We start from the raw sequence: 115,343 nt of genomic DNA on the forward strand, positions 1-115,343 counted from the left end.
TCGCACGGCCTGGCGACCGCGCGCGAGCTGGCCGAGCGTGACGTGACCGTACTGCTCGCGTTGGAGAGCCCGGGTTCGGTGCATCAACTCGCGAGCTCGGTACCGGGGCTGCGGATCGTGCTGATCAACACCGGCTACCGCGCGTTGCGTGAGCTCGCCGACCTGATGGACGTACATCCTCAGCTCCGCGTCGACACCGCGACGTTGTGCGGGCATCTGTCGGTCGAGTGGGTGGTACGGCGGTACGGCGCGCATCGCGTCCTGTTCGGCACCGGCGCACCGATCACCGACGACGCCGGTCCGCGGTACCAGCTCGATCATCTTGAGCTACCGGCCGACCAGGTCGAGCTGATTGCCGGTGGCAACATTTTGGAGCTGATCGGATGATCATCGACGCGCACGGGCATCTCGGCTCCTGGTACGCGTTCGCGATCCCGGACAGTTCGACCGCGAGCCTGGTCCGGGTGATGGACCAGTGCGGCGTCAGCACGATGTGCGTCTCGCACCTGCTCGCGATCGGCCCGGACGCCGCCGCCGGAAACGCCTTGCTGCTCGACGAAATCGACCGCTATCCCGGGCGCTTCCTCGGGTACGCCGTGTTCGACCCGCACGCCCCCGACGCGCGCGCCCGAACCGCCGACCTGCTCACCCGCCCCGGCATCGTCGGCCTGAAGCTCCATCCGGACACCCACGAGTACGCCCTGGACGGCCCCGCGTACGCCCCCGCCTTCGAACTGGCCGCCGAACACGACCGCCTCGTCCTGTCCCACGGCATGTTCGGCTCCCCATGGTGCGCCCCCGAGCACTTCGCCACGGTCGCCGCCCGGTACCCATCAGTCGAACTCCTGATGGGCCACGCCGCCCTCTTCCCACCCGGCTTCCCAGCCGCGGCGGCCGTCGCCAACCAGCACCCCAACATCACCCTCGAACTCTGCGGCTCCCGCACCACCGCCCGCCACATCGCCTGGCTGATAACCGAGGTAGGCGCCCACCGAATGGCCTTCGGCTCCGACGCCCTGTTCCTCGACCTCCGAGTCGGCCTGGGCCGCATCCAACTGGCCCCCATCACCCAGCCCGACCGCAATCAACTGCTGACCGGCACAATGACCCGCCTACTCAACCGCTGACCGGCCCGTACGACGGCCGCGAGTTTCCAGGCCAGGCAGAATGCGCCGCCTTGTCGTTTTGCCGGCCGGACCCGAATAATCACCGATATGCTGATTCTGGGGGTTTCCGGCGGTCCGGTCGAAGTGGATGGGTGCATCTATCCGGTCGGTTATCACGACAGTGCGGCGTGCCTTCTTGATGACGGAAAACTGGTTTCCGCGGTGGAAGAGGAACGGCTGAACCGGATCAAGAAAGGTTTCGCCTTTCCGATGGGATCGATACAAGCGTGCCTTGATCAAGCAGGGGCCGAGCTGTCCGACCTTGATGCGATCGCCGTGAATTTCGCCGAGGACTTTGTCGATCGCGGCCTCGTTCAGGACCGTTTCGTTCAGGGCGGCGATGGTGAACTGGGTGCCCGGGCAATTGTTCGGCGACTCCTACGGGAATCATTCGGCTCCGAACTCCCGGACGAGAAGCTGATCTTCGTCCGGCATCATGTCGCGCACGGTCTGTCCGCGTTCGCCAATTCGGGCATGACGGAAGCGCTGGTCGCCGTGATGGACGGCAGCGGCGAAGCCGAGTCCGGCACCCTCTTTCGAGGCGCCGCCGGACATCTCGAGCCGCTCAAGACCTTCCCACTGATCGATTCGCTCGGCTTCCTCTATCTCGCGGTGACGAAGTTCCTGGGCTACGGCTTCGGCGACGAGTACAAGGTCATGGGACTCGCGCCGTACGGAGACCCGAAGAAGTGCCGGGACATCGTGCAAAGCCTGTACACGTTGACCGGCGAGGGCGACTACGAGCTCTACGGCCGTTCGGACGATCGGTACTTCGCACTCGGCCTGGAGGATCTTCCGTACACGTACGTCGCGCGTGCCTGCGCATCAGCGGGACTGCTGCCGCGGAGAAAGGGAGAGCAGTTCACCGAGCAGCATGCCGATCTGGCAGCCGCGCTGCAGGAAGCGGTCGAGACGATCGCGGCGCACGTGTTCGAGCACTGGACGCGGGTGACCGGTCTCCGGCGACTCTGCTTCTCGGGCGGCGTCGCGCACAACAGCACACTCAACGGCGTGCTCGTTCGGTCCGGGATGTTCGACGAGGTTTTCGTGCATCCCGCGTCGCACGATGCGGGCGCGGCCGAAGGCGCCGCGCTGGCGGCGTACTCGTCGAGGTCCGGAGACCTGCGCACGCGGCAGAAGCTGCGGTCGGCCAGCTTTGGGCCCGCACTGGGATCAGCGGAGCAGATCGCCCGCGAATTGAAGTCCTGGAGCGAGCTGATCAGCTACGAACAGGTCGACGACCCCGTTGTGGCGGCGGCAGAGCTCCTCAGCGCGGGAGCTGTCCTCGGCTGGGCGCAGGGCAGATCGGAATTCGGCCCGCGCGCGCTCGGCAACCGGAGCATCCTTGCCGACCCCAGGCCGGCGGCCAACCGGAGCCGGGTGAACCAGCTGATCAAGAGCCGGGAAGACTTCCGGCCGTTCGCGCCCGTGGTGATTCCGGAAGCGGCCGGCGACTACTTCGAGTTGCCCGCGGCGGAGGCCAACTACGACTTCATGTCCTACGTGCTTCCGGTGCGTCCGGAACGCCGCGACGAACTGGGAGCGGTGACCCACGTCGACGGATCGGCCCGGGTCCAGATCATCGCCGCCGAATCCGACGAGCGGTTCTACCGGCTGGTCAAGCGATTCGGCGAGCTGACCGGTACGCCGGTGTTGCTGAACACGTCGTTCAACAACAATGCGGAGCCGATTGTCCAGAGTGTCGAGGACGTCCTGACCTGCTATCTGACAACTGGCCTCGACTATGTCGTGCTGGAGAATTTCCTGATCCGGCGTCAGGACAAGTTCCCGAAGTTCGACAATTATCGCGTTCGGCTCCGGCCACGGGCCAGCATTGTCGAGAGGGTGGACAATTTCGGCGCGGCGCCGGAGATCAGTCATCGGCTTCAGCTCGCCGGGATTCGCTGGGAGGTCGGCGCGCGCGGCCGCGACATATCGCCGCGGCTGTTCGGCGGCCTGACGAGATCCGGCGGTGAGTTCTCGATGGCTGAATTGGCGGCCGACGGCGAACTTACGGCCGCCGACCGGGAGGAGATCTACGCACTCTGGCGTGAACGTTTCCTGACCCTGACACCCGGAACGGATTGAGGGTGCGGCGCGCGGACATCGGCTGCGTCCTGGTCATCGGGTCCGGACCGATTGTCATCGGTCAGGCCTGCGAATTCGACTACTCCGGAACCCAGGCCTGCCGGGTGTTGCGGTCCGAGGGGCTGCGGGTCGTGCTGGTGAACAGCAACCCGGCCACGATCATGACGGATCCGGAGGTCGCGGACGCGACCTACATCGAGCCGATCACGCCGGAGTTCGTGGAACGGATCATCGAGCGCGAACGACCCGACGCGCTGCTGGCGACAGTCGGCGGTCAGGTCGCGCTGAACACGGCTGTGGCGCTGCACTCGCGCGGCGTCCTGGAACGGTACGGGGTGCAGCTGATCGGCGCGTCCGTCGATGCGATCGCTTGCGCCGAGGATCGCGAGAGTTTCAAGAAGATCGTCGCGCTGGCCGGTGGTGAGGTGGCGAACTCGGCGGCCTGCACGTCGATCGCGGAGTGCCTCGTCGCCGCGACCCGACTCGGGTATCCGGTCGTGGTTCGGCCGTCGTTCACGATGGGCGGCGTGGGCTCCGGCATCGCGTACGCGGAGGACGATCTGCGCCGGATCGCCGGCGCGGGCTTGTCGGCATCGCCCACTTCGGAGGTGCTGATCGAGGAGTCGTTGCTCGGATGGAAGGAGTACGAACTGGAGGTGATGCGGGATCGCGCGGACAATGCCGTCGTCGTGTGCGTGATCGAGAACCTGGACCCGATGGGCGTGCACACGGGCGATTCGGTCACCGTGGCGCCCGCGATGACGCTGACGGATCGCGAGTACCAGGAGATGCGCGACCTGGCGTTCGCGGTGGTCCGTGCGGTCGGCGTCGACACCGGTGGGTGCAACATCCAGTTCGCCGTGAAGCCGGATGACGGCCGGCTGATCATCATCGAGATGAACCCGAGAGTTTCCCGATCATCGGCGCTGGCGTCGAAAGCGACCGGCTTTCCGATCGCGAAGATCGCTGCCCGGCTCGCGCTCGGGTACACGTTGGACGAGATCGCGAACGACATCACCCGGCAGACGCCGGCGTCGTTCGAGCCCGCTTTGGACTATGTGGTGGTCAAGGCGCCCCGCTTCGCGTTCGACAAGTTTCCGGCCGCGGATGCGGGACTGACCACGCATATGAAGAGTGTGGGCGAAGCGATGGCGATCGGGCGATGCTTCACCGAGGCACTGCAGAAGGCCCTCCGGTCGCTGGAGCGGCCAGGCTGCGAGCTGGAGTTCGCCACCGAGCCGGGCGATCGGACGGAGTTGCTGGAGAAGATCCGGCAGCCCGGTGACGGGCGGCTGCAGGATGTCGTCGCGGCGCTGCGAGCAGGTGCCTCGATCGAGCAACTGCATGCCGCGACCAGGATCGATCCGTGGTTCCTCGATCAGCTGCTGCTCCTGTGCGAGATCGCGGTCGAGGTCAGGTCGACCGAGGAGCTCACCCGGCACGGGCTGTACCGCGCGAAGCGGCACGGTTTCTCGGACCGGCAACTCGCCGCGCTGCGCGGGACGTCGCCGGCGGCGATGCGGCGGCTACGGCATCAACTTGGTGTACGTCCGGTGTACAAGACAGTGGACACCTGCGCCGGCGAGTTCGACGCCCATACGCCGTACCACTACTCCGCGTACGACGAGGAGACGGAGATCAAGCACCGCGAGCGTCCCGCGGTGCTGGTCCTGGGCAGCGGGCCGAATCGGATCGGGCAGGGAGTCGAGTTCGACTATGCGTGCGTGCACGCGGTGATGGAACTCGCGCGGGTCGGCTACGAGACGATCATGGTCAACTGCAACCCGGAGACGGTATCCACCGACTACGACACGTCGGATCGGCTCTACTTCGAGCCCCTGACGTTCGAGGACGTCATGGAGGTCATCGACGCGGAGCGGCAGGCAGGTCCACTTGCCGGCGTGATCGTTCAGCTCGGGGGTCAGACTCCGCTGAACTTGGCCGCGGCGCTGGCCACGGCCGGCGTGCCGATCGTCGGCACGCCGCCGGAGGCCATCGACCGGGCCGAGGACCGCGGCGCGTTCGGGGAACTCCTGAGGCGAGCGGGACTCCCGGCCCCGGATCATCGGACCGCCGCGTCCGGCCGGCAGGCGCGCCAGGCGGCGGCCGGGATCGGGTATCCCGTGTTGATACGCCCTTCCTACGTACTCGGTGGTCAGGGCATGGAAGTCGTCAACGACGAGAAGGGCCTGACTGACTACCTGGACCGGGCCGCCGCGGTGGGTCCGGAGCATCCGGTACTCATCGACCGGTTTCTGGATGATGCGGTGGAGATCGATGTCGACGCGGTGTACGACGGGCACGAGCTGTACCTGGCCGGTGTCATGGAACACATCGAACCGGCAGGCATTCACTCCGGAGATTCCAACTGTGTCCTGCCGCCGGTGACGCTGGACCACCAGACACTGCTGCAGATTCGCAGCTCGACCGCGGCCATCGCGCGAAGGCTGGGCGTACTTGGCCTGTTGAACGTGCAGTACGCCCTGGCCGAAGGTGTCTTGTACGTGCTGGAAGCAAATCCCCGCGCTTCACGAACAGTGCCCTTCGTCGCCAAGGCGACCGGTGTGCCGCTGGCGAAGGCGGCGGCGCGGATCATGCTCGGTACAAGGATCGCTGAGCTGCGCGAGGAGGGGATGTTCCCCGTGCATGGTGACTGCGTCGACGGGCAGGTCGGCGCGGTGATCGCGGTGAAAGCGCCAGTCCTGCCGTTCAACCGCTTCCGTACGCCCGACGGCCGGGCGATCGAATCTCTCCTCGGCCCGGAGATGCACGCCACCGGCGAAGTCATGGGCATCGACACCACGTTCGGAGCTGCGTTCGCCAAGTCTCGAACGGCGGCCGGCGAGACATTGCCGTCGGCCGGTGCGGTGCTGGTTTCAGTAGCTGATCGGGACAAGCAGGACGTGCTTCAACCTGTGCGGCGACTCGCTGCTCTTGGGTTCACCATCTTCGCGACGCCCGGAACCGCCGATCTCCTGCGCGATCACGGCGTACCGGCAGCCATCCTCGCCGCGTGCGAGGACCGCATTCTCGCCGGGGAGGTCGACCTCGTGGTCAATACGCCGACCGCCGGCCTGATGCGTCGGGCCGAGGTGACCACCGGCTACCTGATTCGGAGTGCCGCGCTGCGGGCGAATGTTCCGTGCATCGGTACCACGCGAGGTCTCGCCGCGACGGTGCGGGGAATCGAGCTGAGCCGTGCAGGTCGGCCGGCGGTGCGATCCCTGCAGTCGTGGACGAGTGCTCGCCACGGGTAGTATTCTGAACCGTCCGTTTTATCTAATGAAACGATGGTTCGGCAATGTGTTGCGAACACGACGATGACGCCGCGCTGCCGGCGGTGGTGCGGTTGATGCTTGATCGCTATCGGGCCCGAGCGTTGGAGCTCGGGCTGGACTGGGGCGATGAGACTCCTGATTGCGACCGGCGCTTGTTGCCGTTCGTGCGGCACGCCGATCCCGGACGGGTCGCAGAGCTGACGGCGCGTCCGAACCTCGCCCGCATCGGCCGGCCCGTCGAGACCGGCGGCGCCGACGAAATCGCGCTTCTGGTCGCGCTGCTGTCGTTGCCGGATCCGCTCGACGGTCTGATCCGTGCGTTGCCGGCGTCATTGGCTCCAGGCCTTGTGATCACGCGGACCGGCGGCGTCGAAGTCGGTCATCCGCTGCCGTTCGCGGTCGGTGGTACGAAAGTGCCGTGCACGATTCTCGTACCGGCCGAAGGTTCGGTGCCGGCCCAGCTGTCGACGGCCTTCGTGACCGCGGGATCACCGGACCTGTCAGTTGGCGGTCACTCTGTCCGCGTGGTCGAGCCGGTAGCCGCGGGCAAACTCCAGCTGATCTCCGATGCGCCCTCACGCTGGAGTGTGGTCGACGAGCGTGGCGGCGGGTGGTATCCGGAGCATGCGCTGCCGAAGCGCGACATCCGTGGTCGGCCGTTCTTCCATGGCAATGAGCTGGTCCTTGATGTCCCGGCCGGGCGGGTCACCGTCCGGCTCGCCCGCGGCTGCGAGTTCCTGGAAGCCGACGTTGTCGTGGACGTTGCACCGGACCAGACGGTCCAGGTCGAACTGGCACCGGAGCGGCTGTACGACGGTGCCGCCCAGGGTTGGTACGGCGCCGATCTGCACGTCCATATGAACTACGGCGGTTTGGTTTGCAGTCCGGCGCAAGCATGCTCGATGCAGCAAGGCGAAGGTCTGCACCTGATGAGCCTGGTTGCCGGGAATCAGGCGACCGCACTGATCTATGACCGCGAGGCCTTCGAGTCGTCGGCCGGACAGGACCTGCCGCGGGCCTTGACCGGCGACTCGGTGGCTCGGTTCGGCGTGGAGTATCGAAATGATCTTCTCGGCCATTTCGGGGCCTTCGGCGCCACCTCACCTCCGGTGCGCTACCAGACCGGACATCCGCGGTCCGAGAACGTTGACGACTGGCCGCCGAACTCGGTCGCGGCCGAGGAGTTCCGGGATGCCGGTGCGACTGTCCATTACACCCATCCGATGTTCGCGCCGATGTCGCCCGACGGTTCACCGGACCGCGTGTTCGCGGACGTTCGTCCGGACTGGCTACCTGATCTCACCGGAACGGAGTTCGCTCCGGAAGCGCGGGAGCTTGTCGCCGATGCCGCTCTGGGTCTGGTCGACTCCGTCGACATTGTCGGCGTCGGCAACCGTGAGGGCACTGAGGCCTTGTACCACCGGTTGCTGAGTTGTGGGCTGCGATTGGCCGCGACCGCGGGGACCGATTCGTTTCTGTCCCAGCCGTCCGGTCCACCACCGGGCTGGGCGCGAGCGTACGCGGACCTCCGTGGTGCTGAGCTGTCGGTGGCCGGCTGGCAGGAAGCTCAGCGGGCCGGCCGCACTTTCGGTACGACCGGGCCTTGGCTCGAGTTCGGTGTGGCCGGACGCGGTCTCGGCGAGACCGTTGAGACAGCTACCGCAACCTGCCTTCCCATCCGCGCGAAGGTAGTGGGACACGCCGTGCGCCAACTTGAGGTTGTCGGACCGGATGGCGTGGTTGCGAGCGTCGCGGTCGGCCCCGATCAGCGTGAAGCCATGCTGGAAGCCGTCGTGGATGCTCGGGAGTCGTTGTGGCTCGCGGCAGTGGCACGCGGGGACGACCGCGCCGACGGGCTGGGGCAGACGTATGCCCACACCAGCCCGATCTGGGTAGCGGTTGGCGGCCTCCCGGTGACACGTCCCACTGACGCGACCTGGTGTTTGGACTGGCTCGACCGTTTCGAGGCGATGATTCGGCGACGAGGTAGGTTCTCCGATCCCAAGCAACTCGCCGACCTCGTCGACGTGATCGACCGAGCGCGTGCCTTCTACGCCGCGATCGTCGAGCGCGGGCGAGCCTGACCTACTGCTAGAGGTTCGGCCCGTACGGGAACAGCCGGTTGGGGTCGTAGGTGGTTCGGAGGTCGGTTAGGCGGGTGAAGGTGTTGGTTGGCCAGGAGGCTTGGTAGGAGCCGGGGATGGTGAAGGCGCCGGCGAAGTTGACTGTGGTTTCGGGATTGATCCAGGGCTTCAGGGCGGTGAGGACGGTGTCGGCGGCGGCTGGGAGGGCCGTGTCGAAGAGGGTTGGGTCGGGGACGCCGATCATGGTCAGGGTCGCGGCGCCGGTGCGGCCGCCGACGGCGGTGGTTTCCGGGAGGTCGCGGGTGGTGGCGCCGCCGAGGTGGCGGAGTTCGACGGCGATCAGCGGGAGTTGCTGGTCGGGGCCGGCCACCTGGAGGAACGTGGTGACGAAGTCGGCGTCGAGTTCGGAGAGCAGCAGGCCGCGGTCCCAGGACGGGGTCGGGTCCTTCGGGTCGTTGTGGATCAGCGGGATGTCGCTGCCGGGCATCTCGGCGACGGCGTCGATCAGTGGCGTACCGGCGTCGCGGATCGGCTGGAACAGGCGCTGACCTTCGGCGGCGTCACCGGTGTACGCGAACCGGACGCTCGCGACGGTCTTGCCGCGCAAGGGCGCGGGGATGAAGTCGAGCGGTGGGAGGCGGAGGATCACCACCGAGGAGTTCGCGGCCTCGGGGAGTGATTTGGTCCAGTCGGCCCAGGTGCCGAGTACGGCCGGGATGTGCTCGGCGTCGAAGAACGCCGATCCGCCGTACAGGGTGGGCAGCTCGACGAGTTCGAAGTCCATCGCGGTGACGATGCCGAAGCCGCCCTTGCCGCCGCGGAGGGCCCAGAACAGGTCCGGGTGCTCGGTCGCGTTCGCGGTCAGTACCTCGCCGGTCGCGGTGACGATCCGGAAGCCGCGGGCCCAGTCGGACGAGAAGCCGTAGGTGCGGGCGAGCGGGCCAAGGCCGCCGCCGAGCGTGTACCCGATGCAGCCGACCTGGTCGGACGCGCCGGCCACCGGTACCAGACCGTGTGGCGTACCGGCGGCGATCACTTCGTCCCATCGGCTGCCGGCCGGGATGTGCGCGATCTTCGTGGCGGCGTCGACCGTCACGCCGGTCATCCGGGTCGTGGTCACCACGATGCCGTCCTGGATCGGCACCGGGATGCCGTGGCCGGTGGCCAGTACGCGCACCGGGGTGCCGCTCGCGGCGGCGGCGCGGACGACCGCGGCCGCGTCGGCTTCGGACGTCAGCCCGACCACCACGTCCGGCGTGTGTGTCACCGCGAGGTTGAAGCCGGACAGTTCCGCGGCGTACCCGTCGTCGCCGCGGCCCAGCACCGGGCCGGCGACCGCGCCGCGCAGCTGGTTGATCAAGTCGTTCATGTCTCGATTCCCTCCCTGAGTCCCACCCTTGACCGCAGTCTTTCGTCCGGGTGGGTCAGAACGCATGGCATTTTCCGGCTAGCAGAGCAGGAAACACGCCTGAGAGGGGGGCCGACTCGACGGTAATGCCGACATGCTGAAACCCTGTGCCAGCGGCAGCGGTCTCCTGCGATCCAGGAGAGCGCCCGGGCCGCGAAGCTCAGGGTGAGACACGGAGGCGGTCGATGTTCAAGCGTATCGCAATAGTGAACCGGGGAGAAGCCGCGATGCGGCTGATCAACGCGGTCCGGGAAGTCAACGCCGAAGGCGGTGACCCGATCGAAACCGTGGCCTTGTTCACCGAGAGCGAGCGCACCGCGACCTTCGCCCGGGAGGCCGACCTGGCCTACCCGCTGGGTCCGGCGGCGGCGCGGCCGTACCTCGACCTGGCCGTGCTGGAGCGGGCGCTGCGGGAAACCGGGGCGGACGCCGCGTGGGTCGGCTGGGGGTTCGTCGCCGAGGACCCGGCGTTCGCGGAGCTGTGCGACCGGATCGGCGTCACCTTCATCGGCCCCTCGGCCGAGGCGATGCGCAAGCTCGGCGACAAGATCGGCTCGAAGCTGATCGCCGAGGAGGTCGGCGTACCGGTGGCGCCGTGGAGCCGTGGCGCGGTCGAGTCGCTGGACGCGGCGCTCGCGGCGGCCGACCGGATCGGCTACCCGTTGATGCTGAAGGCAACGGCCGGCGGTGGTGGCCGCGGCATCCGGGTGGTCCGCTCCGCCGACGAGCTTTCCGACGCGTACGCGCGAACCAGCGACGAGGCGGCCCGCGCTTTCGGTAGCGGTGTGGTGTTCCTGGAGCGCCTGGTCACCGGCGCCCGGCATGTCGAGGTGCAGGTGATCGCGGACGGTCAGGGCACCGCGTGGGCGCTCGGCGTCCGGGACTGCTCGGTCCAGCGCCGGAACCAGAAGGTGATCGAGGAATCCGCGTCGCCGCTGCTGGCCGCGTCCCAGGTCGAGGAGCTGAAGGCGTCAGCCGAGCGGCTCGCGCTCGCGGTCGGGTACAAGGGCGCCGCGACGGTCGAGTTCCTGTACCACCCGGGGGAGAAGAGCTTCGCGTTCCTGGAGGTGAACACCCGCCTCCAGGTCGAGCACCCGATCACCGAGCTGACCACCGGGTTCGACCTGGTCAAGGCGCAGCTGCACGTCGCGTCCGGCGGCCGGCTGGAGGGCAGCAAGCCGCTGGAGAGCGGCCATGCGGTCGAGGCCCGGCTGAACGCCGAGGACCCGGACCGTGACTTCGCGCCGTCGCCGGGCCGGATCGCCGTCCTGGACCTGCCGGCCGGGCCGGGCATCCGGGTCGACACCGGGGTCAGCGCGGGCGACAGCATCCCGGCCGACTTCGACTCGATGATCGCGAAGATCATCGGGTACGGGCGGACCCGCGATGAGGCGCTGGCGCGGTTGCGCCGGGCGATGTCCGCGACCACGGTGCTGATCGAGGGCGGTGCGACCAACAAGAGTTTCGTACTCGACCTGCTGGACCAGCCCGAGGTGATCGACGGCAGCGCCGACACCGGCTGGATCGACCGGGTCCGCGCGGAGGGCCGCCTGGTATCGCACCGGCACTCCGGTATCGCACTGGTCGCGGCGGCGATCGAGGGGTACGAGGACGCCGAGCAGGTCGAACGTACGCGGCTGCTGGAGACCGCGCACGGCGGCCGGCCGCAGGTGCAGCACGAGGTCGGTCGCGCGATCGACCTGAAGCTGCGCGGCGCGAGCTACCGGGTGACGGTGGCGCGGATCGGCCCGGAGCGGTTCCGGGTCGGCGTGGGGAACGGCAACGATCACCTGAAGGTGGTGGACGCCGAGCTGGAGCGGCTGGACGAGTACACGAGCCGGCTTGTCGTCGGCGGGCAGCGGTTCCGGCTGGTGACCGCGACGCATGGTCCGGTGCATCTGGTCGAGGTGGACGGCGTGACGCACCGTGTCAGCCGCGACGAGGGCGGCGTACTGCGTTCGCCCGCGCCTGCTCTTGTAGTGGCGACGCCCGTGCAGACCGGTGCGGAGGTTGAGTCCGGTGCGCCGGTGCTCGTACTGGAGAGCATGAAGATGGAGACGGTGCTGTACGCGCCGTTCAAGGCGATCGTGAAGGAGCTGCTCGTCTCGACGGGCAGCCAGGTGGAGACCGGTGCGCCGCTGCTCCGGCTGGAGCCGGTGGCGGACGAGACGGCTGAAGAAGCTGCTCCGGTGCACAACGGCGTCCAGCTGGACCTGCCGAACGGGACCGGCGAGAAGTCCGCGGCCGAGCGGGTCGAGCGAGGGCTGGACGACCTGCGGAGCATGCTGCTCGGGTTCGACATCGACCCGCGCGACGAGGGCGGCATGCTGGCCGACTACCTCGCCGCCCGCGCCGAGCTGGCCGCGCACGACGGCCCGCCGATCGGCGCGGAGATCGAGCTGATGACGGTGTTCGCCGACTTCGTCGAGCTGAGCCGGAACCGCCCGGCCGGTACGGACACCACCATCGAGAACCGGGTGCACAGTCCGCGCGAGTACTTCTACACGTACCTGCGGAGCCTCGACCCGGATCGTGGCGGGTTGCCGGCCGAGTTCCAGGCCCGGCTGACTCGGGTGCTGAGCAACTACGGCGTGACCGGTCTGGAGCGGAGCCCGGAGCTGGAGGAGGCCGTCTTCCGGATCTTCCTGGCCCAGCTGCGGTCCACTCCGGACGTACTGCTGGTGACGTCGGTGCTGCAGCGATGGATCGCCGAGCCGCTGCCGGCCGCGCCGCTCGACGAGTCCGTCCACGAACTGCTGGACCGGCTGGTACTGGCGACGCAGCTGCGCTTCCCGGTGGTTGGTGACCTCGCGCGGAGCGTCCGGTTCCGCTGGTTCGACCAGCCGCAGGTGGACGCCGAGCGTGCCTCCATCATCGCCGGCGTCAGCGACGAGGTCGCCGAGCTGGCCGCGCGGCCGGACGTGCCGAACCGGCAGGAGCGGATCGACGCGCTGGCCGCGATCCCGGAGCCGATCGTGCGCTTCCTCGCGCAGCGGCTCGAGGGTGGCTGGGGCGAGCGGGAGCCGATGCTCGAGGTGCTCGTCCGGCGGCACTACCGCGAGTACGAGCTGCACGACCTGCGCGACTTCGTGGTCGACGGCCGGCCGTTCGCGACCGCCGACTACACGATCGACGACCGTCCGAGCCACCTGGTCACGACGGTCGGTACGGTCGCGGAGCTGGCCGACGCCGGCAGTGCGCTGTCACAGGCGCTGACCGCGCGGATCGACGCCCGCCCGGCCGGTCACGAGGCAGTTGTCGAGCTCTATCTGTACGGTCCGGACCTGCCCGAGTCGCAGCAGGACGCCGCGGATCAGTACCAGCGGATGGTCGCCGACCTGCCGATCGCCCAACGCGTACGCCGGATCTCGGTCGCGGTCGCGCCCGGCGCGGGTGGGCCGGTCTCGTACTTCACCTATCGCCCGGCCGGCGGGTCGATGGTCGAGGACGACAACGTTCGCGGGGTACACCCGATGGTCGGCCGCCGCCTGAACCTGTGGCGGCTGCGGGACTTCCGGATCACCCGGCTGGACGCGCCGGAGGACGTGCTGCTGTATTACTGCGTCGCCCGCGAGAACGAGGCCGACCGGCGGCTGGTCGCGCTGGCCCAGGTACGCCAGTTCGCGGTCGCCCGCGACGAGGACGGGCAGGTCACGTCGCTGCCGCACGCGGAGCGCGCGATCGCGAACTGCCTGGAGGCGATCCGCCGGGCCCGGACCGCGCGCGGCGCGGCCGGCGCGAAGCTCGACATGAACCACGTCTGGGTGCAGATCTGGCCGGTGGTCGACGTCCAGGTCGACGAGGTGACCGCGCTGCAGCGCAACATCGCCCCGATGACCGCGGGCGCCGGGATCGAAGAGGTACTGGTCCAGGGCGACGTCGCGGCGCCGGACGGTTCGATCAACCCGGTCGCCGCGCGGTTCTACTACCAGCACGGCGCCGGTGTCGTGACCTCGATCGAGCAGCCGCCGACCGGCCGGCTGCTGCCGCTCGACGACTACGCGCAGAAGGTGCAGCGTTCGAAGCGCCGGAACACGATCTACCCGTACGAGGTCAGCGGCATGGTCGCGGGCCAGGGCGGTACGTTCGTGGAGCACGACCTGGACGACGCCGGCAACCTGGTACCGGTGGACCGGGCCAAGGGCCTGAACAAGGCCGGCGTCATTCTCGGCCTGGTCACCACGCCGACCGAGCGGTACCCCGAAGGCGTCACCCGGGTGGCGCTCAGCGGCGACCCGACCAAGGCGCTCGGCGCGGTCGCCGAAGCGGAGTGCTCACGGATCATCGCGGCGCTCGACCTCGCGGAGCGGATGCGGGTGCCGGTCGAGTGGTACTCGCTGTCCGCCGGTGCCCGGATCTCGATGGACTCCGGTACCGAGAACATGGACTGGGTCGCGAAGGCGCTGAAGCGGATCGTCGAGTTCACCCAGGACGGCGGCGAGATCAACGTCGTGGTCGCGGGCATCAACGTGGGCGCGCAGCCGTACTGGAACGCCGAGGCGACCATGCTGATGCACACCAAGGGCATCCTGGTGATGACGCCGGACAGCGCGATGGTGCTGACCGGCAAGCAGACGCTGGACTTCTCCGGCAGCGTGTCGGCCGAGGACAACTTCGGCATCGGCGGGTACGACCGGGTGATGGGGCCGAACGGCCAGGCACAGTACTGGGCGCCGGACCTCAAGGGCGCCCGCGACGTACTGATGACGCACTACGACCACACCTACGTCGTACCGGGGGAGCACGGTCCGCGCCGGGCGGCCACCACCGACCCGATCGATCGCGACGTCACCCCGTACCCGCACGAGGCGGTCGGGAGCGACTTCAAGACCGTCGGCGAGATCTTCGCCGCGGCCACCAACCCGGACCGGAAGAAGGCGTTCGACATCCGCACGCTGATGCGGGCGGTCACCGACCAGGACCACCCGGTGCTGGAGCGCTGGGCCGGGATGGCCGACGCGGACACCGCGGTCGTGCAGGACGCGCGGCTCGGCGGGTACCCGGTCTGCCTGGTCGGGATCGAGTCCAAGTCGGTGCCGCGCCGGGGCTTCCCGCCCACCGACGGCCCGGACACGTACACCGCGGGCACGCTGTTCCCGCGGTCGTCGAAGAAGGTCGCGCGGGCGATCAACTCGGCCAGCGGCAACCGGCCGCTGGTGGTGCTGGCGAACCTGTCCGGCTTCGACGGCTCGCCGGACTCGATGCGGAACCTGCAGCTCGAGTACGGCGCCGAGATCGGGCGGGCGATGGTGAACTTCCGCGGCCCGATCGTGTTCTGTGTCGTCTCCCGGTACCACGGCGGCGCGTTCGTGGTGTTCTCGAAGTCGCTGAACCCGTCGATGACCGTGCTCGCGGTCGAGGGTTCGTTCGCCTCGGTGCTCGGCGGCGCGCCGGCCGCGGCGGTCGTCTTCGCGGCCGAGGTGGACGCCCGGACCGCCGCCGACCCGCGGGTCGCGGCGCTGGCCGAGCGGGTCGGCGACGCCACCGGCGCGGAACGGGCGGCGCTCGCGACCGAGCTCGCGGACGTCCGGATCGTCGTCAGGGCAGAGAAACTGGGCGAGGTGGCGACCGAGTTCGACCGCGTGCACAGCATCGAACGGGCCCGCGAGGTCGGCTCGGTGGACGCGGTGATCAGCGCCCGGGAGCTGCGGCCGAAGTTGATCGAGGCAATCAAATCCGGGGTACCCGGAGAGTGATCGGTGGTCTAGCCTGGAGTAATGCGTGCCGACAGGGGCGGTCGCAGCTGGGCTCGGTCGATGATCATGTTCATCGGCGTGAGTGTGTTGTCCGGAGCGCTGGCGGCCGGGCTGGCGGTGCCGTTCGCGGGCTTCGCCGGCCGTGGCACGGCGAGTGTCGCGGACACCGTCCAAAGCCTGCCCAAGGAGTTCCAGAGCAATCCGTTGGCCGTCCGCAGCCGGATTCTGGCCGCGGACGGCAGCCTGATCGCGACCCTGTACGAGCAGAACCGGCTGCCGGTCAAGCTCGCCCAGGTCGCGCCGGTGATGCGCCGGGCGATGGTCGCGATCGAGGACTCCCGGTTCTACGACCACGGCGCGCTTGACCTGAAGGGCACGCTCCGGGCGATGCTGCGCAACCAGTCCGGTGGGACGGTGCAGCAGGGCGGATCGAGCATCACCCAGCAGTACGTGAAGCTGAGCCTGGTCGAGAAGGCGCGGACCGCCGAACAGCGGGCGAAGGCGACCGAGGTCTCGTACGAGCGGAAGCTGACCGAACTGCGGTACGCGATCGCGGTCGAGCGGGAGCTGTCCAAGAACGAGATCCTCGAGCGGTACCTGAACCTGGCGAACTTCGGCGCCGGCACGTACGGGATCCAGGCGGCCGCGCAGCACTACTTCCGGACCACGGCCGCCGAACTCACCCTCCCGCAGGCGGCGCTGCTGGCCGGCATCGTGAAGAACCCGACCGGGTACAACCCGGTGAACAACCTGGCCCGCGGCACCGCCCGCCGCGACGTCGTGATCAAACGGATGCTCGAACTCGGCGTGATCACGGTCGCGCAGGCGAACCAGGCACTCCGTACGCCGATCGACCTGGCCAAGGTCGAGCCGGTGCCGAACGGGTGCGCCAACTCGCGGTATCCGTTCTACTGCGAGTACGCGGTCTCCAAGCTGCTCGCCAACCCGGCGCTCGGCGCGACCGTCAAGGACCGCGACCACTACCTGAAGACCGGCGGACTGCTGATCCGTACCTCGCTCGACCCGAAGATGCAGGCCGCGGCACAGGCGTCGATCGAGAAGCACACCAAGCCGCGCGACACCGCGGTCGCCGCGATCACGGTGGTCGAACCGGGCACCGGCCTGGTCAAGGCGATGGTGCAGAGCAAGCCGTACGGGAACGGGCGGTACCACACCAACTACAACTACAACGTCGAGAAGTCGTACGCCGGTGGGTACGGTGGGTTCCAGAACGGCTCGACGATGAAGGCGTTCACGATCGCGGCGGCACTGTCCAAGGGCATCCCGATGGACTACCGGATCAACTCACCGGAGCAGATCGACCTGCGGAACCAGCGGTTCCGGACCTGCTCCGGCTGGACCCGCGACCCGACGTACCAGCCGAAGAACTCGACCCACAGCGGTGACCTGACGATGGTCGAAGCAGCGCGGTACTCGACCAACACGTACTTCCTGCAACTGTCCCAGCGGACCGGGCTGTGCTCGATCGCGAGAATCGCCTCGCACCTCGGGATGTACGACGCGCAGTCGATCAAGCCGCTGGACCAGGTGGTGTCGATGACGCTGGGCGTCGGGTACGTGACGCCGCTGATGCTGTCGAACGCGTACGCGACCTTCGCGGCGCGTGGGAAGTACTGCAAGCCGCTGGTCGTCACGTCGGTGCGGGACAAGGCCGGGCGGCCGGTTCCGGGGCCTGGGTTCGACTGCAAGCAGGTGCTGCCGCGGCAGGTCGCCGACGGGGTGAACCGGGTGCTGAGCGCGGTGATGATGCCGGGCGGTACCGGCGGCAAGCTGCGGTTCGGGAGCCGGGACATGGGCGGCAAGACCGGAACGATCCAGCAGAACCTGGCCGTCTGGTTCGCCGGTTACACGCCCAACCTGGCCGCGGCCGCGGTGGTCGCCGACGCCAGCCTGCCGTACACGAACCTGATGTACAGGCACACGCTGAACGGCCGTGACATCGCCGACCCGACCGGTTCCGGTACCGCCGGGCCGCTCTGGGAGACCGCTATGCAGGGAGCTGTCCGCGGCCTGCCGAACGCACGCTTCGTCACACCGCCCCGCAAGATGATCGGCGACCCGAACCCGAAGCCGCCGGCATCCGACAAACCAGGGACCAAGCCGAACCGCTGACATCGGGGAGGGCGTATGACGCTGCACACGGACATTCCGGCACGGACAGAGCTCGAACGGCTGATCGGGGCACGTGATCCGCTCAGTGTCTCGATCTATCTGCCGACCAGCCCGGTCACGCAGGACGCGCAGGCGGACCGGATCGAGCTGAAGAACCTGGCCACGGAGGCGTCCCGGCAGTTCGAGGCGGCGGGTGCGGACCGGCGTACGGCCGAAGAGATCCGGGAGTCGCTGGACGAGTTGGTCGAGGACAACCGGTTCTGGGCCGAGCAGGCGCGCAGTCTGGCCGTGTTCGCGTGGTCGGGCGGCATCACCACGTACCGGCTGCCGAACCAGTTGACCAGTCTGGTCGAGGTGGGGGACCGGTTCTACCTGAAGCCGCTGCTGCGGGCGGTGACGTTTCCGCAGGCGGCGTTCGTACTCGCGCTGGCCGGCGGAGCCGTGCGGCTCGTCGAGGTGACGCGTGACGGTCCGCCGTTCACGGTCGACGTACCCGGGTTGCCGAAGGACGCGGCGTCGGCGGCCGGCAAGTCTTCGATCGCCGACCGGGCGCCGGTCGGCCGGATTCAGGGCTCCGAGGGCCAGAAAGTGCGGCTGCGCCAGTACGCGCGGAAGATCGACCAGGCGCTGCGCGGCGTACTGACCGGGATGGAACTGCCCTTGATCATCGCCGCCACCGAACCGCTGGACGCGATCTACCGGTCGGTCAACACCTATCCACACCTGGCCGCGCCCGGTATCACCGGCAGCCCGGAGGAGGCCACCGACGCGGAGCTCGCGGCGGCGGCGCGGCCCGTACTGGACCAGATCTACGCGCGGCAGCTGGCCGACGTCGGTGAACTGTACGACCAGCGCTTCGCCCAGGGCCGCGCCTCCACCGACCTCGCCACCATCGCCCGCGCCGCCACCTTCGGCGCCGTCGGCACCCTGATCGTCGACATCGACGAAAAACTCCCCGGCCAGGTCGACGAGGAAACCGGCGCGATCACGCCGGCCCCCGACGACGCCACCAGCTACGGCGTCATCGACGAACTCGCCCGCCGAACCCTCCAGTCCGGCGGCCAGGTCCTCGCCGTCCGCACCACCGAAGTCCCCCAAAACACCCCAGCCGCCGCAATCTTCCGCTACCCGTTCTAGAGCTGTCTGAGTTCGGCGCCTGGAACCCAGGTGACGTTGCCGTTCTCGTCGCGGAAGCGGCCTATCCATTGGCCGTGTTCGCGGACCCAGACGTCCAGTACGCCGGCCGACCAGCTGGCCCGCTGTACTGGTAGGGCGGGGTCGACGTGCCGGACCGCGTCGGCTGCCCGCGGTCCGTGCGCGTCGTACTGGACATCAAGATCGGAAGCCAGCTCCCGCGCCTTCCCTTCGTCGTCGATCCCTGTCGCACGCCACCCGTTGACCGCACCGTCCCAGACGCCGAACCTGCTGGTTCCGTCGTCGGACGGGCGAACCGTGAACCGACCAAACATGTTTTCAGATTAACCCCTGATCGAACACATGTTCTAGTCTTGATCGGGACGGGAGGTGTGTGGGATGGGCGACAAGGGTTCGTCTCAGTTTCGGTAGCGGAAGATGATCCGGCCCCGGTCGAGGTCGTAGGGGCTGAGTTCCACCAGGACCCGGTCCTCGGGAAGGATCTTGATGTAGTTCTTCCGGATCTTGCCGCTGATATGGGCAAGTACCTTGTGCCCGTTGCTGAGCTCGACCCGGAAGTTCGCGTTCCGGAGGCACTCGACGACGATGCCTTCCATTTCGATCCCACCTGCGTTTCTGGGCATGATCAGACCTCGTCCCGGTTGACCAGCTCGAGCGCGCGTCCGCTCCGTTGGGCGCCGATCGCTTCGAAGAGCCGCATCGCCGCTTCGTTGGTTTCGTCGACCTCCGCGGTCACCGTGTCCGTGCCGGACCGGTGCAGCCCGCCCAGTACGTGACCGAGCAGAGCTCTCGCGATGCCGTGCCGTTGCTCGGCGGCCAGGACCGCGATCAGGCCGATCCGCGGTCGCCGGGTTCGCGCCGCGATCCGGATCAGCCCGGCGTACCGGCCGTCGCGCAGCGCGACCGTGTAGCTCGCCGGGTCGAGCGGCCGCGTACCGCCTTGCCAGGGCAGCACTTCCGCGGGCATCGTCTGCCAGCCGACGGCCGACTCGACCTCGGCGCGAATCGCCTCATCCAGCTCGCGCAACGGCGTTTCGGCGGGGGTCTCGATGCGCACCCCCGGCGGCGTCTCCGTCGCGCTCAGCCCGGTGATCCGCGGATCGGTCGGTACGACGTACCCGGACTCGCGACGGCAGGTGACAAACCCCGCCCGCCCCCAGCCGGCCATCAGCTCGGCGTCGGTTTCGTCCACCACCGTGTACCTGGGTGCCGGCTGATCGTCCAGCATCGCGACCGCGAGCCGATCGAAGACAGCGTCCCGCCAGGTGTCGATGCTGAGAAAGGTCCGCCCGTCGAGCCGCCGGGCCGCGTAGCCCCGGCCGACGACCAGATCGTTCCGTACCGCGTGCCACTGGTTGTCCGCGACCCGGCAGATCGTCACGGCGCGGGCACCGAGGCCCGTACTGAAAGAGTTCATAGGTGTTTCCCTTCGGAAGTACCGATTTCTGCTGGTACTCCCGACGACACCTACGTCAATCGCCCGCCCGTGACCACGAGTGGGGGAGCACCGACCGCTCTGCAACGTTCATCGGGCCTCACCTCCAACTGTGATGTCACGGACCCCAGCAAGATAACAGCGCATCTACCGGTGTGGGCAACTGGTTTAAAGCTCCGAGCCACGGATGTTTCTGGTCGCGGCGGTTGCGGCCGCGAGCAGGCAGACCAACGCGCATCCGGCGAAGAAGATGCCGGTTCCCCAGGCAGCCGCGACCACGCCGGCGATCGGGTAGAGCAGTGGGCTCAGACCCAACGTACACAGCGAAGTCACCGAACCGACCCGGCCGAGATAGCGGGGCTCGGTCTTGCGTTGGAGCAGGGCGTTGCCGAGCGCCGATGCGACACCGCTGAGTGTTCCGAGTGCGGCAGAGCCGGTGATGAGCAGGCCGACAGTGGTGACCTGCCCCAAGGCGCCGACCAGAACGGCGGTCGCCAGCAGCGAGCCCGCGAGTGCGACGCCCGCTCGCGGGATACGCGTCAGAGCCGTGAGCAGAATCCCGGCGACGGCGCCGCCGATGCTGAACGCGCTGAGCGTCCACCCGAGGACGGCTGCGCTCCAGTGCCGTTCGGCGGTCAGCAGGACCAGGCCGACGCCGACCGGACCGCTGAAGCACAGCTCACCGAGCCCAACCACCAGGACCAGCCGGGCCAGTTGCCGGTTTCGTCGTAGGTGTCGCAATCCGTCCTGGAGGTCGCCCAACGGTGAGCCTGCCGACGGGCCGCTGGGTTGTACTCGGTTGAGGCGCACCACCAGCAGCAGGCCAACGGACAAGCTGAACAGCAGACCGGCCAGACCGAACCCTGCGGCGACTCCGGCAGCGGTCAACACGACTGCTGCGATCATCGGACCGACCGCGTTGCTGAGCCGGACTGCCAGCATCCGCAGCCCTTGAACGCGGCCGAGCTGGCCCGGGTCGGTGAGCCGGCCCGCCAGCGCCCCGACCGCTGGCATGAACAGTGCGTCGATCACGCCAAAGACCAGCGCGATGGCGAACAGCATCGGTAACCCGGCCCCTGCGAACTGCATCAGCGCGGCAGCGCCGAACACGACCAGACACCGGGCGAGGTCGCTGCCCAACACCACTCGGCGCGGTCCGTACCGGTCGGCGATCACTCCGCCGGCCAGCATCAGCACCGCCCGGGGGATGGCGCCGACGGCAAGCACCGCGCCAACCTGGGCAGGCCCGGCCACCCGCGTCACCGCCCAGGACAGAGTCAGAAAGAAGACGACGTCGCCGCCGACGGATGCGGTGTAGGCGGCCGCCCAGCGCAGCACATTGCCGTCCCGGTAGGCGACGACGGGAGTTGAGCTGCTAAGCGTCATCATTCGGCTCTAGCAGTGGAAACGCGTGCAATTGCAGGGCAACGGGTACGCCCGCGGGGTTGTCCCGGTCGCGGTACTTCTTGATCACCGCAGCCAACTCGGCCTTCGCTTCGTTGAGCTCTGCCGGTGTCAGTCGCATCGTGTAGTTGCTGAAGACGGCCGCCGCGTACCACTCGTCCGGCAGCAGCGGTGCCGTGTACGCCAGCCGCCGCAGCTGTTCGCTGTACGCGAGCAGGACCGCGTTCAGGTACGCCCGGCTGTCCTGTCGTTCGCCGGGATCGCTGTCGGCAGGCTGGTGGACGGACGAGCGATGCCGGGCCCGCCACCAGCGGTCGCGCCGGGTGCCGCGCTCGCGGTCCTCCTCGATCAGACCTCCGTCGGCCAACCGCCGCAGGTGGTAGCTCGCCGCGCCTGAGTCGATCTCGTAGTACGCCGCGAGCTGTCGCGCGGTCGACGGACCGCGCTGGCGGAGATGCTCCAGCAGGGTCAGCCGCATCGGGTGCGCCAGCACTCGCAGGGTGGCCGCATCCAGGACGAGGTCGTCCGGTTGATCGCTCATGACTTCAGTCTAAACCCAGAAGAGTTCTTTGCGAAGACTTCTTCTGTCTTTCGATTGGCGTTTGCTCGAACAGATGTTCTATTCTTGGGCCCGACGGGAGGTGTTGAGGATGGGGTACGACAATCCGCCGATCAAGTGGTCGGAGCTGGAGCGGAAGTTGTCGGACCGGTCGCGGCCGGGGAGTCACGGTGGGCGGCCGGTGACGGCCGACGGCGGGGACAGTCCGGCCTGGTCCCAGCATCGAGGTCCGTACGTACCGGACGTGGTGCGCCGGCCGGAGCACTCGGTGCCGTACGCGGAGCTGCACGTGCACTCGAACTTCTCCTTCCTGGACGGTGCTTCCCAGCCGGAGGAGCTAGTCGAGACCGCGGTCCGGCTGGGTTTGCGCGCGCTGGCGCTGACCGATCACGACGGGTTCTACGGCGCGGCCCGGTTCGCCGAGGCCGCGGCGGCGTACGGGTTGCCGACCGTGTTCGGGGCGGAGCTGTCGTTGGACCTGACCGGTCCGCAGAACGGGGTGCCCGACCCGGAGGGCAGTCACCTGCTGGTGCTCGCCGAAGGACAGGAGGGGTATCACCGGCTCGCCGGTGAGATCACCGAGGCGCAGCTCGCCGGCGGGGAGAAGGGGAAGCCGGTCTACTCGCTGGAGCGGCTCGCGGCGAAGGGCGCCGGCCACTGGGTGATCCTGACCGGTTGCCGCAAGGGTCTGGTCCGGCAGGCGCTCGAGCTCGGCGGCCACGCCAACGGGCCGGCCGCGGCCGCGTGGGAGCTGGACCGGCTGACTGCCCTGTTCGGCAAGGATCGGGTGGTGGTCGAGCTGATCGACCACCACCTGCCCACGGACACCACCCGGAACCGGGTGCTTGCCGCCCTGGCCGCCGACCGCGGCCTCCCGGTCGTTGCCACGAACAACGTTCATTACGCCGATCCCAGCCGGCATCAGCTGGCCGCCGCGCTCGCGGCGGTCCGGGCCCGCCGCGACCTGGACGAAATGGACGGCTGGCTGCCGCCGAGCGGGGCGGCGTTCCTCCGGTCCGGCGCGGAGATGACCGCGCGCTTCCATCGGTACGAGGGTGCGGTGGCGCGGTCGGTGACGCTGGCCGATCAGCTCGCGTTCGACCTCGCCCGGGCGAAACCGAAGCTGCCGCTGCGCGACGTGCCCGACGGCCACGACCCGATGTCGTGGTTGCGGGAGCTGACCTTCCGGGGCGCCGCGCGGAGGTACGGGACGCGCGCGGAGCGACCGGATGCGTACGAGCGGCTGGAGCGTGAGCTCGACGTCATCGAGGAGAAGGGATTCCCGGGGTACTTCCTGATCGTCGAGGACATCGTCCGGTTCGCGCACGACCACGGAATCCTCTGCCAGGGCAGGGGATCGGCGGCGAACTCGGCGGTCTGCTACGCGCTCGGGATCACCGCGGTGGACAGCATTCTGTACAACCTTCCGTTCGAGCGGTTCCTGGCCACCACCCGGGCCGAGGAGCCGGACATCGACGTCGACTTCGACTCGGGGCGCCGGGAGGAGGTGATCCAGCACGTCTACGACAAGTACGGGCGGCGCAACGCGGCGCAGGTCGCGAATGTGATCTCCTACCGCCCGAAGTCGGCGGTCCGCGACATGGCCAAAGCACTGGGGTACTCGGTCGGTCAGCAGGACGCGTGGTCGAAACAGGTGGACGGCTGGAGCCCGGAGATCACCTCGACCGAGCACGACATCCCGCCGCGGGTGGTGACGATGGCGACCGAGCTGCTGAAGTTCCCCCGGCATCTGGGTATCCACTCCGGCGGGATGGTGCTGACCGAGCGGCCGGTCGGCGAGGTGGTGCCGATCGAGCACGCCCGGATGGAGAAACGCACCGTTCTGCAGTGGGACAAGGACGACTGCGCCTGGATGGGGCTGGTGAAGTTCGACCTGCTCGGGCTCGGCATGCTCGCCGCGTTGCGGTACTGCCTGGATCTGGTCAAGGAGCAGGTCGGTGAGGGGTGGGAGCTGCACACGATCCCACGAGAGGAAGCCGGGGTGTACGACCAGCTCTGCCGGGCGGACTCGGTCGGGGTGTTCCAGGTCGAGTCCCGGGCCCAGATGGCGACGCTGCCACGGTTGAAGCCGCGCCGGTTCTACGACCTGGTCACCGAGATCGCGCTGATCCGGCCGGGTCCGATCCAGGGTGGCGCGGTGCATCCGTACATCCGGCGCCGGACCGGGGAGGAGCCGATCACCTATCTGCACCCGAAGCTGCAGCCGGTGCTGGAGCGGACGATGGGGGTGCCGCTGTTCCAGGAGCAGCTGATGCAGATGGCGATGGCGGTCGGCGAGATCGACGGCGACGAGGCCGATCTGCTCCGCCGGGCGATGGGTTCGAAACGCGGTATCGAGAAGATCTCGTCGCTGAAGAACAAGCTGTACGCGGGGATGGCGGGCAACGGGATCACCGGGGAGCTGGCCGACGAGATCTACGCCAAGATCGAAGCGTTCGCGAACTTCGGTTTCGCCGAGTCGCACTCGATCAGCTTCGCCCTGCTCGTCTACTCCAGTACGTGGCTGCGGCTGCACTACCCGGCCGCGTTCCTGGCCGCGCTGCTGCGGGCTCAGCCGATGGGGTTCTACTCGCCGCAGTCCCTGGTCGCGGATGCCCGCCGGCACGGGGTCGAGATCCGCCGCCCGGAGTTGCACCGGTCCGGGGTCGACGCCGGGCTGGAGCTGCTGGTCGACGGGCAGCAGCTGACCGGGCCGACCGGGATGGACTCGTGCCTGGCCGACCCGCAGCCGCCGGTCGGTGCGTTCGATCCGGACACTCCCTTCGACACCACGACGCACCGGCGGGACGGCGCGTTCGCGGTCCGGCTCGGGCTGGCTGAGGTGCGGACGGTCGGGGAGAAGGGCGCGAAACTGATCGTCGAGGAGCGGGACCGCGGCGGGCCGTTCACCGAGATGGCCGACCTGGTTCGCCGGACCGGGATCACCGCCGCGCAGGTCGAGGCGCTGGCGACCGCGGGGGCATTCGATTGTTTCGGCCTCGACCGGCGGCAGGCGCTGTGGGAAGCCGGCCGGGCAGCCGAGGAACGTCCCGGTCAGCTGGCCGGCGTCACCGCGGCCGGCCCACCGCCGACCCTGCCCGGGATGAGCGACGTCGAGGCCGACATGGCCGACCTGTGGTCCACGTCGATCACCGCCGGCAGCCATCCGATGCAACGCGTCCGCGACCAGCTCCGCGCCGAAGGCATCCTGTCCGCGGCCCAGCTCAAGGAAGTGCCGAACGGTACCCGCGTTCGCGTCGCCGGCGTCGTCACCCACCGCCAGCGCCCCGCCACCGCCTCCGGCGTCACCTTCATGAACCTCGAGGACGAGACCGGCATGGCAAACATCATCATCACCGTCGGCTGCTGGCACCACCACGCCGCCGTCGCCCGCAACGCCGCCGCCCTGATCATCCGCGGCCGGGTAGAACGCGCCGGCGAAGTCACCAACCTCTCCGCCGAACACCTCCAACGCCTGCCCCTCGCCGCCCGCACCAAGTCCCGCGACTTCCGCTGACCGCGCCACCCGAGTTCGGCCGGGTGGGTGTTGGGGTCGTGCGCTGGGCCCGATTCTCACAGCGGGGTGTGACAGTTCGCCGAGCGTCATCACGGTGGATGCCGGCTCCGGCCGGGGCGATCCTTGGTCGTTCAGGCAGGGGGACGGTGTTCAGCCTGTGTGTCCGTCAACATCGGTGATTCGCAACTGCGATCACGCGCATCCTCCTTCGGCCACTTCGACAGGTCCAGTAGCCCGGTCACCTCGGCGACCCAGGCGCCGTCGCGGACCCTGTCGTCGGTGGCCGTCGGGGCTGCCCGATGTCAAAAGCTGCAGTTTTCCCGATCGTCATTGCGCCGACTGTCGATGTACGGGCAGCATCCTCGTCTGTGACACCGCTGACCGCCCTGAGTGGGAACTCGGGATGGTGCCTTCGGTCGACGAAAGGGAAGCCGCCTCATGACCGCATTGCAGCCCGGAACCGTCGTCCGCCAATGTCTTCGGCGAAGCCCTTTGGTGGCTCGGCGAGGCATCTTCGCGCGATGAGAATTTCTGCTCGGGAATTGAGGTCCAGCCCTCGGCAGGCCTTCGAATCATTACGCACGAGCGAGTCGCCGAGAGTTCTCGTCGTGGGTCACCGCCGTCACGTCTCGATCATCACCGATGCCCGACTTGCCCGCGACATCCTCGCTGACGGTGGCTCCTTTCAGAAGACCGGAAACATCGAGCGGCTCAGGTACGCGATCGGCGACGGGACTGCTTCGTGCCGGTTCCCCAAGGTGGCCGCGCACGGCAATCTGGACGCCTGGCGTAATCAGAAGCGGGCGGCACTGCACCCGGCGTTCGTCCAGGCTCCGCAGAGAGTTGGCCGGATGATCCAGGAGGATGCCGACACGGTCGTCACGGGCTGGCTCGAGACTGGTGCGGCCGACCTCGAAGACCTCATCGGACCCGTCGTACGAAGCTTCGCCTGCATGTACGAACCTCGATCCGCGGATTCGCTGCTCCGGCTCGCTCGAACCGTGGTCAGGACAAGAGCGCAACTCGAGCAGGCAGTCTCATCGCGAGTGCGACTCGGATTCGACCGCGACTTCAGTTGGTCGACCCGGGTCGTGCAGTTGCTGCTGTCGGTCGACTCGTGCGGTCGCGCCGTCCGGGCACGGCGTCAGGCGATGGCTGTCGGAATGGCCGAGTCGATCGGGTCGAGCAGCCCGGCCGGCGAATCGTCCCTGCTGAGTGAGCTCGTCACCTTGGCCGGCCATGTCACCGGAACCAAACCGAGACCCGCGTTGCTCGGGTCGGCTGCCAATCTCTTCTTGGCCGGCTGGGAGAACACCTTGACGGCTGCCATCTGGACGCTCTACCTGCTGGCCGGGCACGGCGAGGTCCAGGAGTGGCTCGCAAGCGCCCCCGACGAGACGAGTCGTCAACGGCGACTGAACGCCACGATCAAAGAAGGCCTGCGCCTCTACCCGCCGGTGTGGTCGATCCCGCGTGAAGTTGCCCATGAACGGCGCATCGGCGACGAAGTGTTCAAGCCGGGCGAATTGTTACTCCTGTCGCCGTGGATCTATCACCATCGGCCGGCAGATTGGCGCGCGCCCGAGAAATTCGAGCCGGCCAGGTTCATGACACATGAAAGCCGAGCGTTCTACATTCCCTTCGGCGTCGGCCCGCGCCGCTGCCAGGGACAGGCAACTGCCGTTCGCCAATTGACGACTCTGGTCGACCGGATATGTGCTCGCGCTCATCTCGAGCTGGTGAACGGTTCGCTGCAGCCCCACTTCGGAATGGTGCAGTACCCGATCGGCCAGGTGCACATATCGGTGTTGGATCGGACCAAGCCTCGGGTGACGGGAGACAGCTGGTGAAAGACGCCGACACCAGTGCACAGTTCATTGCAGAGTTCAAGAATGCTCTGTACGACACCGTGGTGAGATGCCTCTTTGACCCGCGCTATCGATGGCACCGCGCGCATCGCGACAGCATTGACCTGGCTCCGATCTTTGCCCTCGAACAGTCGCTGATGGCCCAACAGCCCGGCCTTGCCGAAACCGCCGTGGTCGCGGCGGCGGTCGAGCTCCTCGAGGAGTTCTCAAGGCCGTACGCTGCCGAGCAGCTTCGGACCCGCTGCCTGTCAGCGGCTGGCGAAGGGGGCGGGAGTATTGAGTGCAAGCCAGTCGGCTTACAAGGCCCACCGACGCCACCGGGTGTCGCCAAGACACTCGTACTCGGCACCTACTTTCCTGGACCGGTGTCGTTCGTCAGAGATCAGCTCCGCAGGCCATGGAATCCCAGACGGAAGCTGAAGAGCGGCGAGAATCTCAGCTACATCGAGCGCACCTGGTTGGCTATGGAGCTTCTGAACGGGGATGGTTCCTATGCCTTCACCGCGCTGGGCCAGGCACGGCGCGAGCTCCGGAACCCGGCTGAGCGGTTGATGCGACTCCTCGACGATGTGGATCGCGTGCTTCTGATCCTCGACAGCGGGACCGGTGTGGCCTTCGAGCTGGGCATCATCTGCGCCCATCCCGAGTGGATGGCGAAAACTGTCGTCCTGCATGACGGCCAGGAGAAGGTCAGCCAAATGATCGAGCTGGGCGCGCTGACGTTGGACGCGCTGCCGGTGGTGCGGTTTCGTACCCAGCAGGAGTTCGAGGGAGTACTTCGCCGGCTCAGTCAGTCGTGGAAGGGGCGCATGGGTCGGGGGGACCTTGCGGATCTGTCCAATCACATGCACGACGCACGCCTGGAGCCGTTGCGATGAATCAGACGGCAGAGCCCGTGCGGATCCGCGAACAGGCCACGGCGATTCGGCAAGCCCGGTGAAGCGCGGAATGGTGTCCGGCCTGCGTTGCGTTCGTCGGGATTGCCAGGGTCCGCTCAAGCTCCTGGCCTCGGAGGAGAATTCTGCTGCCGACGTTCTGACCGGTGAAGCTCGCTGCACCGCTTGCTCGACCAGCTACCCGATTCGTGACGGGGTGCTGGTCCTGAAGATGGATGAGGCGGCGCGGACGGTCGACGGGTGGGAGGAATCCCTCGGGCTCACATCGCCTAGCGCTGCCTACCGACAGCGCTACCTAGATGCTCACTATCGAGACCAGCTGGATGATGTGTCGCCTACGTTGAAAGAGTGGTCGACCTGGGAGCAGGCACACGGCCTGCGCGCGGTGGTCAAGCGATTGCTCGCGCAACTCAAGCCCCACCGAGCCCTGGAGATCGGCTGCGGTGTCGGTGGAACGACGGCGGTGCTCGGCGACTTGGCCGACATCGCCATCGGTGTGGATCTCTCCTTCGAGTTGGCCTTGACCGCCCGCCGGATCTTGCTCGGCGTTCCCACCCCGATGACCGGGTACGACGTGGTGGATGTCGGTGCCCGCACCATCTGGCGGCCCCTTCCGGCCCCGCGGGCTGATCGACCGATCGAAGTCCTGGTCGCCGACGCCACCTCGTTGCCCTTCGGACCTGATTTCGACTTGGTGATCTGTCTGAATGTCCTTGATGCCTCGAGTCATCCACGGCGGCTGCTGGCCGAGATCAGCCGAGTGCTCCAGCCGGGTGGAGTGCTCGTGCTGGCATCGCCATTTCACTGGCGTGAAGAGCACACCGCACCGACCGAAATGATCGGCGCCGAAGCTGGCTCGAGTCCCGGGGAGGCCGTGGTCGAGGAGCTGCACAAGACGAGGCTCGTGGTCGAACAAGTTGTGGAGTCGGTGCCCTGGATGCTGCGGGATCACACCAATTGTGTGCGCGTTTTCGCGACCACGGTCATCGTGGCAAGGAGTCGCGATGAACTTCGGTGACGAGGCACGTGATCGATCGACAGCCAAGGACGACCTCAGTAGTGCTTGGTATGCCAGAGAGCCTGCCTTCGGGAGCAACTTCGCGATCAGACTCTCACTCAGCGAATCGGTCGCGGGGGCGTCCCAGGACGTCGAGGAGGCATTGACCGAGCAGATCGGCCGCGTCAACCTCTATCCCGATCTGGCCGGCGAACCCCTGAACGGCCTCATCGCCGATCACTTCGGGCTTCCCGGTTCGGCCGTACTCGTGACCAACGGCAGTGATGAAGCTCTACTGCTGTCGGCGCTGGCGGCCGTCGGCACCGGGGACCGGGTCCTGTTGCCCGAGCGTACCTACACCGGCTTCAGATACGTTGCCGAGGCCGTCCGGGCGGTGGTTGCCGAAGGCCCCTGTGGGATCGATGGATTGGACGTCGAGCAGTTTCTGGCCATGATGCCGGGCGCGAAACTTGCCTTCATCGCAAATCCACACAACCCGACTGGCCTCCGACTGCCGAATGGTGCGATACAAGAGCTCTGCCGGACCGCGGCAAGGGTCGGTTGCCACCTGGTGGTCGACGAAGCGTACGCCGAGTTCGCTGGGCCGGAGTTCGAATCCGCGCTGGCCCACCTGGACAACGGCGAGACAGCGGTCGTCCGCACTTTCTCGAAGGCCCACGGACTCGCCGGTATCCGATGTGGCTACCTGCTCGCGACCGGTGCCCGGATGGAGGCAGTCCGGAACGTCCGGCGGGCTGTCCCGTTCAGCGTGAGCCGGTTCGCGCTAGCGGCGGCGTCCGCGGCGATCGGCGACTCGGTACGGCTGACGGAAGCTGTCGCAGATACCGCGGCCCACCGTGAGCAGGTCGTCAGGGATCTCCGCGGCGAAGGCATCGAGGTGGTGGACTCCGTGACCAACTTTGTGCTGGCCCACCTTGGACCGGCCACGCAAGCATTGACGGAACGCCTGCACTTTGACCACGGCGTGACCATTCGGGACGCGCGAGCACTGGGATACCCGGGCTGGGCCCGGATCACCGTTTGTCCACCGGCCGACTGGGCAGCGGTCTTCGAGCTGATTCGGGAGAACTTCTCGACCGGAACACGGATGTGGGGATGAGATGGCGAACGATCGCGTGGTCGACAACGGGCTTGAAGGAGTCATGGTCTGCTCGACCGGGCTGAGTCACTACGACGGCATCGGGGGCACTTTCGTCCTCCGGGGCGGCCTGGACATCGCCAAGGCTGCGACGATGCCCTTCGAAACGATCCTCGGGCTGCTGTGGCATGGCACGCCGGTCGATAGGCCTGACCCGTCAGTGGCGGTCCGATTGGCTGATGATCGACAACTTTCACTCGCAACCGTTGGCCTGTTGGAAGCGTTCGCGAGCACCGGCGGCGGCATCGATCTGCTGAAGGCCGCGCTGGCCGTAGAAGCTCTCGACAAGTCCAGTTCCCGCACGCTCGACGTCAACGGCGCTTATCAACTCACGGCGGCTATTCCAGTCATCGTGGCCCAGATCGGGCGACTGGGCGAGGGCAGGCCGGCGGTTCCGCCTCGAGGCGATCTAGGGCAGGCCGCCAACTTTCTCTACATGCTTGCCGGGCAGGCTCCGACAGCCGCGCAACTGCGGTGCCTGGAGACGTATCTGGTGGTGATGGCCGACCATGGCCTGAATCCATCGACCTTCGCGGCCTGCGTCACAGCCTCGGCCGGCAGCGACCTGTGCTCGGCGGTCGTCTCGGCTATCGGGACGCTCAAGGGACAGGCTCACGGAGGCGCGGTCCTCGATGCATGGGAACTGGTTGGACAGGCGGAGCGTCAGGGCGCGGAGGCTGCAGTTGCCAAGCGGCTGGCCGCGGGCGAACACCTGCCTGGGTTCGGCCACCGTGAGTACCGGACCTACGACCCGCGGGCGGTGATCTTCCGCGAGCTGTGCCGGCTGCACAACGAGCGCTTCTTCATTGCGGCTCAGGCGGTCGAGCAGACAGCGCTGGAGCACCTGGCGACGGTCGCCCCGCACCGAACTCTGTCAGTCAATGTGGACTTCTACGCCGGAGGAGTGCTCGAGTCCGCTGGGGTGCCGCCAGGACTCTTCTCGAGTTGCTTCGCGATGGCCAGAGTGGCCGGATGGTGTGCGCACGCTCTCGAGTACGTCGAATCGGGCGGTCGGCTGATCAGTCCGACCTCACAATGGCTGGGAGACCTCGGATGACCGCGCCGGACTGGAACGACTGGCCCGAACTCAGGCGCCCAGGATTCGACACGTCGTACAACATCATGCTCTTCCACCTGGTCCCCGCTATCGCCCGGGCGGGGATCGAGACCGGGATCCTGGAGGCGTTGAACCTGGCCCCACGGACCGCGTCCGAGTTGTCGTCGTCACTGGCCCTTGATTCTCAGGCTGTCGAGATGTTCCTCTCCGCGGCAGAAAGCATCGACCTCTGCCGGCCGACTGGGGACTGTTGGAGCCTCGGCAGCCTCGGGCGACTCTTCAGTCAGGATCACCCGAGTGAGTCGGCCACAGCCCTCACCGCCTACGCGGAACCGTGGCATTGGGCCAACTCACAGCTCTGGCAGGAAGCGGCTCAGTCGATGCGGACCGGCCAGGACGCGTTCCGGCTCATCCATGGGCGGGGGTTGTTCGAAACCCTGGCCGCCGAGCCGACCTTGCGTCGTTCGTTCGACGCCTATACCGACAACCGCACGGAGCACTCCCTCGCGGACGTGGTGGCCGGACTGGATCTTAAGGCAGGAGAGACGCTCGTCGACGTTGGAGGCGGCTACAGCCGTCTCGCTGCGCACGCCGTCGAAAAGTACGGCGTCGGGGCGTTCGTCTTCGACACTCCTGAGGTGGTTCGGGAGGCAGTCTCACGGACTGGCGACAAGAGCCAGGCCCAGTTCGTCGGAGGCGACTTCTTCGTCGACGATCTTCCTGCCGGGGACGTGTACACCCTGAAAGAGGTTGTCCACAACTGGAACGATGAGCAGGCCGTGGCCTTGTTGCGCAACGTCGGCAGGGCGATGCCGGTAGGCTCCAGGATCGCGATCGTCGAGCAATTTCGATCGGCCGCCAGCGGCCATCGCAACGCTCTGCTCAGCTTCGGCATGTTCCTTGCCTTCGGGGGACGCCAGCGCACCAGCGAGCAGTTGGACACGCTCCTCGCGGCTGCCGGATTCGAGCCGTCCCGCGCCGTCGGAATTCGGCACAGCACGTTCGATGTACTGATCGCCCGGAAATTGTGAGCTGTCGGTGGATGCCTTCCGACGGTCGAACGAAAGGAGCGCGATGTCGCTGAGTCTGTCATTGCCGTGTGACACCTGGTGCCAGCGGGTGACGCCCCAGCAGGAACGCCGCCTGATTCACCAGCAGGCCGACCTGGACAAGCTGGGCAGACATCGACCGTTCTACTCAGCCACGATCTTCCGCTATCAGTCGCCCCTCGATCGTGACCGGCTGCAGTCCGCGCTGGCGGAGCTGGTTCGTCACCATGAGGCCTTGCGCTACGTCTTCCATTCACATGACGGAGAGTGGTTCGTGACCTCGGTTCCCGAGGTCGAGGTGGACGTCTTCGAGCTCGTGCCGGATGCCCCGCTGGACGATCCCGACGACAGTTGGCTGCAGAACTACGCCGACTTCGGACCGGGTCGACCGGATCACATCGCTGCCGGCGTCGTGGACATCGGTGCCGGCAGTGCGATCGTTCTGCTCGCGGATCACCTGGTTATCGACGCTCAGTCGTGGTCTTTACTGCTGGCGGATCTCGGATCGCTCTACCGCGGTGACGGCGGCGACCTCGGTCCGGTGGACACGTCAGCACGGGATGCCTTGGACAAGGTCAGGACGGCCTATCAGAAGGCGACCATTCCAGCCTCGTGGCAGCCGGTGGTCGAGGAGATGTCGCGGACTACTCCGTTCGGGTGGGTCGATCTGCCGACCCTAGTCGGATTTGACACTCCCAAATCCGACGCAACCAAAGTCGCCCGGGCGATCGATCTCACCGACGCGGGCCTGGAGCAGGTATGCCATGCCATGCGGCGAACCCGCTTCAGTTTGCTCCTCGCGGCGGTGTACGGAGCGATCTCTCGTACCGTGCCAGGGGAGCCGTCGTTCCTCTATGTGTATCCCTCGTTCAGGGAAGGCCTCCGGCTCGGGAACGCGATGGGCTGGTTCACCGGGCAAGCTCTGCTACGCGTATCCGAGGAAGACTCCCCGGAACGGCGCTGGGCAGCCGCGCAAGCCGACTCCATCGGCGCGTCGATCAATCGCTGGGCAGTCACGGAGCGCATCAACGAGGTCGTCGACGTCAGCCGCCGGTTCGCCGCAAGGCCGAGCCTGTCGGTCGGAATGGACACCGGCGGCCGGGACCTTGACCTCGGTTTGCCTCAGTCGGAAGTCGCGTCCGCGGAGCGAGTCGGCGTGCAGACCCGGGGGCGGATCGCGGTTGAGTTCACTCAAGAGCGCGACCAGCTGGAGTGCGCGGTGAGCTACGAGCCGGTGCGGTTCGCTGCCGAGACGGTGGAGCTCCTGGTACAGGAAATCGTCGACGAACTACTGATCCTGGTCCGGCTCCCCGAACGAGAGCAGGTCGCGCCGTGAACAGAGCGAGAGGTGAGATCTTCAAGCCGCTGTACGACGCCAATTCGATGGCTACGACCGATGTCAGCCGCGGTTGGTCACATCAGCTGGTCGCTTTTACCAAGGCCCATGGCCTGGACGCCATTTGCCACCGAGTACTGGACGATCCCGAACTGCTTGCCGAAGTCGCGGCACGGTCATACCGGCACCAGAACGGGTTCGACAAGATCATCCTCTTCGAGGACGCGGCAGGTGCCCTGATCAAGCTCGACGTTTGGTGGGGAGACAACACCGGCTGGGGTGAGATACACAACCACCGTTTCGACTTTTCGTCGATCGTGCTGCACGGGACGCTGCGCACTCGCCACTATCTGCGGACCGAGCCAGGCGACGGGGAGGGCGTCCGGATCGCGAGGATGGTCGTGCCGCGGCAAGGCGACCAGATCGACAGTGTTGATGGCGGGATGGTGCTGGGATGGGAGGGGGAACAGACGGCCGGGTCGTACTACGACATGGACTGCAGGCTGTTCCATCAGGTGAGCGGCGCGCCTGACGAGCTGACCGTGACATTCGTGGCCCAAGGCCAGGCACGAAGGAACTATTCCGAGGTCGTCACCGAGCTGACGGCGTACCAGGACGTGCCTTATTTCACCCCGGCTGAGCTGGCGGCGAAGCTGCGGCGGCTCGCCGACTTGCGCAAGCCGGCGGTCGAGGGGCCGGCCGGCGAGAACCCACTGTGAGATATACAGGACTGGCTGTAGTTGCGACTCGGTGGAGAAGTGATGACCGAAGAGACTGATTCGTCCAGGGGTAGGCTCACTCGCCTGTTACCCAGTGGCGGACTGCCGCGGCGGCTCTACTTCCAGACATTGATCTTCTCGCTGGGAGCCGGTCTGACCGCCGGTGGCAACGTCGTCTTCTTCGTAAAGTACTTGCGGCTGACAGCCGAGCAGATCGGCGTCGGCCTTTCGGTCGCAATGGCGGTCTCGGCCGCGTGCACCCTGCCACTGGGCAAGCTGGTCGATCGGTGGGGGCCGCGCCGGGTCTGGTTCGGTTGCGCCATCGCGGAGGTCGTCCTGCACCTGCTGTACCCGTTCTCCCAAGCGCTGTGGATGTTCGTCGCGATTCAGGCGATCCTGACGGTAGTAACCTCAACGGGCAACTCCGCTCGTTCGGTCTACTCGTACGCGGTGATCTCCGGTCCCACCAGGGTCAAGACTCTGGCTCATTTCCGCACCGGGTTCAACGTCGGTTTCACCGTCGGCGGGCTCGTTGCTGCCGGCATCCTCCTGTTGCCCTCGGACCGCCTCCTGGTACTGGTGCCGCTGTGCGCTGCTGCTCTCTTCGTCGTCAACACGGTCTACATCGCGAGGCTGCCGAAGGTCGCGAACGAGACCCGCCGGACGAAGCCGAAATCCGAGGCGCCAGGTCGGGCGGCGCTGAGAAATGGAAAGTTCGTGCTCTTCTGCCTCCTCAACGGGCTGATCGGTACCCATCAGACAGTCCTGATGGTGATTCTGCCGCTCTGGATACTCCGCGGAACCTCTGCGCCGCCGTGGGTCGTTCCGGGAATCCTGATCGTGAACACGGCATTGGTCATCACCAGCCAGGTATGGCTGTCTCGCCTCGCCGACACGTTGCGGGGGGCAATTCGTGCCTCGGCCCTGGGGTCTCTGGCTGCAGGCATCGCCTGCGCCCTCCTCGCTCTCACCGGGCACGGGGACGTAGCTGCCGTGATGCTTCTCCTGATTGTGGGTGTCGTAGGCCTGACCCTGTGCGAGATGTGGCAGTCCGCCGGCGAGTGGGGCTGGTTCCCGCACTTCGCCCCGGCCGCCCAACGAGGTGAGTACCAAGCTGTCCTGCGCCTTGCGGCGCAAATCCCGATGTTCCTGGCGCCGGTCGCCTTCACCCAGGTCGTGATCGGCGGTGGACGGGTGGGCTGGATCGCGGTCGCGCTGCTGTACGGCGCCGTGGCGGTCGTGGTTCCGATGCTCGGCCACCGGGTGCGAGCCTGGGATGACGAGGCGTCCGCCACGGTCGAGGAAGGAAGCCGGACGTAACAGATCGGTCCCGGCCGGACGAAGCCCGAGTTTGTGGCTGTTTCCTACTGCTGAGATGAGACAGATGACTGAGAGCGAAGTACAGGTGGCGGTCGCCGAGGTCTGGGCCGAGGTGCTCGGAGTAGAGGGAGCATCCGACGCGCGCGACTTCTTCGAGCTGGGCGGCGATTCGCTGAAGGCCATCGAGTTGCTTTTCGCCCTCGAGCAGCGAGTGGGGGTCGAGGTCGACGCCGGGCAACTGCTGGAGCATCCGTCGCTCGGCGAACTCCAGGACTACGTGGCTTCGCAGTCGCGATGACGACCCCAGGCGACCTGTTCGAGTCGGTCGCGTCGTCGGCCGCGGCCGCCGGTTCGATCCGTGCTGTCGGCGGTGCAGCTGATCTCAGCTACTCCGAGCTGGTTTCGGTAATCGCCTCCGGGGCGAAGGCCCTCTCCGGTTCGGCGTCGGGGCGGGCAGCCGTAGCCGTGGAGGTTCGCAGCCGGAAGAATCAGTGGGAGGCGTTACTGATCGCGGCGGCCGCGGATCGGACCAGCGTGCCGATCGACAATGCCTGGCCAGCGGCGCAGCTGAGGAGTGCAGTGGCAGCGGCCGGCTGCGGCATCGTCATCACCGACGCGCCGGCTGACTCGCGGCTCGCGCAGGTCTCAGGGCCGTCGCTGCACTGGCAGTCTCTGGGAGACCGGCTGTGGGCGGCAGGACTCGCTGGAAATGACGACGTGGATGTGTCCGATGACTTGTATGTGCTCCACACGTCGGGCAGCACGGGGCGTCCGAAGGGTGTCCTGATGCCGGCGGCCGCCGCGCTCGCACACGCCGAATCGGTCGTCGACTGGTTGGAGATCACTGCTGACGACCATGTTCTGCAGTTCGCGAGCATGGTGTTCGACACTTCCCAGGAGGAGATCTGGCCGACGCTCCTGGCCGGCGCGCAACTGGTGACGATGGATGCGGAGCTGCCCGGGTTCTCTCGGTTGGTGCGGACGATCGCTGCGGCGCGAGTCTCAGTTCTCGAACTGCCGACCGGGTACTGGCGAGCCTGGGCAGCAGGAATCCGGAATCTCGCGATCTCGCTCCCTTCGCTCCGGTTGGTGGTCATCGGAGGCGAAGCCGCGTTCGCACGGGATGCGACCACCTGGCGGTCCGGCCCGTTGGGACATGTCAGGTTGATCAACTCTTACGGTCCCACCGAGGCGGGCATCACGACGACCGGCTATGAGGTTCCACCCGAGTTCGCAGATCAATCGCTCGCACCGCTGCCGATCGGATTCGGACTTCCGAGCCGGGTGCTCCGCGTCCAGGCTGACGACGAGGGCCGAGACGAGTTGCTCATCGGTGGGCCGACTCTCGCACGCGGATACCTCGAGCGCCCTGAGGAGACCGCACGCGCCTTCGTCGAGTTCGAGGATCAGCGGTTCTACCGCAGCGGCGACGTAGTCCAGCGCGGATCTGGCGGACTACTGACGTTCCATGGCCGTCGGGATCGCCAGGTGAAGATCCGAGGTTCGAGGGTCGAACTGGACGCCGTGGAGGCACAACTGCGTTGTCTTCAAGGTGTAGCCGATGCTCAGGTACTCGCCGGTCGGAGCGTGCGAGGAGACACAGAGCTGGTGGCACTGCTGGCTACGGCGGACGGTGCGCCACTTGCCGTTGACGGGGTACGCGCAGAGCTTGGTGGCACTGTGGCCGACCCGATGATTCCTCGGCGGTTCTATACGGTGCCGAAGCTGCCGAGGACGGCAGCTGGCAAGCCGGACATAAGTTGGGGCCGCGAACTCGCGGCAGAGGTGTTCGTCGGTTTGGACTTCGCGCAGTGAGCGACAGACCGCCGCCACGATGGTGGCGTGGGATCGACCTGTCGACGGCACCCACTGACACCCCGGTCGCAATCGGCGGCGCAGTCGATCCGGAAACCTTCCTGGATGCCCTCGATCACGGCGTCTCCGTGCTACCCACCGAACTCCCTGCGGTGACGAGCTACAACCGATGGAAGTTTCATGCTGCCGTCGACAGCGGATCGATCTCGGTACTGTCGGGCGGTAGCGACCCGTACAGCTGCCTGTGGTGGTGTCCGGATCCCCGGATGGCTACTGCGCCGCAGACGGTCCATCTGTGGAGCAAGGCCCGACGGGCGATCCGGCGAAACCAATTGGTGACCACTGTCGATGCGGCCTTTCCCGAAGTACTGGAGCGATGCCGCGAAGCTCACTGGCCGACCTGGCTCACGCCGGACATGATGGCGACCTATCACGAGTTGTTCGCCCGAGGAGTCAGCTTCTCGAGCGAGGTGTGGCGAGGAGACCGGTTGCTCGCCGGCGCGATCGGAACCTGCCGGGGTTCGGTCGTCTCGATCGACACCCTGTTCCACCAGGAGCCGGAGATGTCGCGGGTCGCGGCCGCAGACATCGCGCGGCGTTGCCAGGACTCCGGATACCACTACCTCGATTTCCAGGTGGACAGTCCGTTCGCGTCGTCGCTCCGGGTTGGCTCGATGCGCCGCGCTGAATTCCTCACACTGGTCGGCGGAACACGACCGCCGAGCCTTCCGAAGCAACCTCTCGCCGCCGAGCGTCTGCTGCCACCGGATTGAAGGTGGCGGTGGTCGCGGCGTATGCGGGGGATCCGTCCAACGCGCCGGAGTGGTACGCGAACATCGAATCAGTGGTGTGGCAGTCGGAGCCGCCGGTCGTGGTTGGGTCGCGGATGGATTTCGTGGCGCACTTCCTGGGACGGCGGCGCACGTACACGTACGAGGTGGTCGAGCTGGTGCCCGGGCAGCGGCTGGGCTTCGGCTAGCTGGGCGGTTCGGGTCGGCTTCATGCGGCCCACCCTGGGCGCGTTGTATCAGATGGTGGCAAGCGCTTACCGGTATCGGCCGCGCGCTGACACACTAGGCGACCATGGATGTCGCTCGGGTGATCAATGACAACGGTGCTTGGTGCTGGTTTCAGGATGAGCGGGCCCTGGTCGATCCGGAGCGCGGCCTGCTGGTCGTCGGGTCGATCGCGGCGCCGGAAGGTCCCGGTGGTGACGAACGGGCCGGCAACGTCGAGCTGACGGTGGTGGATCTGTGGAGCGGTACGAGTGAGGTCGTCGTACTGCATGAGCGGTTCGAGGCGGACGATCATGACGTACCAGCGTTGTGGCGTCGTCGTGACGGGCGTTGGCTCGCGGTGTACACGAAACACAAGACCGACGACCTGACTCGCTGGCGAGTGAGCGAGCCGGGCGATCCGCGGCGGTGGGGTCCGGAGCAGGCGTTCGACTGGAGCGAGTTCACCGGCGGGCGCGGCGTCACGTACTCCAATCTGCACGAGCTGGACGGTCGGCTGTACTGCTTCGCGCGCGCGGTGAACGACGATCCGTGCGCACTGGTCTCTGATGACGAAGGCGACACCTGGGCGTACGCGGGCAAGCTGTTCACCCGCCCGAAAGTCGGGTACGTCAACGGGTACACCCGGTACGTGTCGCAGTCGGCGCGGGTTGATCTGATCACGACCGATCACCATCCGCGCGACTACAACAACTCGATCTACCACGGTTACCTGGAAGGCGGTGCGCTGCATCGTACGGACGGGACGATTGTCGACAAGGTTGCGCTCGACGCGGATGCTCCGTCGCAGGTGGAGCTGACCACGGTGCTGGCTGCTGATTCGGTGTGGGACGGCGAGCCGATGACGCATTGCTGGACGATCGACCTCCGCCGGGGCGAGGACGGTTCGCTCGCCGCGGTGCTGCTGGCGCGGCGGGATACGCCGGAGCGGCCGGAGGACGCGTTCGCGCGGGAGCATCCGGTGCCGGATCATCGGTTCTTCTACGCGCGCCTGGCGCCGGGTGGTACGTGGCAGGTGCGGCAGTTGGCGAAAGCCGGGCACGGTTTGCTGACGCATGAGAACGACTACACGGGCCTGGTCGCGATCGATCCGTACGACCTGGACTCGCTGTACGTCTCCACGCCGATCGATCCGCGGGACGGGACCGCGCTGCAGCATCACGAGATCTTTCATGGGCGGACGGCTGACGCGGGGATCGGCTGGACGTGGACGCCGGTCACCGAGCGGTCGATTGTTGACAATCTACGACCGATCGTCGCGCCCGGGGATCCGGGGCGGGTTCCGCTGCTGTGGTTCCGGGGCACGATGACCGCCTCTCAGCATTACGCCTGCGAGGTGGTGTTGCTGGACTCGCCGCGAGGTAGATAGTAACAAGCGGTACCATCTTGCCCATGGGTGTTCCGGTACGGCGGTTGTGGGTGGCGGTACTTGCCGGCTATCTCGCGTTCGGGGCGGCGTTGCAGGTGCTGCCGACGGACGTGCCGGCGCGGTTCGGCGGCGGGGCGCTGGCGAGCGGTACGGCGGTCGGGATCGCGTTCCTGGCCACGGCGTGCGGCCGGCCGTTCGCGGGCCGGCTGGCGGATGCCGGGCGGTCGCGGCCGGTGGTGCTGGCCGGGGGAGTGCTGGCGGCGATTGGTGGCCTTGGGCAACTGTTGGCGCCGGATCTGGTGGTGCTGCTGCTGGCCCGGTTGGTGATGGGCGCGGGCGAGGCGGCGCTGTTCTCGGCCGCGCTGCCGTGGGTGCTCACGGGCGTACGAGTTGCTCAACGCGGGCGCCTGGCCGGGTGGTTCGGCCTGTCCATGTGGGGCGGTCTCGCCGCCGGACCGGTCATCGCAACGATCGTCGCCCGACTGGTCGATGGGGGAGAAGACTCCAGGCTGGGTGGGGAGCAGGTGGTTTGGTGGGTGGTGGTGGGGTTGTCGGTGGTTTCGGTCTTGATGGTGCTGACTACTCGGGCGGACCCGGCTCGGCGTGAGCCGCTGGCGCCGGTTCGGGGGATTCGGGACCTCGTACCCCGTGGTGTCCCTTTGCCTGGAGCAACTATTGGTCTGGCCGCCTACTGCTACGGAACGGTCGCCGCCCTGCTGGTGTTGCGATTGCGGGCCGATCACCTTGCCGTGGACAACATCGCCCTGGCCGTGTTCGCGGCAGCTTTCCTGGTGGTCCGGTTCGCGGGCAGCCCGCTGGTCGACCGGTACGGCGGCCGCCGGGTCGCCGCGGCGAGCGTCAGCGTCGAGGTCCTCGCGCTGACCGGAATCGCGCTGGCTGACACGACCACGGCCGCGACCGCGTACACCGCCCTGGCCGGCGCGGGTCTTGCGCTCATCTACCCGGCCTGCGTCTCGATGACCCTGGACCGCGTCCGCGGCCTCCGCCCCGGTGTCTCGATGGGCGTGATGACCTCGTTCTGGGATCTTGGCGTGATGGTCGCGGGTCCGCTCGGCGGGCTGATCGCCGAAGGCGCCGGCTACCCGACGGCTTTCCTGGTCGCGGCCGGCTCCGGCCTCGCCTGCGTACTCGTCTGCGTGATCTTCCTCAGAACGCCGCGTCGAGCAACGTCTCCACGATGACCCGCGCTTCTGCCCCCACCCCGGGATCGCGGTCCATCGCGCTCACCAGCGTCGCACCTTCCAGTACGACGACCAGTTGCCGAGCCGTCCGCTCCGGATCACGCGCCCCGGACAGCAACCGCCGGAACAAGTCCCGGTAGAACGTCAGATGCTCCCGAGCGAGTCGCCGCGGCGCACCGTCGTACCCGCGGTCCTCGGTCGCGGCGTTCATCAGCGCGCACCCGCGGAACCCCGCCTCGGCGTACCAGGTCGCGACCAGATCGAAGACCGCCAGCACCTGCGCGCGGCCGCCACCGTCGGCGCCGGCCACGGCCTCGTGGTGCCAGGCGCGGACGCGTTGGGCGCGGTCGGTCAGCACGGCCTCGACCAGGCCGTCCTTCGACCCGAAGTTCCGGTAGATAGTGAGTTTGGAGGCCCCGGCCGCCTCGGCGATTTCGTTGATCCCGGTCGCGTGGATGCCGCGCCGGGCGAACACGTCCGCCGCCGCGGTCAGAATCCGGGCCCGGGTCGCCTCCGGGTCCAGCCGCTCGCCCGCCTTGACCGGCACGCTGACACCACCTCCACACCCACCCTACCGAGCGGGGCGGCTCGGTAGGGTGGCCGCGCTCAGCCGAGGTACTCGCGCCACGGCCCGGTGATTGCCAGCGTGATCCCCGGCGTCTGGATGTTGACGAACAGCACCTTGCCGTCGGCCGAGAAGGACGGGCCGGTGAACTCCGAGTCGTTCAGCATGTTCCGCGCGATCGCGTACGTCGGGCCGCCCGGGGTGGCGCTCAGTACGTGGCTGCTGGCGTTGCCGTCCTCGGCCAGTACCAGCGAACCCCACGGCGTGACGGTCACGTTGTCGGGGCTGTCGAAGTTGTAGTCGTCGTACTTCGCGTCCGCCCCGAGGTCCGCGGCCGCGTTGTCCGGGAAGTACGTGACCAGCTGGATGGTCTTCGCGTCGTAGCTGTAGAACCACACCATGCCGTCATGCGGCACGGCGTCCGCCGGCAGGTCGGACGTACCGGATTCGGCGTACGAGTTGACCACGTACACGCCCTCCTTCGTCCCGAAGACGCCCTCGAACTTCTTGCCGCGGGTGATCTGGCCGTCGGTGAACTGCTTGCGTACGGACGTGGTGGCGCCGTCGCGATCCGGCACCGGCACCCACGCGACCCGGAACGGGCGGAGCAGCTGCGCGGACGTCAGGTACGCGACGTCCGGGATCGGCTTACCGTCGTCGCCGAGGATGGCGAGTGCTTCCAGGGTGCCGAAGTCCTTGTTCTGCAGGTCCTGCCAGCTGCGCGGGCCGAGCTTGTACCCGCGCGGCGCGGACCAGCGGTAGAAGGTTCCGTTCGGGCCGGACGCGTCCTCGGACAGGTAGATGTGGGTCCGGTCCTGGTCGATGGCGAGCGCCTCGTGCGCGTACCGGCCGAGCGCCTTGAGCGGCACCGGGTGCGCGGTCTTGCCGTCGCCCCACACCTCGAAGACGTAGCCGTGGTCCTTCAGCCGGGTGGTGCCGTTGGCCTTGTTCTCGGTTTCCTCGCAGGTCATCCACGTACCCCACGGGGTCGGGCCGCCGGCGCAGTTCGTCAGCGTGCCGGAGATGCCGACCCACTCGCCGCGGTTGGTGCCGTCCTTGTCGACGTCGATGACCGTGCAGCCGCCGGCCGCGCCGACACCGGTGTCGTACACGGTGCCGGGGATCTGCGGTACGCCGAGCGCGTTGTTGCTGCCGACCTCGTGGTTCTGGATCAGCTGGTACCGGCCGTGGCTCGCGGCGAACACCGCCGTACCGTCGTGCAGGGCCGGCGTCGGGTGACCGCTCTTCAGCTTGGTCTCGCCGGCCTGGGTGACGATCTTGTACTTGAACCCGGCCGGCAGCGCCAGGATGCCCTTCGGGTCGTCGAGCAGCGGCGGGAACGGCTTGTGCTGCGGGAACGGCGTCCGGCCGCCGTGCGACGCGGGCGCGGCCTCGGCCAGGGTCGGTACGGCACCGACGGTGGTGAACCCGACGCCGGCGGCACCGACGGCGGCCCCACGGAGCACGGAACGACGATCGACTGACATGGTGCGACTCCTTGAAAAGGCGGTTCCCGAGTGCCGCGATCCTGCCCGCCGCCGGCTGCCGGACGGCAAACAGAAGTTGAACAGCTCTCAGCGAACGCTCAGGTGCCGCGCTGCAACGAACCGTGGCCGGGTGACGTCTACTGTGGGAGGTGATGGCGATGCGCAGGGTGATGCTCGTGGCGGCGGCAGCCGTACTTTTGGTTGCGTGTGGCAACGAACCGGCAACAGGAGGACAACCGTCGATGACACCAAGCAGTAGTAGTAGTAGCAGCAGTACCCCGCCGAGCGGTGGCCTGGTCGAGCAGGCGAGGGCCGATCTGACCAAGCGGCTCGGCGTGGACGCCGGCAAGGTCACGGTGGTCAGCTCCGAGGAGGTCACCTGGCCGGACGGCAGCCTCGGCTGCCCGGAGCCGGGGATGCGCTACACCCAGGCGCTGGTGCCGGGGAACCGGACCGTGCTCGAGGTCGACGGCAAGCAGTACAGCTATCACTCCGGCGGGCACCGGGCGCCCTTCCTCTGTGAGCACCCGGCGCGCTGAAAAACTTCTCGCGATCAGTGTGTATCAACCCGGGCCCAGAGCGACTCCGCAGCAGTGGGGGAACCTTCGGGCCGTCGCAGGGGGGAGGGCGGCGCGGAGGTGCAGAGGGGGGCTGACGCGGTGCGGGCCGGTGGGTCAGGCCGGAGGTCCGCACCGCGTCAGTGCTGTCGCCTAGGGCGTCACTGATCCCAGGGCGTCGCCGGCCCGCAGCACCGGGCCGACACCCGGCTCCGGCTGCGTGAGCGCGAAGGCCAGCAGCGCGTCCGAGGCCTGCTTGGCGTTCTCGCCGGTGATCGACATCCGGCCCGCGATCAGGCCGGCGACCAGCGGCGTCGCGAACGACGTACCGCTCCAGCGCGCCATCCCGGCGAACGACCGGAGCTGGCCGGCGTTCGGTGGTTCGGTGCACTCGTAGTCGCCGGTCAGGAACGCGTTCACCAGGTTCTCGCCGGGCGCGTAGACGTCCACCCAGCCGCCGAAGTTGCTGAACGCCGCCCGGTCCCGGCCGTTGTCGGCGAGCGCGCCGACGGCGACCGTCTCCGGGAACGCGGCCGGCCAGAAGTAGTCGCGGGTCGACTCGTTGCCGGCCGCCGCGACCAGCGTCAGGCCGTTGACCCGGTTCAGCCGGGTCTGGATGAACACGTCCAGGCCGAGCGCGGGCAGGTCGAAGCGAGTCCGGGTACCGGCCGAAAGGCTGATGATGTCCGGGGCCAGGTCGAGTACCTCGTCCAAGGCCTGCGCCAGGTCGAACTCCCACATCGCGCCGGCGCTGGTGAAGTAGCTCTTCACCACGATCTCCACGTTCCGGGCGATCGCCCGCATCACGCCGGCGATGAACGTACCGTGCCCGGCGTACGGGCGAATCCGTCCGGAGCCGTCGAACGCGTTCTCCGGATCACCCGTCACCCCGGTCAGCCAGTACGCGCCCGGTGCGTCGGACCAGCCGACGTCGAGCACCACGACCTTCACGCCGCGACCGTCCGCCGCGCCCGCGGGCAGGAACGGAGTCGGCAGCACCGGGTCCGGCGGGATGCCTGGGGCGACCTCCTCCGGCTCGGTCGCGGGGCACGGGCTGACACTCGGGCAGACATAGAACAGGTGTTCCGGTGTGACCACGCCGCGGCCCAGGCGCAGGTCCGCGTACTTGAGGAACTGCTGCGTGATCGACCCGTCCTCGGGAGCGCCAGGCGGCACTTTCTCCGGCAGCAGCAGCCGGGTCACCCCGCCGATTCCACCCTCGGCCGGGCGCCCGCCCTCGAACAGTTCGACCACGCGCCCGAGGTCCTCGTCGCGGACCAGGACCACCCCGGTCCGGTACAGATAGTCCGCCCCCTCCGGCCGCTTCTCCCAGTCCGCCGGGAAGATCTCGACCGCACGCCCGTACGCCTCCAGAATCAGTTTGATCTGCGCGACGTACTTTCGATCATTCGTTTGATCCGCCATTTCTTTCCTTCCCCCTGGATCAATGAAATGGCGCTTATCATTTCAGAGTGCCGATGGCCGGGGGGAGTGTCGAGGCGGTAAAGAATTTGCTGCCGCTGGCATTGTCACGCCCGCACGACGCGATCGCCTCCGCGCGGACCCTGCTCGCGAACGCCCCGGCGGCGGTCGAAGCCTCGATCGCGCATCAGGCCTGCGGCATCGGTTTGCGGCAGCTCGGCGAGGTGACCGCGGCGGTGCGCGAGTTGCGTACGGCGCTGCGGCTGGCCGAGCGGTCCGGGCGATCGGAACGCGAGGCGGATGTGCTGGCCACGCTGGGCGCGACGCTCGGCCGCGCGGGGCGGAGCCGGGAAGGGCTGGCGCGGCTGGATCGTGCCGTCGAGCTGAGCCGCGGCGCGCTGACCGGGCGGGTGCTGCTGCGGCGCGCCGACGTACTGCTGGTGCTCGGGCGGCATCGCGAGGCGCTGGACGACCTTCGGTCCGCGATCACCCGGTTGCGGCGGTCGGGTGATCAGGTCTGGGAGGCCCGATCGCGGAACTATCGCGGTTTCATCCAGCTCGCCTTGGGTGGTGCGCGGCGGGCGGACGCGGATTTCGCGGTCGCGGAGAAGCTGTACGCGGCGACCGGGCAAGAGTTCGAGTACGCGGAAGCCCGGCAGAACCGGGGCCTGGTCGCGTACTCGCGTGGCGATCTGCCGGCGGCACTGCGGTATCTCGACGAGGCCGGACGGCGGTTCACCGCGGTCGGGGTCGTATGGCCGGATCTGGCGATCGATCGGTGTGGCGTACTGCTCGCGGCCGGGTTGGCCGCCGAGGCGCTGACCGAGATGGATCAGGCGATCGCGGCGATGGAAGCCGGGAGCGGTACGGCGACCAAACGCGGCGAACTGTGGTTCGCGGCGGCGACGGCCGCGCTGGCCGCGGGTGATCCGGCGGCGGCGGAGGAACGCGCGGAGCGGGCACGACGGTTGTTCTCGGCGCAGCGGCGGGAATGGTGGTCGGTGCGGTCGTCGATGGTGCTGCTGGATGCCCGGTATCAGGCAGGCGAGCGCGGGGAAGGGTTGCTGCGGCGGGTCAGTGCGGTCGCGCGGCGGCTGGATGCGTTGGGGGCGAGCGAGGCATCGGCGGCGCATTTGCTGGCTGGGCGGCTCGCGTTGGCGGCTGGGCGGTCGCGGGCCGCGGATCGGCAGCTGGAGCTGGCGGGGAGGCACAGTAAGGACGCGCCGCCGATTGCCCGGAGTTCGGCGTGGTTGGGGAAGGCGTTGCGGGCGGAAGCACGTGGTGACGTCCGCGGAATGCTGGCGGCGTGCGGGCGTGGGTTGGACGCGCTGGACGAGCAGCGGTTGGCGATGGGGGCTACCGAGTTGCGGGCGTTGGCTACCGGGCAGGGGTCTGAGCTCGCCGGGCTGGCGTTGCGGCACGCGTTGCGGCGGGGTGATGCGGGGCGGTTGCTGACTTGGTCGGAGCGGTGGCGGGCGACGGCGCTGGGGGTTCCGCCGGTGCGGTCTTCCGATCAGCATTTGATTGCTGAGCTTGCGGCGCTGCGGGATGTGGCTCGGCGGGTGGATGCTGATCCGTCTTTGGAGAAAGAGCGTCGGCGGTTGGAGCGGGCGGTTCGTGATCGGACCTTGCGGGCGCACGCCGGGCCGCGGCGGCGCGGGGTGGTGCGGTTCGATGTCGCGGAGGTGGTGGCGGCGCTCGGGGAGACCGTGCTGGTGGAGTTGGTCGAGGTTGATGGCGTACTGCATGCGGTGGTGGTGCGGGACGGGCGCATCACCCACCACGAGGTCGGGCCACTTGCTGCTGCGGCATTAGAAGTAGAGCGTTCTCGCTTCCACCTCCGCCGGCTGGCGCACGCTCGCCCGCTCGGCGGGCGAGTGGACGGGGTGGCGGAGAACGCGGCCCGCCCTATGGGTGGTCGGGGCGGGGGCGGTGGTCCGTCGCTGGACGTGTTGGGGACTCGATTGGGAAATGCGGTGCTGGGGGCGGCGCTCGATGGGGTTGGGGAGCGGGCGGTGGTGCTGGTGCCGCCGGGGCGGTTGCAGGCGTTGCCTTGGGGGTTGGTGCCGAGGCTGGCGGAGCGGGTGGTGAATGTGGTGCCGTCGGTGGCGGCGTGGTTGCGGGCGCGTCGGGTGCGGCCGCCGGCCGACCGGCGGGTGGTGCTCGTACTCGGACCGGGACTGTCGGCGGGCCGGACCGAGGTGATGCGGCTGGCCGAGCAGTACCCGGACGCCACTGTCCTCGCGGACGGTGACGCGACCGCCGAGAAGGTACTCCGCGAACTCGACGGCGCCTGGATCGCGCACATCGCGGCACACGGCACCTTCCGCGCGGACAGCCCGCTCTTCTCGTCACTGCGACTCGACGACGGCCCGTTGACGGTCTACGACTTCGAACGCCTGCGCCGAGCGCCGTACCGGATGGTGTTGTCGAGCTGCGACTCCGGCCTCGCGAAACCGGTCGGCGCGGACGAACTGCTCGGTTTGAGCAGCAGTCTGATCCCGCTCGGCGCCGCGGGCATCCTCGCCAGCGTCGTACCGGTGAACGATCCGGCGACCGCGCCGCTGATGCTCGCGGTCCACGACAACCTGCGCGCCGGGCACTCGCTGGCGTCGGCGTTCGCGGCCGCCCGGCGGGAGGCGCGCGGCGACCCGGTCGCGGAAGCAGCGGCGCGATCGTTCGTCGCGCTCGGCGCCTGAGACATGTATCAGCGGTACACCCGGGGCACTCTGTACAGATGAGCGGTCCGGAGGACAAGAGGGGGACGGCATGCGGGACGACCCGACCGTCGTCGACCTGGTCACCCGGGCCAGGGGCGGCGACAAGAGCGCGTGGGACGAGTTGGTGGTGCGGTACGCGCCGCTCGTCTACTCGGTCTGCCGGCGGTGCCGGCTGACTCAGCCTGACATCGACGACGTCGGGCAGAGCGTTTGGCTGCGGCTGGTCGAGCACCTGCCCGGCCTGCGTGAGCCGGCCGCGCTGCCGGGCTGGATCGCGACCACGACCCAGCGCGAGTGCTTCCGGCTGATCCGGGCCAGCAGCCGGGTCGAGCCGGTCGATCCGGCGGAGTCGGCCGACGTACCCGAGCAGGCGATCGCGGAGGAGGAAGTGCTGCGGCACGAACGCCGCGCGATCCTGCGGGCCGCGTTCGCGCAGCTGTCACGGCAGTGCCAGGCGTTGCTGTCGTTGCTGACCCAAGATCCGCCAGCGCCGTACGGGGAAATCAGCCGGCGCCTGCAGGTACCGATCGGCAGCATCGGACCGAACCGGGCCCGCTGCCTGAACCGGCTACGACAGACGCCCGCGCTGGCCTTGCTGGCCGACGGACCGGACGGAATGAACGAGGAGACGAGGAGGTGAGTGGCGTGATCGACCCCGAATGGAGCGACGACGAGCGGCTGATCGAGGCGTTGCGGGACGCGCTGAGGTCGGCGGACGAAGTACCCGCGGCGTTCGTGGAGGCGGGCAAGGCCGCGTTCTCGTGGCGCACGATCGACGCCGAACTGGCCGCGCTCACCTACGATTCCGCGCTCGAACCGCTGGACGCGCCGGCGGTCCGGTCCGAGAGCGCGATCCTGCGCTCACTCACCTTCGCCTCGGACGGCTGGACGGTCGAGCTGGAGCTGACCCCGGGCGCCGTGCTCGGCCAGCTCGATCCACCCGCGGCCGGCACGGTCACCGCGCGCGGCGAGGTCGGGGAGCTCGCGACCGCGGCGATCGACGAGCTGGGGTTCTTCGCCTTGGGTCCGCCGCCCACGACGCCGTACCGGTTGCTGTGCAGCACTCAGTCCGGCGCGACGATCCTGACCGGCTGGATCACGCCTTGAGTGGTGTTCAGCGCACGCGCGTGATCAGGCCGTACTCCATTGCTTCGGTGGCGTTGAGTACTCGGCCGGGGTCGAGGTCGGCGGCTATCTCGGTGGCTGGGCGACCGGTGGCGGTGGCGACGAGGTCGAGCAGGCGGGCGAACTGACGGTCGTGCTGATCGGCGAGCGTCGCGAGCTGATCGGCCGTGCCGTCCGCGGTGAAGCGTGGCGTCGACAGAACGAACATGGTGTGCCGCTGCGCCTCGCGTTCCGTGGCGGCGGCGAGTACGGCGATCGCGGCGCCTCGTACCGTGCCGCGCGCGACCGCGTGTACGGGCGACTCGATCAGGTCGATCGCGCCCGCGACCGAGAGCGCGGCGTCCAGGTCGGATTCGGTGGACGACAGATGCAAGGTGACGGGATCGTTGCCGGCGGCATCCAGTAGCAGGAGTTGCGCGGTGACGTGGCCGGCAAGCGCGTCGTCGAGCCGTCCGCCGACCAGAATCGTTCGCTGAGCCAGCAACCGGTCCGCCAGCTCTTGCTCGACCGACACCGACGCCGGCTCCCACCACGATGGGAGGATCGGCTGCGGATTCACGCCGGGCCGATCGGGCTGCACGGGCTGGGCAGGCTGATAGGGCTGGTGGGGCTTGTCAGGCTTTTCGGTGTACATGCGTGTCCTTCCGGGTGGATCTTCGGTTCCAGCCTGCGGCAGGACCGTGAGCGCGGGAAGGCACTTCCGCTGTCAGCAGACGGACTGTGTCCGCTGGACTGTCTGACTGGGCAGCCAATCGTTCACCTGGGTGTTGCTTTGTGACTACCGGGGGAGGGTGGCTCGTTACCTGAGCGTTGACAGAGTCCGGCGCGGTTACGTGTGGCGCGTGTCTTGGGGGACCGCGAGCGTTCGGAGCGTTGTCGGTTGGGTGGGTTCACGCGGCGTGCCTTGGTACTGGCGGCCATTCTGTTGCCGGGAGCGCTGTCGGTGCTCGGCGTCCTGCCGGCGGCGGCGCACCCGTTCGGCGATCCGCAAACGGTGGCGATCAGCACCAGTGATTCGGTGGTGAAGGTTCGCTGGAAGGTCGGTGGGCTGGACGATCTGACGTTGCTCGGGGTCGCGCTCGGTGTACTGCCGCAGGACCGCGTGATGCTGGACGGCGCGGTGAGTTACCAGCCGGCCGACGGTACGGCGATGGGGTCGTCGCCCAAGCTCACCGAGTACCTACTACGGCAGATCACGGTCACCAGCCACGGGAAGGACTGTCCTGGCGCGGTACAGCCGATCGTGGACCTCGCGAAGTCCGGTGCGTCAATCGAGTACACCTGCCCGTCCGCTGTCGGAGCGGTCGCGGTGACTGTGAAGACGCTGACCGATCTCAACCCTGCGTACAAGACGCTGGCGACTGGACCGGGTGGTGCGCGCGCGGTGTACGGCGCGGAGGACGACGAGCACGAGTGGAACGCTGGCGCCGGCTCGAACGAGCAACTTGGGCGCAGTGCGGTACCCCAGTTCGGCGCTGTCGCGGATCGGCTTGAGAGGTTGGTGCATTCGCCGGGGGTGCCGCCGGTTGCGTTTCTGCTCGCGTTCGCGGCCGGTGCCGGGCATGCGGTGATGCCGGGGCATGGGAAGAGCCTTGCGGCGGCGTACCTGCTTGGGGAACGCGGTCGGGTACGAGACGCGGCGTGGCTGGGTGGTTCGGTCGCGATCATGCACACGTTGTCGGTGCTGGTGATCGGGGTGGCGTGGACGTTCTTGTCGCTGTCGAACCTGATCCGGCTGGAGAGCCTGACGACCGGGCTGCAATTGCTCGCCGGGCTCCTGGTCGTGACCACCGGCCTCTGGCTGCTGAAACACCACAAGCGCACTCACACCCACGGGCATGGTCACGGGCATGGGCACGGCCATGGTCACGGGCATGGTGCCGCGTACGCGGGTGGTGGTGGTCGCGCGGACGGTGGTGGTCGCGGGGATGGTGGTGGGCGGGGTCGGGGATCGCGGCCGGGGTTGGTGTTGCTGGGGATTTCTGGCGGGCTGACGCCTTCGCCTTCGGCGTTCCTGGTGCTGGTGGCCGGGTTGTTTCTCGGGCGGGCCGGGTTCGCGTTGCTGCTTGTCGTCACCTTCGGGGTGGGGATGGCGGTGGTGCTGTTCGGCGTCGGACTGCTCGCGGTTGCCGGTAGTTCGGTCGTCGTCCATGGTGGACGGTCGCATCGCCTGTTCCACCTCGCCGGCCGAGTCGCACCCCTGGTCGCCGCCGGCGGGATCACTCTGGCCGGCATCACCATGACCGCCTACGCCACCGTCCAGCTGCTCCACAACCCAACCTGATTCAGCTCTGGTGCAAGTCCGCCTAAAGAAAGAGATCTTGTGATGAGTGCACGTCGGTTCAGACGGTGGAAGGCCGCCTCCGTGATGCTGGCGGCCGCGTTGGTCGCGGGAGGTAGTGCCGCGATCGGAGACAGCGGGGCCGAGGCAGTAGCGGCGGCCGCGGCCAGTGGTACGCCGGTGCTCAACCTGCAGGCCGGGCAGACGCTGGAAAGTACGGCGGTCGTCACCGCCGAAGCGTCGGTGGAGAACGACTCGGTTGTCGCGCTGAAGGTCGATGGCAACCAGCTCGACGCGGAGAAGACAGCGGGTACGGCGCATTTTGCGTTCGACATGGGCGGGAACGGGACCGAGGCGCGGTACCGGAACTACCTGACTGTCAACGGGCGTGCGGACAAGGTGTACTTTCCGGACCTCGCCGGTGGCGTGGGTGGGCGGCTCGATCTGCCGGGGGAGTGGCTGCACGCCGGTGTGAACACGGTGACCGTGCACGCCGGCGCTGCCTGGGTAGACACGACCAACACCGCGGCGGTCGGGTACGAGGTGCTGCCGTACGGTGAGGGCGGCCGCTGCCCCAACTACGACGACTTCGCGCTCAGCAGCATCGGGGTGAGTCTGCTCGGGACCGCGATCGACGGTGAGCAGAACGACTTCAGCTACACCTTCGGCGATGGTACGTGCGGCAGCTCGAAGCGCTTGCTGACAAAGGATCTGACCTTCGTCGTCTCGGGTCAGCCGGGTAGCACGGCTGGGCTTCGCGCGGAGCTGGACACGACCCGATTGAGCAACGGCGAGCACACTATCGTCGCGACCACCGCCTCCGGCGCGACCGCGACCGCGAACGTGCGGGTCAACAACGCGCCGGCCGGTGCCCCGAAGATCACCCCGGCCGATGGTGTCGTGGTGAAGGGCGAGCAGCCGGTCATTGCGGCCGTACCAGCGGGCGGTCAGAACGGTGTCGACGCCCTCGCGATCGACGGAGCGCCGGCGCGGACCGACGAGACGCTTGCCGCCGGTACCGCGACGTTCGGTGTCACCGTCGAGGCGGGGAACTCGGTCGAGGCGAAGTACCACAACTACCTGTTGGTGAACGGGAACCGTGTCGATCTCGGTGGCGACTACGGTGTAAGTGGCGCGGAGACGGTGGCGATCAAGCTGCCGCAGCGGTACCTGAAGCCCGGCGACAACACCATCCAGGTGAAGACCGGTGACTACAACGGCACGCTCAACGGCGCGACCTGCGCGAACCACGACGACTTCAAGCTCAGTACGCCGAACCTCGCGCTGAGCAGTGCCGGGACGATCACCCGCGGCACCACGTACCTGTTGACCACGACCGGATCAACCACCACCAAGGCCGTGACGAGCGACGCGGTACTCGCGCTCGGCGACGGTACCTGTGGGCCGAACAAGGAGGCGGAGTTCCATTTCAGCATCGCGGATGCGCCGACCGCGCAGACGGTGCAGACGCTGGGTACGGGCGACGCCGCGCGCCTGAAGGTATTTGTCGGGGGCAACGGTTCCGACAGCGGGTACGACAACAAGGTGCTGATCAACGGCATCCCGCTCGACCTCGGGATCTGGGAGAAGGAAACCGCCGAGCTGACGTTCCCGAACGAGTGGCTCGTCCCGGGCGTGAACGTACTGGAGTTCGTCGCCGGCACCGATCACGGCAGCGCGAAGCCGGGTGGCTGCGACAACTACGACGACTTCACGTTGCGGGATTTCCAGCTCACGCCGACCGGTGGCAAGGCGACTCTGCTCGGCAAGGAGGTTGCCGGGAGCAACGTAACGATCGGTGGCGCGACCTACCCGGTGGGCACGCCGGTGACCGTCTACGTCGGCGATGGCACCTGCGGAAGCAGTCACAACGGTGTGTTGCGCAAGACGATCCAGTTCGACGTCACGGCCGAGGACGGTTCGCCGCTCGCGGCGCTCGGGCGGCGCGCGGATGTCGACAGTACGACGATCGCGGACGGTGCGCACGGCATCGAGGCAGTGGCCGGCGACAAGACCGCGACTCGGCAGTTTATTGTCGACAATTCCGCGCCGACGGTCGCGAGCAGTGTTCCGGCCGAGGGGCAGCGGCTGACGTCGACCGTCGCGCTGATGGTGAACGTTCAGGACGCGACCGGACTGGCGGGCCCGCCGATGATCACGCTGGACGGCACGCCGGTGAAGCAGGGTGACCAGATCGGTCATGGTCTGCCGGCCGGTGCGCACACGATCGCGGTGACCGCGTCCGACACGCTCGGCAACACCGCGACCCGGCAGATCCGGTTCACCAGCGCGAGCATTCCGGACGTACCGACCGAGCTCGGTGCGACGGTCAGCGGTGTCAACGAGCAGACGGCGAAGCTGTCCGCGAAGATCCCGGGTGAGGCGGGCGTACCGCTCACCGCGACCTTCACCAAGGCGGACGTGGTGATCCCGTCCACTGGGTATCAGGGCGAGGCGGCCGACGTACCGACCACGCTCGACGTTGCACACGATCAGACGGTCGACGTGAACTCGTTGCGTCCCTTGGACAATAGGATTGTCGACACCGTCTCGAGCCGCGACGTGGTGTTCCAGCGGTACGACCTGAACCTCGGATCGTCGCCGGCTACGCCGACCGTGCGGTGGGAGGGGACGATCGACCCGAAGCGGGTGGTCGCGCTCCGGGTCTGGGACGTCGCCGCGAAGAAGTGGGTGGTGCTGACCAGCGGGCGCGGCCGGGCGGGGGAGAGCACGGTACTCGCGGCGGAGGCCGGCGCGCAGTACCGCGACGGCGGCGCCGTGCACGTACTGGTCACGGGTGAGGACCCGTTCGCGGACGATCTGTCGCCGCGGGACTCGTCGGCGCAGAACGACAAGGACCACTTCGAGGACCCGTCGACGTACGACTTCGCGATCGCGCACTTCACCGACACGCAGTACCTGACCGAAGGCGCGGCCGGCGGGACGTACGACGACTGGGACGGCGTCAAGGAACCCAGTGACGTGATGACCGCCGAGGAGCAGGCGATCTGGGCGGCCGCGTACCGCAACGAGGTGCAGTGGATTGCAGACAATACGACAAGTCGCAAGATCGCGTACGCCGCGCACACCGGCGACATCATCGAGAACGACTACTACGATCCGCTGGCGACGAAGCCGGACGGTTCGCTGCTGCGACCGGGCCTGAACGAGCAGGTCGAGAAGGAGCTCGCGCTCGCGTCCAGCTATCAGGCGATCCTCGACAAGAAGGGGGTTGTCAACCAGGTCATTGCCGGCAACCACGACAACCAGCTGGGCGCGGAGACCGGTCCGGCGTCACGGTTCAGCAAGACGTTCAGCGCCGAGCGGTACCAGCAGGCCGCGAAGGGCTGGCCGGCCGGCGCCGAGTACCACGCGTGGGACGAGAAGGTGAACCCGGACGGCTCCATCACCCCGGGCAAGGACAATCAGAACAACTACGTCCTGTTCTCGGCCGGTGGTCTGGACTTCGTCGCGGTCGGTCTGTCGTACGGCGTGACACCGCAGGAAGCCAACTGGGCGGACTCGATCTTCAAGCGGTACAAGGATCGCAACGGCATCCTGTTGTCGCACGACTACCTGCGGCCGTCGAGCAACCCCGACGGCCGGGACGCGGCGTTCTCCGCGCCGGACGGTTCCCCGCTGTACAAGCAGGTCGTCGAGGCGAACCCGAACGTCTTCCTGGTGCTGGCCGGACACGAGCACGGCGTCGGCACCAACGTGAAGTCCAAGGTCGGCGTGACGGTCACCCACGACGTGGTCGAGCTGCTCGCGGACTACCAGTTCTACACGGTCCCCGCGGGTGAGTTGTGGCCGGCGCTGGTCGATGCCGCCGGCAACATCGACGTGAACGGCGACGGTACGCCGGATCACAAGGCGACCGATCGGCTGCAGTTCGGCGCGAGTTTCCTGCGGCTGCTGCAGTTCGACGTCAAGCGCGCCGAGTTGCACATCGACACGTACTCGCCGTTCCTGAACAACTTCGGGGCGACCGAGTACGACCTCCGGCAGGACGGCAGCCAGACCAAGCCGCGGTACAACGGTGCCGAGGACAACCTCACACTGCCGGTCGACCTGACCACGCGGAAGACGTCGTTCAGCACCGACTCGCTCGCGGCGTACGTGCCGAACGGCGTGATCGGGACTGACAACGTGGTCGCGAACGGTACCGCCGGTGCGACGTGGACCGGTCTGACCCCGGCGACGTCGTACGGCTGGATCGTGACGGCGAAGAGCGCCGACGACGGGGTCGCGGTCGCGCGGCCGGCGGTGTTCCGGAGCCGTAAGGGTCAGCCGGCACTCACGGCCGCGGCCGTGTCGGTGCCGTGGGGTACCGCGGCGAAGGTGACGGTAAACGTTGCTGCAGGCAACACCCCGGTCACGGGCACGATCGAGCTCCGTGAAGGCGACAAGGTCCGCGGCACGGCGCCGATCAGCAACGGCAAGGCGACTTTCACACTGCCGATCGGTCTGGCCGCGGGCGCGCACACGCTGACCGCCTCGTACGCGGGCAACGACACGTTCGAACCGGCTCAAGGTACCGTCGCCGTCGCGGTGAACCTGCCGCCGGGGTGGAACGCGAAGACGCTCTACAAGTCCGGTGACCGCGTGTCGTACCAGGGCAAGCCGTACCTCGCGCCCTGGGCGAGCGTCCGGCAGCCGCCGGGTGAGCCGTACGGCGCGTGGCAGGAACTGGCGATGAGTGAGGACGGTACGGCGATCTGGACCGCGTCCCGGATCTTCGAGAAGGGCGATGTGGCGCTGTTCAAGAACAAGCGGTACCAGGCCAAGTGGTGGACCCGGAACCAGCCACCGGGCGATCCGCACGGCCCGTGGGCGCCGATCGGATAGATCGGATCAGCAGCAGCTGACCCAGACCTCCGGCGCCGGTCTCACCGTTCGAAAGGCGGCGCCGGGGGTCTGTTGCTGGGTCCTGACAACGTTGTACCGTGAGCTGCCGACGGTCGATCCGAAACGTTTCCGCTGCTCCCCGAACCGAGGAGGACCAGAGTGTCCAACCCGCTGAAGATCGCCACCCTGAGCTTCTGGCACGTCCACGCCGGCGACTATTCGAGGCAGGCCGGCGAGCACCCGGGAACCGAGCTGGTCGCCGTCTGGGACGACGACGCCGAGCGCGGCCGGGAGGGCGCCGCGAAGTTCGGCGCCGAGTACACCGCCGATCTGGACGCGTTGCTCGCCCGTGACGACCTGGATGGGGTAGTGATCACCACGCCGACCGACGCGCACCGCGACGTGATGGTGCGCGCGGCGCGGGCCGGCAAGCACATCTTCACCGAGAAGGTGCTGGCGCCGACGGTCGCCGAAGCGGAGGAGATCGTCGCCGCGACCGACGCGGCCGGCGTGAAGCTGACGGTCTCGCTGCCGCGGCTCTACCACGGGTACACGACGGCGATCCGCGAGGTGCTCGACAAGGGCACGCTCGGTCGGCTCACGTACGGGCGGGTGCGGCTTTCGCATGACGGTGCGATCGCGCGGGACGGCAAGGACGGCTGGCTGCCGCAGCGGTTCTTCGAGCCGAAGGCGGCGATCGGCGGCGCGCTCACCGATCTCGGCTGCCACCCGGTGTACCTGACTCAGCTCTTCCTCGGCGCGAATCCGGAGACGGTGAGCGCGACGTACCGGTCGGTGGCCGGGCTCGGGCTGGAGGACAACGCCGTCGTGGTCGCCGGGTACGGCGATCAGAAGATCGGTGTGATCGAAGCTGGGTTCGCCAGTAGCAACCCGTTCACGATCGAATTGTTCGGGACCGAGGGCACGCTGACGTACACCGACGCGGGCAACGTACTGACCGTGAACGGCGAGCAGGTGCCGGTGCCGGAGCATTCGACCGACGCGTTCGCGCAGTGGGTGGATCACATCAACAACGGCACCCGGGCGGACGAGAACATCGAGCGCGCGGTCGAGCTGACCCGCTTGGTGGTGGCCGCGAACGCCGCGGCCGAGTCCGGTCAGGCGATTGTCTACAGCTGACAATTCTCATCCCCTGAAGAGTGCGATTGTCTACAATCGAGGAGACTGGTTGATGCTCAAGGTCGGACTCATCGGTGCCGGCGGGATCGCGTCGGCGCACATCAAGGGCTACCGGGCGCACGCGGACCGGATCGGCGTCACCGCGGTCGCGGACGCGGTGCCGGAGACCGCGAAGAGACGTGCCGAGGAGCTCGGCGCCACCGCGTACACGGACTATCGCGACCTGCTCGTGAACGAGGACCTGGACGCGGTCGACATCTGCCTCCCGCATCATCTGCACCGGGACGCGATCGTCGCGGCGGCGGAGGCGGGCAGGCACGTGCTCTGCGAGAAGCCGCTCTGCCTGTCCGCGGCCGAGGCCGCGGACGTACGCAAGGCAGTGACCGAGAACGGCGTGACGCTGATGTGCGCGCACAACCAGCTGTTCATGCCGGCGGTCGCGAAGGCCAAGGAACTGCTCGAGGCCGGCACGATCGGCACCGTGTACGAGGTGCGGACCACCGACAGCTTCTACAACGACTTCGACCCGAGCTCGATGGGCTGGCGGGCGAGCGCCAGGACAAGTGGTGGTGGCGAGCTCATCGACACCGGGTACCACCCCACCTATCTGATGCTCCATCTCGCCGGCGGGCTGCCGGTCGAGGCCACCGCGATGCTCTCCACGCACCGGTTGAAGTTCATGGAGGGCGAGGATTCGGCGCAGGTGCTGATCCGGTTCGACAACGGGGTCGTCGGGCAGCTGGTGACCAGCTGGGCGTACCAGCCGGCCGCCTCCACCGAACGGTTCTCCGCCGTCGGTGAGCTCGGTTCGCTGACCAGCGACGGTACGTCGCTCTCGTACCGGTTGCGCTCCGGCGAGACCGAGACCTTCGAGTTCGAACCGGTCGACACCTTCGTCGCCGAGATCGGCCACTTCGCCGACTCGCTGGCGAACCAGCAGCGGCCGCTGCACACCGAGGCCGAAGGCATCGCCGTCCTCGGCATCCTGCTCGCCGCGTACGAGGGCGCCCGCACGAAGGCGATCGCGCCGGTCCTGAAGGTCTGACCTGGGCTAGAAGTAGAACCCTTCCGCCAGGTCTGTGAGCAGGTCGGGATGGGTGGGCTGCCAATCGAGGAGCTGCCGCGTGTACGCGGATGAGGCGGGCGAGTCCATCGCGGCGAACTGGGCAAGAAAACCGAGGTACTTGGACGCCTCGTCCGCGGTAATCGAGCGGGCGGGGAGTCCCAGTCCATGGCCGATCGTCTCGGCGATGGTGCGGAACTCGATGCCCTCGTCCTGTACGGCATGCAGCCGGCTTCCGGCGGGTGCGGATTCCAGCGCCAGCCGGTACAGCCGGGCCGCGTCGAGCGTGTGCACGGCCGGCCAGCGGTTCGCTCCTTCACCGGGGTACGCGGCGAAGCCGTTCTGCCGCGCGAACGCGATCAGCGTCGGCGCGAAGCCATGCAGGTCGAGCCGGCTGTGCGTGATCGCCGGCAGCCGGACCACCGACGTACGCACGTCCTTGCCGGCCAAGTCGACGACGAAGTTCTCGGCGTCGATGCGGTAGCCGCCGTTCGGATCGAAGTCGGCCTCGGTGCCGGTCCGATTGTTGACAATACGCGCGAGCATGCCGGTCCCGGACGTACTGATCAGCGGCTTACCGGTGCCGGCCAGCGCAGTGCCGATTGTCTGCAATGCGGCGAGATCGGATTCGGCCGCCCCGGCCAGATCGCCTACCTGCATGGCGTCGTGCCGGAACGCCAGATGGATGACGCCGTCGGCGGCGGACGCGGCGGCGCGCAGCCGGTCGAGGTCGTGCAGGTCGCCGCGGACGGCCTCGGCGCCCCAGCCGGTCAGGCGCCGAGCCGACTCGTCCGAGCGGGCCAGACCGAGTACGACGTGCCCGTGCTCCCGGAGCTCGGGGACGAGAGCGGAGCCGACGTGGCCGGAGGCGCCGGTGATGAAGACGCGCATGGTGATTCCCTTCGGGTAGGTCTTGCCGTCGGCGCCGATCCCGCGGCCTGCGGTCGAAGTCCTTCGCACTCGCGATCGTCGGTGGCGGCCGGGTACAGGGTGTCGGCGGCGGTGATGTCATGCACTGACATCGATAGCCTACACCCGTGATGTCAGTGTGTGACATCAGCTAGGATCGACGGCATGGGACGGTGGGAACCGGGCGCGGCCGGACGGCTGCGGGAGGCCGCGCTGGCGCTGTACGCCGAGCGCGGGTACGACGGCACGACCGTCGCCGACATCGCCGACCGGGCAGGGGTCACCGCGCGGACGTTCTTCCGGCATTTCGCGGACAAACGCGAGGTGCTGTTCGCGGGCTCCGAGCAACTGGAGCAGCACATGGTCAAGGCACTGGCCGAGGCCCCCGCGAGCGCGACTCCGATGAAAGCGGTCGCGGCCGCCGTACTGGCGTCGTCGGACTTCTTCGACACGATCCCGCCGGAGTACTCGCGGCGCCGGCAGGCGGTGATCAGCTCGACCCCCGAGCTGCGGGAGCGCGAGCTGATCAAGCTGGCGACGCTCACCTCCGCGCTCACGCGGGCGCTGCTGGACCGTGGCGTCGAGCCGGACGTCGCCGCGCTCGCCGCCGAGACCGGGGTGGCGGTGTTCCGGGTCGCGTTCGGCCGCTGGATCGCCGCACCGGAAACCCCGGAAGCCGTCCCGTTCGCGGCCGTGATCCGCTCCACCCTCGAAAACCTCGCGGGCCTCACCACCTGACCACGCAGGCTGTCACAAGATCCCGGGTTGTCCTGTCTTACCTGTTGTCGGTAAAGACAGACGAAAGGGTTCTGCAATGAAGATCGTCGTGATCGGTGGCACGGGACTGATCGGTACGAAGCTGGTGGCGAAGCTCCGCGAACAAGGTCATGAGGCGGTTCCGGCCGCGCCCGCTACCGGCGTGAACACCATCACCGGCGAGGGTCTGGACGAGGTGCTGGCCGGTGCCGACGTGGTCGTCGATGTGGCGAACTCGCCGTCGTTCGAACCAGGCCCGGTGCTCGAGTTCTTCACCGCCTCCACCGGCAACGTGTTGCGGGCAGCCGGCGCGGCCGGCGTCCGGCATCACGTCGGCATCTCGATCGTCGGCACCGAGCGGATGCCTGACAACGCGTACTTCGCCGCGAAGATCGCCCAGGAAGAACTGATCAAGGCGTCCGGCATGCCGTACTCGCTCGTGCATGCGACGCAGTTCTTCGAGTTCGTCGCGGCGATCGCGGACGAAGGTACCTGGGACGACGGCAGGGTACACATCGCGCCGGTCGGCTGGCAGCCGATCGCGGCCGAGGACGTCGCGAAGAACCTCGCCCGCGTCGCGGTGGGTACGCCGCTGAACGGGCGGATCGACATCGCCGGGCCGGACGCGTTCCGGATGGACGAGTTCTTCCGGAAGGCGCTCGCGGCGCGCGGCGACACGCGTGCGGTGGTGGCGGACGAACACGCCCGGTACTTCGGTTCCGAGTTGTCCGAGCGCAGCCTGGTGCCGGTCGGCGCGGTGACACTGGGCGAGCTGCACTACGTCGACTGGCACGCGATGCAGGCTGATAAGAAAGGAGCATGACGGAGTCGCTGGATGAGGCCGTTGCCGTCTTCAACGCGGCACGGCCACGGCTGATGGGCATCGCGTACCGGATGCTGGGCAGTCGCTTCGAAGCCGAGGATCTCGTTCAGGAAGTGTGGCTGCGTTGGCAGGTCGCGGATCGTCGGACGGTGCGGAACCCGGTGGCGTACCTGTCGACCGCGGTGACCCGGCTGGCCATCAACGCGAGCCAGTCGGCGCGGGCGCGGCGCGAGACGTACGTCGGCCCGTGGCTTCCGGAGCCGGTCGACACCAGCGCCGATCCATATCTCGGGGCGGAGCGAGGCGAGGCGTTGAGCTTCGCCGTTCTCCTGGTGCTCGAGCGGTTGTCGCCGACCGAGCGGGCCGCGTACGTGTTGCGGGATGCGTTCGGCTATTCGTACGACGAGCTCGCGCGGATCTTGCGCACGACGGCACCGGCCGTACGCCAGTTGGTGAGCCGGGCACGGAAGCGGATTCGAGCGGAACGTCGCACCGAGATCGGCGGGAGCGCGCACCGGGAGTTGCTGACGGCGTTCGTCGGTGCGGCGCGGTCGGGTGATGTCGCCGTGCTCGAACAACTGCTGGCGGAGGATGCGATCAGCTACTCCGATGGTGGCGGGGCCGCGCGGGCATCGAAGTTCCCGGTCGTCGGACGGGAGCGGGTGGCGAAGTACCACCGGGCGTTCCATCAGCACTTCTGGGCCGGCGCGGTGGTCGAGTTCGGCATGCTGAACGGGCAGTCCGCGGCGCTGCTGTACCGCGACGGCGTGATGTTCGCGGTGCTGACCGTCACCACGTCGGCCGCCGGCATCGACCAAGTGCTGTGGATCCTGAACGCCGCCAAATTCCCCGTGGTCACCTGACCGCTCGCGGCGGCCGGGAATGAACCGCGGCCGGTATCTTGTTCATGTTTCAACTGAAATTGAGGCGTGCGTAGAACGGAGTGGGCAGGATGACGGACGTGGTCTTCGGGCTGGACAGCTTCGGGGATATTCCGGTGGACGACGCCGGGGCACCGGTGACGGCCGCCGCGGCGATCCGGCAGGTGGTGGACGAGGCGGTGCTGGCCGATCAGACCGGCGTGGACGCGATCGCGCTCGGCGAACACCACCGTCCGGAGTTCTCGATCTCCACCCCGGAGACGGTTCTGGCCGGGATCGCGACGCTGACCTCGCGGATCAAGCTCGGCTCCGGCGTGACCGTGCTCAGCTCGGACGACCCGGTGCGGGTGTTCCAGCGGTTCGCCACCGTCGACGCGCTCTCGAACGGGCGCGCCGAGGTGATCCTCGGCCGCGGATCGTTCACCGAGTCGTTCCCGCTGTTCGGGTACGACCTCGCCGACTACGACGTACTTTTCGAGGAGAAACTGCAGCTCTTCACGCGCCTCCTGGACGAGAAACCGGTCAGCTGGAACGGCACCGTACGGCCCGCGCTCGACAACGCGGACGTCCATCCGAAAACCGAGTCCGGCCGGCTCGCGACCTGGGTCGGCGTCGGCGGATCGCCGCAGTCCGTGGTGCGTACGGCGTACTACGGACTGCCCTTGATGCTCGCGATCATCGGCGGCGCACCGGAACGGTTCGTCCCGTACGTCGAGCTGTATCAGCGGGCGGCGGCGCAGTTCGGGACCGTCGCGCATCCGGTCGGCATGCACTCGCCCGGGTTCGTCGCGGAGACGGATGAGCTGGCGAAGGAGATCTACTACGCGCCGTACAAGGTGATGCGCGACCGGATCGGCGAGTCGCGTGGGTGGCCGCCGTTGAAGCGCGAGGAGTTCGAGTCGGAGATCCTGCACGGGTCGATGTACGTCGGCTCGCCGGAGACCGTCGCGCGGCGCATCGCCGGGGCGATCAAGACGCTCGACGTCGCGCGCTTCGACCTGATCTACTCCGGCGGTCCGCTGCCGGCGAGCGCACGGATGAAAGCGGTCGAGCTGTACGGCACCAAGGTGATCCCGCTGGTCCGCGAACTCCTTGCCGAGGACGCGAAATGACGGATGCACCCAAGCCGGTGATCGGGATCTTGGGGGCGGGGAAGGTCGGTACGGTGCTGGCGCGGCTTGCGGTGGCGGCCGGGTACCGGGTGCTGATCGCGGGCTCCGGCGCGGTTTCGAAGATCGAGCTGATCGTCGACGTGCTCGCGCCGGGAGCCGTCGCCACCACGGCCATCGAGGCGGCCGCCGAAGCGGACGTGGTGATCCTCGCGCTGCCGTTGGGCAAGTACCGGATGATTCCGGCGGATGCGCTGCGCGGCAAGCTGGTGATCGACGCGATGAACTACTGGTGGGAGGTCGACGGTGTCCGCGACGACCTGACCGACCCGCGGACGTCGTCGTCGGAGCTGGTCCAGGAGTTCCTGGCCGGCGCGCAGGTGGTGAAGGCCTTCAATCACATGGGTTACCACGACCTGGAAGACGGCGCGCGCCCCGTGGGTACGCCCAACCGCAAAGCCATCGCCGTCGCCGGTCCGGAACCAGCCGTCACCCGGACGGCCGAAATCGTCGAGGCGCTCGGCTTCGACTCGGTCCGCATCGGACCGCTCGCGGCCGGCAAACATCTTGAGCCAGGCACCGATCCCTTCGGCGCCAACGTCGACGCCGAGACCCTCCGCACCATGGTCACGGCGGCGGGGTTGCACCGGTAAGCCGCGCCGGGCTGGGGTCAGGGCAGGGCAGCGCGGTTGCTGGGGTGCGGGTGGTTCGTTCGGCGCCGATGCCGGCGGTTACCACCGCGGCGATTCCGATGGTTTGGAGGAGGGTGGGGGACTGGCTGAGGAAGAACCAGCCGATCAGGAGGGCCAGCGCCGGTTCCAGGCTCATCAGGGTGCCGAAGACGCCGGCGTCGACGCGGCGCAGGGCCAGGTACTCAAGGCTGAACGGGATCACCGGCAGCAGCAGCGCCAACCCGAAGCCGATCGCGACCAGCTGCCAGGTCATCACCGGGATCGTGCTCGGGCCGGCGATCGCGGTGGCGACGAGCGCGGCCACCGGGAGGGAGACGCCCATGCCTTGCATGCCGGTCACGTTGCTGCCGAGACGCTGGGTGAGGATGATGTACGCCGCCCAGCACGCCGCCGCGCACAACGCGAACAGCACCCCGGCACCATCGACCGATCCACGCCACGGCTGTGTCAGTAGCAGCACACCGGCAAACGCCAGCCCGGGCCAGATCAACCGCCCGCGACTACGTACGACCGCGACCCCGAGCGGACCAAGGAACTCCAGCGCGCTCGCCGTCCCGAGTGGCAATCGAGCGACGGCGGCCATGAACAGCAACGTCACACCCGCGGTCGCGACGCCGAGCCCGACGGCGACCAGGAACGAGTTGCGGGAGAACGAACTCGGCCGGGGCCGGAACAGCACCAGCACGATCAGCCCGGCACACGCCAGCCGGAGCCAGGCCGCGCCCTCCGGACCGACCCGGTCGAACAACCCGACCGAGGCGGCCAGCCCGAGCTGGACCATCGTCATCGAGAGGACCGCGAACGCCACGCCGGTCCGGCTTCCACCTGTGCGCATGTCTTCCAGTGAACCCACTGAATCCGTTCGCGTCCACGTGGGATTCCTGGACAGACCGTTCATGATCAATGAACAATGAACGAAGGAAAGAAAGGCCGGGGAAGGGCAACCCATGGACGTACGGCGGCTCGAACTGCTGCTCGCGCTGTCCCGGCTGGGTTCGATGCATGCGGTCGCGGAGACACTGAACGTCACCACGTCGACCGTTTCGCAGCAGATCGCCGCGCTCGCGAAGGAGGTCGGTACGCCGCTGGTCGAGCCGGCCGGACGTCGCGTCCGGTTGACTCCGGCGGGGCGCCGGCTGGCGGGTCATGCCGTACACATCCTGGCCGCGCACGAGGCGGCCCGCGCGGATCTCGACCCGTCCGCCGCGCCGGCCGGTACGGTCCGGGTCGCCGCGTTCCACACCGCGATCCGGGACAGTCTGCTGCCGGTGGTTCACCGGCTCGCGGTCGAGCATCCGGCCGTACGCCTGGAGATCCAGGAGCAGGAGCCGCCCGACGCCCGGGCGATGCTCGAACGCGACCTGGTCGACCTCGCGATCGGGTACGACTACAACCTCGCGCCCGCGCCGATCGATCCATCACTCGAAGTGGGTCACCTCTGGCAGTCGACCTGGAGTCTCGCCGTACCGTCCCGCTCGCGGCGCACGCCCGGTACGTCGGCCGAGGTACTGGGCGCGTTCGCCGACCGCGACTGGATCGTCAACTCCCGCAACAACGCCGACGAGCAGGTCGTCCGGACGATCGCCGCACTCGCCGGGTACGAACCACGCGTGACGCAACGCGCCGACAGCCTCCAACTGGTCAGCGAAATGATCATCGCCGGCCTCGGCGTCGCTCTGCTGCCCGCGACGTACCCGAAGACCACGGGCATTTCGCTCCGCCGCCTGCACACGCCCGAGCCGCGCATGCGCGCATACACGCTCACCCGCCGCGGCCACGCTAACTGGCCGCCACTCGCCCTGCTGCTCAGTCTGTTGCAGCGTCGTACGCACTAGTCTGAGCAGGCACGGAGGCTGCGAATGCGCAGGATTCTGGTGGTGGGCGGCGGCTACGCCGGGTTCTACACCGCGTGGCGGCTGGAGAAGAAGCTCCGGCGCGGTGAGGCCGAGGTGGTGATCGTCGACCCGCGCCCGTACATGACGTACCAGCCGTTCCTGCCCGAGGCGGTGGGTTCTCCGGGGTCGAGGGGTTCGGGGAGTTGCTGTCGATGGCGCGGGCGTTGCTGAAGAAGTACCCGGAGCTGTCCGAGAGCGACCTCGCGTTCCATCTGGTCGAGGCGAGCGGGCGGATCCTGCCGGAGTTCACCGACCAGCCGGGCGAGTGGGTCGTACGGATGCTCGAACGCCGCGGCGCGTCCGTGCACCTGAACTGCACGATGACCTCGGCCGACGACGGACACGTGGTGCTGTCGGACGGTACCGAGTTCGACTCCGAGCTGATCGTGTGGACCGCGGGGAACGCCGCGACCCGGTTGCTGCGGAACCACACGGATCTCCCGCACAACGCGCGCGGCCTGGTGCAGGTTCGGGCGGATCTACGGATCGGCACCGAGACCGAGATCGTTCCGGGCGCCTGGGCCGCCGGTGATGACGCGGCCGTTCCGGATCTGACCTCGTCGAGCCCAGGCGCGTACACCGTGCCGAACGCGCAGAACGCCGTCCGTCAAGGGAAGTTGCTGGCGAAGAACCTGCTGCGATCGCTGCGCGGACGGGAGCCGAAGCCGTACGTCCACCACAGTCTCAGCGCGATCGCGACCCTCGGCCTCGGCACCGGGATCTTCCAGTACCGGCGGATCGTCATCAAAGGCCTGCCGGCTTGGCTGATGCATCGCGGCTACCACGTCCTCGCGGTTCCCACCTGGGACCGCAAGGTGCGCGTACTGGCGATCTGGCTGGCGTCGTTCTTCTACGGCCGGGACATCGTGTCGCTGGCATCGGTGCAGAGCCCACGCGAGGCCTTCGAGGCCGAGGCCAGAACCGCGGCACTCAGCGCGAAGCGAACCTCTACTTGATTCGGGTCAGGCGGCCGTCGGGGGCTACCCGGATGGTGGTTTTGCGCGTGCCGACGGTCAGGTCGACGAAGAACAGCTGACCGGCCGTACGCGTGGTGTAGGAGACTGTCTCGGTTGAGTTGGCTGGGACGATGGCCGACAGGATGGTTGCCGTGGTGCCGTTGCGGTTGAACTTGACCACGGGCGCCGCCTGCCGGTGGAAGATGTCCGGGTAGTACCAGCCCTGCACCGGGTCCTGCTGTCCTTCGACAACGGTGATGCCGTCGGCGGGTGGCTGCTGCTGGTACGGGATCTGCAGCAGGTGTGTCTTGGTCTTGTCACCCGGCTTCGTGGCGACGGCCGTGGTGGGGGACTGGATCGTGACCTTCTGCTCCGGCGCGAGATGCCACAGCGTCTCGTACCGCTGGTCGCTCGCCGACTGTCCGCGATCGAGCGTGATGACCAGATCGGGGTCCTTCAGTACCAGGACGTCGCGTTTGCGGGTCACGTCCGCCGCGGGGGAGTCGCTCAGCGAGTACGACTCCCAGGCCGGCGTGATCGCTGCCTGTACCAGCCGGGTCTCCACCGACGCCGTCTGCGCGGACGGGACCGTCATCACGTTGTGCGCGGCCTGGCTCTTCGACCATGCCTGCCACTTGTCCAGCTGGTATCCGGAGTGACCTGGGTCGATCAGGATGTCGCGGCCGTGCGAGGAGTACGTGAGCGACATGTGGTCGTCATGCCCGTGCAGCTGACGCGCCGGGCCGTACCGGATGCTGTACGTCGACTCGTCCGCGAACGGTCGCGTCTCGCCCCACCCGGTCCGCCCGAACACGTACCCGGCGTCGAACACCGCCGCGCGCTTGGGCGGCTTGGCGCCGTGCTTCCCGGCCGACGCCACGTAGTCGAGTGACGTACCGGCGGCGGCGACCGCCTTTTGCCGTACAGCGTCACCGACCTGTTGCAGATAACCTGTCGACTTGGTCGCGAGCGCCAGCCATTCGGCCAGTGCCTGTCGCCGTTCGGAGATGACCGGCCCCGGATTCGAACCGCACCGCTGCAGCGCGGTGGTCGCCCGGCCCCACAGCATGTAGTTGAACATGGCGTACCCGACGGACTGCTCGTTCGTCGATCCTTGCGGGTCGATCGCGGTCGTGATCGCCTGCGTCAGCCGGTCGACGGCGAGCTTCTTCAGTTCCGGCCGCTTCAACGTGCAGCCGACGCCGAACAGCGCGATGCTCTCGTCGGTGCCGTGGTTCGACAGGCCGCTGAAGTTCGCGATCATGAACTGGGCGTGGTCGATCAGTGCCTTGTCCAGCCAGGCGTACTGCGCCGGCAGCGTCTTCACGTGCATGCCGGTCAGCACGGCCTGCCGCGTACACAGCAGCACGTTGGTGCGGTGCATCGTGGCTTCCCACGCGCCGACATTGCCCTTCCAGCTGTACGGGTTGTCCTGTACCCAGTCGCGGATGATCGCGAGTACGTGCCGGAGAGTCTTGCGGTCGCCGTTCTGGCCGGCCTGGATGCCCTTGCCCAGCCAGCGCAGCGAGTGCAGCCACATGTACCAGCTCGGCTTCTTGTACGGGTCCGAGCGCCAGTTGATGTCGCCGTTCCCGGTGCCGACCTTGTACGGCGGGTCGTCGCCCCACGCGAACGTGTCGTGCATCAGCATCTGCACCGGGACCTTCGACTCGATGCCGCTGAAGCCGGGGCACTCGTACGTGCCGGTGACCGCGACCGGTGTCGAGGGGGCGGGAGTGGCCGGGGTGTCGACGCCCGGGAGCGGCTCGTCGGTCGAGCCGGGCAGCGTCGGTTCGGTCGTGGTCTTCGGGGTGGGTCTGCTCGGGGTCGGCGATCCGGTCGCGGCGCTCGGCGTACTACGGTCGCGCGCGCTCGGCATCAGTACGAAGACGGCGCCCGCGAAGGCGATTCCGCAGACCAGTACGCACGCAAGCGTCAGCGCGACGGTCCTGCCGAACCGCCTTTCCCGCTGCGACGACACGCGATCTCCCCCCGGCCGGAACCTCCACACCATAAACGACGCGAGGTACACCGCGGGTTGCATCCGGCATTGACCTTCTGGTTGCGGCTGATTACGGTGTCGGAAATCGATTTCTCACGAAGAGAACCGAGGAGACCGAATGACCGCCAGCGATCTGCCGCCCGGTTGCGCGAACCGTTCCTGTGCCGGTGACTGCCCACGCGCGCACCTCAGCCGCCGTACCTTCATCGCGCTCGGTGTCGGCGCGGTCGGCGCCCTCGGGCTGCCCGGCCAGGCCCTGACCGCGCTGGCCGCGCCGCCGCGGGTCGACTCCCACGTGCTGTTCGACCGCGGCCGGCCGACCTCGTACACCGGTGCCGCGCTGCCGCGGATCGGGATGCCGGTCGGCGGCGGCACCACCGGGCAGGTGTACCTGGCCGGCGACGGGCGGCTGTGGGCGTGGGACATCTTCAACCCGACCTCGTTCCCGCTCGGCGGCGCGGATTTCTCCGGCCGCAACTACGCGAACCCGTTGTCGGCGGACCAGCCTGGCGCGGGACGGTTCGGTCAGGGGTTCGCGCTGCGGACCACCGCGCGCGGGCGGACGACGACTCGTACGGTCGACGCGGCCGGTTTCCGCGACGTGCGGTTCACCGGGACGTACCCGATCGGCCGCGTCTCGTACGCCGACAGCGCGAGCCCGGTGTCGGTGCAGCTGGAGGCGTTCTCGCCGTTCGTACCGCTGGCGACGCTGGACTCGACGCTGCCGACGACGATCATGTCGTACACGCTGAAGAACACCTCGTCGTCGGCGGTGCACGCGACGTTGCTCGGGTACGTGGAGAACCCGGTCTGCATCGAGAGCCGCGACCGGCAGCCGACGACGCTGCACTCGGAGAGCTTCAAGGGCGGCATCCAGTTCGGGGCGGCCGACGATCTGCGGGCCGAGCAGAACGACATCCTGTTCGAGGACTGGGAGAAGGACACCTTCGAGGGCTGGACGGTCGAGGGTACGGCGTTCGGCGCCGGTCCGGTCCGGCCGCTGGACGTGCCGAACCTGATGAAGCGGTTCGGCGATCTGAACGTGTCGGGGACGCGGTTCATCACCTCGTACGAGTACCGCGGCGGCACGTACGACGGCGCGACCGGGAAGCTGACCAGCCGCGAGTTCACGATCGAACGGCGGTACGTGGCGATCGGGCTGAGCGGTGGCCGGCACCCGGGTCAGACCTGCGCGAACGTGGTGGTCGGCGGGAAGGTCGTCGCGTCCGCGACCGGTGACGAGAGCGAGCCGCTGGTCGCGCGGTTGCTGGACCTCGACGCGTACACGGGCCAGGTTGCCCACCTTGAGATTGTTGACAATCACACCGGCGCCTGGGGTCACCTGAGCTGCGACCAGATCGTCTTCACCGATCGGGCGGACATCCTGTTCGAGAACTGGGAGCGGACGAACTACGACGGCTGGACGGTCGCCGGCGAGGCGTTCGGATCCGGGCCGGTGACCGCCGCCGAGACGCCGGACGGGTTCCGCCGGGCGTTCGGCGTCCGCACCGACCTGAACGTGAGCGGGCGGTTCGTCACCTCGTACAACTTCCGCGGCACCGGTGATCCGGACCGGTACACCGGGTCGCTGACCAGCCGGGACTTCGTGATCGAGCGGCGGTTCGTGACCGCGTGGGTCGGTGGCGGGCACCACAACGGCGAGACCTGCCTGAACGTCGTGGTCGACGGCAAGGTGGTGGCCAGTACGGCCGGCACCGACATCGAGCCGCTGAACGCGGTGTCGATGGATGTCGAACCGTACGCGGGCAAGACTGCCCGCATTCAGATTGTCGACAACAACACCGGCGGCTGGGGCCATGTCAATGTCGACCGGATCATCTTCAGCGACCGGCCGATCCGCCGGCAGCCGGTGGCGGAGCGCCCGGACGGCGGAACGTTCGCGCTGGCCGCGCTGACGCCGGGCGCGGTGTCGCGACCGTCGATCGCGGACTGGTCGACCACCAAGGCCCTGTTCGACTCGGGATCGGCTCCGGTCGAAGGCGCGGACCCGCAGGTGGGTACGGTCGCGGTCAACGTCACGCTGGCACCGGGGGAGTCACGGACGATCCGCTTCGCGTACGGCTGGTTCTTCCCGAACCCGGAACGCGACCTGTTCTCGGAGCTGGTCGGCGCGTCCACCTTCCGCCGCCACTACGCGACCCGCTTCGCCTCGGCGCGCGACGTGGTCACCTACGTCGGCAAGAACGTCGACCGGCTGCAGCGCGAGACCAAGACCTGGGTGCAGACCTGGTACGACGACTCGTCCCTCCCGCACTGGTTCCTCGAGCGCACCCTGGCGACCGCGTCGACGATCGCGACCAGTACCTGCTACCGCTGGGACACCGGCCGCTTCTACGCGTGGGAAGGAACGTACTGCTGCGCCGGCACCTGCGAGCACGTCTGGAACTACGCGCAGGCGATCGGCCGCCTGTTCCCCGAACTGGAACGCGACACCCGCGAACGGGTCGACCTCGGCATCGCGTTCCGGCCGACCGGTGAGATCGGCAACCGCGGCGAAGCAGGCGACGCGTCGAGCTCGTTCGCCGACGGGCAGTCCGGCACGATCCTGCGGATCTACCGCGAACACCAGATGAGCAAGGACGACACGTTCCTGAAGCGGGTCTGGCCGCGGGTGCGTACCGCCGTGGAATTCCTGGTGACGCACCGGGACGGTGCCGACGAGGACGGCATCATCCGCGGCAGCCAGTGGAACACCCTCGACACCGAATGGTTCGGCGAGGTCCCGTGGATCAGCGGGCTGTACATCGCCGCACTCCGGGCCGCCGCGGCGATGGCGACCGACGTCGGTGACGCGGCGAGCGCCAAGCGGTACGGGACGATCGCCGACCGCGGGTCCGCGTACCTGGCCGAGCACCTGTGGAACGAGGAGTACGGATACTTCGTCCACAAGCTCGACCCGGCGCATCCGAACACGGAGAACAGCAACCGCGGATTGTTCATCGACCAGCTGTACGGGCAGACGTACGCCGCGCAGCTCGGTTTGCCGCGGGTGTTCGACGCGAAGCAGTCGCGGACGGCGCTGACGAATCTCTACGAGTCGAACTTCCGGGCCGACCCGCAGACGTACCGTCCGCCGGGTATCGGGGTCGGCCGCGTGTACACGACCGAAGGTGAGTCGGGCGTGATCATGGCGACCTGGCCGCACGGCGGGTCGGACGAAACCCGTGGGCTGATGTACTTCAACGAGGTGTGGACCGGTCAGGAGTACCAGTTCGCGGCGCACCTGTTCTCGGAGGGTCTCACCGAGGAAGGACTCGCGGTCACTCGCGCGATGTACGACCGCTACTCGGCCACGAAACGCAACCCGTACAACGAGATCGAGGCCAGCGACCACTACGCGCGGGCAATGATGGGCTTCGGCGTGTACCTGGCGGCGTGCGGCTACGAGTACCACGGTCCGAAGGGCCATCTCGGGTTCGCGCCACGGATCCACCCGGAGGACTTCCGCGGCGCCTTCACCGCCGCGGAAGGCTGGGGCCGCTACGGGCAGCGCCGCAACTCACGGTCGCTGACCGCCTCCGTCGAGGTCCGCTACGGCCGGCTCCAGCTGACCACGCTGGCCTTCGAAACCAGCAAGCCGGCGAAGACGGTAGAGGTGAAGGTCGGCCACCACCGGGTACCCGCCCGCGTAGTTGCCACCGGCAACCGCGCGGTCGTGACCCTGAGCCGCTCCGTGACCCTCACCCCAACGACGGAGCTCAGCCTGACCCTGAACTAACCCGGAACCGTGGCCGAACCAGATCCCGCCCGGTCTGGTTCGGCCACGTGGCAGGCAGCTTCGTGGTTGGTCCCGAGCACCCGAAGCTGCGGAGTCTCCTCGTGGCACCGGTCGATCGCCAACGGGCACCGCCACCGGAACCGGCACCCGGGCGTCGGGTCGATCACCTTCGGCGGTTCCCCGGTGTCACCCTCGATTCCGGTACTGAGCGGCGCCCGTGGATCCGGCACCGCACCGAGCAGGAGATCGGTGTACGGGTGCTTCGGGTTCTGCAGTACGGACTCGGTCGGGCCCTTCTCGACCACGTGACCGGCGTACATGATCATCAACCGGTCAGCCACGTACCGGGCGCTGGCGATGTCGTGCGTGATGTACAGGAACGAGACGCCTTCCGAGCGGCGCAGCTCGGCCATCAGGTTCAGCAGACCGATCCGGATCGACACGTCGAGCATCGACACCGGTTCGTCGGCGAGGATCAGCTTCGGCTTGTGCGCGAGCGCCTGCGCGAATCCGATCCGTTGCCGTTGGCCACCACTCAGTTCGTACGGGTATCGCTGCATGATCTCGCCGGCCGGGGTGAGCCCGACTGCCTCGACGACCCGCTCGGCCTCCTCGTACCGCTGCTGCTTGTTCAGCTCCGGCCGGTGCAGTTTGAGGCTGCGCAGGATGCCGTGGGACACCCGGAAGGCGGGGTTGAGCGAGCTGAACGGGTCCTGGAACACCATCGGTACGTCACTGCGGTACGCCAGCTGGTCCTTCCGGGAGCGGAACGTCGACATCGCCCGGCCCTGGTAGTAGATCTCGCCGCTGGTCGGTTTGTACACGCCCGCGAGCAGCCGCGCGATCGTACTCTTCCCGCTGCCGCTCTCACCCGCGAGCGCGACGATCTCCTGCCGGCCGATGGTGAAGTTCACGTCGTCCACCGCGTGCAGCAACTGCCGCGAGAACCCCCGCCCGACCCGGAAATGCCGAGTCAACTCCCGCGCCTCGATCAACGGCGCCGCGGCGGATTCGGTCGTACCCACCAGCTCGATGTCCGAGGCTGTCATGACACCTCCCGGGCGGCTTCGATCGATGGGGCATGGAGCAGGCAGCGGGCCTGCACCGGGCCGACCTGGTACAGGTCCGGGGCGATCTTCGGGCAGTCCTCGAAGGCCTTCGGGCAGCGCGGCTGGAAGCGGCAGCCGCTCGGTGGGTTGGCCAGATTGGGTGGCGCGCCGGGGATGCCGGTCAGCGGTACCTTCGGTCCGCGGATGGACGGGAACGCGTCCAGCAGCCCGGCACTGTACGGATGTTCGGGATGATCGAACACCGCGCGCGTGTCGCCGAACTCGACCACCTGGCCCGCGTACATCACCACCAGCTTGTCCGAGAAGTGGCTGACCAGCGACATGTCGTGCGTGACGAAGATGACCGCGAACCCGAGCTTGCGCTGCAGTTCCTTGATCTGCACCATCAGCGACCGCTGCGCGACCACGTCCAGCGCCGACGTCGGCTCGTCCATGATGATCAGGTCCGGCGTGAACAGCAGCGCCATCGCGATCATCGCCCGCTGCCGCATCCCGCCGCTCAACTGGTGCGGGTAGCTGCGCAGGTGGATCGGGTCGATCCCGACCAGCCGCAGCACCTCGGCCGGCCGGTCGGCGGCGACCGGCTCGTCGTGCGCCATGATCGTGTCCTTGAACTGCGCGCCGATACTCTTCACCGGATTGAGCGCGTTCATCGCGCTCTGCATCACCACCGAGAAGTCCCGCCAGCGCAGCGCGGCGAGCTTCTTCTCGCTCATCGTGACCAGGTTCTGGCCCTGGAACGTCACGCTGCCGCCGGTGATCGCCGCCGGCGAGCTGAGCAGGTGCGCGATCGCGAACAGCAGCGTCGACTTCCCGCAGCCGGACTCGCCGACCACGCCGACGAACTCACCGGCGTGTACGTCGAGATCGACGTGATCGACCGCGACCACGGGACTGGAGCCGGTGTCGTACTCGACCGAGAGATCCCTGACCTCAAGAAGTGGCTGATCGTGCACGTCGCCTCCGAACCGGCCGCAGAGCGGGATTGCTGATCTCGTCGAACGCGTAGTTGAGCAGGGCGAAGGACACCCCGAGCAGCGCCACCGCGAGGCCGGGGGAGAGCGCCCACGCGGGCAGCCCGTTCACCAGGGCGCCCTGGTTCTGCGCCCAGTAGAGCATCGTGCCCCAGCTCAGCGAGTTGGGATCGCCGAGGCCGAGGAACTGCAGCCCGGCCGCGGTCAGTACGGAGTACAGCGCCGCGCCGAGGAAGTTGGCGACGATCAGCGAGATCATCGTCGGCAGCACCTCGACCACGATGATGTACGAGCGCCGCTCGCCGCGTACCCGGGCCGACTCGAGGAAGTCCCGGTTCCGCAGCGAGAGTGCCTGCGCGCGCATCTGTCTCGCGCCGTACGACCAGCCGGTCAGGATCAGCACGATGATGATCACGGTCAGGTTGCCCTTGCCCGCGTACGTCGCGAGCACGATGATCAGCGGGAACGTCGGCAGCACCAGGAAGATGTCGGTGAGCATCGACAAGCCGTCGTCCGCGAACCCGCCCAGGTACGCCGCCGAGACGCCGATGATCACCGACAGGATGGTCGCGCCGAGACCCGCGACGACCGCGATCACCAGGGATTCACGGGTGCTGTAGATCAGTTGCGCGTACACGTCCTGGCCGAGCCCCGTCGTACCCAGCCAGTGCTGGCCGGACGGGTGCTGCAACGGCAGGTCGCCGATCGCCTGTGGATCGTGATGCGCGCCCGGGACGAACAGCCCCGGGAACGCGGCCAGCAGAATGAACAGCAACAGCAAGCCCGCCCCCAGCATGGCCTTGCGGTTGTGCAGCACGGCCCGGATCAGCCCACCGCGCGGACGGCGGGTGGCAGTCGGCGGAGCCGCCGCGGTGCCTGCGACGATCGCGGTCATCGGTTCACCCCTTCGTCCGAGCGCGTGGATCGAGCAGGAACACCGCGAAGTCACAGAGCAGTACGCAGATCAGCACCGCCAGGGTGACCAGCAGGAAGAGTGCCTGCAGCAACGGATAGTCGGTGCTGACCGTGGCGTTGTAGAACATGTAACCCAGTCCGGGGTAGTTGAACACGTACTCGACCAGGATCGTGCCGGAGATGACGAACCCGAGTGACATCGCGAAGCCGGACAGGTTCGGCAGGAAGGCGTTCCGGCCGGCGTACCCGAACATGATCTTCCGGTTCGGGATGCCCTTCGCGCGGGCCATCCGGACGTAGTCCTCGGCCAGCGTGGTGACCATGTTGTTCCGCATCGTCAGGATCCAGCCGCCGACCGCGGTGATCAGGATCGTACTGGCCGGCAGGATGCCGTGCTTGATCACGCTCCAGACGAACTCACCGCTGAACGCCGGCGTCAGGCCCTGGTCGTAGTTGAAGTCGTTCGGCAGCACCGGATTGTTGCCGATCGCAAACAAGGAGATGAGCAGCAGCGCCACCCAGAAGTACGGCAGCGCCGAGGTGACGATGAACACCGGCGGCACGATGCCGTCGATCAGCCCGCCGCGGCGCCAGCCGGACACCGTACCGATCAAGGTGCCGAGGGCGAAGGCCAGCACGGTCGCGATGCCGACCAGCCCGAGCGTCCACGGCAGCGCGTCGCCGATCAGCGTGGTCACCGGGACGCCGAGGCTGCTGCCGATCGACACGCCCCAATGCCCACTGACCATCGCCTTCAGGTACTCCAGGTACTGCAGCAGCAGGCCCTTGCCCGGGTCGAAACCGAACTCGGCCAGCACCGTCCGCAACTGCTCGGGCGACACGACCGAACCGCCCTTGCTGAACCTCTCCCGCAGGGCCTCCTCAGGGCTGCCCGGCATCATCCGCGGGATGAAGAAGTTCAGCGTCATCGCTGCCCACAGCGTGAGCACGAAGAACCCGAGGCGCCGTATCAGGTACCGCACTCCCACCAACTCCTCGCGCTCACGCCGATCAGATCCCTTACTTCTGGGCGGACTTGGAGTACAGGTTGGTCAGCACCTGTCCGACGTCCGGGATGTTGTACGGCGCGGGCTGCGCGTACGGGTCGTCCTGCGTCGGCCAGCCGGCCAGGTCCTTGGTGTTGTACTGGTACCAGTCGACCGACTCGGTGGTCGGGATCACCGGTACGTCCTTGATCATGTACGACGAGATCTGCTTGATCAGCTTGACCTGTGTATCCGGGTCAGCGCCCGCGTACTGGTCGAACAGCTTGTCCACCGCGGGGTTGCTGTACCGCGAGTAGTTCGAGCTGGCCGTCTTGCCGATCGGCGCGGTGTTCTTCGAGTACAGCAGCTGCCGCAGCTCGTAGTACGGCGTCGGTCCGCCGGACTGGCTGGAGTACGCGAGGTCGTAGTCACCGTTGAACAGCTTCTGGTTGTACGACTGCTGCTGCAGGTCCTGGATCGTCAGCTCGATGCCGACGCCGGCCAGCTGCTGCTTCACGACCGCCAGCGAAGCATCCCAGTCGGTGTAGCCGGTGACTGTGATGATGCTGAGTTTCAACGGGTTCGACGACGAGTACCCGGCGCTCTGCAGGAGCTGCTTGGCCTTGTCCTGGTTCGGCTTGTCGTACCCGGCGGTCGTCAGCGCGCTCTGGTCGAAGTACTTGTTGAAGGTCGGCGTGACCACCCCGGTCTGGTTCGCGGCCGGCTGGTAGCCACTCTCGCCGATCTTGGAGATCTGCTCCCGGTCCAGCGCGTACGCGATCGCCTGCCGGATCGCCAGGTTGCTGGTGACCTTGCGGGACGGATCGTTGTTCGGGACGATCGCCACGTTCGCGGTCGGCGGGAACCAGTAGTTGTTCTCCGGCGACTTCGACTTGTAGAAGTTGTCGATGTTCGGGATGTACTGGCCGCCCCACTGCGCCTTGCCACTGGCCAGGTCGAGGTTGGCCGGGTTGTTGTCCAGGTACGCCGGGTACTGCACCTTCTGCAGGTACGGCTTGCCCGCCTGCCAGTAGGTGCCGTTGGCAACGTACGAGATGTTGTTGCTGCTGCAGGACTCGACCGTGTACGGGCCGGTGCCGACCGGCTTCGGGTCCGCCCAGGTGGCCGGCTTCGAGGCCGCCTCACCGGTCGACCAGACGTGCTTGGGAATGATGCCGACCTGGTTGGCGAAGTTGAAGAAGTACGGCTCGGCCGGAGCCTTGAACTTGAACGTGACCTTGTTGCCGGCGGCCGTCACGCTGGTCAGGCCGGCGCCGGTCCACAGCGAGTACAGGTCGAGCGCGGGTTCTTCCTTCATCCGGGTGAACGTGTAGACGACGTCGTCCGCGGTGAAGGCCTGGCCGTCGCTCCACTTCACGCCGTCGCGGATGGTGAAGACGATCGAGTCCTTCTTCGGCGACCAGGTGAACCCGCTCGCCAGCATCGGTGTGGTGGCGCCGGCCTTCAGGACGTTCACGAAGGTCAGCGGCTCGTAGACGAAGCCGAGTGCTTCCTGGTTGACCGCCGGGTTGAACGGGTTGAACTGACACGGCCAGGTCTGCCCGCCGACGTTGGCGATGGTGACCGTGCCGCCCTTCTTGTACTGCCCGGAACCGCCGCCGGTACTGGCCGAGGACGACGGGTTGCCGGCCGAGGTCGCGCTTCCGATCGGCTTGTCGCCACCGCCACAGCCGGCGGCCAGTGCGCCGACCGCCATCGCGGCGACGGCGATGCGTGTGATGCTGCCCCTCATCGTCTTCTGCCTTTCACTTCGGTTGCTCCCACGTGCTTCCAGGTACTCCGGTTGTTGCTGGGTGATGCTGGGTCTTACAACTGTCCGAAGGCGTGTGCGCCGAGCACCGCTCCGGCCGCCTCGACGCCGAGGGCGAGCGCCCCGATCAGCGGGGCGTCGGCCGGGAACCGGGCCACGGCCAGGTCCGGCGGGAACGGGACGGCCGCGTCGAGGGCGCGGCGCAGGCCGGTTTCGAGCTGGTCCCAGGACCGGACCAGGCCGCCACCGACGACGATCCGGGCCGGGTCGAGGGCAATGGTCAGGTTGGCCAGGTGCAGCGCCAGTTCGCGGCTGAACTGCTCGGTGAGGACGGCGGCGTCCGGTTCGGTGCGCGCCATCGTGAAGACGTCGGCGGCCGTGACCGGCCGCCCGAGCCGGGCGCTGCCGGTGGTCTCGAGCGCCTGACCGCTGACGACGTGTTCCAGGATCGTGCGCCCGGCCGGCTCGGTCCAGACGTCGGCGGCGGTCCGCAGGTTGTAGCCGATCTCGCCGGACGCGCCGTTGGCGCCGGTGATGACGGTGCCGCCGGCAACGATCGCGATGGCCAGACCGGTGCCGAGGTTCACGTAGAGACCGGGATCGCATCCAGTCAGCTCGCCCCAGCGCAGTTCCGCGGCGGCGGCCGCCTTCACATCGGTGGCCAGCCGGACCGGTACGCCCGGGAACGCGTCCCGGATCAGCCGCCCGAACGGCAGCTCACCCCAGCCCGGGAAGGTCGGCGCGAGTTCGACCCGGTCGTCGTACGGAATGCCGAGCGTGGCCGCGCCGACGCCGGCCAGAGCCTGTCCGGGCGCGACCTCGGCGAGCAACTCGTGCGCGCTGGTCAGGCCACGGGCCAGTGCCTCGGCGGCGTCTCCGCCGTCGCGGCTCTCGATCGTCGTCGTGCCCAGCCGCCGGCCGGACAGCTCGGCGACGGCGATCGCGATCTTCGTGCCGCCGAAGTCGAGGCCGAGGACGACCGGTGCGGAAACCACGGGTGGTACCTCCTTGCGCGCCCAAGAGATCGATTGGAAACTAACTTAACAATCACGGCTTCACAAGGGATGATGAGAAACTGTTGGCCGAGTTGTTAGCAGCGAGGGGGTCGGAAGTGACGGTTGTCGCCGGGGGAGCGTCGGCTGCGCGCCCGCAGTTGATCCGGGAGATCAACGAACAGGTACTGCTCGATCACCTCCGGCGATCGGGACCGATGGCCCGGACCGAGCTGGCCCGGCTGTCCGGCCTGTCGAAGCCGACCGTGTCCGCCGCGCTCGCGTCGCTGGAGCGGTCGGGCCTGGTGCATGTGATCGGCCAGCGCACCGGCGTTCCGGGACCGGCCGCGGTCGTGTACGACGTCCGCCCGGAAGCGGGATTCGTCCTCGGACTCGACGTCGGCCGGGAATACCTGCGCGGCGCGATCGCCGATCTCGCCGGAACCGTGCGCAGCCGCGCGAGCGTACGCACCAAGGCCGTGGACGCGATGACGCGGGTCGACGGGCTGGCCGGGCTCGCGGCGACGCTGCTGGCCGAGGCCGGGATCGAGGCCGACCAACTGACCCAAACGGTGCTCGGAAGCCCCGGCGTGTACGACCCACGCGTCGATCGGCTGACCTTGACCGGACGGCTCTCCGGCTGGGACTCACCGGGCGTACTGGCGGGTTTGCGCGACCGGTTCGGTCCGGGGCTGATGATCGAGAACGACGTGGACGCGGCCGCGCTGGCCGAGCGGGTGCACGGGCACGGGCGTGACGTGGAGAGCTTCGCCTTCGTCTCGGTCGGCACCGGTATCGGCATGGGCCTGGTCCTGGACGGGAAGCTGCGGCACGGCTTCCACGGTGTGGCCGGTGAGATCAGTTATCTGCCGTTCACCGAAGGCAGCGGTAGCGATGCCCGGGACGCGCGCCGGCGCGGCAGCTTCGACGCATCGGCTTCGGCGGCGGCGGTCGTCCGCGCCGCGCGCCGGGCCGGAGTACCCGGGGCTTCTTCGGCAGAGAAGGTGTTCGCGGCGGCGGCTCGTGGTGACGCGGTCGCGGCCGCGGTGGTGACCGAGGAGGCGTTGCTGGTGGCGAAGGCGATCTGCTCGGTGATCGCGGTCGTGGACCCGGAGCTGGTCGTCCTCGGTGGTGGTATCGGGCAGGCGCCGGGCTTCCTGGAAGCGGTCGTCCACCAGCTGAGCCGGCTGTCGCCGGTGATGCCCGACGTGAAGGTGACCGGCCTCGGCGCCGAGACGGTGGTGTCTGGCTGCATCTCGGCGGGGCTGGACCGCGCCTGGCTGAACCTGGTCGGACGCGCCGGGAACTCAGGGCAGTAACCGGACGTGATTCGTCCGCAATCGTCAGTACGGTGTCGGACATGACTATCGCGATGTACCCCAACTTCGTGTACGACTGTCCGGACGCCGAGCGGCTGGCGGAGTTCTACGGCGAGATCCTGGGCTGGCGGGTCGAGAACCGGGAAGGCTGGTGCGAGATCCGCCCCGAGGACAACAGCAACTGCATCTCGTTCCAGACGGTGGAGAACTACAAGGCGCCGACCTGGCCGACCCAGGACGTGCCGCAGCAGCTGCATCTCGACGTGATGGTTCCGAACCTGGACGAGGCCGAGCTCGAGGTGCTGAAGATCGGTGCCGTCAAGGCCGAGCACCAGCCCGGCACGACCTTCCGCGTCTTCCTGGACCCGGCCGGTCACCCGTTCTGCCTCTGCAGCAGCTGACCTTCTAGGGTGGGGGCGTGGGCAACGAGACGAGCTGGCGCGAGGAGCGGCGGCAGGCCGCGGCCGAGCATGCCGCCGCGCTGGAGCGGAAGAAGGCCGCCGAAACCGCGCGGGCCCGGGAGTTGCTGCGGGACTTCATCGCGACGCTGAAGGAGCGCGGCGTCGAGCCCGAGCCGTTGCGTGCCCAGGTGATCGGGTCGAACGCGAGTTACCGGACCGAGTTGGTCGGGTGGTACCTGCGCCGCAACCGCTCGCTCGCTGTCGACGTCGACGGGAACTTCTACATTCTCGGCGTACCCGCCAGCTTGAAGGCGCGCGTCACCGGCGCGCGGGTCGAGGCGTCCGACCCGCCGCTCGTGGTCGGCCAGGGTGCGCGCGACGGCGAGTCGATGCCGCTCGCCGAGCTGCTACAGCTTCGGCTCGACTCCTAGCACCGTCGCGATCAACGCCGTACCAGGAGCCGTCCGGCCGCCTGGTCCCGGTGACGGTTCGACGTCGTCCATCCGGAGCGGATCGCCGCATTCCGAGCAGCACACCGTCGGCGTGGTGACCTTGCCGCAGGTCGTGTGCGTGAACCGGATCGGCTGACCGGCCGGGGGAGTTGCCCAGCGATCGCCCCAGGCGGTCAGTGCCATCAGGATGGGTACCAGCTCCTTGCCGGCGTCGGTCAGTCCGTAGCTGTAGCGCACTGGCTTCTGCTGGTACGGCGTGCGCTCTACCAGGCCGCCTTCCACGAGCGTGGACAGCCGGTCGGTGAGCAGGTTGCGGGATACGCCCAGGTCCGTGACCAGTTGGTCGAAGCGGTTGAGTCCGAGGTACAGGTCACGCAGTACCAGGGGGTGTCCACCAGTCGCCGATCAGCTCCAGGGACTGGGCGAGCGAGCAGTGCATCGAGGCGAAGCTGGTGTTCCGCATGACCGCATCATCTCCCGTGTCCGAATCTTCCTTCCTGCCTGCATCCCCGTCAGTGTAGTCAGTTGTGTTATTGAACTGACTAGCCCTAGGCTGGGTTCATGAGCATTTACCACCGGATCGTCGCGCGGCAGGTGCGGACCGCCTTCGCGCGGATCAGCGCGGGCAACTGGGAGGCGATGGTGGCCGGGATGGCGCCGTCGTTCACGTACCGGTTCTACGGCGACCATGCGCTCGGGGGTGAGCGGCGAACCCACGAGGCGCTCCGGCGCTGGTGGGAGCGCTGCTTCCGGCTGCTGCCGAACACCCGGTTCGAGGTCGACGACGTGATCGTCAGTGGCTGGCCGTGGAACACCAGCGTCGCGACCGCGGTGACCGTACACGTCGGCGTCGTGGACGGGTCGACGTACGAGAACGTGGTGCATCAGATCCTGCGGATCAAGTGGGGCAAGATCACCGAGGTCCGGACCCTGGAGGACACCGCCGTCCTCCAACGCACCCTCGACCGTCTGGCAGCCGCCGGCTACGAAGAGGCCCACGCGGCACCGATCACAGGCTAACGCCCGGGAGAACTGGTCCGGCTGCAGCGCCACTCTCCGCTCGCGCTTACCGATCTGCAGCTGGTTTGTGGTCTTCGCCGGAAACTCGGATGCGTTTTGTCGGTGGGGGCGGTTACGGTCAGTCGGGTGCTGACTCTGCTTCGCTACGGCGTTCGTGTGGCACCTGGAAGCACCCTGCTGACGATGGGTCTGGCCGTGCTCGGCTCCCTGCTGGGCATGGCGGTCACGTTGCTGACCGGCCGGGTCGTCGGAGCGGTTCCAGGTGTGATCGACGGACGCCCCGGAGCGATGGCGCTGGGAGAATTCTCCTGGTTGCTCGGCGCGCTGCTGGCAGTCTTCGTGATCGACAGCCTGACACCGGCACTACAGCAGCTCACCTCGCTGACGATGGACGCGGCCCTCGTACGCGCGATCGGCACCGGGATCACCGAGCCACTCTTGCGGCCGCGCCGGATTCAGCATCTCGAAGACACCGAAGTCCTGGACGTGCAAGAGCGCGCCAAGGGCAAAGGTGGATTCCACCTGGCGCACGGCATGAGCCAACTGCCGTACCTGTTCGCCAGCCGGGTCACCCTGATCGGATCGGCGATCATCGTCGGCGCGATGTTCGCGTGGTGGGTCGCCGTCATGCTGGTCGCGATGTCACTCGTCTTAGAGTGGTACGGCGGCCGGCTGGTCGAGCGTGAGGTGGACGTTTGGTGGGGCAACACCGAAGAGCAGCGCCGGGCGCACTATCTGTTCAACCTGGGTATGCGCGACGCGCCGAAAGAGCTGCGTGTCTTCGGGCTGCACCACTGGCTGGTCAAGCGGTACGTAGGTGAATGGACGGCCGGCTACCGCCCGGTCTGGGCGCGTCGCAGGTCGAACGCGAAGTGGTCACTGCTGATCGGCGGCGTGCACCTGATCGCCAACGGCATCGCGATCATCGCGGTCGGACGTGCGGCGCTGAACGGTTCGCTGCCGCTGACCCAGGTCGCGACCACGCTGCCGGCCATCCTCGCGATCGGTCAGTCCAACAACGGGTACGGCGTGGTGCAGGTCCGGCGTGGCCTGTCCGCGTACCGGGCGATGCGCGATCTGCCCGCGACGATCGAGACGAAGCATCCCGAGCCCGTCGTCACGACCCGGCACCGGATCGAGACGATGCCGGCCCGCGAGGTCCGGTTCGAGAAGGTCGGCTTCCACTACCCGGGGTCCGAGGTCGCGGTGCTGAAGGATCTCGACCTGACGCTGCACGCGCGCGAGGCGCTCGCGCTGGTGGGTATCAACGGCGCCGGCAAGTCGACGCTGGTGAAGCTGCTCGGTGGTGTGTACCAGCCGACCAGCGGCCGGATTCTGGTCGACGGCGTCGACCTCGTGGATCTCGACCTGGCCGCCTGGCAGCGGCGAGTCGCAGCGATCGTGCAGGACTTCCTGCGCTTCCCGCTGTCGGTCACCGACAACGTGGTGTTCGGCTCGGTGGAGCGTGCGGGTGACGAGTTGACGCTCGCTCGGGTCGCGCGTGAGTCGGGGATCGACGCGGTCGTCCGCGGGTTGCCGAAGGGCTGGGACACCGTGCTGGACAAGACGTTCGACGGCGGCGTCGACCTGTCCGGTGGCGAGTGGCAGCGCGTCGCGCTCGCCCGCGCTTTGTTCGCCGTACACGCCGGTGCCGGGGTGCTGGTGCTGGACGAGCCGGCGGCAGCGCTCGACGTACGCGCCGAAGCCGAGCTGGTCGAGCGGTACCTGGAGCTCACGTCGGGCGTGGCGTCGCTGATCATTTCGCACCGGTTCTCGGTCGTGCGGAACGCGGACCGCATCTGTGTACTGTCCGGCGGCCGGATCGTCGAGGACGGGACGCACGAGGAGCTGCTCGCCGGGAACGGCGAGTACGCGACCATGTTCCGCTTGCAGGCTGAGCGGTACGTGACCGGCGCGTGACTGGCATGGAGGCGGCCGATGCGTAACTTGCGAATCCTCAGGCTCTGGCTGAGTACGTCCTTCCGGGCGGCGCCGTTGCTGATGACGTTGTCGACCGTGCTGGTCGCGGCGCGGGCGATCACGGCACCGACGCAGACGTACGGTGTGAGCCGCCTGGTGGACGGGATCGCGTCGGACCGGTCGAGCACGATCGCGGTCGGGATCGCGATCATCATCGGCGGTCTGGCGGTGTCCTTCGTCGCGGACGGTCTGGGCTGGCCGCTGCAGGACACCGCGCAGGAGCGGATGGCCGGCCGCGTCCACGCCGACCTGCTGGACGTGACCACCGGGATTCCGGGCCTGTCCCAGCACGAGCGTCCGGATGTCGCCGACCGCCTCGAGCTGGTCCGCGAGCGCGCGTGGCGGATGGGCGTCGGTGCCGAGGTGATGTTGTGGGCGTTCGCCACGGTGACCAACACCGCGACAGTGCTCACCCTGCTCGGCTCCGTGCACCCCTTGCTGTTGGTGCTCCCGTTGCTGGGCGGCGCGCGGATCTGGTCGGCGTACCTGAGCAGCACGAGGCAGCAGAAGGCCTGGGAGGACTCGATGCCGCAGGAGCGGCTCGTGGACCGGCTGATCGAGATGTCGAAGGACCCACGGACCGGGCTCGAGCTGCGCGTGTTCGGGCTCGGCAAGGTCCTGATCGACAAGATCTTCGCGTTGCAGACCGAGCGCTTCAACCGGCGCGTCGAGGCGGCACGCTGGGGTGGCAAGATCGACGGTTCGGTCCGGCTCGGGTTCGGTCTCGCGTACGCCGCGGCCGTCGTTTGGGTGGTCGCCCGCGCGCGGAACGGCGAGGCGTCGGCGGGTGACGTCGTCCTGGTGCTGCTGCTCGCACCACAGATCGACCAGATGACCGGCGGTATCGCGCAGAACGTGTACTGGGTCGGTGAGGTCGTGCGGAGCTTCAGCCGGTACGACTGGCTGCGCGAGTACGCGAAGCAGAACGCCTGGCGTACGAGTCGGACGAAGGCACCGGAGCGGTTGACGTCGGGCATCGAGCTGCGCGACGTCGGTTTCTCGTACCCGGGTTCGGAGTCAGCTGTGCTGAGTGGGATCGACCTGAAGATCCCGGCCGGCGCGGCGGTCGCGCTGGTGGGGGAGAACGGTGCCGGCAAGACGACGCTGGTGAAGCTGCTGGCCCGGATGTACGACCCGACCGCCGGGCAGGTGCTGATCGACGGGACCGATCTCGCCACGATCCAGCCGGACGCGTGGCGGTCGCAGTTGTCGGCCGGGTTCCAGGACTTCGTGAAGTTCGAGCTGACCGCGCGCGAGGTGGTCGGGATCGGCGACGTCGCGCGGCTGGGGGACGAGGACGCGGTGCTGGCGGCGGTCGCGCGCGGCGACGCGGAGTCGGTGGTCGCCGGATTGCCGAACGGGCTGGACTCTCAGCTGGGGAAGAAGTTCGCCAACGGCGTGGAACTGTCCGGCGGGCAGTGGCAGCGGCTCGCGCTGGCCCGAGCCTTCATGCGCGAGCGACCGCTGCTGCTCTTGCTGGACGAGCCGACGGCCGCGCTCGACCCGGAAGCCGAACACCGCCTGTACGAGCAGTACGCCGACGCCGCGAAGATCGCCGCTGCCGAGACCGGCGGCATCACGGTCCTGGTGTCACACCGGTTCTCCACGGTACGGATGGCCGACCTGATCGTCGTCATGCATCAGGGCCGGGTGGAGGAGTTCGGTACGCACGCGGAGCTGGTGGGCGCGAACGGCCGGTACGCGGAGTTGTTCGAGTTGCAGGCTCGGGCGTACCGCTGAGAAGGCGCTGAGAGGATGAGCTGAAGGAGTTTCCTCCAGTTCGCCAATAGTTAACTTTCGCTCTTCACCGACTGGTACATCTCTTTCTAATGTATTAACCATGGACACACCGCCCGCTGTCCGTGCTCGTGGCATCAGCAAGTTCTTCGGCGAGGTCGTCGCGCTCGACGGCGTGGACCTCGACGTCGCACCGGGGCAGTTGCACGGCCTGGTCGGACCGAACGGTGCTGGCAAGACCACGTTGCTCGGCCTCCTGCTGGGACTCGCCGTTCCCGACAAAGGCACTCTTGAGATTCTCGGTACGCCGGTCGGCCGCGTACTCGCCGTCCCGGACGGAGTCGCCGGTTTCGTCGACGGCCCCGGCCTGTACCCGTCGATGACCGCCCGGCAGAACCTCGCCGCCCTGGCCGCGCTGCGCGGTAAGGACTCGCGGACGATGAAGGTCGAGGACGCGATCGACCAGGTCGGCCTCACCGACGTCGCCGACGACCGGGTCCGCGGCTTCTCGCTCGGCATGCGGCAGCGCCTCGGCCTCGCCGCCGCGCTGCTCACCAAGCCGCGGCTGCTGATCCTGGACGAACCGTCGAACGGCCTCGACCCGGCCGGCAAGAAGCACGTGTACGGCGTACTGACCCGGCTGGCCGCCGACGGTACGGCGGTGATGTTGTCGAGTCACCGGATGGACGACGTCGAGGCGCTCTGCTCCGAGGTGACGATCCTCGCCACCGGGCGGGTCGCGTTCTCCGGGCCGATCAGCAAGCTGGCGTCCGAGGACAGCGAGCTCGACTACCGGGTCATCACCTCGAACCCGCCCGCCGCGCGCCGGCTGGCCCGTCGTACGCCCGGGATCCGGCTGCGCGACGACAACACCGTCCAGGACGGGGTCGAGCTGCTGGTGATTTCGGCGACCATCCCGGCGCTCGACGAGCTCGTCAAGGCGCTGGTCCGCGACGACATCGCCGTCCGCGAGCTGGCGCCGGTGGTGTCGCCGCTGGAGGCCGCGTTCCTGGCCCTGACCGAGCAGGCCCCAACCGACCAGCAGGAGACCAACTGATGACGGCCGCTGCCGCCGATTCCGCGACCGCCCCCGCAGCACCGACGGCTCCTCGGGTGCCGGTGCTCCGTGGTTACCGCTTCGAGCTCGTCAAGCTGCTGACCCAGTGGCGGGTACGCGTCCTGATCATCGCCTGCTGGCTCGCGCCCGCGGTGTTCGTGACCGTCATCAGCAAGCAGGCTTCGCTGCCGGTCGACACCTTGTTCGGTCGTTCGATGCACGCGACCGGTTGGGCCGGTCCGCTGGTGCTGCTCGGCTTCGCCGGTTCGTGGGCGCTGCCCTTGCTCACTTCGTTGATCGCAGGCGATGTGTTCGCTTCCGAGGATCGTCTCGGTACCTGGCGGCACCTGCTGGTCGCGGTTCGTTCGCCGCGCCGCATCTTCGTCTCGAAGGCGCTCTCCAGCGGTACCGTCATCCTGTTGCTGGTCGTCGGACTCGTCGTGTCCAGCACGATCAGCGGCGTACTCGTGGTCGGCAACCGGCAGCTGATCGGTCTGGACGGCCATCTGTTGTCGCCGGGTGACGCGGCCGGCGCCGTACTGCTCGCCTGGCTTTGCGCGCTCGCGCCGACGCTCGCCCTGGCTGCGATCGGTCTGCTCGGCTCGGTCGCGCTCGGCCGTTCGCCGATGGGCCTGCTGCTCCCGGCCGTGGTCGCGCTGGCGATGCAGATTGTCCAGCAGTTGCCCGTACCGGTGGCGTTTCGCTTGGCGCTACCCGGGTACGCCTTCATCAGCTGGAACGGCCTGTTCACCAGTCCGGCGCAGCGCGGCCCACTGCTGATCGGAGTCGCGGTCAGCCTGGTCTGGGCCGTCGTCGCGACCGGTCTCGCGTACTTCCTGTTCGTCCGGCGCGACTTCACCAACCCGGCCAACGATGGCTCCGGCCGGCTCGCGGTCACCGCCGGCCTGCTGCCTCTCGTTCTGCTGCTCGGTCTCAGCACCGCCGCCGTCGCTCCGGTGACCGGCTTCGGTTCCGGGATCGACCAGGACAAGGTGCAGCGGGCGGTCGCGGTCGAGTTCGCGCACCTGTACCGCCTGCAGACCGAACAGCTCAATCGGGCCGATGTCACCGAGGAGCAGCTGCAGAGCGCCGCCGAGTGCACGAAAGGTGGCGACCAGGTCGCCGCCCGTGGGCCCGGCAACGACTGGCGATGCGTCGTCAGCTGGCACCTCCCGGGGGTGGAGGCGGCCGGTACGGCGATCTACCAGCTCGACATCAATCCGCTCGGCCGGTTCGTGGCGGACGGGGACGGACCGAAAGAAGTTAACGGCTTCTTCCTGGTCCGGACCCCGTCCGGGGACCAGCCGAACCCGTTGTGGCAGTTCGACGGCAATCTCGAACTGCTACCCGCCCATTGAAGGCACAACCCGAAGGGATAACTCCCATGCAGGTAACACGCCGCCGCAGGCGTGACGGAAAGGGCTCGTCGAGTCCCCTCCGGCGCAGAGTACCACTGGTGACCGCGGGTACCACCGCGGTCGCGGTGGCCCTGGCCGGGACGGCAGTCGCCTCGACGACCGGCTTCGGTCACGACCAGGTCGGGCAGGTCACCGACAAGGGTCAGGTGATCTCGTCCGACCAGTACATCAAGCCGATCGGCGACCGGCTCGTCCTCCAGAAGGGCAAGATCATGTCGTCGACGGTCAGTCCCGACGGCAGCCACCTGGCCGCCGGCGTGACCGACGGCGGGATGGCGCTGGCGATCGTCGACCTGAAGAGCTGGAAGGTCCAGCAGTACGTCGGCAACAACGCCGCCGCGGACCTGAAGATCCCCGGGAACGACATCGGCCAGGAAGGACCGACGTACTCGCCGGACGGCAAGCAGGTCTGGCTGGGGCAGACCGACGGCTACCGGAAGTTCGACGTGAACCCGGCCGGAACGCTCGCGAACCCGACGTTCGTGTCCATCGCCGCCGACGGCGCGAAGCACGCGCTGGCGAGTGAAGCGGTGTTCTCGGCCGACAGCTCGACGGTGTACGCCGCCGTGAACGGCCAGAACCGCGTCGTCGCCATCGACACCGCCACCGGCACCATCAAGCAGAGCTGGGCGACCGGCAACGCGCCGCGCGACATGGTGATGGTCGGCAGCAAGCTGTACGTGAGCAACGAAGGTGGTCGCCCGGCCAAACCGGGTGACACGACGATCAACTCGTACGGCACCGACGTCGTGGCGAACCAGAACGCGATCACCACGACGGGTACGGTCAGCGTGATCGACACGGCGAACCCATCGGCCGCGCCGGCCAGTATCGACGTCGGTCTGCACCCGACCGCGATCTACGCCAAGAACGGCGTCGTCTTCGTCACCAACACCGCCACCAACTCGGTCTCGGTGATCGACACCAAGCGCGGCAAGGTAGTCCAGACCATTGCCACGCAACCCTGGCCGGAGGCCTCGGTCGGCTACGAGCCGAACGGCGTCACGCTCACCGACGACGGCCACCTGCTGGTCACCCTCGGCCGGGCGAACGCGGTCGCGGTGTACAAGTTCAGGAACGCGCTAGAGCCGGTCAGCTACGTCGGGCTGCTGCCGACCGACTACTTCCCGGCCGAGCTTGCTCAGGTCGGCAAGGACATCGTCGTGTCCAACACCCGCGGTATCGACGCCCGCCGGGACACCACGGCCGCCGGTCACGCGACGCACGACACCACGTCCAGCCTGACCAGGTTCCAGCTGCCGGACGACCACGCGATCAAGAAGTACACCAAGACGGTCTTCGACCAGAACGGCTGGACGAAGGGCTCCGCGCAGCTCGCCACGGACAAGGGGCACCGCAACCCGGTACCCGTCCCGGCGAAGCTGGGAGCCCCGTCGACGATCAAGCACGTGTTCCTGATCGTCAAGGAGAACCGCACCTACGACCAGGTGTACGGCGACATCCCGGAGGGCAACGGCGACCCGGCGCTGGCGCAGTACGGCGAGAACGTGACGCCGAACCAGCACGCGCTGGCCAAGCAGTTCGGCCTGTACGACAACACGTACGACATCGGCACGAACTCCGCCGAAGGTCACAACTGGCTGATGCAGGCGGACAACCCGGAGTACACCGAGTCGTCGGCCGGTGAGTACCTGCGCAGCTACGACACCGAGAACGATGCCCTCGGCCACCAGAAGAGCGGCTTCATCTGGACCGGCGCGCAGGCGGCCGGAAAGAGCGTCAAGGACTTCGGCGAGTTCCAGTCGATCGAGCAGAAGCCGGCCGGCGCGAGCTGGCAGAACCTGTACTGCGACACGCTGACCATGCGGTCCACCGGTTCCACCACCCAGTACCCGATCCAGACCGGCTCGGCAATCCCGTCGCTGAACAAGGTGTCGGTGCAGGGCTTCCCGCAGTTCGACACCAACGTGCCGGACATCTACAAGGCCGAGATCTGGAAGCAGGACTTCCTGAAGAGCGGCCCGGCCAACCTGAACATGTTCTGGCTGTCCAACGACCACACCGGTGGTGCTGCCAACGGTCCGGCGCAGGTTGCCGACAATGACCTGGCCACCGGCCGGATCGTCGACCAGATCACCCACAGCAAGTACTGGAAGGACTCGGCGATCTTCATCGTCGAGGACGACTCGCAGGCGGGTCTCGACCACGTCGACGGGCACCGGGCGCCGATCCAGATCATCAGCCCGTACGCCCAGCGTGGCGTGGTGGACAGCCACTACTACACCCAGATCACGTTGATCCGGACGATCGAGCAGATCCTCGGCATCCAGCCGATGAACCAGAAGGACACCGCTGCCACCCCGATGTTCGGCGCGTTCACCAGCAAGCCGAACTTCACCCCGTTCACCGCGGTCCCGAACCGGACCTCGCTGACCGGTGGCGTGAAGCCGCAGCCGGCCTGTGGCTCGGACACCCCGGCGGCGCAGAACCCGAACGTCGCCGCGGCGCCGGCCGCTACCGTCCCGGCCGGTATGGAGTCGATGGCGGCGCAGTGGTCGGCTTGGAAGGACCAGCAGCGCACCACCGGCCCGAACGCCCGGGCCGACTTCGCCAACCCGGCGCAGATGAACCACTACAACTGGTACGAGGCGCACAACTGGTCCACGCCGTACCCCGGTGAGGCCCAGATCGTCGCGCCGGCGAACGTCCCCGGCGCGGCCATCCCCGCCGCCGAGAACGACGGCTGAGCCGAAAGACAATGCAGCAATTAATTCGGTAGCGAGCTGAGTGAGTGGCTGGTAGTGTCCTCGATCTGTCTTTTTCGGGATCGAATCGAACCGGATGGATCTGCTCCGGGGCGTGACCCAGCCACTCACGATTCGAGGCTTGCTCTCCGATGGCCGAACCTGAACTCACGTCCGAACGCGCCTTCCTGGACACCGCCCGCGCCGCCCTCAGCCGGATGTACGCCGACGTCGTCGACCGTGACGTCCAGGTGATCGGCGGCGAGGACAACGACGAGCGTTTCACCAACGAAGCCAACCAGCGGGCCAAGCAGCTGCGTACGCACGCGCTGCTCGACCTGCCCGAGGTACCGCTGTTCTTCGGCCGGCTGGACTACGAAGCCGGCACCATCGAGGACCTCGACCAGATCTACATCGGCCGCCGGCACGTCCACGACGGCACCGGCGTACCGCTGGTGATCGACTGGCGCGCGCCGGTGTCGGTGCCGTTCTACCGCGCCACCAAGAGCGACCGGCAGCGAGTGCTGATGCGCCGCCGGTACGGGTTCTCCGACGCGGCCGACCTGACCGGCTTCGAGGACGAGCCGCTGGCCGGCGCCGTCGACGATCAGCCGGATCAGGCCGACGCGTTCCTGCGCGCCGAGATCGAGCGGCCGCGTACGGGACCGATGCGTGACATCGTCGCCACCATCCAGCCGGAGCAGGACGACCTGGTCCGCGCGCCGCTGCATCCGAGCGTCTGCGTACAAGGCGCGCCCGGCACCGGCAAGACGGCCGTCGGCCTGCACCGCGTCGCGTACCTGCTCTACACCGAGCGTGAGCGCCTCACTCGTGGCGGCGTCGTGATCGTCGGACCGAACAAGTCCTTCCTGTCGTACATCCGCAAGGTGCTGCCGGCGCTCGGCGAGGTCGACGTCCGGCAGATCACCATCGACGAACTGCTCACCCGTCCGGCCGCCGCCTCCGACGATACGGGCGCCGAGCGATTGAAGGGCGACGCGCGGATGGCCGGCGTACTGCGGCGCGCGCTGTGGTCGTACGTCGGTACGCCGACCGATGGAGTCCTTTACAGTAAGGGATCGCGGCGCTACCGCGTCCACGACTACGAGGTTGTCGACATCGTCACTGACCTTCGCGAGTCGACTCGGTACGCGCCTGGCCGGAACGCCCTCGCGCAGCGGATCGCGCACGTCGTGCTGGTCCGGATGGAGGAGCGCGCCGAGTCGCCGGATGACCGCGTCCAGAACGCGGTCGCCCGGTCGAAGCCGGTGAAGGAGGTGCTCGACTCGGTCTGGCCGCGCGTCGTGCCCGAGCAAGTCCTGCACCGGCTCTTCTCGGACGCCGATTTCCTCGCCGCCGCCGCGCCGGAGCTGACCGACGAGGAGCGTACGGCCCTGCTCTGGACTAAACCGCCGCGGTCGTGGAAGTCGACGAAGTGGTCCTTCGCCGACACGGTTCTGCTGGATGAGTTGGAAGACTTGATCGAGCGGCACAGCGGATCGCTCGGGCACCTCGTCCTGGACGAAGCGCAGGACCTGTCGGCGATGCAGTTGCGCGCGCTCGGCCGCCGCTGCCGTACCGGATCGGCCACCGTCCTCGGCGACCTCGCGCAGGCGACGACGCCCTGGGCCGCGGGTTCGTGGGACCTGGTGCTCGGGCATCTGGACAAGAGCGACGGCGTGGTCGCCGAGCTCGGCCGCGGGTTCCGGGTGCCGGCCCAGATCATCGACTTCGCGGCTCGGTTGCTGCCCGAGATCGCGCCGACACTCGGCAAGCCCAGCGGCGTACGGACCGTGGCCGACGCCCTGGGCATCGTCGAGGCGGACGAGGCGACGCTCGCGGCGCAGGTGGTGGCCGAGTGCCGGGCCGCGCTCGCCGGGGAAGGTTCGGTCGCGCTGATCGCGGCGGACGATCAGGTCGGGCAGCTCCGGGACGCGATCACCGCCGCCGGTCTGGAGACCGCGTTGCTCGGCGAGACCGAGGACGAGGTCGACACGGTGCGACTGGTCTGCGTACCCGCCACGCTGGCGAAGGGCCTGGAGTTCGACGCGGTGATCGTTGCCGAGCCCGCCCGGATCGTCGCGGCCGAGCCACGCGGCCTGCACCGGCTGTACGTCGTACTAACCCGCGCTGTCAGCAGCCTGCAGGTCGTGCATGCCGAGCCGCTTCCCGGACCCCTGGTGGGAGCTACTCTCTAGTTCGTGAGCGTCATGATGATAGTGGGACTGGTACTGGCCGTGCTGGTCGCGGCCGAGATCGTGCTGGGCATCGTGGCGCTGGTGCGCCGGCAGCGCTTCATCAGCTCGGTTCGCAAGCGCGGCTGGACCTTCGTCAACACGCCAGGCTGGGACTCGGTCGCGCGGCTCGGTAACCCGCCGTTCGGGATCGGGTTCAACCGCAAGCCCGACGACCAGGTCATCGGCGTCACCATGAGTGGGCGGCCGTTCCAGGTGATCGAGTACAAGTCCGACCACTGGTCCGGCTGGGTCGGCATGGTGCAGTTGTCGCGCCGGCTGCCGGAGTTGTGGATCACCAGCGGCAGCGCGACCACCCGGTACGGCGTGAGCGCGCACGTCGTACCCGTTCCGGCGCAGCTCGGCGCCGGGTGGCAGATCGGCGCGCGGGACACCGCGTACGCGCAGACGGTGGTGACGCCGGAGGTGTGCGCGCAGCTGACCGGGTTCGCCGCCGGGCAGGCGGGGGTGAGCCTGAGCGTCGACTGCGACCAGCTCATCGTGCTCGATCCGCCGCGCAAGGACGTCGACAAGCTTGCCGCCTGGCTGGATCAGCTCGCCTCGGTCGCGGCGCGGATCGACGCGGCGCCGCTGGATCAGTGGATTCAGCCGGAGCCGCCGGACCGGTTGACGTTCTACCAGCACCCGGACTGGTACTGGGTCGGCGTCGAGGACAGTCTGCTCGAGGTCACGCCGGTGAACCGCGGCGGGCATGGGCACAGTACGTCCGATGTGATTCGGGGCCGGGACGGGGACGGTCCGCCGTTCGTTGCCTTCACCCACCATTGGAAGACGACCCGCACCGAGACGTCCACCGACAGCGAAGGCCGGACGACGACCCGGACGGTGACGGAGAACCACAGCGAGCCGATCCTCGGCTTCCAGCTGCCGGTACGGATGCCGGACCTGCAGGTCGGGCGGAAGGGGTTCGGCAGCGGGATCAGCTTCGAGAGCGAGGCGTTCAACAAACGGTTCGCGGTGAACGCGCGGGACACCAAGTTCGCGTACGACGTGATCCATCCGCGGCAAATGGAATACCTGATGGCGGCCGGCGCGTACACCTTCCGGATCGAGGCGGACTGGGTCTGGTTCTCGCCGGGTGAGCACAGCCAGCCGGCGATCGCGGCCAGTTCGGCGTTCTTGTACGGCTTCCTGGGCCGGATCCCGCGGTTCGTCTGGCGCAACCTCGGTCTGCCGGACGCCCCGTACGCGGCACCGGAGAGCGCGCCCGCGCTGTAGCCGGGGTCACAGCTCTGACTGACTGATCAGTCAGTCATTCTTGTTAGGCTTACCTCTGGGGGATCGAGCTGGCATCCCTGCAGACCGAGTGAGGTGCCGCCTTATGTTTCTGAGCGATATCACCACATCCCGACGTCGCCGCCGCGAGGACAGCCGGCTGGCCGATCATGTCGACCGGCTCGGCGAGGAGCATCCGCCGATCCCGCTCGACAGCGTCGACTACACGATGAAGAAGCCGGGGCTGCTGGCGGAGAAGTTCGGCCACGTGCTCGACTACATGGCCCGGGTCGAGCTCGAGGTCGAGCGGAACGTGCTGGAGCTGAACATCCTGCTGCCGGACCCGCCCGAGGTGGACAGGCACTTCTATGCCGATGTCTGGATGCCGCAGGAGATCCAGCACGGGCTGATCCTGGACGAGCTGCAGCAGCAGGCCGGCCTCGACCCGACCGACGCGAACCTGTCCGAGGTCGACTTCAGCCTCAAGCTACTCGGCGCGCTCGGCCGGATGCCCGGCGTGCAGGACATCAGCCGGATGCTCTACTACCTGACCGGTCTGGCCACGGAGCGGTCCGCCGTGCTCGCGTACAACAAACTGCACGCCGGGCTGCTCGAGCTGGGGGAGAAGGCGATCGCCAGGACCGTGATCGCGCCGATCCGCCGGCAGGAGCCGGGCCATTTCGCGTACTACCAGATGGCCGCGCAGGGCTTGTGGGTGCAGATGTCCGGTTGGCAGAAGTGGCTGACGCGGGCGCTGCGGAAGCGTACGTTCGAAGTGGTCGGTGCCTACAACAAGCGGCAGGTGACCGACTTCGGCGATGTGATGAAGGCGCTGCGGATGAGCGACGGCGGTGAGGCCGAGCTGCGCGAGTACGCCCGCCAGGTGGGCCGAGCCGAGTACGAGCTGATGTTCGCGCACCGGCGTGGACTACGGGTACCGGACTATGTGTTCAAGTCCTTGCGGCGGGCCGTGGAGCTCGCCGCCGAGCGGAAAGGTGAAACCTGGCCCGCCGCCCAACCAGCCGGCTCATGACTGCTCCCGCGCACGCGCGTCACACCAAGCGCCAGCTGATCGTCGAAACGGCCGAGCGGCTGTTCGCCGAGCACGGCTACGACGCGACGTCGACGGCCCGGATCGCGCACGAGGCCGGCGTACCGTCCGGGCTGGTGTTCTACCACTTCGCCACCAAGCTGGAGCTGCTGCTCGCGATCGTGCAGGAGCGTCCGGCACCGAGCGAGGTACTGCGCTCGGCGGCGCGCGGCCGGACCGTACGGCGGCGGCTTCGTCGGATTGTCGACACGATGGCCGAGCAACTCGAACAGGACCGGGCGACGCGGATCATCGTGTTCCGGGAGGCGCAGGGGCGGCCGGAGATCGCTTTGAGAGCAGCCGAGCTGTTCGAGGAGGCAGCGGTAACGGTAGCGGAGGTGCTGGCCGGGGCCGACGATATTGTCGACGATCCGGCGCGGGTACGAACTGCCGCCGAGCTTGTGGTCAGCCGCGTCTTCCTGGACACCGTTGCCCTGGGCCAGGACGATGCCACGGGTACCCGCCATGCCGCCGTCATCGACCTGCTCGCCGACTCGCTGACGAAGCCGGCGGCGCCGCGTGGTTTACGGGGTAATGCCTCTTAGGATCACGGTCAGGCCGTAGCCGAACTCGTCCTCGACGCCGTCGGGCTGACCGGCGCTGTCGGGTTGGCCAGTGCCATCGGGTTGGCCGGTGCTGTCGGGTTGGCTGGTGCCGAGGACGCCTGCGGCGAGTAGTTCGGCGACCTCTGGGTAGGTGGCCGGGTCGACGAGTTGGGCCAGGCTGCGGGCGTACTCGGCTTCGGCCTGCGGGGTGTCCGCGCCGGTGCCGGCGAAATCGATCGCCAGGCGGGCCGACTGACGGACGTAGCTGCCGAGCAGGCCGGCTATGGCGAGCTTTTCGGGCCAGTCCAGGGTGGTGGCGCGGAGCTGGGCGAGGGCCAGATTCATCCAGGCGAGGCTGTACGGGCCGAGCGGCGGCGCGCCGACCGTCATGGCGGCCAGCCACGGGTGCGCTTCGTACGCCTCGCGGAGCGCGGTCGCCCAGCGCCGGAGCCCGCCGCGGAAATCGGTGGTTGGGTTGGTGGGGGCCTCGATCGTGGGTGGTTCGCCGACGGCCAGGTCCTGCATCAGCACCAGCAGCTCGTCCTTCGAACCGACGTGCCGGTAGAGCGCCATCGTGGTGACGTCGAGCTGCCTTGCCAGCTTGGCCATCACGACCGCGTCGAGTCCGTCGCGGTCGGCGAGCTCGACGGCGGCCCGGACGACACGCTCGGTGTCGAGCTCCGGGCGCCGGCCCAGCTTTGACGGACCGGCGGTCCGCCAGAGCCGGGCCAGCGCGGCCGGGTGCTCCGGCCGTTCGGATTGCGCTGGTTGTTCGGGTCGCGCTGGTGGCATGGTCAGATCATCGCCGATTGCTTCCGTGCGTGAACCATCGGATCAGCCGCTCGGCCGGCCCGCGGTACCCGAACCGCTGCAGGACCGACGCAAGCACCAGGCTGACCAGCCAGATCCCGAGCGCGCAGGCCAGAGCGGTGTACGCCGGGCTGTTCGTCCGCTCGCCGAGCCGCAGGAGATAGTGCGACAGCAGCAGTTGCCAGCAGACGGACTGCAGCAGGTAGAACGTCAGCGTGCGTTGGCCAAGTGCAACCAGCGCGCCGGCCACTCGGCCTGTGCGCTGACGATTTGCCAGTCGTAGACCGATGAGACCGAAGACGCAGATGTACCCGACTGATCCGAAGAGCCCGGCGCCTTCGTACAGCTGCTTGGACGCGCCGGCCAGGGACTGCTCCGGCCCGGCGACCCCGGCCGCGGTCAGGGCGGTCGGCAACGTTCCGGCGATCGCGATCGCGAACCCACCGATCGCGCCGCTCCACAGCAGCTTGCGGTGCTTGGCCGGCTCCTCGAGAATCCGCTGCCGGGCGGCCCAGACGCCGATCATCGCGAAGAGGATTGTCGACAATAGGACGAGCGTGCTGATCGGCCAGTCGGTCAGGCGGTCCTTGACGGAGTCGGCGTAGGTGACGGCGGTCGCCGTCGTGTCCTGTCCGGTCGGCACCTTGGTGGTCGAGTTGCCGGACATCGACGGGTAGACGCGGGCGGCGAGTACGGCGAGGTAGACGAGACCGAAGCCGAGGTAGACGAGGCCGAGGCGGTACACCCACTTGCCGCGGCGCAGGACGAGCAGGGTCAGGATCAGGCCGCCGATGCCGAACGCGCCCAGTACGTCGCCGACGAACAGGAGGATGCCGTGCAGCACGCCGAGCAGGAGCAGGCCGGCGTGGCGACGGAGCAGCGCGGCGCGGGTCTTCTCCGGTGGTACTTGGCGCTCGTCCTGGTGACGCATGAACTGCACCAGGCCGTACCCGAACAGCATCGCGAACAGCGGCAGCGCGGAGGCGTGCACGAACGTGAACATCACGAAGTAGTAGGCCCGCTCGGGGCCCTGCGGGTCGGGGTCGACGCCTGGAATGGTGCCGTTCAGGATGCCGGTCGCGTGGGCGAGCGCGACCAGCAACAGCGCGAAGCCGCGGGCGAGGTCGGGCGCCAGGATGCGCTCCCGCACTGGCACCGCGCCGGCCACCGACCGGGCGTGCGTCGTTGTTGTCATGCTGGACTCCAATAGTGTGCGAGATAAACTATGCAACGCATACTAATAGATCCAGGGACCGTTCGGGACCGGGGAGAACCCCGGACCGACCCCGAGCCCGGGAATGGCAGGGCCGGTTCGCGGGTACCCGCCGGGGCCTGGAGGTGGCAAATCATGACCGAAGATGTACCGATCGGCCTGATTCGGCTGGACGACACCGATCTGATGCTCGCGAAACCCGAGGACGACGTGCGTGGCACGACCGTGGTCGGGTCGGACGGGGAAGAGATCGGCAAGGTCAGCACCTTGTTCATCGACGCGGACGAGCGCCGGGTGCGGCTGCTCGACGTCGCGTCCGGTGGTCTGCTCGGGATGGGCGCTGAACATCGGCTGATCCCCGTCGACGCCGTCGTGGAGGTGACCGCGGAACAGGTCACGATTGGCAAGACCCGGTCCGAGATCGCGTCCGCGCCCGGGTACGACCCGGACCTGGAGGAGTTCAAGCCGACCGACGACCTGAACAGCCTGTACGGCTACTACGGCATGACCCCGTACTGGGCGCCTGGTTGCCGCTACCCGGGCTACCCGGGCTACCCGTTCCGCTGACCGCCTGACCGCCTGACCGCCTGACCGCCTGACCCGCCTGACCCGCCTGACCGCCTGACCCGCCTGACCGCGTGACCCGCGTGATCTGTCTGACCTGCGTGCTCGCCTGTGCGTCTGGTGACCGGAATGCGGGCGTTGGGTGCATGGTGGTGGGTGGGAGGTGTGATGCGGCTGGATGGGCGGGTTGCGCTGGTGACCGGCGGGTCGGCGGGGATCGGGGCCGCGGTGGTGGACCGGCTTGCCGCCGCCGGGGCGCGGGTGGTTGTGCATGGGCGGGATGAGCAGCGCGCTGCCGCGGTCGCCGAGCGGGTTGGCGGTGCGGTCGTGCTGGGGGATCTCGCGGTGCCTGGCGTGGCCGTGGAGGTTGCCGGCGCGGCGCTCGCCATTCACGGACAGATCGACGTACTAATAGCCAACGCGGGCGCCGGCTGGTCAGGTCCGTTCACTGAGTTGAGCGGTGCGGAGCTGGAGCACCTGGTCGGGCTCAACCTACTCGCGCCGCTGCAGCTCGTTCGCAGCCTGCTACCACCGATGGTCGATCGGGGCAGCGGGCATGTCGCGCTGGTGGGGTCGATCGCCGGGCGTACGGGAGTGGCGGGCGAGGCTGTGTACGCGGCCACGAAAGCGGCGCTCGACGTCTTCGCGGAGAGCCTGCGGCTGGAGCTTCGTGATACAGGTGTGGGGGTGAGCCTCACCGTACCGGGCGTGGTGGACACCGGATTCTTCGCGGCGCGCGGCCGGCCGTACGACCGGGCACGTCCGCGCCCGGTGCCGGCGGATCGGGTCGCGCGGGCGCTGGTCGATGGCATCACCAACGATCGCGCCGAGAGCTGGGTACCGCGCTGGCTGCGCGTGGCGCCGGCCGTGCGTGGAGTCGCTCCGGGGGTGTACCGGCGGCTGTCGGCGCGCTTTGGCGAGCAGGTGCACGGCCGATGAGCGGGAGCGTCGTACCGTCGGCCGATGCGTTCTTCTTGCACATCGAGCGTACGGGAGCGGCGCAGCACGTTGGTGGGATCGTCATGCTCGAACCTACTGATCGGCGTCCGACGATCGAGGAGGTACGCGCGCTGGTCGGCGTGGGGTTCGCCCGGCTACCGAGGATGCGGCAGCGTCTAGGTCCGCCGAGTCGTTGGCGTCGCCCACGGTGGGTGGAGGCGGATCAGGTCGACCTCGACTGGCACGTGATCGAACACCACTCGACCGACGGTGAGGCAGGCTTGCTGCGCTTCGTCGGCGAGCTGGCCGAACAGCCGATGCCCAGAGACCGCCCACTCTGGCGAATCGCCCTGGTCCGCGACGTCGCCGCTGGAGTTGATGGAGCCGGCGCTGCCGCGAGGGTTGGTGGAGCCGGTGGGGCAGGGGGTGGTGGAGCCGGCGGGGCTGGCGGCGGTGGGTTTGGTGGTGGGGCGGGTGGGTGTGATGCGTTGGTGGTGTTGGTGCATCATGCGATCGCGGACGGGATCGGGACCGTGCTGCAGACGTTCAGTTTGTTCGAGCCTCGGGTTGGGTTGGACATTCCTGCTGGGGGTGGGGTCGGGCGGATCGGCCGCGCGGCGGCGGTCGCGGTCGGTCTGGCTCAGCTGGCAACCGATGGGACCGCGGCGAAGTTGCCCGGTGGATCGGCGCGGCGTGAGTTCAGCGTCGCGGACCTGCCGCTGGAGAAGGTGCGACGGATCGCGGCGGTGCGCGGCGTACGCGTCACCGATCTTCTGATCGCCGCGTTCGCCGACGGATTGCATGCCGTGGGCAAGGATCTCCCGGCCACCCTGCGGTTCTCCGTCACCACGATGGTGCGTACGCCGGACAGTGCCGCGGAAGGTAATGCCACCGGCGCGATCATCGTCGAGGTCCCGGTGGACGGGCGCCCGTTCGACGACCTGTTGACCGAGGTCTCCGCGCGGACCGAACGACTCCGCCGACCGACGCGCGCACTGGCTTCGAGGTTCGTCATGGCAACTGGCCTGCGCGTAGTCCCGGAGCCGTTCGCGCAATGGTTCGCCCGCACTGTGTACGGACCGCGCTTCCTGCACGCGGTCGTGTCGAACATGCCCGGCACGACCGCGAAACTGACGTTCGCCGGTGTCCAGCACCGGCTGGCGTACCCGATCCTGCCGCTCGTACCAGGCACTCCGCTGGCTGTCGGCGCACTGAGTTGGGCGGGCGTGCTCGGTCTTGGGCTCGCGAGCGATCCGCGGCTGGTCGACGGCGCGGCCTTGGCGGCGCGGGTGGCTCGTACGCTCACCCTGATGAGTGACGCGTCAGGGACCGGGCCATTCGAGGGCGAGGAAGAGGCGAGCGCGTGACTCCGGGTCGTCCAGCCGCTCACCGTACAGGGCCTTGAGCCGCGACATCCGGTAGCGCACGGTCTGTGGGTGGATGCTCAATTCGTTGGCGATCGCCTGCCGGTCGCCGAAGTGCCGCAGCCAGCTGGCGAGTGTCTCGGCGAGCCGTTCGCGCGCGGCGGCGGTTTCGCCTTCGAGTGGCGCGAGCATCTCGTCGCGGAGCGCGGCGACCAGCGCCTCGTCCCGCCAGACGATCAGTGCATCCAGATGCTCGTCGGCGAAGACCGGGTCGTCGGACAGTACGCCCGTACGCCGCAACCGCACCGCGATCCGGGCGATCTCCAGGCTGCGGGGGAGTTGCGCGACGGCGACCGAGTTCCCGACCACGGCGGCCATGCCGGCGAGTTCGCGGCCGAGTTGCAGGCGGCGACCGGGACCGGCGGGTTCGGGGACGATCGCGCCGACCACGACGCCGTTGCGCCGGATCGGCAGCGCGCCGGGCTCCAGCCGTGGGATCAGCGTGCCCGACGGGAGCTGGTCGCCGTCGCTGTAGATGACCACCGCGGCGGTCTCCGGGATCCGCCAGGCCGCCTGCTGCGCGGCCGTCCGGATCGCCTCGGTGCTGGCGCGCCCGGACAGCAGCAGGTTAGCCAGCTCCTCGCGGCGGCGTTCGCGCGCCATCGCGTCGTCGATCTGCTCCTGCAGGTAGCCGTTCGCGGCCGAGAACGACAGCTGGTTGACGAACACGAACACCGAGTCGGCGAGCGCGGCCAGGTGGACGGGCGCGAAGTCCAGCCGCAGCGCGGTGGCCGCGACGTGCCGCCAGGCGACCCGCGCGCCGAGCTGGAAGGCGGTCAGCAGCCGGGTCAGGTCGTTGCCTTCCTGCAGCTGCCGGCGGCCGATTTCCTCGAACACCCGGCGTACGGTCTCGTCGCCGCGGTCGAACGTGGTTTCGTCCGGACTGTTCAGATTGGCGATCGACATGTCCAGCAGCCGGTGCACGAACAATTCGGCCGGCCCGAGCACGGCGTCCCGGTCGGTGTCGAGGAAAGCCGCGTAATCCGGCCAGTGCTCCACCAGCCGGTCCCGAACCTCGGCCAGCAGGTCCGGCAGCCCTTTCAGCAGAGCCTCTTCGAGCCTGCCCCGCTCAAACGGTTCCACACTCATGGGATCCTCCAACGCAACTGTAACTCCGTGACAAATTCTTGCCGCCGGAATGTGGTCCACCGAGGCAGAGTTGGCAGGAAACTGCTTCGGATCATGGAAAGGTGCATCCAGACGGACTGCAAAAGGAACTCGGCAGGAGGGAACAGAGCGAGAACTTCCCTGTCGTGCTGAAAGTCCTTCCCGGCGCCCCACGGGCGGGTCTGCATGCGATTTACGGCTATGCCCGTACCGTCGACGAGCTCGGCGACAGCTTCCCGGGGGACCGGACCGCGGCGCTGCACGCGTTCGCGGCCGATCTCGACCGGATCTGGGCCGGCGAGGAACCTGATCACCCGGTGTTGCGCCGCCTGCGCCGGGTGGTCCAGGACCACAATCTCGAACCCGATCCCTTCCGTCGTCTGATTCTGGCGAACCTGCAGGACCAGACGGTCACCCGCTACCAGACCTTCGAGGACCTGGCCGGGTACTGCCGGCTGTCCGCCGATCCGGTCGGCCGGATGGTGCTGGGTGTCTTCGGCGTCAACGATCCCGAGACCGAGCGCCTGTCCGACCTGGTGTGTACGGCGCTGCAGCTGGTCGAACATTGGCAGGACGTCGCGGAGGACCGCCGGGCCGGCCGGATCTACCTTCCCCTGGACGATCTCGCGACGTACGGCGTACCCGAGTCCGATCTTGATCAGCCGACGGCATCGGCGGCGCTGCGGGAGCTGATGACCTTCGAGACCGACCGGGCCGCGCGTCTCCTGGACGAGGGCGCCGCGATCGTCGGGCGTCTGCACGGCTGGGCGCGGCTGTCGGTCGCCGGGTTCGTGGCCGGCGGCCAGGCGACGGTTCGGGCCTTGCGGCGTCCGGGCGGCGATGTGCTTTCCCACCAGGCACGCCCGTCGAAGGCCGACACGCTGCGGTTGCTGCTGAAGGCGGTGGCGCGATGACGTCCACGATCGACGACGCGTACGCGACCTGTCTGGACATCACCAGGACCGAGGCCCGCAACTTCTACTACGGCATCCGGCTGTTACCGCCGCCGAAGCGCAACGCGCTGTCCGCGCTGTACGCGCTGGCGCGGCGCATCGACGACATCGGGGACGGCGACCTGCCGTTGGACGAGAAGCGCGCGGAGCTGGTCAAGGTACGGAAGAACCTCGGCCGGCTGGATGACCTGGATGAGCCGGTGTACGTCGCGGTGGCTGATGCGGCGCGCCGGTACCCGGTACCGCTCGGTGCGTTCGAGGAACTCGTCGACGGGGTCGAGACGGACCTCGCGGACGTACACATCGCTGACTTCGACGAGCTGGTCGTGTACTGCCGTCGCGTGGCCGGATCGGTTGGCCGCCTGTGCCTGTCGATCTTCGGTCCGGCCGGTGACAGCGACTTCGAGACGCTGGCGCTGTACGCGGACCAGCTGGGTATCGCACTGCAGCAGACCAACATCCTGCGTGACATCCGCGAGGACCTGACGAACGGCCGTGTGTACCTACCGGCGGATGAACTGGAGCGGTTCGGCGTACGCGTCATGCTCGACGACCACGGTGCACTGGACGATCCGCAAGGGCGGTTGGCCGGGTACATCCGCTACGCGGCCGGTCGTGCGCAGGACTGGTACTCGCTGGGCTGGCGACTGCTGCCGTACCTGGATTGGCGTAGCGGCGCGTCCTGTCGTGCCATGTCCGGCATCTACTACCACCTGCTCTGCCGGATCGGTTCGAACCCAGTGCTGGTGTACAGCCAGCGGCTGTCGTTGTCGGCGGGGGAGAAGGCACAGGTAGCTCTGACGTCACTGGCGGGAGGCCGGTCATGAGGCGAGTAGCTGTGGTGGGAGGCGGTCTGGCAGGTATCACTGCGGCGCTGCAGCTCGCGGACGCGGGTTGTGCGGTGGTGCTGCTGGAGGGGCGGCCGAAGCTGGGCGGTCTCACGCATTCGTTCGAACGGGACGGTAGGTGGATCGACAACGGTCAACATGTGTTCCTGCGGTGCTGCACGTCGTACCTGCGGTTGCTGGACCGTTTGGGCGTACGGGACCAGGTGCACCTGCAGCGACGACTGGACGTGCCAGTACGCAGCGGACGACGCCCTGGGGTCGGACGGATTCGACGGAACGAGCTACCGGCGCCGCTGCACCTGGGACCGGCTCTGGCGTCGTACCGCTGGCTCAGTCTGGTGGAGCGAGTCGCTGCGGCCAGTGGAGCGCTGGCGATGGGACGAGTGGACCGGACTGCTCCGGAGACTGACCTGCAGTCGTTCGGCAACTGGTTGGCGGCACATGGACAGGACGCGCGCGCTGTCGAGGCGCTGTGGGAGCTGATCGGGATAGCGACGCTCAACGCGCGAGCTGACGAGGCGTCGCTTGCGGTGGCAGCGACGGTGTTCCAGCTCGGCCTGCTGGAACAGAGTGACGCCGCGGACATCGGCTGGTCGTTGGTGCCGTTGCAGCAGCTGCACGGGGATGCTGCTACGCGGGCGCTGGCTGCTGCCGGTGTCGCGGTGCGGGTGCGGGCGCGCGTACGCGCACTGAACGAACAGGATGGTGGTTGGTGTATCGAAAGTGGGCGGTACGACGACGTAGTACTGGCAGTTCCACCGACCGAGGCGGCGCGGCTGCTGCCGGACGGTGCGGTGGACGTGCCGGCCGGGTGGGCGGAGGCACTCGGTAGTTCGCCGATCGTCAATGCGCATGTGGTGTTCGACCGGAAGGTACTGGACGAGCCGTTCGTGGCTGGGGTGGACAGTCCGCTGCAGTGGGTGTTCGACCGGACCGTGCAGTGCGGTGAGCGAGCCGGTGGTGAGCAGTACGTCGCGGTGTCCTTGTCCGCGGCGGACGAGTTGATCGACAGCCCGGTCGCCGACCTGCGTGACCTGTTGGTGCCTGCTCTCCGGCGGCTGCTTCCCGCGGCCGCCGACGCGCGTGTGAAGGAGTTCTTCGTGACCCGAGAACGTCATGCCACCTTCCGGCCGGCACCAGGCTCCGGCCGTCTCCGTCCGGCCGCGACCACCAGCCGTCCCGGCCTGCACCTGGCCGGCGCCTGGACCGCCACCGGCTGGCCCGCCACGATGGAAAGCGCCGCTCGCAGCGGTGAAGCAGCAGCCGCGTCGGTCCTGCGCCACACGCTCACCACCCGGCCGGCGAGGCTTGTGCTGGGCTCTGAGGATGTGGTCCTGTGACTGCTGTGGAGCCGATGCCGTCGGCAACGAAGGTGGTGGATCTGCTGGCACGTGGTCGCGAGCTGGTGGAGCCGTCGCTTCGGCAGGCGATCAGTCGGCTCGACGAGCACACCCGGTTGGTCGCCTCGTACCACCTCGGCTGGTGCGACGTACACGGGCGGCCGGCGAGTGGTAGCTCCGGCAAGGCAATCCGCCCAGGACTGACGCTGCTGGTTGCCGAAGCAGTTGCGGGTACGCCAGACCCCGGTGTACCCGGCGGTGTGGCGGTGGAGCTGGTGCACAACTTCTCCCTCATCCACGACGACCTGATGGACCGCGACACGCAGCGTCGGCACCGGCGTACGGTCTGGGCGATCTGGGGCGACGCCACCGCCGTACTGGTCGGGGACGCGCTCGCCTGTCTCGCGGACGAGGTGCTGGGTGAGTGCGAGTCGCCGTACGCGCCGCAGGCTGGTCACGCGCTGGCTGTCGCGACCCGGGAGCTGATCCGCGGACAGGTGCTGGATGTCGCGTTCGAGCAGCGCAGCGACGTCAGCTTGGCGGAGTGCGTGGACATGGCGGTCGGGAAGACCGGTGCGTTGCTGGGCGCATCGGCTCAACTCGGGGCGATCCTGGCCGGTGCCGATCCGGCCACCTGCGAAGCGTTCCGGCGGTACGGGCGTGAGCTGGGGCTGGCGTTCCAGCTCGTCGACGATTTGCTGGGTATCTGGGGTGCGCCGGAGAAGACGGGCAAACCGGTGTTCGCTGACCTGCTGGCGCACAAGAAGACCCTGCCGGTGGTGTGGTCGCTGGAGTACGGCGGATCGCCTGGACAGGAGCTGGCCGCCTGGTTCACCGACCCGGAGGCTCCGACCGCGGACGATCTCCAGTACGCCGCAGTACTCGTGGAGCGCGCCGGTGGCCGCGAGTGGGCTATGGCCGAGGCGGAGGAGCGCGTACGCAGAGCAGGGAAGGCACTGGACGGTGCGGGCGTCCAGTCGGCCAATCGGGAGCAGCTCGACCAGCTGGCCCAGTTCGTGGCGGAGCGGCAGCTGTGACGGCCGAACGGGTCGCCAGCGAGGCGCCGGCCGACGTACGCGTGCAGGAGTGTCTGGACGCGGCGGTGGCGTACCTGCGGTCGCTGCAGCACGAGGACGGCTGGTGGAAGGGCGATCTGGCGACGAACGTGACCATGGACGCCGAAGACCTGATGTTGCGGCACTTCCTCGGCGTTTCGACCGCGCAGACCGATGCGGAGACGGCGCGGTGGATTCGGTCGCAGCAACGCGACGACGGGACCTGGGCGACCTTCCCAGGCGGGCCTGGCGATCTGTCGACGACCGTGGAGTCGTGGGTCGCGCTGCGGATGGCCGGTGACGATCCGAAGGCCGCGCACCTGGCCAGCGCGGCGGAGTTCATCCGGTCTGCCGGTGGGGTGGAGAAGGCGCGGGTGTTCACCCACATCTGGCTGGCGCTGTTCGGGCTGTGGGAGTGGGACGACTGCCCGGATCTGCCGCCTGAGCTGATCTTCCTGCCGAGCTGGGCGCCACTGAACGTGTACAACTGGGCCTGCTGGGCCCGGCAGACGATCGTGCCGTTGACCATCGTCAGTGCGCATCGTCCGGTCCATCCGGTTGGGTTCACCGTTGCGGAGCTGCGGTCTGGTGCAGTGGCCGCGCCGTACGCGCCGGTGTGGAAGCTGGATGGTGCATTCCAGCGGCTGGACGTGCTGCTGAACGCGTACACGCGCTGGGGGCCGCGTGGTCCGCTGAAGTGGCTGCGGCGGCTGGCGATGCGGCGAGCGACCGAATGGATCGTGGCGCGGCAGGAGGCGGACGGTGGCTGGGGTGGCATCCAGCCGCCGTGGGTGTACTCGCTGATCGCACTGCGGCTGATGGAGTACCCGATCGACCACCCGGTGCTGGCAGCCGGGCTGCGTGGACTGGAAGGTTTCACGGTGCACGCGGAGACGGCCGATGGACCAGTGCGGTGGCTGGAGGCGTGTCAGTCGCCGGTGTGGGACACCGGGCTCGCAGTGGGGGCGCTACTCGATGCCGGCGTACCAGGAGACGACGAGACGGTGCTCAAGGCAACCGATTGGCTGCTGACCGAGCAGATCGACGCACCGGGCGACTGGCAGGTACGGCGGCCGGACCTGGTCAGTGGTGGCTGGGCGTTCGAGTTCGCCAACGACGGGTACCCCGACACCGACGACACGGCGGAGATCGTGCTTGCGCTGCGCCGGGTCGTGCATCCGGAGCCGGACCGGTTGCGCGGGGCGCTGGATGACGCGGTGGCGTGGACGACCGGGATGCAGTCTGCTGACGGGGGCTGGGGTGCGTTCGATGCGGACAACACGGACACCACGCCGCTGAAGCTGCCGTTCTGCGACTTCGGTGCGGTGATCGATCCACCGTCGGCCGATGTCACCGCGCACGTGGTGGAGATGCTGGCGGCCGAGGGGAAGAGCAGTTCGGCGGAGTGCCGGCGCGGGGTGGAGTGGTTGCTGGACTCGCAGGAAGCTGATGGGTCGTGGTTCGGTCGGTGGGGGACCAACCACGTGTACGGGACTGGGGCGGTTGTACCGGCGCTGGTGGCTGTGGGGATGCCGGCGGACGACCCGGTGATCCAGCGGGCGGTGCGGTGGGTGGAGGCGCATCAGAACGATGATGGTGGGTGGGGGGAGGACCTGCGGTCTTATGTTGACCCGGCGTGGGTCGGGCGGGGTGACTCGACGCCGTCGCAGACCGCGTGGGCGCTGCTGACGCTGCTGGCTGCTGAGGCTGACGGTGTAGCTGTGCAGCGTGGGCTTGCGTACTTGGTGGAGACGCAGCGTCCGGACGGTGGCTGGGACGAGCATCGGTACACGGGGACTGGCTTTCCTGGGGACTTCTACATCGGGTACCACCTGTACCGGATTGTCTTCCCTATTTGGGCGTTGGGCAGGTATCTCCGATGACTGGGGTTGTCTGTACGCCGTTGTACGCGGAGTGGGTGGCGTTGCGGGGCAAGCTCACTACACCGCCGGTGCGCACTGGGCGGTCGCGAGGAAGTCCGCTCGGTGGTCCGCTGCTGGTTGCGGGAGTAGCGGGCGCACTGGTCGACGGGATCGCCCCGGGAGACCTGGTAGTCGCAACCGAGGTGTGGTCCGCCGGCAATGAAGGCGGTGATGGACGACGGGCGACGGCGAGTGCTGTGTCGGGTGCTGTGGGGGCTGCTGTGGCGGGTGCTGTGGCGGGTGCTGTGGTGAGTCGGGCGGCCGTGCTCGTTGCGGGGGAGTTGCGGCGGCGGGGGTTCACTGTGCACTTGGGGCCGGTGGTCACCGCTGGTCGGGTGGTGGATTCTGCGGGGGAGCGGGCTGCTCTGGCGGCTCGTGGGGCGGTTGCTGTTGATACCGAGTCGGCGCTGCTCGCAGGGGACGACGGGCAGACCGTGGTCGTGCGGGCGGTGGTAGACAATCCGGCACATCCGCTGCGTGGGCTGGGGATGCCGCGGCGGGGCGTACGGGCGTTGCGCGAACTGCGCCGGACGGCCGACGTGATCAACGCGTGGAGCGCGGCAACAGGTGAGCGGGAGCTGTTGCTGGCGGGACCACGCTCGTTCTGCGCGGGTGTGGAACGCGCGATCGGCACCGTCGAGCAGGCCCTGCGGCGCTTCGGCGCGCCGGTCTATGTCCGTCGTCAGATTGTTCACAATCGACACGTCGTCAGCGACCTGGAACGCCGTGGCGCGGTCTTCGTCGAAGAAGCCGGCGAGGTACCCGAAGGCGGCCTGCTCGTCCTCGCCGCGCATGGCGTCGCGCCGGCCGTCCGTACGCAGGCGGCCGAGCGGCACCTCCGCGTCATCGACGCGACCTGCCCGCTGGTCGCCAAGGTCCACCAGGAAGTACGCCGGTACGCCGACCGTGGCAGCACCGTCGTACTCATCGGCCATGCCGACCACGAAGAAGTCATCGGCACCACCGGCGAAGCACCGGACCACGTCCTCGTCGTCTCGAACCCGGCCGAGGCCGAAACCATCCACGTCCCAGACCCCGGCAACGTCGCGTACGCGATGCAAACCACGCTCGCCGTCGACGAAGCCGCCGAAACCGTGGACGTACTCCGCCGCCGCTTCCCGGCACTGGACGGTCCGCGCAAGGACGACATCTGTTACGCGACCACGAACCGCCAGCAGGCCGTCCGTACCATCGCCGCCGAATCGGAGCTGGTGATCGTCCTCGGTTCCCAGAACTCCTCCAACTCCCGTCGGCTCGCCGAGGTCGCCGAGGCCGCGGGCACCCCCGCGATCCTGATCGACGACGCCGGCGAGCTGCCCCTGGACCGCCTGGCCGGCGTCACCCGGATCGGGATCACCGCCGGCGCCTCCGCGCCACCCGCGCTTGTCGACAATCTGATCAGCTGCCTGTCCGGCCTGGGCCCGGTCACCGTGACCGAGTCCGGTACCGGCACCGAGGACGTCCGCTTCGCGCTACCGAAAGAGGTGACTCAGCCGTGAGCATGCCGCTGCGGCAGTCCATCCGCCTGGGCGGATACCTGATGAAGCAGAAGCTCCGCCGCCGGGAGAAGTTCCCGATCCTGCTCGAGCTCGAGCCGCTGTACGCGTGCAACCTGAAATGCGCGGGCTGCGGCAAGATCCAGCAGACCCACGACTGGCTGAAACAACGGATGCCGGTCGAGCAGGCGGTCGCGGCGGTCGAGGAGTGCGGCGCGCCGATGGTGTCGATCGCCGGCGGCGAACCGCTGATGCACAAGGAGATCGACGAGATCGTCCGGCAGCTCCTGGCCCGGAACAAGATCGTCTTCCTGTGCACGAACGCAGTACTGCTGCCGAAACACCTGCACAAGTTCGCACCGCACAAGAACTTCGCCTGGATGGTGCACATCGACGGACTGCGCGAACGGCACGACCAGTCCGTGTGCAAGGACGGCGTGTTCGACGAGGCGGTCGCGGCGATCAAGCAAGCACAGGCCGCCGGCTTCCGGGTGATGACGAACACGACGTTCTTCGACACCGACAGCCCCCAGGACGTGATCGACGTACTCGACTATCTGAACGACGATCTGAAAGTCGACAATATGCAGATCTCGCCGGGGTTCGCGTACGAGAAGGCGCCGGATCAGGAGCACTGGCTCGGGCCGGAAGAGACGCGGCAGTTGTTCCGGAAGGCGTTCGGTGACGGTCGCCGGAAGAAGTGGCGGCTGAACCACTCGCCGCTGTTCCTGGACTTCCTGGAGGGCAAGGTCGACTTCGACTGCACCGCGTGGGCGATCCCGTTGTACTCGCTCAAGGGCTGGCAGCGGCCGTGCTACCTGATGGACGACGGGTACGTGGCGACGTACCAGCAGTTGCTGGACGAGACCGACTGGAGCACGTACGGCCGCGGCAAGGACCCGCGCTGTGCCAACTGCATGGCGCACTGCGGCTACGAACCGACTGCCGTGGTGGCCACCCTCGGTTCACTACGCGAGTCCATCCGGGCCGCGATGGGCTAACGGATCTCCCGCGCGCTCACCTCTCCCGGGTACTGAGGACGGCGAAGGCGACGATCGCGAGGGCGGTGAGCCCGGCCGGGATGAAGAAGACGTGCGGGAGACCGATCGCGGCCACGCCGAGGCCGCCGATCGCGCCGCCGATGGCCGAGCCGACCGGAATCGCGCTCAGGAACACCGCGGACGCGGTCCCGACGCCCTGCGGGTAGAGCCGCTGCGCGATCGTGACGCCCAGCGCGCCCACGCACGCCCACAGCCCGGCCGTCAGCGCCTGCCCGAGGAACAGCCCGGCGACCGACGTACTGAGCGCGTACGCGACGTTCCCGCTCAACCCGAGCACCGCACCGACCGTCATCGCCCGCATCGCCCCGAACCGGTCGGCCAGCCGCGCCACCACAGGTAGGAGCATCAACTCGAGCAGCGGCTGAATACCGATCACCGCGCCACGCACCGAGTCGGACACCTGCAACTGCTCGGCCATGTAGATCGGCAGATAACCGAACTTGATCGTGTCGCCGGTCATCGCGAGTACACACACCGCGGTGAAGACGAGCAGCGGCATCAGGTCGGTGAGTCGGCGTCGCGGATGACCCGCGTGCAGGGCAGCGTCGGTGTACCGGTCGACGCGCTGCCGGCCGAGTGGGAGCAGCTGCGCGAACATGCACACTGCGGTCGCGACCAGCAGCGGCCGCAGCCCGAACACCCCGCCGAACCAGCTGCCGAACACCGGCCCGAGAATCCAGCCGGTGGTGAACGTCATCCGAACGGTCGCGATCACGCGGTTCTCGGCGCGCGTCGGGTTCCGGCTGAGCTCGTCCCGGCAAGCGGCGAACAACAGTGCCATCGAACCACCGGCGACACTCAGCGCCAGCGTGCTGATCACGAACGGAATCCACACCGTGTGCGCGGCGGCCATCGCCAGCCAACCGACACCGCCGACCAGCGAGCAGATCCGGAACCACAGCAGCCGGTCGCGGCTCCGGTCAGACCACCGGCCGATCAGGTACCCGGCGATCGGAGCGGCCAGGTTGGTCACGTAGTACAGCCCGGCTACCGGAAGCGGTGCGCCCAGGTCCCGTACGAGGAACAGGGTCAGCTGCGGCGTGGCCGACGAGACCCCGATGCCGGCCACCAGCAGCGACAGGAACGCCGAACGGTAGAACCGCGACCGGAGGACGATGCCCAGCGCCGACTCGGACCGATCCAGCATCACTCCAAGCCGCCGACGGCCAGCCGGACGGTCCGGTCGGCCAGGTCCGAGATGACGGAGTTGTCGAAGCCGAACAGGGCGGAGCGGGTCCGGTTCTCCAGCGGCGCGATCAGGTACCCGGGCAGGTCGTCGCGGATGCGCTCCGACATCCAGGAGCCGCCGAAGGAGCCACCCGCGTACGCCGTCCCCAGCTGAACTTGATTGCTCACCCGACTAGGGTCTCAGCAGGCACCTGTAACCAGTCCCGCCGACCGCCTCGTGGACTTCATCCTTATGTGATCCCACTCTGAGATTCCACTTGATCTTCTGGTTTTGGGTGGTTCAGATGGTTGCGAAGGATGGCGGGCCGGTTGCGGGTTCGGTGGGCGTGCGGTGGCCCCAGACGGCGAAGCGGACTGCAGCGGTGAGGGTTGCTTCGTCGGCGTTCCAGCGGCTGGTTCGTGGGATGGGCGGGTGCGTGTGGCCCCACGGGTTGGGTGCCGGGGGCGTGGCGGGGATGCCGTCAGGGCGATCGGGGCAGGCAGACGTGGTACCTGAAGGCAAGGGTGGAGGTGACAGCACCTTGTCGCGCTGGGTCAGCCGCTGGCCGGGACGACACGCGCCTGGTGGAGTGGCCCAGTTGGGGCGGGTGACGTTGGGTATGCCGTTGGTGATGGTCACGTGCCAGCGGCCGGCGTGGAGGTCTACGTGGTGGCGGCGGCAGAGCAACGCGAGGTTGTCGACCGTCGTCGCGCCACCGTCGAGCCAGGAGATCAGGTGATGGGCGTCGCACCTGAGTGGAGGGGCCGCGCAGACGACGCAGCCACGGTCGCGGGCGTTCAGGGCGCGGCGGATGGATTTGGTGACGAGACGTTCACGGCGGCCGACATCCAGCGGCTCTGAGTTGGAGCCCAGGACCAGTGGGATGACGTTCGCATCGCAGGCCAGGCGGCGGATGGTGGCGGCGGACAGTTCGTCGCCGTAGGCCGTCTGACCAGTGGCGTTCGCGGTGGCTGACCTGAGGTCGTCCAGGTCGATCGTCACGGTGATGTTCGCCTTGGCCCCGTACCCCGGCACTGGTGCACCAGGCGTACGTACGCCGGTGTCCTTGGCGCCCCAGGCGTTGGCGGTCGTGTCCCGGGCGTTGGCGGCGGTGTGCCAGGTTTTGGCGGTCGTGTCCCGGGCGTTGGCGTTGGTGTGCCAGGTTTTGGCGGTCGTGTCCCGGGCGTTGGTGGCGGTGTCCCAGGTGTTGGCGGCGACGGTCAGGGCGGTGCTGAGGGCGTCGGCCTGGCGCTTGTCGCGGGCGCGGGGATCGAGCTCGCCGTCGGCGGTCTTGTGCGGGCGGGCACCGGCGTGGATGACCGCACGCAGGAGTTCGGCGTTCTCGTTGGCGAGGTACCCCTTGAACTTGACGCCGTTATCGGCAGTCGTGAGGGTCAGGGACTCGCGGTCGTAGGCTCGCTGTTCCTCGGGCTCGGGCCCGTCGGAGTCGAGGAGGTTGCAGAGCTGTTTCGCCGCGGCGCGGAGCTCACCTGGAGCAAGATGGGCGGCGAGCAACACCAGCTGGTTCTCGGCGACATCGAGGTCTTCCACCGGGACCCGGGTCCGAACTCGTTCGAGCTCGGAGACGATCGCAGCCGCGTGGGCGGTCTGCATCGCCCGGAACGTGCCGTCGGAGTCGCCAACCTGGGTGCTGCCGCCTTCGGTCCCGTCGGAATCACCAACCTGCGTGCTGCCGCCTTCGATCCCGTCGGAATCACCAACCTGCGTGCTGCCGCCTTCGATCCCGTCGGAGTCGCCGGCTTGGGTGCTGCCGATCTCGATCCCGTCGGCGAGGGCGGCGTCTACGGCCGCGTACCTCGGCAATGCCCGCGCCAGCCGGACGTCTCGCCAGACCTCTGACCGGTCTCGGCGGTGCCGGAAGGCGAGCAGATCGACGGTGTCGCGCGCGCCGAGCTCCTGGGCGTAGCCCGTGTCCTCCATCCGCGCGACGACCTGCAAACGCAGTCCTTGCAGCCGGATGATCTCGGCGTCCAGCTCGTCGAGCACGGGCAGGAGCTCATGGTTGCCCAACGCAACAACCGAGCGCCCACCGAGAACATCCATGCCGATAACTATACCCTCCGGCTCGGACAGTTCTTCGCGAAATCCCCTTATTTTTCAGGAGATTTCGCTAATCAAACTACCGCCACCTCCGCCGATTCATCCACTCGTACTCCACCACCCGTCAGCTACCCGGCATCGCGTGCGACCGCCCCCAGCTGAACCTCATCACTGACCCAACTAGGGTCTCAGCATGTACCTGCAACCACTGCCGCCGATTGCCTCGTGGACACACACGGGACTGCGTACGGGCTTCGAGGTGCTGTTCTCCGCCGGCACCGCGCTGCACGGTCACACCTCGGCACGGGAGGGCGGCTCGGCTTGGTATGTCGGGTATCAGGTCGACGTCGACAGCGGGTGGCGGACACAGTCGGTGCACGCGGTGAACAGGACAGCGGCAGGCGAACACACAGTCGCACTCGCCCGTACGCCGGACGCCCACTGGATCGTGGACGGTCTGCATCGCCCAGATCTGGGTGGGTGTGAAGACGTCGACTTCGAGTCGTCGGCGGTTACCAACACGCTTCCGATCCACCGGATCTCGTTCACTGCCGGCACACCGGTCGAGGTGCCGGCTGCCTTCGTCCAGGCGAACGATCTGAGCGTCGTCCGGATTGAGCAGCGCTACACGCTTGTCAGCTCGGAGCCGGGGCGGTACGTGTTCCAGTACGAGTCCACGTCGTTCGACTTCGAGTGCCGATTGACGTTTGACGGGGCGGGGTTGGTGCTGGACTACCCGGGGATCGCGGTGCGGGACAGGTGAGCGGCCTCAGAGGGACTGGCT

At 68.2% G+C, this 115,343-nt stretch carries 92 protein-coding genes (2 of these 92 cut by a window edge); 65 read left to right on the forward strand and 27 right to left on the reverse strand.

Annotated features, from left to right (window positions below):
• The 5 genes from HDA44_RS05515 to HDA44_RS05535 form a co-directional block, all read left to right on the forward strand.
• On the forward strand, positions 1-387 hold the 3' portion of the coding sequence (locus HDA44_RS05515) for an amidohydrolase family protein (RefSeq protein WP_184831888.1). Its footprint begins 291 nt before the window's first position; only the last 387 of its 678 coding nucleotides appear in the window; its start codon lies beyond the left edge, outside the window; its stop codon occupies positions 385-387.
• A complete protein-coding gene (locus HDA44_RS05520) occupies positions 384-1,127 on the forward strand; it encodes an amidohydrolase family protein (RefSeq protein WP_184831890.1) in 744 nt (247 codons plus the stop codon). Before HDA44_RS05515 ends, HDA44_RS05520 begins: the two co-directional genes overlap by 4 nt.
• Positions 1,128-1,214: 87 nt before the next feature.
• Positions 1,215-3,254 (forward strand): carbamoyltransferase family protein, encoded by a 2,040-nt coding sequence (locus tag HDA44_RS05525; protein ID WP_184831892.1) that lies wholly within the window; start codon positions 1,215-1,217, stop codon positions 3,252-3,254.
• Between the two features lie 2 nt (positions 3,255-3,256).
• On the forward strand, positions 3,257-6,511 hold the full coding sequence (gene carB, locus HDA44_RS05530; RefSeq protein ID WP_184831895.1) for a carbamoyl-phosphate synthase large subunit: 3,255 nt from the start codon (positions 3,257-3,259) through the stop codon (positions 6,509-6,511).
• A 95-nt stretch (positions 6,512-6,606) separates the two neighbouring features.
• Positions 6,607-8,616 carry a CehA/McbA family metallohydrolase gene (locus HDA44_RS05535; protein ID WP_184831897.1) on the forward strand — a complete coding sequence of 670 codons (2,010 nt, stop codon included), beginning with the start codon at positions 6,607-6,609 and terminating at the stop codon, positions 8,614-8,616.
• 7 nt (positions 8,617-8,623) lie between these two features.
• Here HDA44_RS05535 and HDA44_RS05540 read toward each other — a convergent pair whose 3' ends face one another.
• Positions 8,624-9,985 carry an FAD-binding oxidoreductase gene (locus HDA44_RS05540; RefSeq protein ID WP_184831899.1) on the reverse strand — a complete coding sequence of 454 codons (1,362 nt, stop codon included), beginning with the start codon at positions 9,983-9,985 and terminating at the stop codon, positions 8,624-8,626.
• A 224-nt stretch (positions 9,986-10,209) separates the two neighbouring features.
• On the opposite strand from HDA44_RS05540, the gene HDA44_RS05545 reads away from it, so the two are divergent.
• The 3 genes from HDA44_RS05545 to HDA44_RS05555 are packed head-to-tail and all read left to right on the forward strand — an operon-like array spanning position 10,210 to position 18,990.
• Positions 10,210-15,720 (forward strand): ATP-binding protein, encoded by a 5,511-nt coding sequence (locus tag HDA44_RS05545; protein WP_184831901.1) that lies wholly within the window; start codon positions 10,210-10,212, stop codon positions 15,718-15,720.
• A gap of 21 nt (positions 15,721-15,741) precedes the next feature.
• Positions 15,742-17,853, forward strand: a complete 2,112-nt coding sequence (locus tag HDA44_RS05550) for a transglycosylase domain-containing protein (protein ID WP_184831902.1) — start codon at positions 15,742-15,744, stop codon at positions 17,851-17,853.
• Positions 17,854-17,868: 15 nt separating this feature from the next.
• Complete coding sequence (locus HDA44_RS05555; RefSeq protein WP_184831904.1) at positions 17,869-18,990, forward strand: baeRF11 domain-containing protein; 1,122 nt, start codon at positions 17,869-17,871, stop codon at positions 18,988-18,990.
• Here the strand turns inward: HDA44_RS05555 and HDA44_RS05560 are convergent.
• The 5 genes from HDA44_RS05560 to HDA44_RS05580 all read right to left on the reverse strand — a co-directional run bounded on the left by HDA44_RS05560 (position 18,987) and on the right by HDA44_RS05580 (position 22,388).
• On the reverse strand, positions 18,987-19,322 hold the full coding sequence (locus HDA44_RS05560) for a hypothetical protein (protein WP_184831906.1): 336 nt from the start codon (positions 19,320-19,322) through the stop codon (positions 18,987-18,989). The two genes, HDA44_RS05555 and HDA44_RS05560, sit on opposite strands and share 4 nt — an antisense overlap.
• Positions 19,323-19,406: 84 nt before the next feature.
• A complete protein-coding gene (gene infA / locus HDA44_RS05565) occupies positions 19,407-19,631 on the reverse strand; it encodes a translation initiation factor IF-1 (protein ID WP_184831908.1) in 225 nt (74 codons plus the stop codon).
• A 2-nt stretch (positions 19,632-19,633) separates the two neighbouring features.
• Complete coding sequence (locus tag HDA44_RS05570; protein ID WP_184831910.1) at positions 19,634-20,425, reverse strand: GNAT family N-acetyltransferase; 792 nt, start codon at positions 20,423-20,425, stop codon at positions 19,634-19,636.
• Positions 20,426-20,611: 186 nt separating this feature from the next.
• Positions 20,612-21,829 carry an MFS transporter gene (locus HDA44_RS05575; protein ID WP_184831912.1) on the reverse strand — a complete coding sequence of 406 codons (1,218 nt, stop codon included), beginning with the start codon at positions 21,827-21,829 and terminating at the stop codon, positions 20,612-20,614.
• Positions 21,819-22,388 (reverse strand): winged helix-turn-helix domain-containing protein, encoded by a 570-nt coding sequence (locus HDA44_RS05580; RefSeq protein WP_184831914.1) that lies wholly within the window; start codon positions 22,386-22,388, stop codon positions 21,819-21,821. The genes HDA44_RS05575 and HDA44_RS05580 overlap by 11 nt, the downstream gene beginning before the upstream one ends.
• A gap of 109 nt (positions 22,389-22,497) precedes the next feature.
• Between HDA44_RS05580 and HDA44_RS05585 the strand changes: the two genes are divergently transcribed.
• From HDA44_RS05585 to HDA44_RS05660, 16 genes are all read left to right on the forward strand, one after another.
• The gene (locus HDA44_RS05585; protein WP_184831916.1) at positions 22,498-25,923 is read left to right on the forward strand and encodes an error-prone DNA polymerase; all 3,426 of its coding nucleotides are present in this window, start codon (positions 22,498-22,500) and stop codon (positions 25,921-25,923) included.
• Between the two features lie 473 nt (positions 25,924-26,396).
• Entirely contained in the window at positions 26,397-27,773 is a 1,377-nt protein-coding gene (locus HDA44_RS05590) for a cytochrome P450 (protein ID WP_184831918.1), read from the forward strand.
• Entirely contained in the window at positions 27,770-28,669 is a 900-nt protein-coding gene (locus HDA44_RS05595; protein ID WP_184831920.1) for a hypothetical protein, read from the forward strand. The genes HDA44_RS05590 and HDA44_RS05595 overlap by 4 nt, the downstream gene beginning before the upstream one ends.
• Positions 28,670-28,727: 58 nt before the next feature.
• Entirely contained in the window at positions 28,728-29,705 is a 978-nt protein-coding gene (locus HDA44_RS05600; RefSeq protein ID WP_184831922.1) for a methyltransferase domain-containing protein, read from the forward strand.
• Complete coding sequence (locus HDA44_RS05605; protein WP_184831924.1) at positions 29,692-30,804, forward strand: pyridoxal phosphate-dependent aminotransferase; 1,113 nt, start codon at positions 29,692-29,694, stop codon at positions 30,802-30,804. Before HDA44_RS05600 ends, HDA44_RS05605 begins: the two co-directional genes overlap by 14 nt.
• Position 30,805: 1 nt before the next feature.
• A complete protein-coding gene (locus tag HDA44_RS05610) occupies positions 30,806-31,900 on the forward strand; it encodes a citrate/2-methylcitrate synthase (RefSeq protein WP_184831926.1) in 1,095 nt (364 codons plus the stop codon).
• A complete protein-coding gene (locus tag HDA44_RS05615; RefSeq protein WP_184831928.1) occupies positions 31,897-32,931 on the forward strand; it encodes a methyltransferase in 1,035 nt (344 codons plus the stop codon). Before HDA44_RS05610 ends, HDA44_RS05615 begins: the two co-directional genes overlap by 4 nt.
• A gap of 43 nt (positions 32,932-32,974) precedes the next feature.
• Entirely contained in the window at positions 32,975-34,285 is a 1,311-nt protein-coding gene (locus HDA44_RS05620; RefSeq protein WP_184831930.1) for a condensation domain-containing protein, read from the forward strand.
• Entirely contained in the window at positions 34,282-35,004 is a 723-nt protein-coding gene (locus HDA44_RS05625) for a hypothetical protein (protein WP_184831932.1), read from the forward strand. The genes HDA44_RS05620 and HDA44_RS05625 overlap by 4 nt, the downstream gene beginning before the upstream one ends.
• Positions 35,005-35,046: 42 nt before the next feature.
• The gene (locus HDA44_RS05630) at positions 35,047-36,324 is read left to right on the forward strand and encodes an MFS transporter (RefSeq protein WP_184831934.1); all 1,278 of its coding nucleotides are present in this window, start codon (positions 35,047-35,049) and stop codon (positions 36,322-36,324) included.
• Positions 36,325-36,388: 64 nt separating this feature from the next.
• Positions 36,389-36,622, forward strand: coding sequence for an acyl carrier protein (locus HDA44_RS05635; RefSeq protein WP_184831936.1), 234 nt, complete (start codon positions 36,389-36,391; stop codon positions 36,620-36,622).
• Positions 36,619-38,139 (forward strand): AMP-binding protein, encoded by a 1,521-nt coding sequence (locus HDA44_RS05640; RefSeq protein WP_184831938.1) that lies wholly within the window; start codon positions 36,619-36,621, stop codon positions 38,137-38,139. The genes HDA44_RS05635 and HDA44_RS05640 overlap by 4 nt, the downstream gene beginning before the upstream one ends.
• Complete coding sequence (locus tag HDA44_RS37890) at positions 38,136-38,912, forward strand: hypothetical protein (protein ID WP_184831939.1); 777 nt, start codon at positions 38,136-38,138, stop codon at positions 38,910-38,912. Before HDA44_RS05640 ends, HDA44_RS37890 begins: the two co-directional genes overlap by 4 nt.
• 2 nt (positions 38,913-38,914) lie before the next feature.
• Positions 38,915-39,118: an SRPBCC family protein gene (locus tag HDA44_RS05650; protein WP_238352370.1), complete on the forward strand. Its 204-nt coding sequence runs from the start codon at positions 38,915-38,917 to the stop codon at positions 39,116-39,118.
• 104 nt (positions 39,119-39,222) lie between these two features.
• Positions 39,223-40,524 (forward strand): BNR-4 repeat-containing protein, encoded by a 1,302-nt coding sequence (locus tag HDA44_RS05655; RefSeq protein ID WP_184831940.1) that lies wholly within the window; start codon positions 39,223-39,225, stop codon positions 40,522-40,524.
• Between the two features lie 23 nt (positions 40,525-40,547).
• Positions 40,548-41,726 carry an MFS transporter gene (locus HDA44_RS05660; RefSeq protein WP_184831941.1) on the forward strand — a complete coding sequence of 393 codons (1,179 nt, stop codon included), beginning with the start codon at positions 40,548-40,550 and terminating at the stop codon, positions 41,724-41,726.
• Here the strand turns inward: HDA44_RS05660 and HDA44_RS05665 are convergent.
• Both HDA44_RS05665 and HDA44_RS05670 read right to left on the reverse strand, forming a co-directional pair.
• Positions 41,692-42,273 carry a TetR family transcriptional regulator gene (locus tag HDA44_RS05665; protein WP_184831942.1) on the reverse strand — a complete coding sequence of 194 codons (582 nt, stop codon included), beginning with the start codon at positions 42,271-42,273 and terminating at the stop codon, positions 41,692-41,694. The genes HDA44_RS05660 and HDA44_RS05665 overlap by 35 nt on opposite strands.
• 59 nt (positions 42,274-42,332) lie before the next feature.
• A complete protein-coding gene (locus tag HDA44_RS05670) occupies positions 42,333-43,778 on the reverse strand; it encodes an alkaline phosphatase PhoX (RefSeq protein WP_184831943.1) in 1,446 nt (481 codons plus the stop codon).
• A 242-nt stretch (positions 43,779-44,020) separates the two neighbouring features.
• On the opposite strand from HDA44_RS05670, the gene HDA44_RS05675 reads away from it, so the two are divergent.
• Entirely contained in the window at positions 44,021-44,317 is a 297-nt protein-coding gene (locus HDA44_RS05675; RefSeq protein ID WP_202887193.1) for a hypothetical protein, read from the forward strand.
• A gap of 171 nt (positions 44,318-44,488) precedes the next feature.
• Here HDA44_RS05675 and HDA44_RS05680 read toward each other — a convergent pair whose 3' ends face one another.
• A complete protein-coding gene (locus tag HDA44_RS05680; protein WP_184831944.1) occupies positions 44,489-45,760 on the reverse strand; it encodes a S8 family peptidase in 1,272 nt (423 codons plus the stop codon).
• 53 nt (positions 45,761-45,813) lie between these two features.
• Between HDA44_RS05680 and HDA44_RS05685 the strand changes: the two genes are divergently transcribed.
• The 3 genes from HDA44_RS05685 to HDA44_RS05695 all read left to right on the forward strand — a co-directional run bounded on the left by HDA44_RS05685 (position 45,814) and on the right by HDA44_RS05695 (position 49,584).
• Positions 45,814-48,456: a CHAT domain-containing protein gene (locus tag HDA44_RS05685; RefSeq protein WP_184842932.1), complete on the forward strand. Its 2,643-nt coding sequence runs from the start codon at positions 45,814-45,816 to the stop codon at positions 48,454-48,456.
• Positions 48,457-48,526: 70 nt separating this feature from the next.
• A complete protein-coding gene (locus tag HDA44_RS05690; protein WP_184831945.1) occupies positions 48,527-49,117 on the forward strand; it encodes an RNA polymerase sigma factor in 591 nt (196 codons plus the stop codon).
• Complete coding sequence (locus HDA44_RS05695) at positions 49,114-49,584, forward strand: hypothetical protein (protein WP_184831947.1); 471 nt, start codon at positions 49,114-49,116, stop codon at positions 49,582-49,584. The genes HDA44_RS05690 and HDA44_RS05695 overlap by 4 nt, the downstream gene beginning before the upstream one ends.
• Positions 49,585-49,591: 7 nt before the next feature.
• Here the strand turns inward: HDA44_RS05695 and HDA44_RS05700 are convergent, their stop codons facing one another.
• Positions 49,592-50,236, reverse strand: coding sequence for a ClpP family protease (locus tag HDA44_RS05700; protein WP_184831949.1), 645 nt, complete (start codon positions 50,234-50,236; stop codon positions 49,592-49,594).
• A gap of 246 nt (positions 50,237-50,482) precedes the next feature.
• Between HDA44_RS05700 and HDA44_RS36635 the strand changes: the two genes are divergently transcribed.
• From HDA44_RS36635 to HDA44_RS05720, 4 genes are all read left to right on the forward strand, one after another.
• Positions 50,483-51,886, forward strand: a complete 1,404-nt coding sequence (locus tag HDA44_RS36635) for a hypothetical protein (RefSeq protein WP_202887196.1) — start codon at positions 50,483-50,485, stop codon at positions 51,884-51,886.
• A 42-nt stretch (positions 51,887-51,928) separates the two neighbouring features.
• Positions 51,929-56,731, forward strand: a complete 4,803-nt coding sequence (locus HDA44_RS05710; protein WP_184831951.1) for an Ig-like domain repeat protein — start codon at positions 51,929-51,931, stop codon at positions 56,729-56,731.
• 159 nt (positions 56,732-56,890) lie between these two features.
• The gene (locus tag HDA44_RS05715; protein WP_184831953.1) at positions 56,891-57,871 is read left to right on the forward strand and encodes a Gfo/Idh/MocA family protein; all 981 of its coding nucleotides are present in this window, start codon (positions 56,891-56,893) and stop codon (positions 57,869-57,871) included.
• A gap of 52 nt (positions 57,872-57,923) precedes the next feature.
• Positions 57,924-58,916 carry a Gfo/Idh/MocA family protein gene (locus tag HDA44_RS05720; protein ID WP_184831955.1) on the forward strand — a complete coding sequence of 331 codons (993 nt, stop codon included), beginning with the start codon at positions 57,924-57,926 and terminating at the stop codon, positions 58,914-58,916.
• A gap of 6 nt (positions 58,917-58,922) precedes the next feature.
• Here the strand turns inward: HDA44_RS05720 and HDA44_RS05725 are convergent, their stop codons facing one another.
• Positions 58,923-59,894 (reverse strand): SDR family oxidoreductase, encoded by a 972-nt coding sequence (locus tag HDA44_RS05725; protein ID WP_337905655.1) that lies wholly within the window; start codon positions 59,892-59,894, stop codon positions 58,923-58,925.
• A 114-nt stretch (positions 59,895-60,008) separates the two neighbouring features.
• Between HDA44_RS05725 and HDA44_RS05730 the strand changes: the two genes are divergently transcribed.
• The 5 genes from HDA44_RS05730 (at position 60,009) to HDA44_RS05750 (ending at position 64,065) form a co-directional block, all read left to right on the forward strand.
• Entirely contained in the window at positions 60,009-60,581 is a 573-nt protein-coding gene (locus HDA44_RS05730) for a TetR/AcrR family transcriptional regulator (RefSeq protein WP_184831957.1), read from the forward strand.
• 76 nt (positions 60,582-60,657) lie between these two features.
• Positions 60,658-61,422: an SDR family oxidoreductase gene (locus HDA44_RS05735; protein WP_184831959.1), complete on the forward strand. Its 765-nt coding sequence runs from the start codon at positions 60,658-60,660 to the stop codon at positions 61,420-61,422.
• Positions 61,419-62,285 (forward strand): RNA polymerase sigma factor SigJ, encoded by an 867-nt coding sequence (sigJ, locus tag HDA44_RS05740; RefSeq protein ID WP_184831961.1) that lies wholly within the window; start codon positions 61,419-61,421, stop codon positions 62,283-62,285. The genes HDA44_RS05735 and sigJ overlap by 4 nt, the downstream gene beginning before the upstream one ends.
• An 89-nt stretch (positions 62,286-62,374) precedes the next feature.
• On the forward strand, positions 62,375-63,415 hold the full coding sequence (locus tag HDA44_RS05745) for an LLM class flavin-dependent oxidoreductase (protein WP_184831963.1): 1,041 nt from the start codon (positions 62,375-62,377) through the stop codon (positions 63,413-63,415).
• A complete protein-coding gene (locus HDA44_RS05750; protein ID WP_184831964.1) occupies positions 63,412-64,065 on the forward strand; it encodes an NADPH-dependent F420 reductase in 654 nt (217 codons plus the stop codon). The genes HDA44_RS05745 and HDA44_RS05750 overlap by 4 nt, the downstream gene beginning before the upstream one ends.
• Here HDA44_RS05750 and HDA44_RS05755 read toward each other — a convergent pair.
• The gene (locus HDA44_RS05755; RefSeq protein ID WP_202887198.1) at positions 64,040-64,939 is read right to left on the reverse strand and encodes an EamA family transporter; all 900 of its coding nucleotides are present in this window, start codon (positions 64,937-64,939) and stop codon (positions 64,040-64,042) included. The two genes, HDA44_RS05750 and HDA44_RS05755, sit on opposite strands and share 26 nt — an antisense overlap.
• A gap of 112 nt (positions 64,940-65,051) precedes the next feature.
• Between HDA44_RS05755 and HDA44_RS05760 the strand changes: the two genes are divergently transcribed.
• The 3 genes from HDA44_RS05760 to HDA44_RS05765 are packed head-to-tail and all read left to right on the forward strand — an operon-like array spanning position 65,052 to position 66,955.
• Entirely contained in the window at positions 65,052-65,939 is an 888-nt protein-coding gene (locus HDA44_RS05760) for a LysR family transcriptional regulator (RefSeq protein ID WP_184831965.1), read from the forward strand.
• A 24-nt stretch (positions 65,940-65,963) separates the two neighbouring features.
• Positions 65,964-66,170 (forward strand): NAD(P)-binding protein, encoded by a 207-nt coding sequence (locus HDA44_RS36995; RefSeq protein WP_238352371.1) that lies wholly within the window; start codon positions 65,964-65,966, stop codon positions 66,168-66,170.
• Positions 66,152-66,955 (forward strand): NAD(P)/FAD-dependent oxidoreductase, encoded by an 804-nt coding sequence (locus HDA44_RS05765; protein WP_238352372.1) that lies wholly within the window; start codon positions 66,152-66,154, stop codon positions 66,953-66,955. The genes HDA44_RS36995 and HDA44_RS05765 overlap by 19 nt, the downstream gene beginning before the upstream one ends.
• Here HDA44_RS05765 and HDA44_RS05770 read toward each other — a convergent pair.
• Positions 66,948-68,936: a heparinase II/III domain-containing protein gene (locus HDA44_RS05770; RefSeq protein ID WP_184831966.1), complete on the reverse strand. Its 1,989-nt coding sequence runs from the start codon at positions 68,934-68,936 to the stop codon at positions 66,948-66,950. The genes HDA44_RS05765 and HDA44_RS05770 overlap by 8 nt on opposite strands.
• Positions 68,937-69,075: 139 nt before the next feature.
• Here HDA44_RS05770 and HDA44_RS05775 point away from each other — a divergent pair, with 139 nt between their 5' ends.
• Positions 69,076-72,696, forward strand: coding sequence for a GH116 family glycosyl hydrolase (locus HDA44_RS05775; protein ID WP_184831967.1), 3,621 nt, complete (start codon positions 69,076-69,078; stop codon positions 72,694-72,696).
• Here the strand turns inward: HDA44_RS05775 and HDA44_RS05780 are convergent.
• The 6 genes from HDA44_RS05780 to HDA44_RS05805 form a co-directional block, all read right to left on the reverse strand.
• On the reverse strand, positions 72,693-73,745 hold the full coding sequence (locus tag HDA44_RS05780) for an ABC transporter ATP-binding protein (RefSeq protein WP_184831968.1): 1,053 nt from the start codon (positions 73,743-73,745) through the stop codon (positions 72,693-72,695). The two genes, HDA44_RS05775 and HDA44_RS05780, sit on opposite strands and share 4 nt — an antisense overlap.
• Positions 73,742-74,722: an oligopeptide/dipeptide ABC transporter ATP-binding protein gene (locus HDA44_RS38425; RefSeq protein WP_184831970.1), complete on the reverse strand. Its 981-nt coding sequence runs from the start codon at positions 74,720-74,722 to the stop codon at positions 73,742-73,744. The genes HDA44_RS05780 and HDA44_RS38425 overlap by 4 nt, the downstream gene beginning before the upstream one ends.
• Complete coding sequence (locus HDA44_RS05790) at positions 74,700-75,635, reverse strand: ABC transporter permease (protein ID WP_184831972.1); 936 nt, start codon at positions 75,633-75,635, stop codon at positions 74,700-74,702. Before HDA44_RS05790 ends, HDA44_RS38425 begins: the two co-directional genes overlap by 23 nt.
• A gap of 4 nt (positions 75,636-75,639) precedes the next feature.
• On the reverse strand, positions 75,640-76,638 hold the full coding sequence (locus HDA44_RS05795; protein ID WP_184831974.1) for an ABC transporter permease: 999 nt from the start codon (positions 76,636-76,638) through the stop codon (positions 75,640-75,642).
• A 37-nt stretch (positions 76,639-76,675) separates the two neighbouring features.
• Positions 76,676-78,394 (reverse strand): ABC transporter substrate-binding protein, encoded by a 1,719-nt coding sequence (locus HDA44_RS05800; RefSeq protein WP_202887200.1) that lies wholly within the window; start codon positions 78,392-78,394, stop codon positions 76,676-76,678.
• A 74-nt stretch (positions 78,395-78,468) separates the two neighbouring features.
• Positions 78,469-79,407, reverse strand: a complete 939-nt coding sequence (locus tag HDA44_RS05805) for an ROK family protein (RefSeq protein ID WP_184831976.1) — start codon at positions 79,405-79,407, stop codon at positions 78,469-78,471.
• 116 nt (positions 79,408-79,523) lie between these two features.
• Between HDA44_RS05805 and HDA44_RS05810 the strand changes: the two genes are divergently transcribed.
• Genes HDA44_RS05810 through HDA44_RS05820 form a run of 3 tightly spaced genes read left to right on the forward strand, consistent with a single transcriptional unit; the run spans position 79,524 to position 81,555 of the window.
• Positions 79,524-80,723 carry an ROK family protein gene (locus HDA44_RS05810; RefSeq protein ID WP_184831978.1) on the forward strand — a complete coding sequence of 400 codons (1,200 nt, stop codon included), beginning with the start codon at positions 79,524-79,526 and terminating at the stop codon, positions 80,721-80,723.
• Positions 80,724-80,764: 41 nt separating this feature from the next.
• Positions 80,765-81,124, forward strand: a complete 360-nt coding sequence (locus tag HDA44_RS05815) for a VOC family protein (RefSeq protein ID WP_184831980.1) — start codon at positions 80,765-80,767, stop codon at positions 81,122-81,124.
• Positions 81,125-81,141: 17 nt separating this feature from the next.
• Complete coding sequence (locus HDA44_RS05820; protein ID WP_184831983.1) at positions 81,142-81,555, forward strand: hypothetical protein; 414 nt, start codon at positions 81,142-81,144, stop codon at positions 81,553-81,555.
• On the opposite strand, the gene HDA44_RS05825 is transcribed toward HDA44_RS05820, so the two are convergent.
• Positions 81,532-81,960 (reverse strand): winged helix-turn-helix transcriptional regulator, encoded by a 429-nt coding sequence (locus tag HDA44_RS05825; RefSeq protein WP_202887945.1) that lies wholly within the window; start codon positions 81,958-81,960, stop codon positions 81,532-81,534. The two genes, HDA44_RS05820 and HDA44_RS05825, sit on opposite strands and share 24 nt — an antisense overlap.
• Before the next feature lie 177 nt (positions 81,961-82,137).
• Between HDA44_RS05825 and HDA44_RS05830 the strand changes: the two genes are divergently transcribed.
• From HDA44_RS05830 to HDA44_RS05875, 10 genes are all read left to right on the forward strand, one after another.
• Complete coding sequence (locus tag HDA44_RS05830) at positions 82,138-82,596, forward strand: nuclear transport factor 2 family protein (protein WP_202887202.1); 459 nt, start codon at positions 82,138-82,140, stop codon at positions 82,594-82,596.
• A 126-nt stretch (positions 82,597-82,722) separates the two neighbouring features.
• Positions 82,723-84,516 carry an ABC transporter ATP-binding protein gene (locus tag HDA44_RS05835; protein WP_337905658.1) on the forward strand — a complete coding sequence of 598 codons (1,794 nt, stop codon included), beginning with the start codon at positions 82,723-82,725 and terminating at the stop codon, positions 84,514-84,516.
• A gap of 18 nt (positions 84,517-84,534) precedes the next feature.
• Entirely contained in the window at positions 84,535-86,316 is a 1,782-nt protein-coding gene (locus HDA44_RS05840) for an ABC transporter ATP-binding protein (RefSeq protein WP_184831986.1), read from the forward strand.
• A 100-nt stretch (positions 86,317-86,416) separates the two neighbouring features.
• Positions 86,417-87,370 (forward strand): ABC transporter ATP-binding protein, encoded by a 954-nt coding sequence (locus HDA44_RS05845; protein ID WP_184831987.1) that lies wholly within the window; start codon positions 86,417-86,419, stop codon positions 87,368-87,370.
• A complete protein-coding gene (locus HDA44_RS05850; RefSeq protein WP_184831988.1) occupies positions 87,370-88,728 on the forward strand; it encodes an ABC transporter permease in 1,359 nt (452 codons plus the stop codon). Before HDA44_RS05845 ends, HDA44_RS05850 begins: the two co-directional genes overlap by 1 nt.
• Positions 88,729-88,826: 98 nt before the next feature.
• A complete protein-coding gene (locus tag HDA44_RS05855) occupies positions 88,827-91,496 on the forward strand; it encodes an alkaline phosphatase family protein (protein WP_337905659.1) in 2,670 nt (889 codons plus the stop codon).
• A gap of 149 nt (positions 91,497-91,645) precedes the next feature.
• The gene (locus tag HDA44_RS05860; protein WP_184831990.1) at positions 91,646-93,691 is read left to right on the forward strand and encodes a HelD family protein; all 2,046 of its coding nucleotides are present in this window, start codon (positions 91,646-91,648) and stop codon (positions 93,689-93,691) included.
• A gap of 12 nt (positions 93,692-93,703) precedes the next feature.
• Positions 93,704-94,966 (forward strand): hypothetical protein, encoded by a 1,263-nt coding sequence (locus tag HDA44_RS05865; RefSeq protein ID WP_184842953.1) that lies wholly within the window; start codon positions 93,704-93,706, stop codon positions 94,964-94,966.
• A 103-nt stretch (positions 94,967-95,069) separates the two neighbouring features.
• Positions 95,070-95,996 carry a GTP-binding protein LepA gene (locus HDA44_RS05870; RefSeq protein ID WP_184831991.1) on the forward strand — a complete coding sequence of 309 codons (927 nt, stop codon included), beginning with the start codon at positions 95,070-95,072 and terminating at the stop codon, positions 95,994-95,996.
• Positions 95,993-96,598, forward strand: coding sequence for a TetR/AcrR family transcriptional regulator (locus HDA44_RS05875; RefSeq protein WP_184831992.1), 606 nt, complete (start codon positions 95,993-95,995; stop codon positions 96,596-96,598). The genes HDA44_RS05870 and HDA44_RS05875 overlap by 4 nt, the downstream gene beginning before the upstream one ends.
• Here the strand turns inward: HDA44_RS05875 and HDA44_RS05880 are convergent.
• Both HDA44_RS05880 and HDA44_RS05885 read right to left on the reverse strand, forming a co-directional pair.
• On the reverse strand, positions 96,578-97,390 hold the full coding sequence (locus HDA44_RS05880) for a TetR/AcrR family transcriptional regulator (RefSeq protein ID WP_184831993.1): 813 nt from the start codon (positions 97,388-97,390) through the stop codon (positions 96,578-96,580). The two genes, HDA44_RS05875 and HDA44_RS05880, sit on opposite strands and share 21 nt — an antisense overlap.
• Before the next feature lie 7 nt (positions 97,391-97,397).
• On the reverse strand, positions 97,398-98,603 hold the full coding sequence (locus HDA44_RS05885) for a DUF418 domain-containing protein (protein WP_184831994.1): 1,206 nt from the start codon (positions 98,601-98,603) through the stop codon (positions 97,398-97,400).
• A gap of 153 nt (positions 98,604-98,756) precedes the next feature.
• Between HDA44_RS05885 and HDA44_RS05890 the strand changes: the two genes are divergently transcribed.
• From HDA44_RS05890 to HDA44_RS05900, 3 genes are all read left to right on the forward strand, one after another.
• A complete protein-coding gene (locus HDA44_RS05890; protein WP_184831996.1) occupies positions 98,757-99,188 on the forward strand; it encodes a PRC-barrel domain-containing protein in 432 nt (143 codons plus the stop codon).
• A gap of 165 nt (positions 99,189-99,353) precedes the next feature.
• Positions 99,354-100,124 (forward strand): SDR family NAD(P)-dependent oxidoreductase, encoded by a 771-nt coding sequence (locus tag HDA44_RS05895; protein ID WP_184831998.1) that lies wholly within the window; start codon positions 99,354-99,356, stop codon positions 100,122-100,124.
• Positions 100,121-101,491: a wax ester/triacylglycerol synthase domain-containing protein gene (locus HDA44_RS05900; protein ID WP_184832000.1), complete on the forward strand. Its 1,371-nt coding sequence runs from the start codon at positions 100,121-100,123 to the stop codon at positions 101,489-101,491. The genes HDA44_RS05895 and HDA44_RS05900 overlap by 4 nt, the downstream gene beginning before the upstream one ends.
• On the opposite strand, the gene HDA44_RS05905 is transcribed toward HDA44_RS05900, so the two are convergent.
• Entirely contained in the window at positions 101,447-102,637 is a 1,191-nt protein-coding gene (locus HDA44_RS05905; RefSeq protein ID WP_184832002.1) for a PucR family transcriptional regulator, read from the reverse strand. The genes HDA44_RS05900 and HDA44_RS05905 overlap by 45 nt on opposite strands.
• A 101-nt stretch (positions 102,638-102,738) precedes the next feature.
• On the opposite strand from HDA44_RS05905, the gene hpnC reads away from it, so the two are divergent.
• From hpnC to hpnH, 7 genes are read left to right on the forward strand one after another with little or no spacing between them, the layout of a single operon-like run.
• A complete protein-coding gene (gene hpnC / locus HDA44_RS05910) occupies positions 102,739-103,569 on the forward strand; it encodes a squalene synthase HpnC (RefSeq protein ID WP_184832004.1) in 831 nt (276 codons plus the stop codon).
• On the forward strand, positions 103,566-104,435 hold the full coding sequence (locus tag HDA44_RS05915; RefSeq protein WP_184832006.1) for a squalene/phytoene synthase family protein: 870 nt from the start codon (positions 103,566-103,568) through the stop codon (positions 104,433-104,435). Before hpnC ends, HDA44_RS05915 begins: the two co-directional genes overlap by 4 nt.
• Positions 104,432-105,796, forward strand: a complete 1,365-nt coding sequence (hpnE, locus tag HDA44_RS05920; protein WP_184832007.1) for a hydroxysqualene dehydroxylase HpnE — start codon at positions 104,432-104,434, stop codon at positions 105,794-105,796. Before HDA44_RS05915 ends, hpnE begins: the two co-directional genes overlap by 4 nt.
• Positions 105,793-106,833, forward strand: a complete 1,041-nt coding sequence (locus HDA44_RS05925) for a polyprenyl synthetase family protein (RefSeq protein ID WP_337905661.1) — start codon at positions 105,793-105,795, stop codon at positions 106,831-106,833. The genes hpnE and HDA44_RS05925 overlap by 4 nt, the downstream gene beginning before the upstream one ends.
• The gene (gene shc / locus HDA44_RS05930; protein ID WP_202888812.1) at positions 106,830-108,734 is read left to right on the forward strand and encodes a squalene--hopene cyclase; all 1,905 of its coding nucleotides are present in this window, start codon (positions 106,830-106,832) and stop codon (positions 108,732-108,734) included. Before HDA44_RS05925 ends, shc begins: the two co-directional genes overlap by 4 nt.
• Positions 108,731-110,272, forward strand: a complete 1,542-nt coding sequence (ispH, locus tag HDA44_RS05935; RefSeq protein ID WP_184832009.1) for a 4-hydroxy-3-methylbut-2-enyl diphosphate reductase — start codon at positions 108,731-108,733, stop codon at positions 110,270-110,272. The genes shc and ispH overlap by 4 nt, the downstream gene beginning before the upstream one ends.
• Before the next feature lie 2 nt (positions 110,273-110,274).
• Complete coding sequence (gene hpnH, locus HDA44_RS05940; RefSeq protein ID WP_202887949.1) at positions 110,275-111,270, forward strand: adenosyl-hopene transferase HpnH; 996 nt, start codon at positions 110,275-110,277, stop codon at positions 111,268-111,270.
• Between the two features lie 16 nt (positions 111,271-111,286).
• On the opposite strand, the gene HDA44_RS05945 is transcribed toward hpnH, so the two are convergent.
• The 3 genes from HDA44_RS05945 to HDA44_RS37010 form a co-directional block, all read right to left on the reverse strand.
• Positions 111,287-112,477 carry an MFS transporter gene (locus HDA44_RS05945; protein ID WP_184832011.1) on the reverse strand — a complete coding sequence of 397 codons (1,191 nt, stop codon included), beginning with the start codon at positions 112,475-112,477 and terminating at the stop codon, positions 111,287-111,289.
• Complete coding sequence (locus tag HDA44_RS05950; RefSeq protein ID WP_184844892.1) at positions 112,477-112,686, reverse strand: hypothetical protein; 210 nt, start codon at positions 112,684-112,686, stop codon at positions 112,477-112,479. Before HDA44_RS05950 ends, HDA44_RS05945 begins: the two co-directional genes overlap by 1 nt.
• A 112-nt stretch (positions 112,687-112,798) precedes the next feature.
• The gene (locus HDA44_RS37010) at positions 112,799-114,562 is read right to left on the reverse strand and encodes an HNH endonuclease signature motif containing protein (RefSeq protein ID WP_184832012.1); all 1,764 of its coding nucleotides are present in this window, start codon (positions 114,560-114,562) and stop codon (positions 112,799-112,801) included.
• Positions 114,563-114,752: 190 nt separating this feature from the next.
• Between HDA44_RS37010 and HDA44_RS05960 the strand changes: the two genes are divergently transcribed.
• On the forward strand, positions 114,753-115,322 hold the full coding sequence (locus tag HDA44_RS05960; RefSeq protein WP_184832013.1) for a putative glycolipid-binding domain-containing protein: 570 nt from the start codon (positions 114,753-114,755) through the stop codon (positions 115,320-115,322).
• 6 nt (positions 115,323-115,328) lie between these two features.
• On the opposite strand, the gene crcB is transcribed toward HDA44_RS05960, so the two are convergent.
• Positions 115,329-115,343: the 3' portion of a fluoride efflux transporter CrcB gene (crcB, locus tag HDA44_RS05965; RefSeq protein ID WP_184832014.1), read on the reverse strand. The gene runs 351 nt beyond the window's last position; the window shows 15 of its 366 coding nt (coding positions 352-366); the start codon falls outside the window, past its right edge; it ends in the stop codon at positions 115,329-115,331.

The sequence above is a fragment of the Kribbella solani genome, assembly GCF_014205295.1.
Taxonomy (GTDB): Bacteria; Actinomycetota; Actinomycetes; order Propionibacteriales; family Kribbellaceae; genus Kribbella; species Kribbella solani.

What these genes read in the sequence shown, in the direction of transcription:
- HDA44_RS05520 (WP_184831890.1), top strand. Translation starts at nt 384, where the DNA reads ATGATCATCGACGCGCACGGGCATCTCGGCTCCTGGTACGCGTTCGCG.
- HDA44_RS05525 (WP_184831892.1), top strand. Translation starts at nt 1,215, where the DNA reads ATGCTGATTCTGGGGGTTTCCGGCGGTCCGGTCGAAGTGGATGGGTGC.
- HDA44_RS05535 (WP_184831897.1), top strand. Translation starts at nt 6,607, where the DNA reads ATGCTTGATCGCTATCGGGCCCGAGCGTTGGAGCTCGGGCTGGACTGG.
- HDA44_RS05540 (WP_184831899.1), bottom strand. Translation starts at nt 9,985, where the DNA reads ATGAACGACTTGATCAACCAGCTGCGCGGCGCGGTCGCCGGCCCGGTG.
- HDA44_RS05545 (WP_184831901.1), top strand. Translation starts at nt 10,210, where the DNA reads ATGTTCAAGCGTATCGCAATAGTGAACCGGGGAGAAGCCGCGATGCGG.
- HDA44_RS05550 (WP_184831902.1), top strand. Translation starts at nt 15,742, where the DNA reads ATGCGTGCCGACAGGGGCGGTCGCAGCTGGGCTCGGTCGATGATCATG.
- HDA44_RS05555 (WP_184831904.1), top strand. Translation starts at nt 17,869, where the DNA reads ATGACGCTGCACACGGACATTCCGGCACGGACAGAGCTCGAACGGCTG.
- HDA44_RS05560 (WP_184831906.1), bottom strand. Translation starts at nt 19,322, where the DNA reads ATGTTTGGTCGGTTCACGGTTCGCCCGTCCGACGACGGAACCAGCAGG.
- infA (WP_184831908.1), bottom strand. Translation starts at nt 19,631, where the DNA reads ATGCCCAGAAACGCAGGTGGGATCGAAATGGAAGGCATCGTCGTCGAG.
- HDA44_RS05570 (WP_184831910.1), bottom strand. Translation starts at nt 20,425, where the DNA reads ATGAACTCTTTCAGTACGGGCCTCGGTGCCCGCGCCGTGACGATCTGC.
- HDA44_RS05575 (WP_184831912.1), bottom strand. Translation starts at nt 21,829, where the DNA reads ATGACGCTTAGCAGCTCAACTCCCGTCGTCGCCTACCGGGACGGCAAT.
- HDA44_RS05580 (WP_184831914.1), bottom strand. Translation starts at nt 22,388, where the DNA reads ATGAGCGATCAACCGGACGACCTCGTCCTGGATGCGGCCACCCTGCGA.
- HDA44_RS05585 (WP_184831916.1), top strand. Translation starts at nt 22,498, where the DNA reads ATGGGGTACGACAATCCGCCGATCAAGTGGTCGGAGCTGGAGCGGAAG.
- HDA44_RS05590 (WP_184831918.1), top strand. Translation starts at nt 26,397, where the DNA reads ATGTCTTCGGCGAAGCCCTTTGGTGGCTCGGCGAGGCATCTTCGCGCG.
- HDA44_RS05605 (WP_184831924.1), top strand. Translation starts at nt 29,692, where the DNA reads ATGAACTTCGGTGACGAGGCACGTGATCGATCGACAGCCAAGGACGAC.
- HDA44_RS05610 (WP_184831926.1), top strand. Translation starts at nt 30,806, where the DNA reads ATGGCGAACGATCGCGTGGTCGACAACGGGCTTGAAGGAGTCATGGTC.
- HDA44_RS05615 (WP_184831928.1), top strand. Translation starts at nt 31,897, where the DNA reads ATGACCGCGCCGGACTGGAACGACTGGCCCGAACTCAGGCGCCCAGGA.
- HDA44_RS05620 (WP_184831930.1), top strand. Translation starts at nt 32,975, where the DNA reads ATGTCGCTGAGTCTGTCATTGCCGTGTGACACCTGGTGCCAGCGGGTG.
- HDA44_RS05630 (WP_184831934.1), top strand. Translation starts at nt 35,047, where the DNA reads ATGACCGAAGAGACTGATTCGTCCAGGGGTAGGCTCACTCGCCTGTTA.
- HDA44_RS05635 (WP_184831936.1), top strand. Translation starts at nt 36,389, where the DNA reads ATGACTGAGAGCGAAGTACAGGTGGCGGTCGCCGAGGTCTGGGCCGAG.
- HDA44_RS05640 (WP_184831938.1), top strand. Translation starts at nt 36,619, where the DNA reads ATGACGACCCCAGGCGACCTGTTCGAGTCGGTCGCGTCGTCGGCCGCG.
- HDA44_RS05655 (WP_184831940.1), top strand. Translation starts at nt 39,223, where the DNA reads ATGGATGTCGCTCGGGTGATCAATGACAACGGTGCTTGGTGCTGGTTT.
- HDA44_RS05660 (WP_184831941.1), top strand. Translation starts at nt 40,548, where the DNA reads ATGGGTGTTCCGGTACGGCGGTTGTGGGTGGCGGTACTTGCCGGCTAT.
- HDA44_RS05670 (WP_184831943.1), bottom strand. Translation starts at nt 43,778, where the DNA reads ATGTCAGTCGATCGTCGTTCCGTGCTCCGTGGGGCCGCCGTCGGTGCC.
- HDA44_RS05675 (WP_202887193.1), top strand. Translation starts at nt 44,021, where the DNA reads ATGACACCAAGCAGTAGTAGTAGTAGCAGCAGTACCCCGCCGAGCGGT.
- HDA44_RS05680 (WP_184831944.1), bottom strand. Translation starts at nt 45,760, where the DNA reads ATGGCGGATCAAACGAATGATCGAAAGTACGTCGCGCAGATCAAACTG.
- HDA44_RS05685 (WP_184842932.1), top strand. Translation starts at nt 45,814, where the DNA reads ATGGCCGGGGGGAGTGTCGAGGCGGTAAAGAATTTGCTGCCGCTGGCA.
- HDA44_RS05690 (WP_184831945.1), top strand. Translation starts at nt 48,527, where the DNA reads ATGCGGGACGACCCGACCGTCGTCGACCTGGTCACCCGGGCCAGGGGC.
- HDA44_RS05700 (WP_184831949.1), bottom strand. Translation starts at nt 50,236, where the DNA reads ATGTACACCGAAAAGCCTGACAAGCCCCACCAGCCCTATCAGCCTGCC.
- HDA44_RS05710 (WP_184831951.1), top strand. Translation starts at nt 51,929, where the DNA reads ATGAGTGCACGTCGGTTCAGACGGTGGAAGGCCGCCTCCGTGATGCTG.
- HDA44_RS05720 (WP_184831955.1), top strand. Translation starts at nt 57,924, where the DNA reads ATGCTCAAGGTCGGACTCATCGGTGCCGGCGGGATCGCGTCGGCGCAC.
- HDA44_RS05730 (WP_184831957.1), top strand. Translation starts at nt 60,009, where the DNA reads ATGGGACGGTGGGAACCGGGCGCGGCCGGACGGCTGCGGGAGGCCGCG.
- HDA44_RS05735 (WP_184831959.1), top strand. Translation starts at nt 60,658, where the DNA reads ATGAAGATCGTCGTGATCGGTGGCACGGGACTGATCGGTACGAAGCTG.
- sigJ (WP_184831961.1), top strand. Translation starts at nt 61,419, where the DNA reads ATGACGGAGTCGCTGGATGAGGCCGTTGCCGTCTTCAACGCGGCACGG.
- HDA44_RS05745 (WP_184831963.1), top strand. Translation starts at nt 62,375, where the DNA reads ATGACGGACGTGGTCTTCGGGCTGGACAGCTTCGGGGATATTCCGGTG.
- HDA44_RS05750 (WP_184831964.1), top strand. Translation starts at nt 63,412, where the DNA reads ATGACGGATGCACCCAAGCCGGTGATCGGGATCTTGGGGGCGGGGAAG.
- HDA44_RS05755 (WP_202887198.1), bottom strand. Translation starts at nt 64,939, where the DNA reads ATGCGCACAGGTGGAAGCCGGACCGGCGTGGCGTTCGCGGTCCTCTCG.
- HDA44_RS05760 (WP_184831965.1), top strand. Translation starts at nt 65,052, where the DNA reads ATGGACGTACGGCGGCTCGAACTGCTGCTCGCGCTGTCCCGGCTGGGT.
- HDA44_RS36995 (WP_238352371.1), top strand. Translation starts at nt 65,964, where the DNA reads ATGCGCAGGATTCTGGTGGTGGGCGGCGGCTACGCCGGGTTCTACACC.
- HDA44_RS05765 (WP_238352372.1), top strand. Translation starts at nt 66,152, where the DNA reads ATGGCGCGGGCGTTGCTGAAGAAGTACCCGGAGCTGTCCGAGAGCGAC.
- HDA44_RS05775 (WP_184831967.1), top strand. Translation starts at nt 69,076, where the DNA reads ATGACCGCCAGCGATCTGCCGCCCGGTTGCGCGAACCGTTCCTGTGCC.
- HDA44_RS05780 (WP_184831968.1), bottom strand. Translation starts at nt 73,745, where the DNA reads ATGACAGCCTCGGACATCGAGCTGGTGGGTACGACCGAATCCGCCGCG.
- HDA44_RS05790 (WP_184831972.1), bottom strand. Translation starts at nt 75,635, where the DNA reads ATGACCGCGATCGTCGCAGGCACCGCGGCGGCTCCGCCGACTGCCACC.
- HDA44_RS05800 (WP_202887200.1), bottom strand. Translation starts at nt 78,394, where the DNA reads ATGAGGGGCAGCATCACACGCATCGCCGTCGCCGCGATGGCGGTCGGC.
- HDA44_RS05815 (WP_184831980.1), top strand. Translation starts at nt 80,765, where the DNA reads ATGACTATCGCGATGTACCCCAACTTCGTGTACGACTGTCCGGACGCC.
- HDA44_RS05830 (WP_202887202.1), top strand. Translation starts at nt 82,138, where the DNA reads ATGAGCATTTACCACCGGATCGTCGCGCGGCAGGTGCGGACCGCCTTC.
- HDA44_RS05840 (WP_184831986.1), top strand. Translation starts at nt 84,535, where the DNA reads ATGCGTAACTTGCGAATCCTCAGGCTCTGGCTGAGTACGTCCTTCCGG.
- HDA44_RS05845 (WP_184831987.1), top strand. Translation starts at nt 86,417, where the DNA reads ATGGACACACCGCCCGCTGTCCGTGCTCGTGGCATCAGCAAGTTCTTC.
- HDA44_RS05850 (WP_184831988.1), top strand. Translation starts at nt 87,370, where the DNA reads ATGACGGCCGCTGCCGCCGATTCCGCGACCGCCCCCGCAGCACCGACG.
- HDA44_RS05860 (WP_184831990.1), top strand. Translation starts at nt 91,646, where the DNA reads ATGGCCGAACCTGAACTCACGTCCGAACGCGCCTTCCTGGACACCGCC.
- HDA44_RS05865 (WP_184842953.1), top strand. Translation starts at nt 93,704, where the DNA reads ATGATGATAGTGGGACTGGTACTGGCCGTGCTGGTCGCGGCCGAGATC.
- HDA44_RS05870 (WP_184831991.1), top strand. Translation starts at nt 95,070, where the DNA reads ATGTTTCTGAGCGATATCACCACATCCCGACGTCGCCGCCGCGAGGAC.
- HDA44_RS05875 (WP_184831992.1), top strand. Translation starts at nt 95,993, where the DNA reads ATGACTGCTCCCGCGCACGCGCGTCACACCAAGCGCCAGCTGATCGTC.
- HDA44_RS05880 (WP_184831993.1), bottom strand. Translation starts at nt 97,390, where the DNA reads ATGCCACCAGCGCGACCCGAACAACCAGCGCAATCCGAACGGCCGGAG.
- HDA44_RS05885 (WP_184831994.1), bottom strand. Translation starts at nt 98,603, where the DNA reads ATGACAACAACGACGCACGCCCGGTCGGTGGCCGGCGCGGTGCCAGTG.
- HDA44_RS05890 (WP_184831996.1), top strand. Translation starts at nt 98,757, where the DNA reads ATGACCGAAGATGTACCGATCGGCCTGATTCGGCTGGACGACACCGAT.
- HDA44_RS05895 (WP_184831998.1), top strand. Translation starts at nt 99,354, where the DNA reads ATGCGGCTGGATGGGCGGGTTGCGCTGGTGACCGGCGGGTCGGCGGGG.
- HDA44_RS05900 (WP_184832000.1), top strand. Translation starts at nt 100,121, where the DNA reads ATGAGCGGGAGCGTCGTACCGTCGGCCGATGCGTTCTTCTTGCACATC.
- HDA44_RS05905 (WP_184832002.1), bottom strand. Translation starts at nt 102,637, where the DNA reads ATGAGTGTGGAACCGTTTGAGCGGGGCAGGCTCGAAGAGGCTCTGCTG.
- HDA44_RS05915 (WP_184832006.1), top strand. Translation starts at nt 103,566, where the DNA reads ATGACGTCCACGATCGACGACGCGTACGCGACCTGTCTGGACATCACC.
- hpnE (WP_184832007.1), top strand. Translation starts at nt 104,432, where the DNA reads ATGAGGCGAGTAGCTGTGGTGGGAGGCGGTCTGGCAGGTATCACTGCG.
- ispH (WP_184832009.1), top strand. Translation starts at nt 108,731, where the DNA reads ATGACTGGGGTTGTCTGTACGCCGTTGTACGCGGAGTGGGTGGCGTTG.
- hpnH (WP_202887949.1), top strand. Translation starts at nt 110,275, where the DNA reads ATGCCGCTGCGGCAGTCCATCCGCCTGGGCGGATACCTGATGAAGCAG.
- HDA44_RS05945 (WP_184832011.1), bottom strand. Translation starts at nt 112,477, where the DNA reads ATGCTGGATCGGTCCGAGTCGGCGCTGGGCATCGTCCTCCGGTCGCGG.
- HDA44_RS37010 (WP_184832012.1), bottom strand. Translation starts at nt 114,562, where the DNA reads ATGGATGTTCTCGGTGGGCGCTCGGTTGTTGCGTTGGGCAACCATGAG.
- HDA44_RS05960 (WP_184832013.1), top strand. Translation starts at nt 114,753, where the DNA reads ATGTACCTGCAACCACTGCCGCCGATTGCCTCGTGGACACACACGGGA.